Here is a 115,343-nt window from a genome sequence, read left to right as displayed (position 1 = left end):
CGATCGCCGAGACGATGACCGCCACCTATGTGTCCTCGGCATTCGGTGACACCGTGGCCTTCATCGTTCTCGTGGCCGTGTTGGCCATCAAACCCAATGGACTCTTCACGAAGGCGGTGCAGCGATGAACGCATTGAAGAACCCGAGAATCATCGGCACATTCGCCCTCGTCGTCCTCATCGCTGCGGCTCCGCTCTTCTTCGCACACGAGAACTACGCCATGCGAGTCATCACCGTCGGAATGTGCGCGGCGATCGCGGTCTACGGACTCAACATCATCCTCGGCTTCACGGGACAGCTGTCCCTGGCGCAGGGCGGCTTCTTCGGAATCGGCGCCTACGGCGTCGGACTGCTCACCACCGACTACGACTGGTCGTTCTGGTCTGCTTTCGCCGTCTCCGTGATCGGCACCGCCGTCATCGGATACCTGTGCGGGCTCATCGCACTGCGCACGAAAGACGAATACTTCGCCATCTTCACCATGGCCATCGGCTTCATCATCTTCCTGGTCATCAGCCGGTGGGAATCTGTCACCCATGCGCACTCGGGAGTCAACAATGTGAAGTTCCCCGAAGGAGGCGGCCTCGTCGACTTCGGTTCGCCGGTGGCAATGTTCTACCTCGTCTTCGTCATCCTGCTCATCTGCGTCTACATCACCTACGCAGTTCGCCGCTCGAGTGTGGGCCGGACCCTGCTCACGATCAGAACCAGCGAAGACCTCGCCGACGCCATCGGAGTGCGAGTCGGCTTCAGCAAGCAGCTGGCCTTCGCCGCCTCCGCGGTCTTCGGCGGCATCGGCGGCGGCCTGTACGCCACCGTCGTCGGCTTCATCGGCCCGGATTCCGCGTCCCTGGACAAGACCTTCGAATTCCTCATGTTCATCCTCGTCGGAGGCATGGGTACGGTCGCAGGACCGCTCTTGGGCAGCATGATCGTGACATTCCTGTTCGAGCTGTTCCAGGACTTCCAGGCCTACCGCTTCATCGTCTTGGGACCGATCATCGTCGCACTCGTGATCTTCGCACCCAGGGGAATCATCGGCTACCTCGGCGGGTTCGTCGACAAACGCAATCGTCGACGGCGAGTTGCCGCCGCCCGCCGAAGCGCGGAAGCCGCTGAGTCAGCGAACCGAGGTGGCCCGTCCGGACACGACGACGCGGCAGATTCCCATGTCACCCGTTCCGGCGGCCCGGCCGCTCCCGAGGAGAAGAAATGACCCTGTTGGAAATACGTGGCCTCGGCAAACGCTTCGGCGGACTCGATGCGGTCAAGGACGTGGACCTGGACGTCGAAGAGGGACGGATCACCGCGGTGATCGGCCCCAACGGTGCCGGCAAATCGACCCTGTTCAACCTCGTTCACGGCTTCTACCGGCCGACGTCCGGCAGCATCCGCTTCAAGGACGAGGACATCACCCACTCCTCGCCGCACAATACGGTGGCCGGAGGAATCGCACGCACCTTTCAGACCACGAACCTGTTCGATGACAGCACCCTGTTGGAAAACGTGCTGGCAGGTCGGATCGTGCGTTCGAAGTCCACCATCTTCGACGCTGTCTTCCACACTCCGCGGCACCGCCGGGAGTCTCGGATCAATGAAGACCGTGCCATGGAGGCTCTCGAGTACTGCGGGGTGGCGGAATACCGGCACGATCTGGCCTCCAATGTTCCGCAAGAGGTGCAGAAGCGCACCGCCGTCGCCATGGCCTTGGCGACCGAACCGGAGCTGATTCTCCTTGATGAGCCCGCCGGCGGCATCCCCGAGGAGGAGACCGCGGACTTCGGCAACCTCATCCGTTCGCTGCCCCAGCGTGGGGTCTCGGTCCTCCTCGTCGAACACAAGATGACGATGATCATGGATCTCGCGGACACGATCCTCGTCCTCGACCACGGGCAGAAGCTCGCCTTCGGCGTGCCTTCCGAGATCCAGTCGAATCCGGACGTCATCCATGCGTATCTCGGTTCGACGCCCCAGGATCCGACGGACCAGAAGGAGAAGTGATGCTCACACTCGACAATGTCAGCACCGGCTACGATGCCACCGACGTCCTCCACGGCGTGAGCATCACCGCGCGGGCGGGCGAACTCACCGTCATCCTCGGCGCGAACGGTTCGGGAAAGACCACGCTGTTCAGAACCATCAGCGGACTCATGCGCGTGCGGACGGGAACGATCGACTACGAGGGCCGGAAACTCCACCGAGCCCGCGCCAACGCCATCGTCAAGTCCGGAATCGCACACTGCCCCGAGGGACGTCATCTGTTCGGGAAGATGTCGGTGGAGAAGAACCTGCGGCTGGGGTCGTACCCGCACAGGAACAGTTCCCGCACCGAGGAGATCTATGCGGAGGTTCTCGACCTGTTCCCGATCCTCAAGGAGAAGGCGAAGCAGCCGGCCGGCTCGCTGTCGGGCGGACAGCAGCAGATGGTGGCGATCGGTCGGGCGCTGATGTCGGATCCGAGCCTGCTGATCCTCGACGAACCGTCAATGGGTCTGGCACCGATCGTCGTCGAACAGGTCCTCGAATCCGTCGCACAGATCAATCGCAACGGCATCGGCGTCCTGCTCAGCGAGCAGAATGCGAAGGCGTCGCTGGCGATCGCCCATCGCGGCTATGTCCTCGCTGAAGGTCGGATCGTGCTCGCCGATGATGCCTCTCGGCTGCTTGACAATCCGGACGTCCAGGCAGCCTATCTGGGTCTCTGACGCGCTCCGAGACGCAGCTGATGCCTCGCCGAGGCGCAACCACCACCTCGGCGAGGCATCATCCGTTCTGATTGTCGGTCGGTTATGCGTGCACGTGCACGCGTTCGTCATTCCTCGAGGAAGCGGGAGACGTCTCCGGCTCCGACCCGGGCGACCTCGGGGAACCGGCCGGTGAAGTCGATGACCGAGGTCGGCACGACTCCGGGCACGCCGGATTCGATGACGATGTCGACGTCGTTGCCCAGTTGGTCCACGACATCCTCGGCGTGGGTGAGCGGATCCTCATCGCCGGGCAGCAGCAGAGTCGACGACAGGATCGGCTCGCCCATCGCTTCGACGAGAGCCAGCGCGGTGACGTTCTGCGGAATCCGCGCCCCGACCGAATGCTTCTTCGGATGCATCATCCGCCGCGGCACTTCCTTCGTCGCCTTCATGATGAAGGTGAACGGCCCCGGCGTCATTGATTTGATCGCCCGGAAATCCGAGTTGTCGACGATGACGAACTGTCCCAGTTGGGCGAAATCATGGCACATGAGCGTGAAGTGGTGCTTCGAGCCCAGCTGCCGGATGCGGGTGATCCGCTCGATGCCGTCCTTGTTGTCCAGGGCGCAGCCCAGCGCGTAGCAGGAGTCCGTGGGGTAGGCGATGAGCCCACCATTTCTCAGGGACTCGGCGGCCTTCTCGATCAGTCGGTCCTGTGGGTTCTCCGGATGGATATTCAGTAGTGTCGCCATACTTCATGCTAACCACTCAGGCTTCGGAGGGCGAGGGGGCCGCGCCCTTTCGCGCCGATCCCGTCACCGGATCTCCCGTCCCCGTGTCCGCGTCGGAGGCCAGGAGGATGTTCACCCACCTCGCCCGCGGGTCCGCGTCGACGAGCAGCGCCTTGAGCAGCAGGGTCGCCGGCAGCGCCAACAAGGCTCCGAGCCACCCGAGGATCCACACCCAGAACAGCAGGGAGAGGAACGACACGAGCGGGGTCACGCCGACGGATTCTCCTGTGAACTTCGGCTGGATGATCGCCTGGATGACGAAGTTGAGCACACTGTAGGCCACGATCACCCACACCGCCGACTGCCAGCCGCTGTCGACGAGCGCGAGCAGAGCCGGCGGGACGAGGCCGATGACGAAGCCGATGTTCGGAATGTAGTTCGTGAGGAACGCGAGCACGCCCCACACCCAGATGAGTGGAACATCGATGATCGCCAAGGCGACGACATCGAGGAAGGCGACGATGAGACCGAAGATCGTGGCGACCACCCAGTAGCGACGGGCTCCGCGGGCGAAGTCGCCCAACGAGGCCGACAGGGAGGGTTTGATGTCCAACAGCATCGTCATCCGCCTGTCGATGCCCATCGAATCCATCGCCACGAAGAAGACCGACATGATCACCGTCGTGAGCAGACCCGCGACCGAGGACACGTTCGTCAGCAGCGGGTAGATGGCATCGAGCACGGAGCGCACGTCGAAGGCCTTGAGCTGCTGCTGGATCACCGAGGAGGTCACCCCGATGTCCGAGAGCATCGCCAGTGCGTTCTGGTACGAGTGGGCGAGTTCGTTGCTGTAGCTGGGGATGAGGATGACGAGCTCGGCCACCGACCACGCTGTGAGCCCGAAGAAGGCGAGGATCATGCACAGCACGAGGATCACCGAAATGGATGCGCCGATCGCGCGCGGCACCTTGAACCGGGTGAGGAGCCGTTGCACGGGGTAGACGACGATGTAGAAGTTGAGGGCGAGGAACACCGGAGCCACGATGTCCTGCAGACCGCGGAAGAACATGAGAGCGTAGGCCAGCCCCGCCATGGTCACCGCGATCATGAGCGCGCGTGCCGGTGGGCGCGAGTGCCAGGGCCGGGGGCCGACGTCGGCGCCCGAGTCGTCGAAGCCAGGGCCCGATTCGTCGACGCCGACTCCCGAGCCGTCGAGGTGGGCGCCCAAGTCGTCGACACCTGCGTTTGATTCGTCGATGCCGGCAGCCGAATCCTCGATCACCGAGGCGGCGCGACCGGAGTCGTCCCCCGTCGTTTCCGAGTCGGCAGCCGAAGCGGCGTCCGTGGCCTGTTCAGACTGCGACTCCGCGGACGGAGCGGACGGGCCAGTCGGAGCGGACGGGCCAGTCGGAGCGGACGGGCCAGGCGGAGCGGACGGGCCGGGCTCAGCAGGGCGTGCCGAGGCACCGGCCGCACCGGCTGCCGCATCGTCGTGTGCGGTCGAATCCTCGGACCGCTCGCCCTCGTTCACTCAGCGTCTCCGCCGCTTCTCGCGGATGCGCATCGACACCTCGATCGGGGTGCCCTTGAACCCGAAGGTCTCACGCAGACGGCGAATGATGAATCGACGGTAGCCGGGGTCGAGGAATCCGGTGGTGAAGAGCACGAACTTCGGCGGACGCGACTGCGCCTGAGTGCCGAAGAGGATGCGCGGCTGCTTGCCGCCGCGCACGGGATGCGGGTTCGCAGCGACGAGCTCACCGAGGAAGGCATTGAGCCGACCCGTCGGAATGCGGGTGTCCCAGCCCTCGAGTGCTGCCTCCATCGCGGGGACGAGCTTCTCCGCATGCCGACCGGTCTTCGCGGAGATGTTCACCCGCGGAGCCCACGCCACATGCCCGAGGTCCCGTTCGATCTCCCGTTCGAGGTAGTAGCGGCGTTCGTCATCGAGCAGATCCCACTTGTTGAACGCGAGCACCACGGCACGGCCGGCTTCGACTGCGGTGGTCACGATGCGCACGTCCTGCTCGCTCAGAGGCTCCTGAACCTCGAGGAGGACGAGGGCCACCTCGGCGCGTTCCAGCGCGGTCTGCGTCCGCAGCGCAGCATAGAAGTCAGCGCCGCTGGCCTGATGGGCACGACGACGGATGCCGGCGGTGTCGACGAAACGCCACTGCTTCCCGCCGAGCTCGATGAGCTCATCGACGGGGTCACGCGTGGTGCCGGCGACATTGTCCACGAGCACACGATCGGTGCCGATGAGCTGGTTGAGCAGGGAGGACTTGCCGACATTCGGACGCCCGACGAGCGCGATGCGACGCGGTCCGCCCTCTTCGATACGGGCGTCGACGGCCGAGACCTCGGGCAGAATCGTCAGAACCTCGTCGAGCAGGTCAGCGACTCCGCGACCGTGCAGAGCCGATACCGTCCACGGCTGGCCCAGGCCCAGGCCCCACAGTTCGGCGGCCATCAGTTCGCCGCGCTCGTCATCGACCTTGTTCGCGGCGAGGATGACAGGCTTCTTCTTCCGCCGCAGCATCTTCACGATCATCTCATCGGTCGAGGTCGGACCGGTCGTCGCATCGACGACGAGGACGACGGCATCGGCCATGTCCACGGCGATCTCGGACTGGATGGCGATCCGCGAAGCCATGCCCTTCGAGTCCTGGTCCCACCCGCCGGTGTCGACGAGGGTGAATTCCTTCGTGTTCCACTCCGCGCGGTAGCTCACCCGGTCACGGGTGACTCCGGGAACGTCTTCGACGACGGCTTCGCGACGACCGAGGATGCGGTTGACCAGCGTCGACTTGCCGACATTGGGTCGGCCGACGACGGCGAGCACGGGAGCGGCACCGAGGGCCTCCTCTTCCTCGTCCTCGAAACCGTAGGCGTGCAGCAGCGCCCGGTCTTCGTCCTCGAGCTCATAGCTTTCGAGTCCGGCTTCGAGCGCGGTCGCCCGCTGCTCGGCTTCCTCGTCGCTGATGCTCTCAACACGGTCGACGAGGTCCTCGTCGGGTGTCTCATGGAATTCGGGTTCGCTCATTGTGAGTCCTTCACCAGCTGCAGCACCGTCTCGACCACCTGATCGAAATCGATGTCGCTGGTATCGAGTGTGTACACTCCGTCGGCGGCTTCGAGGAAGCTCGTCGTGGCGGAGTCCTTCGCGTCACGGCCTGTGACGAGATCCTGGGTGGCGGCGACCGCCTCGGCGTCGGCGTTTCCGTGGACTTCCTTCGCTCGGCGGGCCACGCGGACCTCATCGCGAGCGGTCATGAGGATGCGCACCTCGGCGTCGGTGGCGACGACGGTGGTGATGTCGCGGCCTTCGACGACGATGCCCTCGGGGGCGGCGGCGATGTACGCCCGCTGCATGTCGATGAGCTCCTCACGTGCGTCGATGACGCCGGAGACGGTCTGCACATTCGCGGACACGTCCTCACCGCGGATGTCCTCGGTGACGTCGATGTCGTCGACGGAGACGAAGAATTCGTCGGGGCTCAGCGAGATCTCCAGATCGGCGCCTCGCACCTGTTCGAGCACGTCGACGGGGTCGGTGACTCCGCGGTTGAGGCACAGCCACGCCATCGCCCGGTACATCGCACCGGTGTCGAGGTACTGGTAGCCCAGCCTGCGCGCCACCTCCTTGGCGGTGCTCGACTTCCCCACTCCGGACGGTCCGTCAATGGCTATGACGCTCATGCAGTTCCTTCTTTCTCGATGGCGGATTCGGGGATCTGCCATCCCTTCGACAGCAATCCGATCTCCAGCTCCTGCTGGATGGCCGGGACCACGGACACGTCGACCATGCCGAGTTTCCGACCGGAGGCGTGATCCATCCGGAAGTCTTCGACGTTGACGCCGAGGTCGCCGATGTCCTTGAACAGTCGGGCCAGGGCTCCGGGCGTGTCCGGAACCAGGATCGTGACAACAGCATAGGTGGTCGGCGGCTGCCCGTGCTTGCCGGGAATCCGGTCGTGTCCCTCATTGCCCAGCGCGATCGCCTTCGCAAGCTGTCCGGTCGCCCCGGGGCCGAGTTCGAGAGCACCGATGACTTCGTCGAGCTCGGTCCGCAGGTCGACGAGCACGGACCGGACTTCCTCGGCGTTGCCGGTCAGTATCTGCGTCCACAGGCCCGGATCCGATGCGGCGATGCGCGTGACATCGCGCAGACCCTGCCCCGCCAGCGCGATCTCCTCGAGAGGTGCGTGCCGCAGCTGGGAGGCGACGAGGGAGGAGACGATCTGCGGCACATGCGAGACCTTCGCGACCGCGGCATCGTGGATGCGCGGGTCGAGGTGGAGCACCGAGGCGCCCGTGTCCTCGGCCATGGCGATGACCTCGCCGAGGCGGGAGCCCGGTGTGTCCTCGTCCGAGCAGATCACCCAGGGCCGGGCCGTGAAGAGGTCCGACTGTGCGGCGATCGCCCCGGACTTCTCCCGCCCGGCCATCGGATGGCAACCGATGTACCGGTCGAGCTGCGCGGCTGTGACCAGGGTCTTCACCGACTCGAGGAGGCGGGTCTTGACGCTGGCGACATCAGTGACAGTCGCGTTCGGGTAGGTCTCCAGCGCAGTGGCGATGACGCGGGCGGCGACGTCGGGCGGGGTCGCCACGACGACGATGTCCGGGGGTATGGGAGCCGAAGTCGTGACCGTGGGAGCCGGTGCCGTGGGTGCTGAAGCCGTGACCGTGGAAGCCGATGCCGCTGCCGTGGGTGCAGACGAGCCGGCCGCCTGGGCGCTCGGCTCGGTGCCGGAGCCGGCAGTGCGGACGGTGCTGGAGTCGGCAGTGCGGTCGGCGCCGGAGTCGGTCGTGGCATCGGTGCTCGGGTCGGCGCTGGAAGCGGCGTCGAGGAGACGTCCGGCACCGAGGTCCGCAGCGAGCTGCTGAGCCGTCGGCGAGGTGTCTTCCAGGGTCACCTGATGGCCCTTTGCGCTCAGCGCCAAGCCCAGGCTGGCACCGAGCAGGCCGGTGCCGATGATGTGGACTCTCACAATCCGACGGCCTCGAAGAGGGAGCCGACCTCATCGGAGCGCAGCGGACGGATCTTGCCCTGCTTCTGCTCGTCGAGGACGACCGGTCCGAAGCGCAGACGTACGAGTCGTTCCACGGGGTGGCCGATCTCTTCGAGCAGGCGGCGCACGATCCGATTGCGGCCGGAGTGGAGGGTGAGTTCGACGACGGACTTGCCGGGGGTCGAGTCGACGAGTTTGAAGTCGTCGACCTTGACGAAGCCGTCTTCGAGGTCGATTCCGGCCTTGAGGATGGCGCCGGCGTCCTTGGCCAGCTGGCCCTTGACCTTCGCCAGGTAGGTCTTCGGAACCTCGTAGCGCGGATGGGCCAGACGGTTGCTCAGCTCTCCGTCGTTGGTGAGCAGGATGAGCCCCTCGGTCTCGGTGTCGAGACGACCGACGTGGAAGAGCCGTTCGGTGTTGTTGCGCACGTAGTCGGCCAGGCAGGGGCGACCTTCGGGGTCGCTCATCGTCGATACGACGCCGGCCGGCTTGTTGAGCACGAGGTAGACCTTCTTGGTCTGTGTCGAAATTCTCACTGTGTCCACGTACACGGACTGCGTTTGGGGGTCGATCCGGGTGCCCAGCTCGGTCACGATCTGCCCATCGACTTCAACGCGTCCGTCGACGATGAGCTGCTCGCAGGCCCGACGTGAGCCCAGGCCCGCCTCGGCGAGCACCTTCTGCAGCCTCACACCGTCGCTGACATGGGCATCCGATGTCTGGCCGGTGCCGGAACCGCCCTTGTTCGAGGACTTCGCGGCGGTCGATGCACGCTGTTTTCGGCTCGGTCGGTTCTGGCGCCCGCCAGGGGCGCGTGGATCACGGTAGGGACTCATATACCCATTCTCTCAAATCAATCGTCAAGTCGTGACATCTCGGCGCCCGGGGCTGCGATATCGGCCCCGGTGGCAGGCATATCGTCATCGGCATCGAGGTCGCCGTCGATCTCGGCCAGCACCTCATCGTCATCGGAGCCGAGTTCGGCGACGTCGGCGTCCTCGGGCAGGTAGGGGGCGATGTCCGGCAGGTCGTCGATCGCGTTCATGCCCATCGTGTCGAGGAACTGCGGGGTTGTGGCATAGAGCAGCGCCGAGGTGGACGCTTCCTTCCCGGCTTCGACGATGAGTCCGCGCAGCAGCAGGGTGCGGATGACGCCGTCGACGCTGACTCCGCGGATCGCGGCGATGCGGGGTCGGGAGATCGGCTGCCGGTAGGCGATGACGGCGAGGGTCTCGAGCGCGGCCTGGGACAGCTTCGCGCTCTGCCCGGCGGTGAGGAAGTCCTTGACGACTTCGTGGTAGTCACCGCGGGAGAAGATGCGGAAGCCTCCGGCGACGTGGCGGATTTCGAAACCGCGCTGCCGGTGGTCCGCATCGCCGTCGTAGTCGGCTTTGAGTGTGGTGATCGCTTCGACAACGGTGTCCACGTCGAGGCCGAGAGAAGTGGCGAGCTCCTCGGCGGACACGGCCGAGTCGGTGATCATGAGCACGGCTTCGATGCCGGCAAGGATCTCGTCATCGATCATGCTTGTGCGTCTCCCCCAGCAGCGTCAGTGCCCTCATCGTCCTCGTTGTCATCTTCCCCATCATCGCCAGCGCCCCCGTCGCCCTCGCTGTCGCCTCCCCTACTATCGTCAGCGCCCTCATCGTTGTCGGACATCGACGGGTCGCCGCCTGCTGAGTCGTCGCCGCTTTCGTCTCCGCTCCAGTCGCCCTCGGTGCGCAGGTCGACGCCGTCTTCGCTCATTTCGGTGCGGTGGATGAGCAGCCGCCCCAGCGGTTCGGGCTGGTCGAAATCGCAGAGTCCGACCTTGAACAGTTCGAGCAGTGCGAGGAATCGGGCGACGACGACCAGGGTGTTCTCGGCGGTCTCGAGCAGTTCGGCGAAGTCGATCTCTCCGGCGCGCAGCAGGGAGAGGATGTGGCCGCGCTGCTCGGAGACGCTGACCAGCGGCAGGTGGATGTGGTCGACGGCGACACTCGGCGGTGTGTGGTCGCGTTGGAGCACGGTGGCGAAGATCCCGGCCAGCTCACCGGGGCCGATGTTCATCTCCAGCGGCGGCAGCACGTCCTGGAACTCGGCTTCGAGGGCGACGTCGCGGGGCGCGCGGATCGATCCGGCGGCCATCGCCTCGGCGAGGTAACCGGACACGGACTTGTACGCCTTGTACTGGAGCAGGCGGGCGAAGAGCAGGTCGCGGGCCTCGAGGAGTTCGAGGTCGAGGACCTCCTCGCCCTCTTCGTGCGGAAGCAGCCTCGCGGTCTTGAGGTCGAGCAGGGTGGCCGCGACGAGGAGGAACTGGGAGATCTCGGCGAGGTTCGCCTTGTCCTTGAGTTCGGTGGTGTAGGAGATGAACTCGTCGGTGACCTCGGCCAGGGCGATCTCCGTGACGTCGAGACGTCGTTTCGAGATCAGCCCGAGCAGCAGATCGAAGGGCCCGGAGAAGTTCTCGAGTTCGACCTGGAACCCTTCAACTGCCGTGCCCGTGTCATCCGCAGTTCCGGCACCGTCGTCGGTGCTGGCTGCGGGATCGTGCGTGCCCTGTTGGATGGTCTCGCTCAGGGTGCGCCTCCGCGGGCGATGAGCTCCCGTGCGAGTCGCCGATAGGCTTCGGACCCGGCATGTTTGGGGGCGAAGCTCGTGATCGGTTCGGCGGCCACGGAGGCATCGGGGAACTTCACGGTGCGATTGATGACGGTCCCGAAGACCTTGTCGCCGAAGGCCTCGGTCACCCGCGACATGACTTCCTTCGAGTGCAGGGTCCGCGAGTCGAACATCGTCGCGAGGATCCCATCGACCTCGAGCGAGGGGTTGAGTCGGTCCTGGACCTTCTCGATCGTCTCCACCAGCAGAGCGACGCCGCGGAGGGCGAAGAACTCGGTCTCGAGCGGGATGATCACGCCATGGGCGGCGGTGAGGGCGTTGACGGTGAGCAGACCGAGCGAGGGTTGGCAGTCGATGAGGATGACATCGTATTCGTCGGCGACCTTCGACAGCGCCCGCGCAAGCACCTGCTCACGGGCGACCTCGCCGACGAGCTGCACTTCGGCGGCGGAGAGGTCGATGTTGGCTGGGAGGATGTCGATGTCCTCGAAGTCCGTGCCCACGATGACCTCGTGCGGGTCCAGACGCGGATTCATCAGCAGGTTGTACACGCTGATGTCGAGGTCATAGGGGTTGAGGCCCAGACCGACGGACAGGGCGCCCTGCGGGTCGAAGTCGACGAGCAGCATCTTCCGGCCGTATGCGGCCAGAGCCGCGCCGAGGTTGATCGACGAGGTCGTCTTCCCGACCCCGCCCTTCTGATTGACCATGGCGATGATGCGGGCGGGTCCATGCGAAGCCAAGGGGGCCGGCTCCGGAAATTCCTCGGGCTCGGCTGCTGCGGTCTTCTGCTGGGGGATATCCAACGCCTCTTGCGTATTCATCACTCGGATGGCCACCTTTCGTTGCTCTTCGTCCAACCCTACCGCGCCCTGGGGTGCGAGGTCGCGTACACTTCCCGCAGTGTCTCTTCAGAAACTTTCGTATAGATCTGCGTCGTCGTCACCGAGGCGTGCCCGAGCAGCTCCTGAACGACACGGATGTCGGCCCCACCCTCGAGCAGATGGGTGGCGAAGGAGTGCCGGAACGTGTGCGGAGAGACTTCCGCGTCGATCCGTGCCGCCTCGGCCGCGTCTTTGACGATCTGCCATGCGGAGACCCGCGAGAGCCGGGTTCCGCGGGCGTTGAGGAACAGCGCCCCGGCCGGCGACGAGGTCTTCGCCTTCGCCGCCATCCCCGGCCGCACGCGCGACACCCACGCCCCCAGTGCCGTTGCCGCGTGCGATCCGAAGGGAACGATCCGCTCCTTCCCGCCCTTGCCGTAGAGACGGACCAGCCCGGAGTCGAGGTCGACGTCATCGAGGTCGACGCCGACCGCTTCGGAGATGCGCGCTCCCGTGGCGTAGAGGAGCTCGAGCAGGGCCGCGGCCCGGATCTGGACGGGCTCCTCCCCCGCCGTCGTGGCAAGCATCCCCTCGATCTCGTCGAGCGAAAGCGCCTTGGGCAGGCGCAGCCCTTCCTGCGGCGGACTGACCTCGGAAGCCGGGTCCGTGGGGGCGAGATTCTCCGCCAGTGCGAAGGTGTGGAAGCGCCGGACTGCGACGAGGGCCCGTGCCCGCGACCGCGGAGCGAGCCCCGTGTCGAGCAGGTGCAGACCATAGGCTTCGACGGTGGACCGTTCCACCTCGCCGAGGCGGCCGATCCCCTCACCGCTCAGCCAGGTTCCGTATCGGGCGAGGTCACGAGCATAGGCGTCGATGGAATTGCGGGACAGGCCGCGTTCGAAGCGCAGGGAATTGAGGTAGGACTCGAACCCTCGACGCAGTTCTGCGGAGAGGTCGTCGGGCAGCAGTTCGGCGCCGTGCCGAGCCACGAGGAATCAGGCCTCGTCGGTGCGATCGGAACCGGTTGGTCCGTCCCCCGCGGTCGCGCTGCCTGTCGGCGCGTTTCGCCCGGCCACGTTCCCTGTCGGCGCGCTTCCCGCGACCACGTTCTCTGTCGGCTCGCTTCTCGTCTCGACCTCGGCACCGCGACCGAAATCCGGGCGTCCGTCGACGAGGGGCCGCGGTGAGTCGACGGCGCGCAGTTGAACCGGCTGTCCGGCCGCTTCGGCGCGCAGCACTCTGTCGACCTGGAAGATCGCCAACTGGGCGATCGCATTCGTGACCCGTCCTTCGGCCACAGCGTCGAGCGCCTCGTCGACGCTGACCCAGCGGAAGCGGAACCCTGCCTCCTCCTCGTCGCGTTCATGCCGGTCGGCCTCGGGCACGAACGCCAGGTCACGGGCGAGGTAGAGCCGCATCGTCTCGGAGCTGCCGCCCGGTGTCAGGCAGGAGTCGCTGAGAACCTCCCAGCGTTCGGCCGTGAGGTCGGCTTCTTCGACGAGTTCCCGCTTGGCCGCGTCGACCGGGTCTTCTCCGGCAACGTCGAGCAGGCCCGCGGGGACCTCCCACAGACGGGACCGCACCGGGTGCCGGTACTGCTGGACGAGGAGCATCCGCTGCTGGTCGTCGACGACGGCGATCCCCACGGCACCGGTATGGGCCATGAGGTCGCGGACGAGTCCGGAGGCTTCGGGCAGGTCGAAGCTCTCGCGTCGGATGTCCCAGACCGCACCGCGGTAGACGACCTCGGATCCGGAGATCGACGGAGTGTACGGCTCATCCTGCAGGGTGCTCATCGTCTGCCTTCCTCTTCATCGACGGTGGTGCAACGGCGAATGCCGCCGGCGTGTCCGCCGACGGCATTCGCTGACAACAGTGGTCACAGTGCTCACTGACGCGCCAGCGCCGCGGCTACGAGCCCCGCGAACAGCGGGTGCGGCGCGGTCGGACGCGACTTCAGCTCGGGGTGGGCCTGTGTCGAGACATAGAACGGGTGGGTCTCGGCGGACAGTTCGACGAACTCGACGAGCTCACCGTTGGGTGAGGTGCCGGAGAACTCCAGCCCCGCCTCGGCGAGCTGATCCCGGTACGTGTTGTTGACCTCGTAGCGGTGGCGGTGCCGTTCGCTGATCGTCGTCGCACCGTAGACACCGGCGACGACGCTGCCCTCGGCGAGGTTCGCTTCGTAGGTGCCCAACCGCATGGTCCCGCCCAGGTCTCCTTCGCCTTCGACGATGGAGAGCTGCTCGGCCATGGTCGCGATGACCGGGACCGTGGTCTCCGGGTCGAACTCGGACGACGAGGCCGCCTCGATGCCGGCGACATTGCGGGCGTACTCGATGACCATGCACTGCAGTCCCAGGCACAGACCCAGGGTCGGGATCTGATGGGTGCGGGTGTACTTGAGTGCGCCGAGTTTGCCTTCGATGCCGCGGATGCCGAAGCCGCCGGGCACGCAGATCGCATCGAGTCCGGCCAGCGCCTTCTCGGCTCCGGCTTCGGTTTCGCAGTCATCGGAGGCGATCCAGCGGATCTTGACCTTCGCGTCGTTGGCGAAGCCGCCGTGACGCAGCGCCTCGGTCACCGACAGGTAGGCATCGGGCAGATCGATGTACTTGCCGACGATGCCGATCGTGACCTCGCTCGAGGGGTTGTGCACACGTTCGAGCACCCAGTCCCACTTCGTCCAGTCGACATCGCGGAAGGGAAGGTTGAGGCTGCGGATGACGAACACGTCGAGGCCGCCGTCGTGGAGGACCTTCGGGATGTCGTAGATGCTCGGAGCGTCGACGCAGGAGACGACCGCGTCGGTTTCGACGTCACAGGCCCCGGCGATCTTCGCCCGGATCGAGTCCGGCAGCTCGCGGTCGGAGCGCAGCACGATCGCATCGGGCTGGATGCCGATCGAGCGCAGGGTCGCCACCGAATGCTGCGTCGGCTTCGTCTTCAGTTCGCCCGAGGGCCCGAGGTAGGGCACGAGGGAGACGTGGATGAAGAAGACGTTGTCCCGTCCGATGTCGTGGCGGACCTGGCGGGCGGCCTCGAGGAAGGGCTGAGATTCGATATCGCCGACGGTGCCGCCGATCTCGGTGATGATGACGTCGGGGCGGTCGGCCTCGGGGCGTTCGGCCTGCGCACGCATGCGCGCCTTGATCTCGTCGGTGATGTGCGGGATGACCTGGACCGTGTCGCCGAGGTACGCGCCGCGGCGCTCCTTGGCGATGACCGAGGAGTAGACCTGGCCGGTCGTGACGTTCGCGGCGCCGTCGAGGTTGTTGTCGAGGAAACGCTCGTAGTGGCCGATGTCGAGATCGGTCTCGGCCCCGTCCTCGGTGACGAAGACCTCACCGTGCTGGAAGGGATTCATCGTGCCGGGATCCACATTGAGGTAGGGATCCAGCTTCTGCATGGCCACGGTGAGGCCGCGCTGAGTGAGCAGATGACCGAGGCTCGATGCCGTCAGTCCCTTTCCCAACGAAGAGGCGACGCCTCCCGTGACGAAGATGTGCTTTGCCGTATGAGTGCCACCTGGGCCAGTTCGATTCACCACGGGATTTGATTCTATCAAAGTCCGGCTCACGAATCCGCGGCGGCGTCGGCCTCGGCGTACAGGTCGAGCAGCGTAGCGGAGATCGCGGCGCCGTTGCTGACGTCGATGACCCGCTTCTTCGCGGCTACGGCGGAGGTGCCGCGTCCGGCCGGGTCGTCGAGAAGATGATTGATCTCACGCAGCAGACCGTCCGTGTCGTCGGCGTCGACGCTCTTCGCGGCCTCTCCCCAGATGCCGGCGCGGCGTTCGCTGCCGATGAACACGGCAGGCTTCGACAGCTGCATGAGGTCTTCGTGGGACAGACCGGTCATCGTCTCGCTGGCGATGACGACATCGGCGGCCGCGGCCACATCGACGAGGTCGCCGGCAGGGGCGACGATGACGCCGCGGTCGGAGAATTCGCGGGACACCGTCGACCGGTCCTTACCGGTGCCGGTGAGGACGAAGACGACGTTGCGGTCGGGGCGTCGGCTGTTGATCTGGACGGCGGCGTCGAGCACGGTCGCCAGCGCCGTGTGGTCGCGCAGGGCGATGGGGCTGGCGACCACCCAGGTGCCTTCCTTGACTCCGAGTTCGCGTCGGACATCGGCGCGCGGGGTGCGCACCGTGAGATCGACGTCGATGTCCGGGTGGACGAGCTCGGCGCGTTCGACGATCGGGACCCGCCCGCTGTAGTAGTCGACGACAGGTTCGGTCGTGCCGAGGACGGCGGTGGCGGTGCGGCCGACGATCTCGGCGCCGGTCTTCTCGATGACGTTCGCGGAGTCGAAGGACTCGATCGTGGCGACGACTTTCGGATGCAGGCGGGCGGGCAGGCCGGTGAAGGCGAGCCCGGCGAGCGTCGCCGCGTGCAGTCCGTGCGCGTGGACGATGTCCACGTGCTGGTAGTACTTGTGCAGGGTGAAGGCGGTGTTCGGGTCGGCCATGGAGAAGCGTCGGCGCGCCGCGAGTTCGATCTCGCGGAATTCGTCGGCCAGCTCCTCGGGAACTCCGAAGGTGCCCAGCAGCGACCGGTGTGCGGCGACGGCGACTTTGAAGCCCGCACGGAGGTGACCGAGCACGGCGAGCTTCGCCACTTCGACGACTGGGCCGGTGGTCTCGGCGAGCACGTGCAGAATCCTCGTGTCTGCGCTCAGTGGGTTGACCTCGCCGGATTCGCTCATTTCCTCATCCTCTACTTTCGATCGACGCTGCTTCTAGCCTACCTGGGCAGACACGAGTTCCGTGTATATGCCTGCGAGTTCTTCGGCGACTTCCCTTTCACCGGGAAGCTCGGCACCGCGGGCTCGTGCCCGCGCCCCGAGCTCGGCGCGTCGGGCGGGGTCTCCGGCGAGTTCGGCGACGGCGGCGGCGAAGGCCCGATCATCGTCATCGGGGACAAGGACGCCTGCCTCGCCGACGAGTTCGGTGCTGCCGCCGGTTGCGGTTGCCACGATCGCTTTGCCGGAGATGAGCGCTTCCTGGAGCACGAGCGCGCGGGCCTCCCACACGCTCGTGAGCACGTAGATGTCCGCGGCTGCGGCGAGTTCGGCGACGTCGCTGCGTGCGCCGAGGAAATGCAGAGGGGGAATCGCCGAGGCGGCGCTGAGCTCAGCGTACTGTGCCCGGACTTCGCCGAGCACCGTTTCGTCGGCGGCGCCGGCGATGAGCACGACGACGGCCGGATCGTCCGCGTCCTGTTTCGTGCGCGGGGCGTCCTGTCCCGTGCGTGCCGCGTCCGCTGTCCGGGTCGGGTTCGTGCTGCCCGTCGTGTCGCCGAGGCGGCCGAGCCCGCGCACGAGCATCGGGTAGTTCTTCTGCGGTGCGACCCTGCCCACGGCGAGGACGATGACCGCGCCCTCGTCGAAGCCGTAGGTGCTTGCCAGCTGGGCGCGGGTGGCGGTGGCCGCCTCGGCGCTCACCGGTGTCACCTCGGGTGCGGCGGCGGGCACGAACCGGGCATCGCGGGCACCGAGTTCCTGGGCGCGTTCGACGAGGTCGGTGCTGGCACCGAGAACGAGGTCGGCGCCGCGGGCGAGCATCGTCTCCACGCGGGTTTCGACCTTCCCGCGCAGTCCCTGGCCGCTGGCCCGATTGTGGAGGCTGAGGACGAATCGGGGACGGGAGCGCAGGGTACGCAGCGTCAGCTGGGTGATGAGTCCGGCGCGGAACCCGTGGGCGTGGACGATCTGCGCGTCGAAGCTGCGCAGCAGACCGCGCTGCCGCCGGATCAGGGCGGCGTCGGCGGGTCCGATTCCGGTGCCGAGTTCGAGCACGGCGAAGCGGACTCCCGGCAGCAGGGAGAAGCCGAAGTGCTCATCGGTCGCGGCGGGGCCGATGACGCCGATCTCATGACCGGCCGCACCGAGGTCGCGGGCCAGTGCCTTGACGTGAGTGCCGACTCCCCCGGTGGAGGTGCCGATGACGAAGACGATCCTCATGATTCTTCCTCCCTGTCCGTTCCAGTGCCCTGCGGTGCCGTCGCTTCGCCGGCGCCCGTGTCCTTCCGGTCGGCGAGCAGTCTGCGCACCTCGCCCAGGAATCCGCGGTCGATGATGAGCACGATGAGCGCGAAGACCACGCAGCCGAGCAGTGCGGAGACGGTGCCGGCGAGCACGGCCGATCCCGCGGAATTGTCGAGCAGTCCCCCGAGCCACTGCGAGGTCACGACTCCCGCGGTTCCGGCGACGGCGGCGGCACCGAGGGTGAGCAGTCCGCGGCGGCCGACCAGCGCGAGGCCGGTGGGGCCGAGGACGCGGCGGATGGACGTGAGCAGGAATCCTCCGGCGACGCTCATGCCCAAGACGTAGCCGCAGCAGATGGCGATGAGCGTCAGCCCCGGATCCCCGTTCGCATTCGTCACGAGGATGGCCGCGATCATGCCGACGATGACGAGGAGCCACCCGGTCGTCGTCGCCGCAGCCGAATGGCGGGACCGTTCGAGGGCGTAGAACACGCGGGTGCCCCAGGCGACGAAACACCAGCCGGGAACGGCCAGTGCCATGACCATGATCGCCTGTGCCATCGAGTCGAAGGGCGCCGACGAGCTCTTCTCCGCGTCGATGGCGATGAAGAAGGTCTGCAGCGGTCCGGCCGCGGAGAGGAGGATGACGGCGCCGAGGCCGCCGATGGCGACGATGAGCGCGGTCGTCGTCGATGTCACGGCCCGCAGTCGCACCCGGGCTTCGGTACGGTGCGTGTCGGTCGCCTCGGGGTCGGTGGATCGTCCCACCCAGGTGGACAGGGTCGGGAACATCACGGTCGCCACGGTCACGGCGAGCACCGCATACGGCAGCAGGTAGACGGCGTTGATGTAGCTGAAGAGGACGAACGTGCCTTCTCCGCCCGAATGGTTCGACAGGGTCAGGGTCGCGAGCACGGCGCCCTGCTGCGCGAGCAGAGCCGACATCCCGGCCCCGGCCAGTCGCAGCGCCCGGTGGGCGACCCCGGGCGGGAAGGAGAAGGTGGGACGCAGTCTCAGCCCGGTCGAGGCCATCGGCAGCGCCAGAGGCAGGGCGAGGGCGGCCACGCCGATGGTTGTGCCCCAGCCGAGCCAGCCGAGGTGGGACTGCCAGGTGTCGTCGTTGCCGCCGACCATGCGGTAGGCGATGTAGCTGCCGATGACGACGAGGCTGGACAGCAGCGGGGCGAACGCCGGCCAGAGGAACTTCCGGTGGGCTTGGAGCACGCCGGTGAGCACGGCGCCGATCCCGTAGAGGACGAGCTGCGGGGCGAACATGAGCAGCAGCTGCACGGTCGCCTGCACTCCGGTGTCGCTGGTCCGCGCATCGACGAGGACGTTCGCGATGGGCGCGGCGAAGACGGCGAGCAGGATCGACAGCGGCAGGGTCACCGAGACGGCCCAGGTCAGCAGTCCGGAGGCGATCCGCCCGGCCGTCGCGCGGTCCGATCGGGCCAGCGGGATCGCGAGCAGCGGGATGACGGCCCCGGCCAGGGCGCCTCCGGCGACGACCTCGAAGAGGATGTTCGGCACCTGGTTGGCGCTCTGGTAGGCGGTGCCGACGGTGCCGGCGCCGACGGTCGCGGAGAAGACCAACCAGCGGAGGAAACCGACCAGCCGGGTCAGCAGGGTGATGATCGATACGAGCAGCGCCGTGGAGGCGAGGACTCGAACGAGCTTGCTCACACGCCCTCGCGGCCGAAGGCGTCGATCTCCCGCAGTCCGGGGGTGGACTCGATGACGGAGGTGAACGACACCTTCTCACTTGCCAGGGTGAGTCCGGCGAGGACGGCGAGGACGAGACGGCGGCGTCCCGGGCTCGCGGTTTCGGCGAGGATCACGCCGATGGCCGCGCCCAGCGCGTTCGCGCCGGTGTCCCCGAGCATGACCTCACCGGCCAAGTCTTCGGGCCAGGCCGCTGCCGTGGCGCCGGCGATCGCGGCCGACGGCGACCAGGACACGCGACGTTCGTGGTCGGTCAGCGCCAGGGTGAGCGCCCCTGTCTTGAGTGCGCGACCGGGTCGGAGGTCGAGGAGGTTGAACAGGTTCGCCGATCCGGCGATGACGCCCCCGGTGACGACGATGTCCGCGGCAGCGGCGTACCAGGCGCGGTCGTTCTTCCGAGCACCGAGTCCGGTGCCGAGGGCGGATCCGAGGCTGTCTGCGAGTCCGCGGGCCCCGGGCCGAGGTGCCCCGCTGCGCAGGATCGTCGCGGCCGCGATCGCGGCGAGCGGAATTCCGGTGATCTTGAGCGCTCCGGTCGTGATCTCGCCGCGGGCGAGTGCGCTCAGGTGTCCGCGCAGTCCCTTGGAAGATCCGGATTCGCAGAAGTCGTCGACGGCGCCGAGGCCGCCCGCCGCGGCCGTGGCCAGCAGGGTCGCGGCTCGCTGCCGGGGGTCTTCGATGAGCAGTCCGCCGGCGAGCAGTCCAGCGGTGACGGCGGGGCCTTCGATGAGCGAGACCTCGCGGCCGGCGTGGTTGGTGCGCACCACGTCCCGCTGGGTGCACAGCCGAGACCTGAGCACGGCCTTCGTCGCCGCGTATCCGGCGAGTCCGGCGACGGCGGTGCTGACGATGGAGCGGATCATTTCGCCTCTTCCTTCTTCGTCTCGTCCGTCTTCGCGGGCAGGATCCCTTCCGCGTCTTCGGCGAATCCGTAGTGTCCGTGGGTGCCGGCTTCACCGGCGGCCAGCGCCCGAACGGCGATGACGGGGCCGGCGCCGAGGCCGAGTCCGTCGACGGTGCTGGCCCGCGACTTCTCGGTCCGCAGCACGTTGACGAGTCCGTTCTGGGATGATCCGGCGTCGCCGGCGACGACGACCGAGGTGGCTTCGGCGGTGAGTGCGGTGACGAAGTCGGTCACCAGGGTGCGGGTGGCCTTGTCATCGGTGGCTTGCGGGCTCGGCTTCGTCTCCTCGGCCAGAGTCGAATTCTCATCGTCGACGACGATGAACAGCGAGGTCGTCTTGTGATCGGTGTCGGTGCGCAGACGGTCGGCGTCGACGAAGGCGTCGTAGAGCTGCGAGGACTTCTTCTCCGCGGCGTCGCGGTCGGCGGGATCTTCGAGCATCGAGGCATCTCCGGTGAGCGCGATGACCAGTGCCGCGCGGATCGCCGTCGAATCGTCCTTCGGCAGCTTCGGCACGATCTTGCGCAGCTGTTCGAGGAACGCAGAGGAGTCCTCGAGACTGAGCGTGGTCGGGACGAAGGAGACGTCGCCGGCGATCGTGCCGTCGGCTTCCTTGACCCTGTTGCTCACCTCTTCGACCTGCTCGGGGTCGGCCTCGGGTCCGGCGATGATGCTCACATCCTGGCCCTTGAGGGTGCCTTTGATGAGTTCGGGAGCCGCTGCGGTGACGAAATCGTTCTGTTTGTCGATGTTGCCCTTGGCCGCATCGAGGTTCGCTCGCAGAGTGTCTCGGTCGCTGCGCAGCGCGTCGACCTGGCTCTGCAGGGATTCCCCGATCGGTTCCTTGAGCGGCCCCGCGCCGAGGACGATGCCCACGGCGAGCGCGAGGAACACCGAGACGAGGGAGACGAGGTGGTAGCGGAAATCAATCACGGGTCAGTCCTTGGATGAAGCCGGCGGATTCTGTCGAGGCCGCGGGGTCCCCGCCGAAGAGGGAGCCGATCCAGCCGAAGAGGCCGTCGAGTTGGGCGCCGATGAGGCCGAGGAAGGTCTGCCCGGCCGAGGTTGCGGTCATCGCCACGCCGAGGGCGACGAGTCCGGCGATGATGAGCACGGCCAGCTGCAGGCTGGAGATGCGCTGCCGGTAGAGGAGGGAGACTCCCTTGGCGTCGATGAGCTTCGATCCCACTCGCAGGCGGGTGATGAACGTCGAGGCCATGCCCTTGCGGCCTTTGTCGAGGAACTCCATGACGGTGTCGTGGGTGCCCACGGCGACGATGAGTTCGGCGCCTTTGTCATCGGCGAGCAGCATCGCGATGTCTTCGCTCGTGCCGGAGGCGGCGAAGGCCACACATTCGACGCCGAGTGATTCGACGCGTTCGGTGCCCGGCGCGTTGCCGTCACGGTAGGCGTGGACGACGATCTCGGCTCCGGAGGTCAGCGCGGTGTCGGACACGGAGTCCATGTCGCCGACGATCATGTCGGGGCGGTAACCGGCTTCGATGATCGCATCGGCACCGCCGTCGACGCCGACGAGCAGCGGCCGGTATTCGCGGATGTAGGAGGACAGCATCGCCAGGTCCTCCTTGTAGTGGTATCCGCGGACGACGATGAGCACATGTCGGTCGGTGAACTGCGTCTTCACTTCGGGCACGACGAGTTCGGCCGAGAGCAGGTCGGAGTCCTTGCGGATGTATTCGATCGTGTTGTCGATGAAGTCCACGAGCACGGAGTTCATTCCGGCTTCGGCCATGTGCATGTCGTCGGCGATCGTCTCGTGCGTCTGCAGAACTCCGGTGGCCACCTCGGTGTCGCCTGCAAAGACGGTGCCGCCCTCGGTGGAGATCTCGGCGTTCTCGTCGACTGCGTCGAAGATCTCTGCTCCGGTGGCGTCGATGAGGGGGATGCCGGCGTCGACGATGATGCCCGGGCCGAGGTTCGGATACCGGCCGGAGATCGATTTGTCGGCGTTGATCACCGCGGCCGGTCGGCAGGCGACGAGGGCCTCGGCGGAGATCCGGTCGATGTCGGAGTGTTTGATGACCGCGATATCGCCTGCTTCGAGGCGTTTGGTGAGGTCTTTCGTGCGTCGGTCCAGGCGGGCAGGGGCGGGACCGGACCGGGTCGGTGCGGCGGGAACGTCGCGATGTCTACGCACTCTCATGGTCCGGCCATTGTCTCATGTGGTCCTCGCACCGGCGTCCTTGACCTGCCGCGCATTGTCGAGGAGTTCGGCCGCATGGGCCTTCGCCGAGTCGGAGTCGTCCATTCCGGCCAGCATGCGGGAGAGTTCGACGACGCGGTCTTCGTCGCTGAGTTCCTGCACGCCCGAGCGCACGGTCTCGGCGTCATCGTCTTTGACGATGGTCACGTGCGTGTCGGCCCACGCCGCGACCTGCGGCAGGTGGGTGACGACGATGACCTGGGCGTTTCGGGCGAGCTTCGCCAGTCTGCGGCCGATCTCCACGGCCGCCTTGCCGCCGACGCCGGCATCGACTTCGTCGAAGACGTAGGTGGGAATGGATTCGCTGGCCGCGCGGACGACTTCGATGGCGAGCATGACGCGGGAGAGTTCACCGCCGGAGGCGATCTTGCCGATGTCGTCGGGGGTCGAGGATGCGTGCGCGGCGAAGGTCAGCCGCACCTCGTCGGCACCGTGGCTGGTCGGTTCCCGGGGCGTGAGCTCGAAGTCGACGCTCGCCTTCGGCATCGACAGTGCCGCGAGCTCTTCGCTCACGGCCTGGGAGAATTCCTGCGCGGTGGCGGTGCGGATCTCAGACAGCGCCGCGGCGGCTTCTTCCATCTCGGTCCGCGCTTGGTCGAGTTCGGCGTCGAGGCCGTCGAGGTCGCGGTCTTCGGTTTCGAGTTCGGTGAGTTCGGCCGCGGACCGGGTTTCGAAGTCGAGGACTTCGGCCACGTTCTGGCCGTAGGGGGCCAGGGTGCCGAGTTCGGCGCGGCGGGCTTCGGTCTCTTCCAGTGAGGTCTCGCCGAGTTCGTCGAAGCCTGAGAGGTAGGAGGACAGTTCCGCGGCGGAGTCCGACAGGCGCAGCACCGCGTCGCCGAGGGCTTCGCGGATCGTGGTCAGTTCTCGGTCGGAGGATTCGACGTCGCTGATCGCGGCGATGGCCTGATGGACGAGGTCGACGGCGGCTCCGGCGTCGTCGGCTTCGGAGCCGAGCAGCAGGTCGTGGGCAGCGCCGACGGCGCGGGTGATCTCGGCTGCGGCGCCGAGCTTCGCGGCCTGGGCGGTCAGCGTCTCATCCTCGCCGGGTTCGGGGCGCACGGCGTCGATGGCTTCGAGGCAGCCGCGCAGCCACAGGATGCGTTCGCGGCGGGCCGCGGTGGAGTCTTTGATCCGCAAGACCCGGGCTTCGGTCTCTTTCCAGGACTCGAACGCGGCACGGTAGCGGGCGGCCACCTCGGCGAGTCTCTGTCCTCCGGCGGCGTCGAGGAGCTGTCTCTGCTGGGCGGTGCCTTTGAGTCGCAGCTGTTCGGATTGGCCGTGGAGGGTGATGAGGTCGGAGGAGATGTCGGTGAGCACGGAGATCGGCACGGTGCGTCCGCCCGCGGTGGCCCGAGCGCGGCCCTTGAGCGCGACGGTGCGGGAGATGATCGCTTCGTCCTCGGCGCTGCCGCCGGCTTCTTCGATGCGCTCGCGCACGGTCTCGGCGACATCGGTGAAGATGCCTTCGACTTCGGCTTTCTCCGCGCCCTTGCGGACGACTCCGGAGCCGACTTTGCGGCCCATGAGCAGGGACAGGGCGGAGACGAACATCGTCTTGCCGGCGCCGGTCTCACCGGTGACGACGGTGAAGCCGGTGTCGAGTTCGACCTCGGCTTCAGCGATCACGCCGAGGTGGGAGATGCGCAGTTCGGAGATCAATCAGGCCTCCTTGATCGGGCCCCGCCACCCGGAGACGGGCAGGCGGAACTTCGCGACGAGTCGGTCGGTGAAGGGTCCGGTGTGCAGGCGGGCGAGTCGGATCGGCGACTTCGAACGGGTGGCCTCGACGCGGGCACCCGACGGCAGTTCGAGGGCACGGCGGCCGTCGCACCACAGCACCGCGGAGAAGTCGGGGTTCGTCGGGGAGATCTCCACACCGAGGCGGGAGTTCGGGTTGACTACGAGCGGTTCGGCGAAGAGGGCGTGGGCGGAGATCGGGACGAGGATGAGCGCTTCGACCTCGGGCCACACGATGGGGCCGCCGGCGGAGAAGGAGTAGGCGGTCGAGCCGGTGGGGGTGGCGAGGATGACGCCGTCGCAGCCGAAGGAGGACACGGGGCGGGCGTCGACGCCGAGGACGACGTCGACCATGCGCGACTTCGAGGTTTTCTCCACGGTCGCCTCGTTGAGCGCCCAGGCGTTGAAGATGTTCTCCCCCTCGTGCCAGACGGACACGTCGAGGGCGAGGCGCTCTTCGACGAGGTAGTCGCGTTGGGAGGCACGGTGGACCGCCTCGGCGAGGTCTTCTCTTTCGCTTTCGGCGAGGAAGCCGACGTGGCCCAGGTTGACGCCCATGAGGGGTACGCCGGAGCCGTGGAAGCGTTCGGCGGCGCGGAGGATGGTGCCGTCGCCGCCGAGGACGATGACGAGTTCGCAGGCGTTCTTCCACTCCCCAAGCTCGGAGGCATCGATGATGACGCAGTGGTCGAGGATGTCGGCTTCGGCGACCGTTTCGGTGCCCAGGGCCGCGGCTTGGCGGGCGCGGATGCCGACGATCTCGTCGTCGAGGACGACGGGGGTGATGCCGTCGTCGAGGAGAGCTTTGAATACGCTGACGGCGGCCACGGCCGACTCTTCACGTTGGGGGTGCAGCAGCACCATGATGTGTCTGGTCACGACTCTCCTCTCATGATCTTGTCCAGGTGGGCGGGGATGGTTGCTTCGTCGAGCCTATCGGACTCATCCGGGGCGCGGCCGGGTCGAACACGCAGGAAGTACTCCCTGTTCCCGCTGGGTCCCGGCAAGGGTGAGGCCGCAATGTCGCTCACGCGTGCGGCGTGTTCGCCGACGGCGGTCACGACGGAGTCGATCGCACGGCGGCGGTGGGCCGCGGACGTGACGACGCCGTGCTTGTCGAGGCAGGAGCGGGCGAGTTCGAATTGGGGTTTGACCATAAGCAGCAGCTGCCCGGTCGATGCCGTGGCGGCCAGCAGCGGTTCGAGGAGCAGGCGCAGGGAGATGAAGGAGACGTCGGCGACGACGAGGTCGACGCTCGGTACGTCGGAGTTCGAGAGTTCGCGCAGGTTGAGGCCTTCGCGGACGTGGACGCGCGGGTCTTCGCGCAGCATGGGGGCGAGCTGGTCATGGCCGACGTCGACCGCCCAGACCTCGGCGACTCCGTGCTGGAGGAGGACTTGGGTGAAACCGCCGGTGGATGCGCCCGCGTCCAGGGCGGTGAGGTCGCTGAGCCTGGTCGTGAGTGCGAAGGCGTCGAGGGCGCCGAGGAGTTTGTGGGCGCTGCGGGCGACCCAGGGGTCGGGTTCGGTGACGGTGAGGTCATCGGCTTCGGCCACCTCGTGGGAGGCCTTGGTGATGGTGCGGCCGTTGACGCCGACACGGCCGGCGGCGATTTCGCGGGCCGCGCGGGAGCGGGAGTGCAGCAGTCCGCGGTCGACGAGTGCCCGGTCGAGCCTGCTCACAAGGAGCCCACCTGGGAGTCGAGTTCGTCGAGCAGGGTGCCGAGGCGCTCATGACGCTGCGCGGCGGGGGCGTCCTTGGTCTCGGCGAGGTGCGCACGCCAGCCGTCGACGGGCACGTCTCCACTCAGCGAAGCCGGTGTCGGTGTCGGTTGGGCCTGCGGTGGAGGGGTCGGTCGCGGTGATTCGGTCACTGGTCCTCCTCAACATCGTTGCGAATCCCGGAGGTGTCGGCGGTGTCGGGACAGTCGCCGATCGTGCGCGGCAGCTGCTCTTCGGTCAGCACCGCCTCGGCGTCGGTGTCGCCCGCGTCGATGGCGTCCCAGGCACGGTGCAGGGCGGATTCGATCTGCGTGCATTCGCTGCGGTCGGCGCCGGTGATGAGGGCTTCGAGGCCGCGCAGACTCGGCAGGATGAAGGTCGGTCGGCGTTCGGGTGCTGCGCGGAGTGCATCGTGGATGTCGTGGATTCCGGTGAGCACGAGCGCGGTGTCGAAGCCGGCAGCACGTCCGCCTTCGATGTCCGTGTTCAGTCGGTCACCGACCATCAGCGGTCGTCTGGCGCCGAGGCGGCTGGCTGCGAATTCCATCATGTGCGGGGCGGGTTTGCCGACGATGACGGGTTCGGTGTCGGTGAGTCGGGACATGAGTTCGACGAATGCTCCGTTGCCGGGGACCTTGCCGGATTCGGTGATGAGGGAGAAGTCGGGGTTGCTCGCCCACCATTCGGCTCCCGAACGGATGGTCGCGCAGGCGCGCACGATCGTCTCGTAGTCGATGTTCGGGTCGAGTCCTTGCGCGATGGCCACGGGCCGGGCTTCCGGGGAGTCCGTGATCTCGAGTCCGGCGTCTTCGAGCGCGATGCGCAGTCCGGTCGTGCCGACGAGGTGGACACGGGCGCCGGTCCCGAACCGCTGCGCGAGGCGTTCGGCGAGCACCTGCGCCGAGGTGGTCACTTCGTCGTCGGAGGCGTCGATACCCAGCCCGGTGATCTTCTCCGCGGTCGCTTCGGCGGTGCGTGTGGCGTTGTTGGTCACGTAGTTGACGGGAATCTGCTGGGAATGGAGCCAGTTGATGCCGTCAGCGGCTCCGTCGATCGCGTGGGTGCCGTGGTAGACGACGCCGTCGAGGTCGAACAGGACACAGTCGATGGGCACGCCCGTGGTCTCAGGCGTGGAACCGTGCGACGTCTGTGCCTGTTCGGCGGGGAGTGTCACTGGTCTCCGTCGGCCTCGGCGGTCTCGGTGTCGGTCCCGGCATCGGCGGTGTCGGTGGTAACGGTGTCACCTTCCGTGCCGGCGTCGGCTTCTGCCTCGGCGAGGATCTCGTCGAGTTCGGATTCGATCTCCTCGTCGGTGACCTTGACGGATTTCAGTTCCTTCGCCGAGACGTGCGTCTTCGACGAGGGGATCTGGTCGGCAGGTGCTGCTGACTCGGCGGACGCACCTTCTCCGGCTTCGGACTCTGCGACTTCGGGCTTGCGGTCGTCGGTCTCGCTGCCGGCTTCGGTGGACGGTTCCTCTGCGGCCTCGGACTTGCGGTCGTCAGTCTCGCCGCCGGTCTCGGCGGACGCGTCGCCTGCGGCCTCGGGCTCGTCTTCGATCTCGTCGACGGTTTCGATCTCGACACCGGCGTTGAGGTCCGGCTCCTCGTCGCCGAAGAGTGTGCCGGTCGCCTTGGCCGTGCGGCGGGAGAGCTCTTCGTACTTGTCGGCGAGTTCGGGCTCGCCGTCGATGCGCAGCACTTCGGCGTAGGCGGCCATGAGACGGACCAGTGCGCCGCTGGGCTTCTGGGTGAAGTCCTCGGCTTCGATGAGTCGACGTGCGCCGGCGATGTCTCCGAGGTCGGACTTCGCTCCGGCAGCGACGATGACGAGTTCGGTGCGAGCATCGTTGTCGAGGTCGAGCTCTTCGGACTGCTTCAGCAGCTCGATGGCCTTCTCCGGCTTGCCGCGGCCGCGTTCGCCATCGGCGATGAGCGCGATGTTGTCATTCGACCCGGAGATGCGGCGGTGGGTGCGCAGTTCGCGCACGGCCTCGTCGTATTTCTCGACGTAGTAGGCAGCGATGCCGAGGGCCTCACGGACGACGGCGACGCGGCCGGCGCGAGCCATGGCGGCCTTCGCGTGTTCGTGGGCGCGGTCGGCATCGAGGTCGAGCAGCCCGCCCGCGGCGACGAGATGTTTGGCGACCATGATCGCGTTCTCTTTGTCGAGGGAACGCAGCTGAGCGAAGATCTCTTTGTCGAGCTCGCGGCCGGTGACGCCTTCGGGGATCTCGGGTTCTTGGACGCGCGGGCGGCGGGCGCGCTGCTCGCGTGCGTATTCGCCGGTATCGGTCTTGCGCGACGCACGGCGGTCGTTGTCATTGCGGCCGTATCCTCCGCGGCCCCGGCGGTCGTCATCACGACGGTTGCCCTGGTAGCCACCGCGACGGTCATCATCACGACGATTCCCCTGGTAGCCACCGCGACGGTCATCATCACGACGGTCACGGTTGTAACCGCCCCTACGGTCATCGTCATTGCGACGATTGCCCTGGTACCCGCCTCGGCGATCGTCATCACGACGGTTCCCTTGGTACCCGCCACGACGATCGTCATCACGACGGTCACGGTTGAAACCGCCCCTACGGTCATCATCGTTGCGACGATTGCCCTGGTACCCGCCTCGGCGATCGTCATCACGACGGTTCCCTTGGTACCCGCCACGACGATCGTCATCACGACGGTCACGGTTGAAACCGCCCCTACGGTCATCATCGTTGCGACGATTGCCCTGGTACCCGCCTCGGCGATCGTCGTCACGACGGTTTCCCTGGTACCCACCGCGACGATCGTCATCACGGCGGTTGCCCTGATACCCACCACGGCGGTCATCTCGGCGATCGGAATGGCGTGGCCCGCGGCCGTCCCGGTTGTCCGGTCGGCGGTTGCGATTGTTGTCGCGATCTGCGCCGCGACCGCCTTCTGCGCGGCGGTTGTCCTGGCTGTCTCGCGAATCCCCTTGGGCCACGATTCTCCCTATGAAGTCTTTTCAATGTTCCGCTCCATTCTAGTGCACTCACCGCCGAGTCGCCCTGTGTGCGGGGACACGTCAGACTCCGCCGCGAGCTCTCCTCTCACCCGTCGACTCCCAGGTCACCGCGTCAGCCCTCTGTTAGAATCAAGGCGAATCCAGTCGAACGGCCAGCACAAGTCGAATCGGTTCGGCGGCAGCGGCAGTCCGCGTCGCCTCGGCACCAGGGGATGAATGACAGCGGACGTGGAAGATCATTGCGCGGATGACAGCCGTCTGCGTGTCTCCACGAGCAGAAATTCTGCAGCTATCCGCCTCCCCGCCCCGGTTTTCCTCGGTCCCCTGCCTTCTCTGCAGCACGCATACGCGATGGACAATCCCAACTGCGCTTGTGATCAGCATCATCGGATTGCGCATTCGGCCCCGTGCTTCGCCTATTGTTGTGCCCGGACGCATTCTTATGCCCGAACGCATCTGGGGCGAAGCTCTCGAACCGGGTTGCCCCGCAGGTCAGACGGCAGCTTCGCAAACGCAAGGCTCCTCAGTGACGCCGCATGCTCTGCTCGTGAAACCGATGGTTCGACCCCTCAGATCACACAGTCGTTCACCCGCTAGAAAAAGGAGAAATCGTGCCAAACACACTCTTCATCGACGGACAGTGGGTTTCAGCCGTCAACGGTGGAACCCGCAAGATCCACAATCCGGCCGACGGCAGCTTCGTCGCCGAGGTGGACGAAGCCAGCCCCGCCGACACCGAGCTGGCGATCAAGGCCGCTCGCCGTGCCTTCGACTCCGGCGTCTGGTCCTCCGTCCCCGCCAGCGAACGCGGCGACATGCTCCTGAAGTTCGCGGCCGTGCTGCGTGAGCGCAAGGACGAATTCGCCAAGGCCGAATCCCTGGACACCGGCAAGCGCTTCGTCGAATCGCAGATCGACATGGACGACATCGCGAACTGCTTCGACTACTTCGGCAAGCTCGCCGCAAACGATGCCGGTCGCGTCGTCGACGCGGGAACCGACACGGTCGCTTCGAAGATCGTGCACGAGCCCGTGGGTGTCTGCGCCCTCATCACCCCGTGGAACTACCCACTGCTGCAGGCCGCGTGGAAGATCGCCCCGGCCATCGCCGCCGGCAACACCTTCATCCTCAAGCCCGCCGAACTCACCCCGCACACCGCGATCCTCACCATGCAGGTCTTCGAGGAACTCGGCCTTCCGGCCGGTGTCGGCAACCTCATCCTCGGTGCCGGTGCCGATGCGGGAGCTCCCCTGTCCACGCACGAGGACATCGACATGGTCTCCTTCACCGGCGGCGTGGTCACCGGTCGTCTGCTCGCGAAGAACGCCTCGGCGACGATCAAGAAGATCGCCCTCGAGCTCGGCGGCAAGAACCCGAACGTCGTCTTCGCCGATGCCGACTTCGACGCCGCCCTGGACAATGCGCTCAATGCGGCCTTCGTCCACTCCGGCCAGGTGTGCTCCGCCGGTGCCCGGCTCATCGTCGAGGAATCCATCGCCGAGGAGTTCGTCAACCGCCTCGTCGAGCGTGCCGAGCAGATCCGACTCGGCGGTCCCTTCGACGACAACGCTGAGACCGGTCCGCTGATCTCCGCGGCCCACCGCGACAAGGTCGCCGCCTACGTCGAGAAGGGTGTGGCCGAGGGTGCTCGTCTGCGCTGCGGCGGCAAGTTCGGTGAGGGTGAACTCGCCGACGGCTTCTACTACCTGCCGACCGTGCTCGACCAGGTCAAGCGCGGCATGTCCGTGGTCGAGGATGAGGCCTTCGGTCCCGTCGTCACCGTCGAGACCTTCTCCACCGTCGACGAGGCGGTCGAGATCGCCAACGACACCTACTACGGACTCGCCGGCGCCGTGTGGAGCCAGGACGCGGGCAAGACCCAACTGGTCGCTCAGCGCCTGCGCCACGGCACCATCTGGATCAACGACTTCCACCCCTACCTGCCGCAGGCCGAATGGGGCGGCTTCAAGCAGTCCGGCTTCGGTCGCGAGCTCGGCCCCACCGGTCTGGCCGAATACCAGGAAGCCAAGCACATCTACCAGAACCTCGAACCCGCTGTCACCGGATGGTTCCCCGACCACACGAAGTGACCCTGGGATCACAGACGAATACGCAGAATAAGGAGAGATGGACAGTGGAAACCACTCATAGCTTTGATTATGTTGTCGTGGGAGGCGGCTCGGCCGGAGCCGCAGTCGCCGCCCGCCTGAGCGAGGATCCCCAGGTCACCGTCGGACTGCTCGAAGCGGGTCCGACCGATGTCGGTGAGGACGTCGTCCTCCAGCTCAACCGCTGGATGGAGCTCCTCGAATCCGGCTTCGACTGGGACTACCCCATCGAAGAGCAGGAGAACGGCAACTCGCACATGCGCCACGCGCGGGCGAAGGTTCTCGGCGGCTGCTCCTCGCACAACTCCTGCATCGCCTTCTGGGCCCCTCGCGAGGATCTCGACGAGTGGGAGAACACGTACGGCGCCACCGGCTGGGGATCGAAGGACACCTTCGGCCTGTACAAGAAGCTCGAGAACAACGAGCTGCCCGGTGACCACCACGGACACGACGGTCCCGTGCGTCTGATGAACGTACCCCCGGTCGACCCCTGCGGCGTCGCTCTCCTCGACGCCTGCGAGCAGGCCGGGATCCCGCGTGTGCAGTTCAACGACGGCGAGACCATCGTCAACGGTGCGAACTTCTTCCAGGTCAACCGCAAGGACGACGGCACCCGTTCGTCCTCCTCGGTGTCCTACCTGCACCCGATCCTCGACCGTGAGAACCTCACGATCCTCACCGGCACGCAGGCCCGCGAGCTCGAGTTCGATGACGCCGACAACTGCACCGGCGTGCACGTGGTCAACAACGCCTTCGGCAACACGAAGCGCATCGAGGCGAAGAAGGAAGTCATCGTCTCCGGCGGTGCCATCAACACCCCGCAGCTGCTCATGCTCTCGGGCATCGGCCCCAAGGACCACCTCGCCGAGGTGGGCATCGACGTTCGCGTCGACTCACCGGGAGTCGGCGAGCACCTTGCCGACCATCCGGAAGCCGTCATCGCTTGGGATGCGAAGAAGCCGATGGTCGAGGATTCGACCCAGTGGTGGGAGATCGGCATCTTCACCCCCACCGAAGAGGGTCTCGACCGTCCGGACCTGATGATGCACTACGGTTCGGTGCCCTTCGACATGCACACTCTGCGGCAGGGGTACCCGACCTCGGAGAACACGTTCTGTCTGACTCCGAACGTCACTCACGCGAAGTCCCGCGGAACCGTGCGTCTGCGCTCGAAGGACTACCGCGACAAGCCGAAGGTCGATCCCCGCTACTTCACGGACCCGGAAGGCCATGACATGCGCGTGGCTGTCGCCGGGATCAAGAAGGCCCGTGAGATCGTCTCCCAGGACGCGATGTCCGAGTGGGCCGGCGAAGAGCTGTTCCCGGGCAAGGACGTCGTCACCGACGAGCAGATCGCCGATTACGTCTCACGCACGCACAACACGGTCTACCACCCGGTCGGCACCACCCGGATGGGACCGGTCGATGACGAGATGTCGCCGCTCGATCCCCAGCTCAAGGTCAAGGGCGTCAACCGTCTGCGCGTCGTCGATGCCTCGGCGATGCCGGAGATCACCACGGTCAACCCGAACATCACGGTGATGATGATGGGTGAGAAGTGCGCGGAGATGATCAAGAACGGTCAGTGACCGATAGATGGAACGGTCTGTGACTGTCAGACAGACCGGTCTGTGACCGATCGATGAAGGGGCCGCTGCGAATGGCAGCGGCCCCTTCGTCATGCTCGGACCGAGTGATGCTCGGATCCAGTCGTACTCGGACCGGGTCATGCTCGGACCCGCAGGGTATCCGGGGATCGGAATCCGGAGCGGGTCTACCCGTCGTCGCCCTTGCCCGACGTTCGGCGACTGCCGGTTCGGCTGGCGAGGGTGCCTCCGCGTTTGACCTTGTGACCGTGCGAATCGATGTAGGGGTCACGGAACTCCGGTGCCGGTTCGACGGCTTGAGGTCTCGTGACGACGTCCTCGTCGCTGTCATACTCGTGGCCGAATTCGTCGTCACCGCCCTCACGACGTTCGACCTCTTCGGGCGGCAGCACCTTCTTCCAGCGGCGCATCCGCACCCTGGGCAGCACGCCGGCGTCCTCGCGCAGCGCCCGCATCAGAGCGTAGATCTGGAAGTAGGCGATGATGAAGAACGGCAGACCGACGAGGATGATCGTCGATTGCAGGGCTTCGAGACCGCCGGAGCCGGAGAATACCAGCAGAGTCGCCGTGACGACGGCGACGGCGAGGGCCCAGAAGATCCTCTGCGGCAGCGGGTTGAAGTCCTCATGCCCGTTGTTCATCGTGTCGACGACGAGTGCCGCAGAGTCCACCGAGGTGACGAAGAAGATGATGACGAGGACGATCGCGATGACCGAGATCGGGCCGGCCAGCGGGTAATGGTCGAGGAACGCGAAGAGCGCACCGGGAATGTCGCCTTGGTCGACGACCCTGTCGACCAGTCCCCCGCCCTTGTTGAACTCGATGTCGAATGAGGCGTAGCCGAAGATACCGAACCACAGGATCGAGAACGCCGAGGGGATCGCGAGCACGCCGATGACGAACTGCCGGATAGTGCGACCGCGGGAGATGCGGGCGATGAAGATGCCGACGAAGGGTGACCAGGTGATCGTCCAGGCCCAATAGAAGACGGTCCAGGTGTTCTGCCAGCCGGTGTTCGCAAACGTATCGTTCCACAGCGCCAATTCGGGCAGCTGTTGGACGTAGGTGCCGAGGGATTCGAAGACGCCCTTGGCCATGAACAGAGTCGGGCCGAAGACGACGATGAAGACCAGCAGCAGCACCGCCATGACGATATTGAGGTTCGACAGCACCTTGATGCCCTTGTCGAGGCCGAGCGAGACGGAGATCGTCGCCAGACCGCAGACGACACCGATGATGATCAGCTGCCACAGGGCGTTTTCGGGAATGCCGAGGACTTGTGCCAGACCGCCGTTGATCTGGAGGGTGCCGAGTCCGATCGACACGGCGATGCCGAAGACCGTACCGATGATGGCGACGACATCGATCGTCTTGCCGATCGGTCCGTGGATCTTCTCGCCGAGGATGGGCTGGAAGATCGAGCTCACCCGCGGCGGCAGGTTGCGCTTGTGGATGAAGTACGCGAAGCACAGCGCGGGAAGGGTGAAGATCGTCCACGTGTGCAGGGTGAAGTGGTAGTAGGTGAAGTTCATGGCGTCGACCGCAGCCGCGGGCGTGCCGGCTTCGATGCCCAGCGATGCTCGCGGTGGATCGCCGAAGTGGCTCACAGGTTCGGCGACGCCCCAGAACATGAGGATCGAACCGATGCCGGCGGCGAAGAGCATAGCGAACCAGGCACCGTTCGAGTGCTCCGGTGGTTCATCGTCCGGGCCGAGCTTCGCTCTGCCATACCGTGAGGCGGCGATGTAGATGAGAAAACCGAGGAACACTGTGACGCCGAGGATGTAGAACCATCCGAGGTTTGTCAGCAGCCAGTCGGATGCGACGGAGACTCCGGCATCGAGCTGGTCCGTGAAGAAGATCGTTCCGACGACGAAGATGATGATCACGGCAGCCGAGGAGAAGAAGATGGCCGGATTGGTGCGGAGTCTCAATGCATCGTGGAGTCTGTCAAGCATGCGTGCATCCTTCCTGAGTACCAAGCGGGTGAGCGGTGTCTCACCCACACTACAGAAGTGTCCGAGTTTTCATGCAAAGTCCGTTGTCACAAAGCGATATCGACTCTGCTCCTCGGCCTGTCGATTCCACTTCTCGGTCCGTCGGCCCATCCGCGGCAGGCCCAGAAACGCCGAACGGAGCCCCGGTCGACATGACCGGAGCTCCGTTTCGAAAGCCGCAGGCGGCAGACGCCTCAGTGCCGGGGAGGCTCGTCCTCACCGCGCGGATCGAGTTCCTCGCCGAGGCGACGGTCACCGGCTGCCCCGGTGAGGCCGTCGGTTCGAGGCTGGCCTTCGACAGGAGGCTGGCCCTCGGTGCGGTAGTCGCCTTCGGGACGCACCCGGTCGGTTTCGGGATGGGGACGGCCATCGGGTCCACGAGTGTCTGCAGGCTCGCCCCGGTCTCCCCGATGGTGGCCGGCACCGGGTGCAGGGGCGGCGGGGTCGTGGTTCTCGCCGGGAAGAGGGCCCTTGCCCCGATGCGGAGGCGTATCGGGGTCCAGCTCGTCGGCATGCTGCAGTGACCGCTCGTGAGCGAGTCGTTCTTCGCGCACGAGCTGTTCGCGCTTCGCGGCATCCGAGTCGAGCTGTTCGGCCTCGGCCGCCTGACGGTCTGCGTCGGCCGCACGCGCGTCGGCGTCGGCTTTGGCCATTTTGGCTTCTGCCCGACGCTTCTCCATTTCAGCTTCATGAGCGCGGACTTCGTGTTCGGAATCCGCTGCCTGCTGTCGCAGCTGCGCGGCTTCTTCACGCTGTCGTTCACGCTTCACTGCAGCGGCCTTGCGGCTGACTGCGATGAGGATCCCCACGATGATCAGGAACACGACGATGGCGACAACAATCCAGATGATGGTTGACACGTTCATGCGGTTTCTCCTTTGCTGTCTCTTCGGATGTCGCTGATGAGTTGCATCCGACCCAGCGGACCGCTTCATCCTCGCACGCCGCTACGCCTGCCGCATCAACGTTGACTGTGAGTCTGCCGAGTTTCCGACGGTGCCAGCCGATCTTTCGCTTGGATTCGCCGAGTGATCAGAGAGGTGTACCGCGTGTGGAGAGTTCCGCCGCGAGCCACAGCGCAAGGTCCTGAGTACCGACGGTCAGTCCACGAGGCAGTCTCGTCGTCGACCTGCCGGCAGGTCCTTCGCCCTCGATGGTCAGCTCCACAGAGGAGAAGAGTGTTTGCCTGACGAGGTGGACATCGCGAATCCTCGACCATGCGAACCCGTCTTCTGGGCATTCGCTCGTCGCGATCCAGACTCCGTGAAGAGTCACGATGATCTGAGGGGTACGTTGAGCAGCGAATTGCAGCGTCCTCAGACCCCGCAGGAACTGTCTGCTGGAGGAATAGTGCAGAGTTACTTGGCCGGTCTCTGCCAGCTCTGCTTTCAAAGTTTCGAATGTGCTCATACCGGATTCTATGGCAGCGCGTTCAGTTGAGATCGGGCAGTACTTTCAGTTGAGATCGGGCAGTACTTTCAGTTGAGGTCGCACGATGCGTTCAGGTGAGATCGGGCGATGCGTTTGACTGCCACAGGATGGTGCGAATGATTGCCACAGGTTGGTGCGATTGATTGTGAATACGAGGAAGGCCCCGCCCAACCCCCACAAAACAGGAATCAGACGAGGCCACCCCCACCAAAAAATATTGCGGCAGTCACTTACTCTCCCACAACCACCAAGTTGCAGTACCATCAGCGCGCATGGGCTTAGCTACCGGGATCGGAACGGTTAACCGGGCGTTTCCCCACCACTATCACCACCGCAAAACCAACAGACCACCACCACACCCAACCCACAAACAGGTCAGGCGGTAATGGTCCAAGAACCGCACAGCGAACGCGAACACCAACAACAGTCACATAACATGCACCCCACAAAACGGGGGTGACTTCTCAAGCCAACACCACGTGCAACCCAAAAAGACTCTCACGCACACACCAACCCCAACAAAAGAGTTGATGAGTGATCGGTGTATTAGTACCAGTCAACTCCACACCTCACAGTGCTTCCATACCCGGCCTATCAACCCCATCATCTATAGGACACCTCTCCCACACAAAATGTGTGGATGGAAATCTCATCTCGGAGCAGGCTTCCCGCTTAGATGCTTTCAGCGGTTATCCATCCCGAACGTAGCCAACCAGCCATGCTCCTGGCGGAACAACTGGCACACCAGAGGTTCGTCCGTCCCGGTCCTCTCGTACTAAGGACAGACCTCCACAAATTTCCTACGCACGCAGCGGATAGGGACCGAACTGTCTCACGACGTTCTAAACCCAGCTCGCGTACCGCTTTAATGGGCGAACAGCCCAACCCTTGGGACCGACTCCAGCCCCAGGATGCGACGAGCCGACATCGAGGTGCCAAACCATGCCGTCGATATGGACTCTTGGGCAAGATCAGCCTGTTATCCCCGAGGTACCTTTTATCCGTTGAGCGACCACGCTTCCACAAGCCATGGCCGGGTCACTAGTCCCAGCTTTCGCTCCTGCTCGACACGTCCGTCTCACAGTCAAGCTCCCTTGTGCACTTACACTCGACACCTGATTGCCAACCAGGCTGAGGGAACCTTTGGGCGCCTCCGTTACTCTTTAGGAGGCAACCGCCCCAGTTAAACTACCCATCAGGCACTGTCCCTGAACCCGATCAGGGTCCGAAGTTAAGGAATCCACTATGGTCAGAGTGGTATTTCACCGATCGACTCCACCTGATCTAGCGACCAAGCCTCATAGTCTCCCACCTATCCTACACAAACCACACCGAACACCAATACCAAACTATAGTGAAGGTCTCGGGGTCTTTCCGTCCTGCTGCGCGTAACGAGCATCTTTACTCGTAATGCAATTTCGCCGAGTTCGTGGTTGAGACAGCAGAGAAGTCGTTACGCCATTCGTGCAGGTCGGAACTTACCCGACAAGGAATTTCGCTACCTTAGGATGGTTATAGTTACCACCGCCGTTTACTGGGGCTTAAATTCTCCGCTTCACAGTAACCTGTTAACGAGTCCTCTTAACCTTCCAGCACCGGGCAGGCGTCAGTCCGTATACATCGACTTACATCTTCGCACGGACCTGTGTTTTTAATAAACAGTCGCTTCTCTCTGGCCTCTGCGACCACCACCAGCACATCCCGCAGTAAGTGCGGTTCACCAGGATGGTCCCCCTTCTCCCGAAGTTACGGGGGCATTTTGCCGAGTTCCTTAACCACGATTCTCTCGATCACCTTAGTATTCTCTACTCGACCACCTGTGTCGGTTATAGGGTACGGGCAACACACACCCTCACGTCGATGCTTTTCTCGGCAGCAGAGGATCACCAGATCACCCCACCACAGTGGGGCGCCCATCAGCTCTCACACACAAAGCGGGGACGGATTTACCTACCCCCGCGTGCTACAACCTTAGACCGTGACTACCATCGCACGGCCTGGCTACCTTTCTGCGTCACACCACACGCTTACCGACTCCACACTCAGGTCCCACCCGCATCACCAAACAACAGATCCGAAGACCCGAAGGGCGAATTAGATGGTTAGTCTCATGTGTTTTGGTACTGTCGGTTGTGTGTCGGTACCAGAATATCAACTGGTTGTCCATCGACTACGCCTGTCGGCCTCGCCTTAGGTCCCGACTTACCCAGGGCGGATTAGCCTAGCCCTGGAACCCTTGGTCATCCGGTGGACGGGTTTCTCACCCGTCTTTCGCTACTCATGCCTGCATTCTCACTCGAACCGCTTCCACCACTCGTTCACACGGCAGCTTCACCAGCGACTCGACGCTCCCCTACCCAACACCACACCATTACGGATACACGTGGTGCTGCCACAACTTCGGCGGTGTACTTAGCCCCGCTACATTATCGGCGCTCAATCACTTGACCAGTGAGCTATTACGCACTCTTTCAAGGGTGGCTGCTTCTAAGCCAACCTCCTGGTTGTCTTCGCAACTGAACATCCTTTCCCACTGAGCACACGCTTAGGGGCCTTAGTTGATGGTCTGGGCTGTTTCCCTCTCGACAATGAAGCTTATCCCCCACTGTCTCACTGCCACGCTGAACCTTGACTGGCATTCGGAGTTTAGTTGACGTCAGTAACCCGGTGGGGCCCATCAGCCATCCAGTAGCTCTACCTCCAGCAAGAACCACGCAACGCTGCACCTAAATGCATTTCGGGGAGAACCAGCTATCACAGAGTTTGATTGGCCTTTCACCCCTAACCACAGGTCATCCCCTCCATTTTCAACTGAAGTGGGTGCGGGCCTCCACGCGCTCTTACACACGCTTCACCCTGCCCATGGCTAGATCACTCCGCTTCGGGTCTAGGACACGCGACTGACAACGCCCTGTTCGGACTCGCTTTCGCTACGGCTACCCCACACGGGTTAACCTCGCCACGCACCGCTAACTCGCAGGCTCATTCTTCAAAAGGCACGCCATCACAGTCATCTAGATACTGCTCTGACGGATTGTAAGCACATGGTTTCAGGTACTCTTTCACTCCCCTCCCGGGGTACTTTTCACCATTCCCTCACGGTACTTATCCGCTATCGGTCATCAGGAAGTATTTAGCCTTACCAGGTGGTCCTGGCAGATTCACACGAAATTCCACGAGTTCCGTGCTACTCGGGCACACGCACACTACGCCGGCGTCACTGTTTCGTCTACGGGACTCTCACCCACTCCGGTCCTGTTTCCCACCAGGTTCGACTACACCAACACCAACACAGACTGGCCATGCTGGACCAGACCGTACATACCCCACAACACCGTGCACGCAACACCAGCACGCTTGACACGCACACGGTTTAGGCTCATCCAGTTTCGCTCGCCACTACTCCCGGAATCATTGTTATTTTCTCTTCCTGCGGGTACTGAGATGTTTCACTTCCCCGCGTTCCCCCCACGTACCCTATATATTCAGGCACGGGTCACTACCCTCACAGGCAGCGGGGTTTCCCCATTCGGAGATCCTCGGATCAACGCCCGTTTATCGGCTCCCCGAGGCTTATCGCAGATTTCCACGTCCTTCATCGGCTCCTGATGCCAAGGCATCCACCATGCGCTCTTACACACTCACCACACCCCAAAGGGTTGGCGGCGTGTACGCGAAATATTGTCTTTCAATCACACAAGATGATGACAAGAAAAATCACATTACATAACACCACAACCCCAAAAGGGCTGCAGCATTGATGCTCGCGTCCACTATACGATTCTCAAACCACTACCAAACACCACTCACAAACCAGACCACTGCTGTGGCTGCCCGTGAAGCGGGTCGGTCCTGTTGGTTGAAACCACACCCAACGACTGTTGGGGTTTGTGATTCCAGGACCCAATAACGTGCCTGTTCTAGCCCATCCTCATACCCATACATCGACGAGGCACTCACCCCGACAACGCTGAGTGGACGAGCGGAAGTTGTGATGTTCCACCCATGAGCAACCCACCCAGGAACACGAACGGTTCCTGACGGTGGGGATCTGAATGTGTGCTCCTTAGAAAGGAGGTGATCCAGCCGCACCTTCCGGTACGGCTACCTTGTTACGACTTAGTCCCAATTGCCAGTCCCACCTTAGACGGCCCCCTCCCCTAAGGGTTGGGCCACCGGCTTCGGGTGTTACCGACTTTCGTGACTTGACGGGCGGTGTGTACAAGGCCCGGGAACGTATTCACCGCAGCGTTGCTGATCTGCGATTACTAGCGACTCCGACTTCACGTAGTCGAATTGCAGACTACGATCCGAACTGAGACTGGCTTTAAGGGATTCGCTCACCCTCACAGGTTCGCCTCTCTCTGTACCAGCCATTGTAGCATGCGTGAAGCCCAAGACATAAAGGGCATGATGATTTGACGTCATCCCCACCTTCCTCCGAGTTGACCCCGGCAGTCTCCTATGAGTTCCCACCATCACGTGCTGGCAACATAGAACGAGGGTTGCGCTCGTTGCGGGACTTAACCCAACATCTCACGACACGAGCTGACGACAACCATGCACCACCTGTACACCAGCTCCAAAGAGAAGAACTGTTTCCAGAACGGTCCAGTGTATGTCAAGCCTTGGTAAGGTTCTTCGCGTTGCATCGAATTAATCCGCATGCTCCGCCGCTTGTGCGGGCCCCCGTCAATTCCTTTGAGTTTTAGCCTTGCGACCGTACTCCCCAGGCGGGGCACTTAATGCGTTAGCTACGGCGCGGAGAACGTGGAATGTCCCCCACACCTAGTGCCCAACGTTTACGGCATGGACTACCAGGGTATCTAATCCTGTTCGCTCCCCATGCTTTCGCTCCTCAGTGTCAGTTACAGCCCAGAGTCCCGCCTTCGCCACCGGTGTTCCTCCTGATATCTGCGCATTTCACCGCTACACCAGGAATTCCAGACTCCCCTACTGCACTCTAGTCAGCCCGTACCCACTGCCCGCGCAACGTTAAGCGTTGCGTTTCCACAGCAGACGTGACCAACCACCTACGAGCTCTTTACGCCCAATAATTCCGGACAACGCTCGTACCCTACGTATTACCGCGGCTGCTGGCACGTAGTTAGCCGGTACTTCTTCTGCAGGTACCGTCACTTTCGCTTCTTCCCTGCTGAAAGCGGTTTACAACCCGAAGGCCGTCATCCCGCACGCTGCGTCGCTGCATCAGGGTTTCCCCCATTGTGCAATATTCCCCACTGCTGCCTCCCGTAGGAGTCTGGGCCGTGTCTCAGTCCCAGTGTGGCCGGTCGCCCTCTCAGGCCGGCTACCCGTCGTCGCCTTGGTAGGCCATTACCCCACCAACAAGCTGATAGGCCGCGAGCCCATCCCCGATCGAAAAACTTTCCACCATCCCACATGCGTGGAACAGTCATATCCGGTATTAGACCCAGTTTCCCAGGCTTATCCCGAAATCAGGGGCAGGTTACTCACGTGTTACTCACCCGTTCGCCACTCATCCACCAGGTGCAAGCACCCGGCTTCAGCGTTCGACTTGCATGTGTTAAGCACGCAGCCAGCGTTCGTCCTGAGCCAGGATCAAACTCTCCATAAAAAAATTATGTTGCAGCATGAATCCCAGCAAGACAGCCAAACCAGTCACGGGGTGACCAGCCGGCTTCAAAAAAAACGATCAAACACCCCAACCGCCACCCCAGTGAACGATTCAACAAAGAACCACCCACCTCAAGGAGGCGAACCAGACTGTCCGACCGTGTGATTGTCTCACCAGAAAAATAATGTTTCTGGCATCACAACTTGTTCAAACAAACACGCTATTGGATTCTCAAACCACAAACACTCACCCATCACCACAACCCAACAAAAAGGGGCGTGTTCACTGGGGGCATCAGTTTCATTTATCGTCACCCACCCGATCCCCAACCACCGCGACAAACCCTGTTTGTCCTGGTCAGGCCCGGTGGAAACCCTGTCTTTCAGACTGTGTTCCCGGCGGGGCAACGAGATATAACTCTAGACCACTCCAGCCAGGCGGTGCAACTCGAAAGCGGACTTCGCGCTGTGACACCGGTCACCGTGGCCGGTGGGGCCGAGAAAAGAGCGGGCCTCCGGGCGCCGACGCGACGCAGCGCGGCATCCCGTGGACGTGCCGCGACATCCCACGAAGGTGCCGCGACTTCCCATGGAAGTGTCGCAGCACCCGTGGAAGTGCGGGGTTCAGGCTCCCCGGTAGCCGGGCATGAGCCGATCGCTGTTGACGATCTGTTTGCCCAAGGGCATGAGCGAGACGGGAATGAGCTTGATGTTCGCCCAGCCGAGCGGGATGCCGATGATCGAGACGAACAGTGGGATCGAGGTGATGACGTGTCCGATGGCCAGCCAGATCCCGGCGACGACGAGCCAGATGATGTTGCCCAGTGTGGTGGCGACGCCGGCGGGTCGTGTTTCGATGACTTCCCGGCCGAAGGGCCACAGTGCGTAGTTGCCGATTCGAAAGGAGGCGATCCCCCAGGGGATCGTGACGATGAAGATGCAGGCGATGATGCCGGCGGCCCAATAGCCGAGTGCAAGCCAGAGGCCGGAGAAGATGAACCAGATGATGTTGAGCAGAGTGCGCATGAACTCCTCGTTCGCTGTCGGTGCAGTTCGTTCGTAGTCGGTGCAGCTGGTCTTCGTCGGGGCGAGCCGTTCGAGGTCGGCGCGATCTCGTCTCGACGTCACAGGTGTGGACGTGATTCCAGTCTGGCTGATCTTGCTTGACCTCGCCATGATGTTTTCCCGCGTCCGGTCGTGCGGTTGGCCTGCGACAGGGTCGCATCTCATGTCTACCCTGCGAACAAGTTCTGTGCTTGTAACCCGCCTTCACAAGCCAGGAGCTTGTCTCCGGGGAATACAACAGCACCGTGCCTCCCTGTCCAGGGATGGCACGGTGCTGTCGGCGACGATTTCGGCTCAGCTGACGACGTCAACGGCTCCGAGGGTCTTCTTGCCCCGGCGGAGGAGGATCACTCCCCCGGCTTCGGTGGGGAGCACCTCGGCGGGGGTCAGGGTCTGGTCGTCTCCGCTGACCTTGACGTTGTTGACGTAGGCACCGCCGTCCTTGATGGCGCGGCGGGCCTCACCTTTGGACTTGACGATGCCGGCGGCGACGAACGCGTCGGCGACGGGCATGCCTTCGGCCAGCTGAGTCGCGGACACGTCACCGCGGGGCAGCTCAGACGTGGCGGCACCGAGGGTAGCGGCGTCGAGTCCGGCCAGCTCTCCCCCGCCGAAGAGGGCCGAGGCCGCGGCGATCGCCTGCTCGTAGGCTGGGCGCCCGTGGACGAGGGTGGTGACATCCTCGGCGAGGGCCTTCTGCGCCACACGAGTGTGCGGTGCGGCGGTGAACTCGGCTTCGATGGCCTCGATCTCTTCGAGCGATCGCAGCGAGAACACCTTGAGGTACTTGACCACGTCACGGTCGTCGGCGTTGAGCCAGAACTGGCTGAAGGCGTACGGGCTGGTCAGCGACGAGTCGAGCCACACGGTGCCGGATTCGGTCTTGCCGAACTTCGTGCCGTCAGCCTTGGTGATCAGCGGTGTGGCCAGCGCATGGACGGACTTCTGCTCGACGCGACGGATGAGGTCGACGCCCGAGGTGAGGTTGCCCCACTGATCGGATCCGCCGGTCTGCAGGGAGCAGCCGTAGCGTCGGTTGAGCTCGAGGTAGTCGTTGCCCTGGAGGATCTGGTAGGAGAACTCGGTGAAGGAGATGCCGGCTTCGCTGTTCAGTCGTGCGGAGACGGATTCCTTCGCGAGCATCCGGTTGACCGGGAAGTGCTTGCCGACGTCGCGGAGGAAGTCGATGGCCGTCAGCTGCGAAGTCCAGTCGAGGTTGTTGACGATCTGCGCCGCGTGGGGGCCGTCGAAGTCGAGGAACTTCTCAACCTGGGCGCGGATCTTCGCCACCCATTCCTCGACGACCTCGCGCGGGTTGAGCGTCCGCTCCCCCGACATCCGCGGATCACCGATGAGGCCGGTGGCACCGCCGACGAGAGCCAACGGGTTGTGCCCGGCCTGCTGCAGGCGGGCCGCGGTGAGCAGCTGGACGAGGTTGCCCATGTGCAGGCTCGGCGCCGTCGGATCGAAACCGACATAATAGGTCAGCGACTCCTCGGCCAGAGCCTTCTGGAGGGCGGTCTCGTCGGTCGAAACCGCGACGAGCCCGCGGGCCTTGAGTTCACTGAAGATGTCGGTCACTTCGGTCCTTTCGAATCATTTGCCAGTGTCGGTGCGGCACCGACGGGGTCAATTCTACGGTGTTCCGCGAAGCGCCGATGCCGCGGGCCACGACGGTGCCGAAAGCGGTTCGCCGTGGTCGCGAGGCACCGGCCGATCGCTCACAATAAGGACCTGAGCTCCCGGGAGCTCACTGTTTCACCGTGTCATCAGTCCGGCGCGTCACATCAGATTCTTCGGGTTCCAGCGTCTGTTGGGCGTCTTCGTCGGGATCGGGACGGCCGAGCGCGACGGCGACTGCTCCGACGAGGGCGACAAGGGCCCAGATTCCGCCGATGAGGTACGGTCCGCTGCCGGGAATGAGGATGAGCGCAGATGCGATCATCGGCGACAGTCCTGCGCCCAGGGCGGCGGCGAACTGGTAGCCGACCGAGGCACCCGTATATCGCACTGCAGGCGGGAAGAGCTCTGAGACATAGGCCGCGATCGGTCCGAAGCACAGACCCTGGACGATTCCGTTGCCGAGGATGATCGCCAGAGCGTACTGGTGGACCTCACCGCTGATGATGAGAAGGACGAGCGGCAGGGCAAGAACGGCGGCAACGATGTGGGCACCGATCAATGAGCGTTTACGCCCGATCCGGTCGCTGAGTCGGGCGATGACAAACGTGACGATCAGCGTTGTCAGGGCCCCGACGGCCTTCCAGTTGAGGACTTCGGACTTGTCCTCGCCGGCAGCCACGGCCACCGACACGCCCCAGACTGTCGTCAGGCCCTGAGTGACATAGATGGTCATCGTCGCGAAGAGCGCGATGAGCACTTGGCGCTTGTAGTTCTTGAACACTGTGAGCAGCGGGACTTTCCTCTCCTCGCTCTCTTCTTCGAGCTGCTGGAAGGCAGGTGTTTCGCTGACCTTGAGACGAATCACTAGGCCGACGACGATGAGTACGGCCGAGAGCAGGAACGGCAGGCGCCAGCCCCATGTCACAAAGTTGTCCCCAGTCAGCGTCGCAGTCAGTGACAGAATGAGCGTCGCCAAGATCGCTCCCGCAGGACCACCGGCGTTGGCGAACGCCGCAGCCAGTCCTCGCCGGGCCTTCGGCGCGTGCTCGAGCGCCATGAGCGCAGCACCGCCCCATTCTCCGCCGACGGCGATGCCTTGGATGATCCGAAGGGTGAACAGGGATGCGGGTGCGATCATCCCAATTGACGCAGTCGGCGGCATGAGGCCGATGATCACGGTGACGGCTCCCATCATCACCATGGAGACGATGAGGGCCTTCTTCCGTCCGACGCGATCTCCGAAGTGTCCGAAGACGACTCCGCCCAGCGGCCGGGCCAGGTATCCCGCAGCCAGGGTGCTGAATGAGGCGAACAGCGACAGACCGGGTCCGAGCCCTTCGAAGAAGAGATTCGCGAAGACGATCGACGAGGCTGTCGCGTAGAGGATGAAATCGTAGAACTCGATGGCCGATCCGACGAAGCTCGAGGTGAGGATCCTCCGCATCTCCGGCGTCTTCAAGGAGGTTTGGAGTCCGTCCTTGTCAACAACGTCTTTGTTGTTATTCATAGTTGCTTCAGCTCCTCATCGCGGCGTGTGCGGCTGTGGTGATGTTGATGGTGTCGAGGTCCTGTGGCACCAGGAATGTTCCATCGAATCCGGTGTGCCCCTTGTGCCAGACGGTGTCATCGGCGGACCCGGGAACAAGGTGGTGCAGGGCCAGTGCACGAGCCTGTGCCGCGGCGGCAATGCGAATGGCCCCATTGACCGAGGTATGTGACTTGTAATGGTGGTCGCGGGAGGCGCTGCCCTCATCGTCGTCACGGTGCGCATACATCTGATCAACCCAGTCGAAGTCGATCGCCTCGTGAAGAAGCAGATCGGTTCCCTGCGCCAGCTTGACGAGATTGGCGGTCTCACACGTGTCACCTGAAATGGTCACCGATCCGTGCTCGCTCTCGAACCTGAAAGCGAACGCTGGCGCCACTGGCGGATGCTCAACGAGGATCGCAGTTACGGTGACAAGATCATCCTGGAAGATGACGAAAGGCTCCATCTCCGGGGTCGGAGCTGTGTTCGGGTGATACCCGATGCCCTCTGGGATCTCGATGTCGCGGGGGTCGAAGAGAACTTCAGGTGACGGACGCAGCGAATCGAGCACGCGGTCATTGAGGTCCGTGGCAAACGCCCCGACGATGTTTGTAAACATATCGGCGATGCCGGGGGTGGGGTTCGCTGGTGCCACAGGTCGCGGCGGGACGACTGCCCGCGGAGAGACCGGAGGAAGCGCTCCACGTGGACCAGGTCCAAGGAGAGGAACCGGATTGTCGACTCTTTGCTGGAGCTCGTGCATCCCGAATATAACAAGTGACGGCAGATCGATGGTGTGATCCGAATGCAGGTGAGTGATGAAGATTCCGCCCAGATCGCCGAGCTCGAGACCAGCCTGACGAATGCGACGCCCGACACCGTGACCGGCGTCCACGAGATAGAAACGATCTTCAACGACGATCGCGGTTGAGATACCCGCTCGATCCTTGGAATCGCCCTTCCACCATCGCGGGCCACCTGCGGTTCCTAGGGTGACTACTTTCATCTTCGAATCGTTCATTACCCGGCACTTTCACGTTGTTGCGTCTTTGACCTCCTCAGTCTTTCCCGTTGACATCAAAAAGAAAAGCAAATTTTTACTGGCTTCAATATAGACTCTAGCTATGACTGACCTCACACTCCGCCAGCTCGAGTATTTTCTCGCCGTTCTCGATCGTGGTTCGGTGAGCGACGCGGCAAAAGACTGCCGAGTGTCACAGGCGACGGTCTCTGCGGCTCTCGCCCAACTCGAAAAGCAGCTCAAAGTCACGCTTATTGCGCGTGGTCCGGCTCGGCGCGCCCGTCCGACGAGCGCTGGCAGGGAATTCGGAGTTCGGGCCAGAGAGATCCTTTCAAATGTCTCGGACGCTGTGGAATCTCTGAACGACGAGTCGGCTGCCTTACAGGGGCCCTTGCGCATCGGTTGCATACCGACGGCGGGGCCACGGATGCTTCCAGCTACGGCTGCTCAGTTCGTCAAACACCACCCGCAGGTTGACGTCAGCTTTGTCGAAGCCCATCCGTTGACCGTTCAACAGATGGTTCTCAACGGTGAGGTAGATGTTGCTGTCATGTACCGCAAGCAGATCCAGATCGAGGGAGTCACCAGGCACGACCTCGCCGAGGTGCAGCTGCACGCCATCGTCTCTGCTGATCATCCTGTAGCAGACCAGGACGGTGTCGATATCGCCGAGCTCATCGACGACCCGCTCATTCTGCTCGATTCTCCGCCGACCGCGGACCTCTTGATCAGCCAGATCCGCGGAATCGGTTATGAGCCTTCTGTTCGCTGGCTCATTCCGAATGCGGAGACAATCAGGTCGATGGTGGGGTTAGGACTCGGTTTTTCCTTGGCCAACGCTGTTCCTCACCCGGACACCCTGACCTTTCAGGGCATGCCAGTGCGATATCTGCCGGTGACCAACCCGGAATTCGCCAACACGATCGTGGGAGTGACGATGGCCGGAGCACGGTTGTCGAAGAAGCTCACTGCGGCATTGGACATCCTTCGGAAGACCGCCGCAAATACCGATCCCCATCGGTGGAAACACCAGAGCCGAACACCGAAGCTCACGCATCCCTAAACGAGGAAAAACAGCTGCCGACAACTCGCGGTCGGCCCCGAGCAGCACTCAACACAGTCACGAAAGACGGACGGTGCTCCGATCGCCGAACGATCAGAGCACCGCTGACACAGTTCCGATCAGCCGACCGGAAGCTTCGGTCGCAGGGACGTATAGCTCACACGCTGCGGGTCGACCCTGCGAACTCACGCAGGCGTGTGACCTCTGCCTTCGCGTTGGCGATCTGCTGCTCGACGGCCGAGCGAGCGGTGCCGCCCTTGGCATTGCGCGAATCGATCGAGCCGAGCGTCGTGAGCACCTCGCGCACGGCAGGCGTCAGGTGCGGTGAGATCCCCGAGAAGTCCTCGTCGGAGAGGTCCCACAGTTCGACATCCCGCGACTCGGCCAACTGCACGCACGCTCCCGAGAGCTCGTGAGCCACACGGAACGGCACGCCCTCACGCACGAGCCACTCGGCGATGTCCGTGGCCAGCGCGAATCCGCGCGGAGCCAGATACGCCATGCGTTCGGTGTCGAACTTCAGCGTCGCCACCATCCCGGTGAACGCCGGCAGCAACAGTTCGAGAGTGTCGGTGGCGTCGAAGACCGGCTCCTTGTCCTCCTGCAGATCCCGGTTGTACGCCAACGGCAGTGCCTTGAGCGTCGACAGCAGCCCGGTGAGATCACCGATGAGGCGACCGGACTTGCCACGCGTGAGCTCGGCGACGTCGGGGTTCTTCTTCTGCGGCATGATCGACGATCCCGTCGAATACGCATCGTGGAGGGTGACGAACGAGAACTCCTTCGTCGCCCACGCGATGACCTCCTCGGACAGGCGGGAGAGGTCGATGCCGATCATCGTCGTGATGAAGAGGTACTCGGCGAAGACATCGCGCGACGCCGTGCCGTCGATGGAGTTCTCCACCGAATCGTTGAAACCGAGGTCCGCAGCCACGGCCTGTGGGTCAAGCCCCAATGACGACCCAGCCAGCGCACCAGAACCGTAGGCAGAGACACCGGCACGCGCATCGAAATCAACGAAGCGCGCAACATCGCGCAGCAACGGCCACGCGTGGGCGAGCAGGTGGTGGGCCAGCAGCACCGGCTGAGCGTGCTGGAGGTGCGTGCGTCCGGGCATCGGCACCTCGGGATGCTCTTCGGCCTGAGCGATGAGCACCTCGACGGTGTCGAGCACGAGACCGGCGACCTCACGGGCATGGTCGCGCAGGTACATGCGCCCCATCGTCGCGATCTGATCATTGCGCGACCGGCCGGCACGCAGCTTGCCTCCGAGCTCCGGCCCGGCGATCTCGATGAGTCCGCGCTCGAGCGAGGAGTGCACGTCCTCATCGGATTCGGCGGCGACGTACTCGCCGGCCTCGACGCGGCGGAGGAGTTCGTCGAGAGCCTCATGCATCCCAGACAGTTCCTCGTCGGTGAGCAGACCCGCGTGGTGGAGGACCTTCGCGTGGGCCTTCGACCCGGCGATGTCGTACTTCGCCAGGCGCCAGTCGAAGTCCGTGGACTTGCTCAGCGCGGCCAGGGCATCGGCCGGACCGTCGGAGAATCGTCCGCCCCACAGGCTCAGTCGTTCGCTCACAGATCGTCCTTTCTTCACCGAGTCGCAGATGCCTCGGCCCATTCGTTGTCGTGGAGAAGCTCAGTTGTCATTGTCGCAGGATTTCCTCGGTCCGATCATCGCCGAGGCGGCTCATCGACCCAGCGTGAGCGCGGATTCCTCACCCGTCGACGAGCCCGCCGGCCGCGTATTCGAGGAAGGTCTCGGCCAGGGCCGCTCCCCCGACGGCGGCGTCGGCGATGACGAGGACCGTGTCGTCGCCGGCCAGGGTTCCGAAGATCCCGACCATCGAGGAGCGGTCGATCGCCGAGGCGAGATACTGTGCGGCCCCGGGCGGGGTGCGCAGCACGACCGTGTTGTCCTGCGAGACCGCGGAGACGAGGAGTTCCTCGAGGATCCGAGGCAGCTTCGCATCGAGGCTGTCCCCCGTCGACTGCTGCAGGGAGCGGTCCCCACCCTCGCCGGGGACGGCGTACACGGATCCGGCGGTGGACCGGATCTTCACGGCGCCCACCTCGGCGAGGTCGCGCGACAGGGTCGCCTGGGTGACGGTGATGCCCTGGGTGGCCAGCGCCTCGGCCAGTTCGATCTGGCTGCGCACGGATTGGCGGGTGATGAGATCGATGATCTTCTGCTGCCGGGCAGTCTTCGTCAGCGGCGCGGAGTTCGCCGAGGCGGGACTGTTCGTCTCGGCCATCATCGCTCCAGCAGATAGGTCATGAGGGCCTTCTGCGCGTGCAGGCGATTTTCGGCCTCGTCGAAGACCACCGAGGCGGGTCCGTCGATGACCTCGGCCGTGACCTCCTTGCCGCGGTAGGCGGGCAGGCAGTGGAGGAAGATCGGGTCGTTGCCTGCGTCCATGAGCTCCTGGCTGACCTGGAATGGCATGAACGGTGAGGCCTCGTCGTCGCGGCCGGCGGCATCCTGGCCCATCGACACCCAGGTGTCGGTGACGAGCACATCGGCACCGTTCGCGGCGGCGACCGGGTCGTCGGTGACCGTCAGGGATCCTCCGGTCTGGGTGGACAGGGCTTCGGCCTCGGCGATGACCGCGGCGGCCGGCTGGTGGCCGGCCGGTGCTGCGATGCGCACGTGCATGCCGGCGTTGACTCCGCCGAGGGCGTAGGAGTTGGCCATATTGTTCGCCCCGTCGCCGAAGTAGGTCATCGTCTGACCGGCGATATCGCCGCGGTGTTCGCGGATGGTCAGCAGATCGGCGAGGATCTGGCAGGGGTGGAAGTCATCGGACAGGGCGTTGATGACGGGCACACGCGAGTGCTCGGCCATCTCCACGAGCCCCGCCTGGGAATAGGTGCGCCAGATGATCGTCGAGACCATCCGCGACATCACCTCGGCGGTGTCGGCGATGGATTCCTTGTGCCCGAGCTGCGCCTCACCGGGGTTGATGATCAGCGGCTGCCCGCCGAGGGCGGCGATGCCGGCGGCGAACGACACACGGGTCCGCGTCGAGGTCTTGTCGAAGATGACGGCCGCGGTCTGCGGCCCGGCCAGCGGGGTCCGCGCATAGGGGGCGGCTTTGAGTTCGATGGCGAGGTCGAGGACCTTGCCCAGTTCTGCCGGGCCGAGGTCGGAGTCCTTGAGGAAATGGCGTGTCATGGTGATCCTTCGGAAGTCTGGGTGAGCTCAGCCGGCGATGAGGCCGGGCAGGGCGGCGATGAACGGGGTGAGTTCCTCGGTGGTGATGGTCAGCGGTGGGGCCAGGCGCAGACGTCCGGGGGCCACGGGATTGATGATGAACCCGGCTTCGAGGGCGCGGGCGGCCACGGCCTTCGAATCCGGGCCCACGCCATCGCCGGCGTCCTGACCGTCGGCGGCGCCACCCGTGAGCTCGAGACCGAGCAGCAGCCCTTTGCCGGTGATCTCTCCGATCCCCTCGACTTCGGCCAACTGGGATTTCAGCCAGTCGCTGACCTCGGTGACGTGGGTGAGGAGGTTGTCCTTCTCGATGGTCTCGAGCACGGCGAGACCGGCCGCACAGGATAAGGGGTTGCCGCCGAAGGTCGTGCCGTGCTGACCGGCCTCGAGCAGCTTCGTGTTCGCATCTCCCACGGTGATGGTGGCGCCGATCGGCATCCCGCCGCCGAGTCCCTTCGCCGAGGTGATGATGTCCGGTGTCACGCCCTCGCCGATCTCGGGGTCCTGGTGGGCGAACCACGAACCGGTCCGGCCGATGCCCGACTGGACTTCGTCGAGGACCATGAGGGCTCCGAACTTCGTGGTGAGTTCGCGCACCGCGGTGAGGTAGCCGGCCGGGTGTGTGCGCACCCCGACCTCACCCTGGACGGGTTCGATGAAGACGGCGGCAGTGTTCTCGTTGATGGCCGCCTCGAGCGCCTGAGTGTCGCCATAGGGGACGTGGACGACTCCGGGCACACCGGGGGCGAAGGGTTCGCGGTAGGCGGCCTTCGCGGTCAGCGCCAGCGAGCCCATGGTCCGGCCGTGGAAGGCCCCGTCGACGGCGATGATGAACGGGCGGCCTCCTCCCCCGGCGCGGCGGGCCATCTTGAACGCCGCCTCGTTGGCCTCGGTGCCGGAGTTCGAGAAGAACACGGCGGATCCGGCCGGCAGGTCGAGGATCTGATGCAGCTTCTCGGCCAGGCCGATCTGGGCCGGGGAGGTGAAGAAGTTCGAGATGTGGCCGAGCGTGCTCGCCTGTTCGGCGATCGCGGTCGTCCAGGCCGGGTGGGCGTGGCCGAGCGCGTTGACCGCGATGCCGGCGAGCAGGTCGAGGTACTTCCTGCCCGATGCGTCCCAGACATAGGAGCCCTGACCGCGGACGAGGTCGAGCTGGGGTGAGCCGAAGACCGGGGACAGGACGCGGGAGAAGTCATCGCGCCAGGTCTGCGCCTGTTCGCCGGCGACCTGATCGTTCGCGGCTTGGCCGGCCGGCTTCGTCTGTGCGTGTGTATCAGTCATGGACGTCCTCCGTGGTTGCCTTGTGGCCGTCGCCCAGCGGTGCGGGTTCGACGACGGTGTCCTCGACCATGGTGCCGATGCCCTCGGAAGTGAAGACCTCGAGCAGCAGCGAATGCGCCATCCGGCCGTCGATGATATGGGCCTGCTGCACCCCGTTCTCGATCGCCTCGAGTGCGGCGGTCATCTTCGGGATCATCCCCGCATCGAGCGTGGGCAGGAGTTCGCGCAGCTTCTTCGGGCCGATGCGTGAGATGAGCGAGGACGTGTCCGGCCAGTTCGCGTAGAGGCCGGGCACATCGGTGAGCATGATGAGTTTGTCCGCCTTCAGCGCCTTCGCCACCGCCGAGGCGGCCAGATCGGCATTGATGTTCAGCGGTTTCCCGGCTCGTCCGTTGATCTCCGAGGCGATCGAGCAGATGACGGGTACCCGCCCGTCGTCGAGGAGTTCGGTGAGCACGGTGGTATTCACCGTTGCGATCTCGCCCACTCGGCCGAGGTCGATGAGTTCTCCGTCCACCTCGGCGCTGGTCTTGTGCGCCAGCAGCAGGTCCGCGTCCTCACCGGACAGGCCGATCGCGGCGTTGCCGTTCTGGTTGATGCGGGAGACGATGTCGCGGTTGACTTGGCCGGACAGGACCATGCGGATGACCTCGGCGGCCTCTTCGGTCGTCACCCGCTGTCCGGCCTTGAACTCGGATTCGATGCCCAGACGCTCGAGCATCGCCGAGATCTGAGGTCCGCCGCCGTGGACGACGACGGGGCGGATGCCGGCGAAGCGGAGGAAGGCGATGTCATCGGCGAAGGACTGCTGCAGCTCCGGGGAGACCATGGCATTGCCGCCGTATTTGATGACGATCGTGGCGCCGGAGAAGGTCTTGATCCACGGCAGCGCTTCGGTCAGGGCTTCGGCCTTGACCTGGGCGGCGGCGAGCCGGGCGGCCGTGGACTTCGTGGACATATCGTGCGGGTTGTTCATGAGGAGTAGGCGCTGTTCTCTTCGACGTAGTCATGGGTGAGGTCCGAGGTCCACACGGTGGCGTCGTGGGAGCCAGCGTGCAGGTCGATGACGACATCGACGCTGCGTTCGAAGGTCACGCGCTCGGGGTCCTCATAGGGTCCCGAGGCCTTGCAGACCTGGACGCCGTTGATCGTGACGTCGATGGCGGTGGGGTCGAAGTCCGCCGAGGTGGTTCCCACCTGAGCGACGACACGACCCCAGTTCGGGTCCTCACCGAAGATCGCGGCCTTGAACAGGGCCGAGCGGGACACGGAGCGGGAGACTTCGACAGCGTCGGCCTCGCTGGCCGCGCCCGAGGTGGTGATCGCGATGTCGTGGTGGGCGCCTTCGGCGTCGACGTGAAGCTGGTGCATGAGGTCGAGGCAGACTTCGCGCAGCAGGCTCGCGAACTCGTCGGTGTCGACCGCAGCGTCGTGGGCTCCGGAGGACATGAGGATGACGGTGTCGTTCGTCGACATGCATCCGTCGGTGTCAAGGCGGTCGAAGCTCTGGTTCGTCGCCGCCCGCAGCGCCTGGTCGAGCACACTCTGGTCGACCTTCGCATCGGTGGTGAGGACGACGAGCATTGTCGCCAGCCCCGGGGCGAGCATGCCCGCGCCCTTGGCCATACCGCCGATCGTGAACCCGGTGGACCCTGTGCGGCTGGCGGTCTTTGCGACGGTGTCGGTGGTCATAATGGCTTCCGCGGCGTCCTGGCTGGCCTCGACCGTGGTGTCGGTGGCGGCGACGAGCGGTGGGAGATGGGTGAGGATCGAGTCGCGGAAGCCCTGTCCGCCGACGCCGATGAGTCCGGTGGAGCAGACGAGGATGTCCTCAGGCTTCGTGTCGGTGCCGGCGGCGGTGAGGGCATCGGCGGTGGTCTGGGCGGTCAGGGTCGTCGTCTCATAGCCGAATTCGCCGGTGTAGCAGTTCGCTCCCCCGGAGTTGAGGACGACGGCGCTGGCCTGACCGTTGGCCGAGGCCTTCTGGGACCACAGGACCGGGTTGGCCTTGCACCGGTTGGACGTAAAGACGGCGGCGACGGCGTCGGACGGTCCGGAGTTGATGACGAGTGAGAGGTCTTTGGTGCCCGAGGGTTTCAGGCCGGCGGTCAGTCCTGCGGCCGTGAAGCCCAGTGGTGCGGTCACGCTCATGGGGCGACTCCTTCAAGGGGAAGGGCGGTGGTCTCGTCGAGGCCGAGCGCCAGGTGGATGGATTGGAGGGCCTGTCCGGCGGTGCCGCGGACGAGGTTGTCGAGAGCCACGACGACGAGGATCGTGTTCGCCCGTTCGTCGACGGTGAACTGGATGTGAGCCATATTCGAGCCCGCCGTCGCCGAGGTGTGCGGCCATTGGCCTTCCGGAAGGAGGCGGACGAAGGGTTCGTCGGAATAAGCCTGGGCGAACGCCTGGTTCAGCTGGTCCTTGAGTGCTGCGGCGTCGAGGAGGCCTTCGGCCGTGCGTGGTGCGGTCTCGCCGAGGTCGGCGGTGATGGTCGCGAGGATCCCTCGGGCCATGGGCACGAGTGTCGGGGTGAAGGAGATCCGCGTCGGGCCTTCGGCGGCGTCGGCGCCGAGGACACCGTTGAGGTTCTGTTCAATCTCGGGCACATGCCGGTGAGTGCCACCCGTGCCGTAGGGCGAGGCGTCGCCGAGGACTTCGGCCGCGGTCAGGTGCGGCTTGAGGGCCTTGCCCGCTCCGGAGACCCCGTTGGCGAGCACGGCGTTGAGACCGGCCGGTGCGGCGAGCCCAGCTTGGATGAGTGGGGCGAGGCCGAGGGTCACGGCGGTGACGTTGCAGCCGGGCACGGCGATGCGTTTCGTGTCGGTCAGTGCTTCGCGCTGCTTCGTGCCGTCGGCGGTGAGCAGTTCGGGCAGTCCGTAGGTCCAAGTGCCCTGGTGGTCGGAGCCGTAGAACTTCTCCCAGGCGGACGCGCTGATGAGCCGGTGGTCGGCGGCGAGGTCGACGATGAGGGTGTTCGGACTCGTCTTCTCGAGTTCAGCGGAGATCGCCCCGGACTGGCCGTGCGGCAGCGCGAGGACGACGACATCGTGGCCGGCGAGCACCTCGGCGGTGGACTCTTGGACCACAAGTTCGGAGAATCGGGGAAGATGGGGTTGATGTCGGCCGAGTGTCTCGCCTACGGAAGAATGTCCGCACACCGTTGTGACGTTCAGATGGGGGTGAGTGCTCAGCAGCCGGAGGACCTCTCCCCCGGCGTATCCGGTGGCACCGGAGACGGCAACACTGAAATCGTTCATATGTATAACTATACCAGCACATTAAATTATATGCAGGAGGCGTCATGACCCAGGCAGTTCGCGCGATGGAAGCCGGTGGACCCGAGGTCCTCGAGTTCGGTGAGGTGGAGACCCCTGTCGCCGGGCCCGGTGAGGTGCTCGTCGATGTCGAGGCCGCGGGCGTGAACTTCATCGACACGTATCGTCGTTCGGGTGTGTACCCGATGGAGTATCCGCATATCGTCGGCTCCGAGGGCACGGGTCGCATCGCCGAGGTCGGCGAGGGCGTCGAGAGCTTCTCCGTCGGCGACCGCGTCGCCTGGCATGAGGCGCCGGGGTCGTACGCGACTCAGGTGGTCGTGAATACGGACAACCTGCTGCGGGTGCCGGAGGGTGTAAGCGCCGAGGTCGCTGCCGCCATGCCGCTGCAGGGCCTGACCGCGCAGTACCTGGCGACGAGCTCGCACGAGATCAAGCCGGGCCAGACGGCGCTCGTCCATGCGGGTGCCGGTGGTGTCGGACTGTTGCTTACGCAGATCATCAAGCACTTGGGCGGCAATGTCATCTCGACGGTGAGCACCGAGGAGAAGGCGGAGCTGGCGCGCAAGGCCGGTGCCGATGAGGTCTTCCTCTATGGCGAGGGCGTCGACATCACGGCGAAGGTCAGGGAGCTCACCGACGGTGAGGGTGTCGATGTCGCTTATGACGGCGTCGGCAAGGACACGTTCGATGCTTCGTTGGCCTCAATCAAGCCGTTGGGTTCGATGGTGCTCTTCGGCGGAGCCTCGGGTCAGGTGCCGCCGTTCGACATTCAGCGCCTGAACTCCTCGGGCGGGATCTTCTTGTCTCGTCCGTCGTTGGCATGGTTCGTCCGTAGCTCGGAGGAGCTGGCGAAGCGGTCGGCAATGCTCTTCAACGGCATCGAGCACGGCTGGCTCAACTTCCGCATCGGCGCCACGTTCCCGTTGGCCGATGCCGCAGATGCACACCGAGCACTTGAGGGGCGCAAGACCACCGGCAAAGTTGTGCTGACGGCCTGACCCAGGCGTTCAGCATTAGTGAAGTCGGGGTACTCCACGTCTGGAGTACCCCGACTTCATTCAATCTAGGACCGTCACCGACTCAAGCAGACAGGTTAGCCTTCCCCCACAGCCACAGCATCACGTCGAAGACCCTCAACGTCGAGAGTTCCGGTCGACCGATCTCAGCACGCAGCTTCGTTGCTCGCTCCTCGAGGTAGTCGCCTTCAGCCTGGAATGCTTCCCACCACAGCCGCCACGAATCGCCGCGACCAAGTTCAATTACCTGGTTCACGACTGAGTCTTCAATAGGAATGAGATGTGGACGCTTTCGTGCCATTAGTTTGCTGGTGGTCGTCGGCCCGATCCCCCACCGGCTGTCGCCCGGCAGATTGCGTCGGAGAAGATCCCACAAATCTATCGCTTTGGACTTCAATCCAAGGTGCTTTTCAAACTCCGACTCCGAGAGCGAACCGATGGACAAATTTGGGATTTGCTCAAGAACTCCGTTGAAGACCGAGGACTCTCTGTTCGGAAGCGGTATTCGGTAGCACCTGTGTAACGAAGTGGTAGCAGCTATGTAAGTACCCGGTAGCAGTAGAGCAGGATTGCTTTCACCCACGACAGTGAAGTCGTGATCAGTGAAAGGAATCCTGCTCATGGCCGACTACCGGCTCATTCTCTCCCTGCTCGTTCAGGGATACTCCTACAGACAGATCGAAGCGATGGCCAGCTGCTCCCACCGCGCGATCGCGAAAGCCCACAACATCGTCAAGAATCAGTCATTGACGACGAAGGACCAAGTCGATGCCCTCACCATCGACGACCTCGACCGGTTCTTCACCGACGGACGCAAAAGCACCGACGAGGACTTCGTCCCGATCAATATCGATGCCGTCATCAACGCTCGCATCGGGCGGAAGAAGCCACCGCTGAAAGTGTTGTGGGCCCGTTATCTCAACACCCCAACCTCCACCCCAACGGCGCGGCACTACCGGTACGAACGGTTTTGCCAGATCATCGCCGACCACGTCCGCACCCACGACCTCACCAGCCCGATCACCCACACTCCGGGGCATACGATGCAAGTCGACTGGGCCGGAACCCCGATGTGGATCACCGACCCGATCACCCGCGCAGCCACGAAGGTGTCGATCTTCGTGGCCACACTGCCGTACTCGGGAATGATCTTCGCCTACGGGTGCCTCGATGAGAAACTCTCTGCCTGGTGCGACGCCCACAGACGTGCCTTCGAATACTTCGGCGGCGTCGCGCAAGTGATCATCCCCGACAATGCGTCAACAGCGTCGAACCAGATCAGCAAGTACGACAAGACCCGCGACGTCAACGCCTCCTACGCCGGATTCCTCGAGCACTACAACACCGCAGCCGTACCCACCCGGGCCTATAAGCCGAAGGAGAAAGCCAACGTCGAATCCGGCGTCAAGATCGTCACGAACTGGATCATCCACTACCTCGCCGACCGACACTTCGCTGACATCGATGACCTCAACGACGCTGTCGCTGACCGGGAGGAGTGGATCAACGACCGCACCCCGTTCCGCAGCCAACCGCGATCCCGGCGGGACTGGTTCACCGACGATGAGGCCGGCGACCTGCTCAGCCTGCCTGACCAGCCCTGGCAGGACGTGAGCTGGAAGAAGGCGAAAGTCTCCCGCGACTGGCACATCCAGGTTGAGACCATCAAATACTCCGTGCCCGCGACCTTCGTCGGCACCACTGTGGATGTGCGCATCGTCGGCACCCGAATCGACATCCTCGCCGCCGGGGACATCATCGCCAGCCACCGAGTGGTGACGAAGAAGCATTCGTATGTCACCGATGCCGATCACGCTCCAGCCTCTCAAGGCCAGACGACTGGGTTGTGGACTCGCGGCTACTTCCTTCGCCAAGCCGCGAAGACGGGACCGAACACGGTTGAAGCGCTCACCCGGCTGCTGGATGCCAAGAAGATCGAAGCCCAAGGGTTCAGGGCCTGCATGAACATCCTCTCCCTAGGCAAGGGCGACAACCGGCCTCTGCTGGAACAGGCCTGCCAAACACTGTGCGCTGATGAACGCCGACCGATCAGCTACACCGCGGTCAAACACCAGCTCACTGCCATTCGCGCTCAAGCCAAGCAACGACCTGCAGTCACACCACCACCATCACCGGCACCCGTCCCGGCAATGTCGAGGGATACCAGTCGAGCTCACCTGAGCGGTGTTGACCAATTCCGGCTGACGGCGCTGACGAACGATGAGAAAGGCTCCGACCAATGAGTGACCACTTGACCACTGATGACATGGCGACGTTCACCCAGTTGCGGATGACCGCGTTCGGGCAAGCCGTGATCGATATCGCCAACGATTCCGACTACGACGACTGGACGTTCTCGGCGAAGATCCACCACGCTCTCGATATCGAGCTCGCGGCCCGGGCAGAACGTCGCGTCTATAAACTCCTCAAAGCCTCGCACACTCCGAACCCCGCGGCCTGTGTCGAAGATGTCCGCTATCTGCCTGATCGGACGCTGACTCGCGATGTTGTTGACCGGCTGGCTTCGTGTGCCTGGATTGAGAATGCGACGAACGTGATGGGACTGATGCAAGGAGAGGTGACAATTCGGGTGTCACGCTGCGACTGCAGGTGACTCAATAATTGCCTCGTACTCAACCGGTGTCAAACGACCCAACCGGGCCTGCCGCCGACGCCGGTGATACGTCCGCTCAATCCACGTCACGATCGCGATTCTCAACTGCTCCCGGCTCGACCACCGGCGACGGTCGAGAACGTTCTTCTGCACCAGGGCGAAAAACGATTCCATGGCAGCATTGTCGCCGGCCGCGCCGACTCTGCCCATCGATCCGATCAGGCCGTGGCGGGCCAGAGCACGGGTGAATTTCTTCGACCGGAATTGGCTGCCGCGATCGCTATGGACCACGCATCCGGCCACGTCACCACCGCGACGGGCCACGGCCATCTCGAGGGCATCAACAGCTAACCGAGCCTTCATTCGGGCCCCGATGGAGTAGCCGACGATCCGCGAGGAGTAGACGTCCTTGATCGCGCACATGTACAGCTTGCCCTCATCGGTGCGATGCTCCGTTATGTCGGTCAGCCAGAGCTGATTCGGTCCATCGGCTCGGAACTCGTGGCGGGTGCGCCCATCGGCGTCGGTGACGACGCACAGGTCGTCGTGGACGGCCGGGCCCGGCCGTTTGCCGTTCTTGGCTCGGGCCTTGCCGAAGACGGAGAACCACGAGTTGGCCGAGCACAGCCGCCACGCGGTGCGCACGGCCATCGGATACCCGGCGATTTCGGCCTCATCGGCCAGGTACCGGTACCCGAATTCCGGGTCATCGGCATGGGCATCGAACAAGGCGTTGGCCCGATACGCCTCATTCACCTCGGCTTCAGGGACAGGGGCGGCCAGCCATCGGTAGTAGGGCTGGCGAGAGAGCTTCAATACCCGACACGACACCGCAACGGGGATACCGTCGGCGGCGAGCTCTCTCACGAGCGGGTAGAGCCTTTTGACGGCAGATTCGCCTGCGACAAGTAGGCGGCTGCGCGGCGCAGGACCTCGTTCTCCTGTTCCAGCAGGCGAGTCCGACGTCTGAGTTCTCGGAGTTCGGCTGACTCATCGGTGGTCTTGCCGGGCTTGTTGCCGGCATCGATGTCTGCTTGGCGGAGCCATTTCGCGATGGTGCCTTCGTGGACGCCGAAGTCCTTGGCGATCTGGGCGATCGTGGTCTTCTCGTCGCGGTTCAAGACGACGCGGATGACGTCATCGCGGAACTCTTTCGGGTAGGGCTGGGGCATGGTGTCTATCCTTCCAGGCTTGCCTGTGAACAAGCCAGATCAGATGTCACCAAAACCTGCATCAGTCCCTAGTGCCTGATGCCACCACGGTCATGGACCCCTTCCACGTTGTCGCCCTCGTCGGCACGAAGCTCGATGAGACGAGGAGGCGGCTACAAACAGAGCTGCACGGTCGCAGAGAACGGTCGGGTGATGACCTGTACGGGATCCGCAAAACGGTTCGCACCCGCGTCGGTTTGCTTACCAGCAAGCAGAAGCACCGCCTCAACTCAGTCTTCGCCGCCGACAATCATGCTGCCCTGTTGGTGTGTTGGCAGTTCTATCAAGACACGATCGCCGCCTATGCTGCCCCACCGAGCAAAGGTAAGAAGCTCATGAACCGACTCATCGACACCCTGGCAGGAACGATTCCTGATGAGCTCAAAGAACTCCGGAGCCTGAGGACAACCTTCCAACGTCGTCGGGCCGATATCCTGGCCTACTTCGATCATCCTGGAACCTCGAACGGGCCAACCGAAGCGATCAACGGCAGACTCGAACATCTGCGCGGTATCGCACTGGGGTTCCGCAACCGGGGCAACTACCTGATCCGGTCGCTGCTCCACGCTGGAGGACTGGGACCTCTTCTACAGCCCTATTTATGAAGAGCCTGGTGACCGTCCCCGCAAAATCCCCAATAACTCACCGCGGGCATTCGGTGTTCGCAACGAAAGGCGACCACAAATTAGGCTTGATCATCCGCGTTTGACGAGACAAGGAGGTACCCACAGCCATTGTTCGCAAACGGATCGGTGATAGCTGACGTAATCTTCACCGACTTGCTCAGGCACTATCTGTCAACGGTGTCAAGTTCGCCCACAAATGGGGAGCAGCATCGACACGGATACCGAAACACGAATCGACCCTCACTACACAGTTTAATCGTCGAGAGCGTCATAGGCCGATCCCATCTCAGCCGTCACGTCGGTACCCAGCCCTTCGACCTGACGCAAAGTCGGTTGCCGTCCATTCGTATGTGGACTGTAACGGGCGACCGTCTCGATCTCGTTCCCAGAGACCTCTCGGGCGAGCACAAGATCAAACTCTTCAGCGCCAAAAACCAGAAAGATTGCGGCATCGAAATCGAAGCTGCGAAAGGGACTGAATCTGCCAGAGCGCCCCGCTGACCGCTTCCCCATTGCCTTTACTTGGAGTCGACGGCCTCGAGGATCAGTGATGTCATGTGATTTCGTAGAGTTCGGCGCCAGAGAACCCCCACGAGCCCTCAACACCACCTGTTCTGCGATATCGCCCAAAGGCTTGTTGTTCGTGCGTACCAACCCGCGATTGCGCAATTCCGATACGATGGATGCCTCCAGCTGAAGCAGATCCTTCACACGCAGACTTCGAAGATCCAGCAACATGTTCCTTCCCTCTCCCCCGCACGTGATCAAGGACTGAGCGCAAACAGAGCCTCAATTGTCGTCAGACTACAACTTCCGACTCTCCCGCGCGCTGTGCCGCCTCTGCTACTAGCCTCGGCGGTCCGGTTGCCTTCACCCCGTGTACGAGGACACCGAATACACTTTGACGGCTCCCACCTCATTGCCCTTCAGCAACAGGTGCGCTGCGTACCAGCTGTACTCATCGTCCGGGTCGATCGTCTCGCCTGGTCCCTTCAGTCCGCAGATGACGTCGCCGGGCTCGATGGCATCGGAGCCGAAACCGATTCCTTCCATCAGTTCAACACCATTGCTCATGGTGTAGTCCCCGTATTCCTCATCCACGACTCCGATGAGTTCGCAGGTATCGACTTCGGTCCCGTCCTGGAGAGCCACGTTGCGGTACGTCAGCGGTGGGTTCGCAGATGCGTCCCCGATGACTGTGTCCAAGTCTCGCATGACCTCATCAGTGGCCATCGCACCGGCAGTGCCATCGTCGCCTTTCGCGGCCGCATCGACGAACTTCTGAACTGCTTCGACCTCCGGCACCCGGACAGTTTCTCCATCGGCGGTGAACAACGCATCTTGAGGGTCGTATCCGCCCTTCGACCATGCGAAGCGGAGTTCCGCTTCGCCTGTGCGCTCTGCGGCGTTGTATTCCTCGTCGCCGTAGACGGCTATATTGCTCACCGTCGCTGTCATATAGGGGCCGGTGAGGTCGATCGCGGAGACGATGCTGCGGTTGAAGTCGGCAAGCTGTTGGAAGTCCGAGTCCTCGCTCCACGGTTCGATCGAGGTGACGAGGTTCAACTTCTGGTCATAGACACCGACCGAATCCGTCACCCAGTTCCCACCCGGATAGCAGACGAAGTCGATAGCCACCATCGGCTTCGGTGTGGCCACCGACGTTGTCACGTCATTGATGGCGATCGATGACCCGTAGTCTCCTTCTGCGGTTTTGCCGTCTGCGAATGCCTGCTTCGCTCCCTCGGCCATAGTTAAGTCTGCACAGGCAGGAGGGACCTCCAGCTTCGCGTTCCGGATGTCGTCCTCCGACGGAAGCTTCGGTGCCGGCAGCGCCGAGATGCTCTCATCGAATCCCTTGTCCGCCGTAACGGATTCGTCGTCCGAGGAATCCGTGAAATCGAACGAGCTCACTGCGCCCTCATGCTGGATGCGCAGCTGACTGCCGGTGACGGCGAATCCGTCGGTCGGTGCGGACACTGCCCACAGCTGGTCACCGGTCGAGACATCGAGGCCTTTGACCCCGCCCGAGGTTCCGATGATGAGAACACCATCGACGGCTGTCCACGACGGGGTGACGCGTTTGTCACCGAGTCCGGTCACCTCGGCGGCGGAGGGATCGAGGTCCTGCGTCCACAGGACGCTGTCGGAATCGACGGCGGCAAGAGTATGACCATCGGAGACCACCCACGGTCCGGTCTCCCCCGCCTGGGGACCGGCGATCATCGAGACATGGGCCTCAGGTCCGAGATTCAGACCGTCATAGGTCTGATCGTCCGGCCCGGTCACTGCTCCTTCATCTTCGATGTCGAGAGGAACCCTCGATGATGCGGGATGGGGGTCGACATCGGCCTTGCTCTCAGCTGTCGTCATCGACCCGTCGCTGAGTGCGACCGCTCGGTCCCCGCACTGGACAGCCTCGCCGGAGACGCGGCATGCGGTGGGAGTGCCGGCCAGTTTCTCCTCGTCGTCGGAGGTGTCGTCGGAAGCGTCCGGGCCGAGCGCCTCGTCCAGCGGCGCGGTCTCGCCGGTGTCGATGTCCTGGTGCGGGATCGACACCGTCCAGGCGGGCTTTTCATCGTCACCCACTTGGGTAAGAATCGAGGTGGTTGACCCGATGAACCGCAGGATCTCTGGGGAGGTCTCACCGGCTTCGGCAGAGGCAGTCAGCGGGGCGCCGTTGAGGCGCATGTCCGCACTCAGACCGCTGAAGTCCATGACATCGGATTGGCTGGGAGTCTGAGCGTAGTCGGGTTCCGGATCGCCGAAGGGGTTGTACCCGGAGAAGAAGGCGAAGGAGCCTCCAGCGATGAGTGCCACGACCGCAACTGCGGCAATGCCGAGCAGGACGGGTTTGGATTTCGATTTCTTCGTCGCGCCCTGCTCGGACGAGGGCGGCTGTGATTCATAGGAATTCGGGTGGTCGCTCATACTCAGTGAATCTAGCAGGAAGCCCTGACGCGACTACACGAACTGTAGTGGATCACCGAAATGTTGTCAGATCGCAATTGTGGTCAACGATTGGGAGGAGCACACGTCCTCATCGACTCGATGGCACTGGGCTGCCTGACGCACCTACGAACTCACGGATCGCGGGCAGCTCGCGGCGGGCCTGGGACAGTCCCATGCGATGAGCAGCGGCGAGGCGTGAAAGGTCACGGGTGCCATTGTCGACCGGCATCCGCTCAGGAGCGAAGACGTGTGCCTTTCCCTCCGCTTCGAGAGCGAAGATCCGTTCGCGCGTCTCGTTGTACCGTGCCCACCGGGTCAACAGCGCCTCCGCCAATGCGGGATACCGACGGAAGATGCTCCGGTAGACTGCGGAGAAGCGCTGCGGCGCCTTTCGATACGAGCGCTCCTGCGTGAGCACGATGACGAACTTTTCGAAGCCCTCTATCTGTGCCTGACTCAGAGCGATTCCGCCGTCCTCGCCCATCGCCCCGTCGACGTACACATGCCCGTCTAAGTGGACCGGCGGCATCAGCCCAGGCATCGTCGAGGAGGCGCGTACACGGACCATCAGATCCTCGATCTCAGGAGTGTCTTTCCGCGACCAGACAACATCATCACCGGATACCGCATCGAACGCGACAATCCTCATGTCTGCAGGACTCGATTGAAATGACTCCCAGTCGAACGGCAGCGCCTCGTCGGGGCCGCCCGCCTGCTGGTAGATGTACTCCGCGTTGAACATGCCCTGCCCACGAGCGAAATAGCGCAGGCCGCCGAACTGTTCATCGGCGGCGAACTCGACGAATGACCGACGAGCGCGTCGCGCGTCACCGGACAAGTAGTTCACCGCATTTGAGGCCCCGGCGCTGATACCCGCGACCCAGTCGAAATCCAAGCCAGCTTCGAGCAGCGTGACGACCATCCCGCTCGTCAGCGACGCCCGCATGCCACCGCCCTCGAAGATCAGAGCTGTATCGCCGATCCGAGTCGTGTCCGCCGCTGTCGTCACCTGACTTGCACCTTTCATAATCGTCATCCTAAAGAAGGCTACCCGATGGTAATTGACCGGCACCCAAAGACGGCGGAGTCACCGCCAAGACAAGAGCATCGATGTCAGTCAGCACTGACCCCGAGATCCCGGTCGACCACATCGACCTCGGCCTCGCCGATGCCCACTTCCAGGATCAGGAGATGACCACAGTGGTGCTGCGAACCCTCAACAGAACGGCGAGTTCCAACCCGGCAGCCTTCCGCCGCGGGCTCGCTCATGAGCCGGCGACCGGAACTGCTGACTTCGTGGGCTCGAGCCGACATCATCGAAGACCGTGACACGGTGCTGGACCGTGACAAGCTGCTGGAGTGAGCGGAATTCTGGACAACCTCACTGATCAGCCGTCCTCGGCCAGCGCCTCATAGGCGGGACGGAGCACCTCGGCGAGGGGCTGCTTGCGCACCGTGACGTCGATTGGCGGCACCTGTTCGAGTACGGAGACCGCCGTCCCGAGCGGTCGTGGCGGGACGATCTGAGCAGGTTGGAAGTAGAACGCGTCGAGGAGCTCGGTCAAGGGCACCGGGGCGGAGTTCTCCGCCGTCGACCCGGTGTGCAGGTGCTCGAGAAGGTCCTCGCGTTCGCGTCCTCGCCAGGCGAGGATCCGAAACGGGTCCTCATCGAACTGTTCGGCGAGCAGATAGACCACGGCCGCGACATGCTTGCACGGCACCGCAGAGTCCGGACAGGAGCAGTCGAGAGTGAGCTCGCCCTTGATCGGGAACAAGGTCAGGCCCACATCGTCGAAGAGCTTCTCGATGTCGGCGGGCATCTGCCCTGACAGCAGTTGAGCGACGAACCAGGCGTCCTCGTTCATCCTCTCCTCGATGCTCGCCCATTCGGCCTTGCCGTAGGCGCGCAGTCCGATGCGCACGCGGTAGGGACGAGCCCGCGAGCCCTGCACAGTCGCATTCACCAGACCGGCATCGAGGTCGATATCGAGAACCTGACCTCGACGGGCATAGTTACGGCCACGGGTCAGCCGAGTGCCCATTCCCATGCCTTCGAGGACGGTGATGAACCGTGTCGACCACCAGGCCTGGGCCATCGAACCGCGTTTCGATTTCGCACGGATGCCGCCGTCGACCGTGCGCGGCTTCGAAGGCGGATAGAACCGGGACCCGAATGACTTACTCACCGACGGCATCCTTCGACAAGGTGAGAAGGTCGTGCAGACTGTCCGTCGACATCTCGGTCAACCATGACTCTCCCTCACCGACAACCATATCGGCCAACTCCTTCTTCTCCTCGAGAATTGCGTCGATCCTCTCCTCCAAGGTACCGATGCCGATGAACTTGCGCACTTGCACCCGGCGTTTCTGCCCGATTCGGAACGCTCGGTCCGTGGCTTGGTTCTCCACAGCCGGGTTCCACCAGCGGTCGAGGTGGACGACTTGGTTGGCAGCGGTGAGATTGAGCCCGGTGCCTCCGGCTTTGAGGGAGAGCACAAAGATCTTCGGACCGTCCGGTTCCTGGAAGTCTTTGACGATTTGGGTGCGACGCTGCTTCGAGGTGCTTCCGGCGAGATAGGCGACATCGGTGTCGAACTTGGCCGCAAGGTGAGGCACGAGCATCTCCCCGAAGTCGGTGAACTGGGTGAAGCACAGCACCCGATCCCCCTCCGCCAGGGTCTCGGACATGATCTCTTCGAACCTCTCGAGTTTGCCCGACCTCTGTCCGATCGCCGAACCGTCGTGGAGGAGATGGGCAGGATGGTTGCAGACCTGTTTGAGTTTCGTCATTGCCGCCAGCACCAGTCCACGTCTCTCGATACCGCTCGATTCCTCGATGCGCCCCATCATCTCGGCGACGACGGATTGGTACAGCGAGGCTTGTTCGACCGTGAGGCGGTAGTGCTGTTTGATCTCGATCTTCTCCGGCAGATCGTCGATGATCCGCGGATCAGTCTTCGTCCGTCGCAAGATATAGGGCCGAGTGATCCGACGCAGGCGGTGCGCTCGCTCCTCGTCGGCCCTCACCTCGATCGGACGGACGAATCGTTCGCGGAACTTCTCCGGGGTGCCAAGCATTCCCGGGTTGACGAAGTCCATGATCGACCACAGTTCGCTCAACCGGTTCTCCACCGGGGTGCCGGTCAGCGCGATCTTCTGTCCCCCGTTCAGACGCCGGATGGCCTTGGTGGTCTGGGAGAGGCGGTTCTTGATCACTTGTGCTTCGTCGAGGACGACGCGTACCCAGCCGATGCGTTCGAGTTCGGCGATGTCACGGGATGCGGTGGCGTAGGTGGTGATGACGAGGTCCGACTCGGCGAGAGCCGCATCAAATGCGTCCCCGCGGGGACGGGCCGACCCGTAGTAGACGAGGATGCGCAAGCTGGGGGCGAACCTGGCAACCTCGGCCTCCCAATTGCCGATCAGCGACATCGGGCACAGCAACAGAGTCGGGGCACTGGTCGCAGAATCAGGGTCAGCAACGGCGCTGGCGCGTGCGCGGGCGGTAGCCTCCAGGGCGAGCAGCTGCACGGTCTTGCCGAGACCCATGTCATCGGCGAGGACGGCGCCGATTCCCAGACGTCCGAGGAAGTCCAGCCAGCTCAATCCCCGAGCCTGATACGGGCGCAGTGTGGCCCGGAAGTCCTCAGGTGGGTCGACTGTCTCGATGGTCTGGGCCGCAGTGCCGTCGAGCAGGTCACCCAACCACCCGTCTGCCTCGACGGAGGTGACCTCCAAGGGCGTCTCGAGTTCCTCAGGATCGCCGAGGGCGAGCGTCATCACCTCGGAGATTGGCATCTGGCCCTCCTCATGGTTCTTGAGGAAGTCGAGTCCACGTCTGATTCGCTCTTGGTCGACGACAATCCACTGTCCCCGCATCTGCACCAAGGGTGCCTTGGCAAAGATGAGGGCCGCGATCTCGTCATCGCTGAGGCCGTGGTCCCCGACGGCGAGCGCCCAGTCGAAGCTGGCCAGCCCGTCCCTGCCGATCTTCGCTTCCTGTGGGTCGCCGTCTGTCGGTGTGGCATGGAGCTTGAGACCGACCTTGGGCGTCGTGCCCCACCAGGACGGCAGCTGCACCTCGACCCCCGCCTCGGCGAGTCCGGTCGCTGCAGTATTGAGGAAGTCGAAGGCCGCCGAGGTGGAGAGCTCAAGTTCCGTCGGTTCGGCCCTGCGCAGCCCCGCCTCGAGATCCGGGTATACCCGTTGAGCGCGAGCGAGTTCGGCCAGCAGCACCTCGCGGGGTTTGTCGAGCCACCTCGCCAGACTCCCATCGTCATCCCAGACTCGAAAGGCGTCGATGACGAGGCTCTGGTCGCTGCGTGAGCGCAGGAGGAAGTCGAGGTGCCAGCGAACTTCGGCAGCGTCCGATTCGGTGAGGGCGCCTCCTTCAGGTTCAGGATCACGCAGGCGCAGGACCAACTGTGCCGGACCAGGTGACTCCGCTCCTTCGCGTACCCACGGGTCGAGTTCACGGATGAGTTCTTCCGCCGCGGCGGGGGCGATGTCGACACGTGCATCATCACCGGTCAGTGACTCGAACCACGTCTCGGCGGCGGGCAGAGTGGAGGGACGACGGCCCCGCCGAGGTGCCAGTAGGTTTGCGGGCAGGCGCCGGCGCACGAGGGCGTCGACGACGCCGTCCAAGAGTCCCAGGGTCAACTCGGCCTGCGGTGTCTCCGGTGCGGCGGCGCGAAAGGACGGCGGCATGGTCTGGACCAGACCGTGGTTCGTCACGGCGTCGGCACCGGTGGCGAACACCCGCCACCGGGCCTGCACCTCGGTGGTGGTGGTGTCATTGTCGTCTTCGTCGTCTCGGCCGACGATGACACAGGTGGGGAGCACGCGGGAACGATCCACGAGCATCTCGCCATGTCGGCGAAGTTCAGCAACATAATGAACGGAGGCGGCCGGTCGCACGTCGACCTCCGACTGATCCCCCAGGATCGAGTCGAGAACAGAGGACAGTTCGGAAGCGGGAATCCGCATCACGGGCACAGACCACGGCAGCAGAGACGGAGCCGAAGAGGACCGGCGCCGAGGCTGGATGCGCACCATCTCGGGTGGATCCAAGGGCGAGCGCTGCAGGGATGGAAGCAGGAGAGTCTGGGGCGTTCTGCGAGCCCCCTCTGAGCGCCCGAGAATGTCGGCGAGTGAGTCGGTGGGGACGGCGAAGGGGTGGTCGCGGACTTGGCGCACTGCTGCGCTGGGGCTCGAGACCGGGAGGGCGGAGTCCTCGGCCCACATGCCGATGTCGATTCCGTACTGGGCATCGGGCAGTGCACAAGCATGCAGAACGTACACTCTGACTCCTTCACACCTGGCTCACCGGTCGACGCATCTACGATACAGTCTGCCGAGCTCTCATCATGGACTTTGTCAGTGCCGGTGAGGGGCAGGTTACGATCGATGCTGCCACTTGTCGGCTCGCGTCACCTCAACAGTTCGAGATGGTCGGCGTCGAGAGCGATCCCGCTAGGCTGATGGACATGGCAATCGGTCGTGGCTTCAACGCTCTCTGGAGCACGAGCGCGCTATCGAACCTCGCCGACGGCCTCGCGTTCGTCTCAATGCCGCTGCTTGCAGCCTCGATGACGGATGATCCTCGCCTTGTAGCCGGATTGGCCACTCTCTATGCCGTGATCCGACTCGTGGCTGCTTTGCCGATCGGCGTCTGGGTCGACCGGTTTGATCGACGAACATTGATCGTCGCGGCCAACATTCTGCGAGGAGGTGCGCTGGCCGGATTCGCGCTGACCATCCAGTTCGGGGTCTCCTCCCTCATCGTGCTGTACTCGGCTATGGCCGTAGTCGCGGCTTTAGAAAGCGTTGCAGACAGCGCTGCAATAGCGATCCTGCCGTCGCTTGTCGGGACCCAACGACTGGAATCTGCGAACGGACGTATTGCAGCGACGCAGTTGATCGCCGATGAATTCGCTGGCCCTCCCCTGGGTGGATTCCTGTTCGCACTTGCGGCCTCAGTCCCCGCCTTTGCAATGGGCGGGCTCTGGGCGCTTGCGGGAGTCATCGCTCTTGCTCTGCCGACCCGGAGTCCGTCGACACTGTCCGCTGACGCACATTCCTCCCGACGGTCAGTCTTTGCTGAGGCTGTCGATGGCATTGCCTGGTTGCGACGCCACCATGTCGTCGGCGGCCTGGCCGTCATCGGAGCACTCGCAAGCATCGGCTACATGTTGCCGTTCTCGATCCTCGTTCTCTTCGCCCGGGAACGTCTCGGGCTGAACGGCACCGGTTACGGCCTGCTGCTCGCGTTCTCCGCCCTCGGAGGTCTCCTCGGTTCAATGCTTGCATCGCGCCTCCGCGCGCGTCTTGGGTCCAGATGGACGATTGTTGCCAGCCTCATCCTGGGAGCAGTTGCCCTCGGCGGCCTTGCGCTCACTCAGAATCCAATCGTCGCGGGCTTGCTGTTGGCGCTCTATATCCTGCACGCCGTCGTTTGGAACATCTGTTCGCTGTCGTTGCGGCAGCGACTCGTTCCAGACGACCTCCTCGGACGAGTCGGTGGGGCCACGCGAGTGCTCGGACTCTCTGGCCTGGCCGTCGGATCCGCGCTCGGTGGCATTCTGGCCGATTTCGACCTGAGGATTCCGATTGCTGCGGGAGGAGTGCTTTTCCTCGCGTGCTGCTTCGTTGCGGTGATCATGCTTCGAGGAGAGCTGGATTTGGGCATTCGACCAACAAGTGCACCGCGCGAATCTGGGGACTGATGCAAGAAGTGTCGCTTGCCGGGGTTGAATGTAGCAGTCGAATCTCTTAACTCTGCACTATTCAGACTGCTACACTTGGAATACAGTTTGGAGGCACACCATGACCGCACACGCATATGGGGCTCCGCAGAACCGTCAACTGCAGGCCCAGAACCTCGAATGGTCGCAGATCAACGTGGAGGGACTGAGCCCAGCCGAAGTTGAAAATGCCCTCGAGCTGTACCGGACCATCGTCCAGGAACAACTCGATGAGCGCTCCTCCCTGTCCAAACGTTTGGCCCATTCGTACCTGACAAGGACCATTCAGCTCATTCCCGAAGCCACCCAGAGGCAAGCGCAGCGCAGCGTGGCATTCCGGGCTCGGTTGCTTGAAGAGGAGGGCGTGGAGACTTACGAATCCCTGGCAACCTTGCGCGGATCTTCGCAGAGCACCGTTCGCACCTGGGTGGCACGGCAACGGGAGCAACTCCACATGTTCACCATCGACGTGGAGGGCAAGACGTTCATCCCAAAAGTCCAGCTGACCCATCGCGGGACGCTCAATGACAACGTCACCGCCCTGATTGCACCGCTGCTCAAAGTCGGCATAGGCAGCTGGGGACTATGGTCTTGGCTCACCGCACCCACTGGTCTGCTCAGTGATGAGATCCCAGCAAAGGTTGCGGAGACGAGCCCGAAGCGGGCAGTGAATGCTGCCGAGCTCTATGCAGAGGATTTGAGGGATGCGAAAGATCGGACCGCATGAGCCCGATCATTCTGCCGCCAGAGCGTCTCAGGTGCCCCGATCCCGCGAAGTGCCCCGTCGCTGTTGACGAACTCTGTGATGCTGTCGCGGCCGGCGCATTGCCATTGACGGTGTTGAAAGCCGATAGCGAGTGGTTCAGGGTGTTCAATACTGTGGACGGATACGCCACACCCAACCCGGGCAAAGGGAACTCTCGGTTCTCACCATTCAACGAAGCGGGGACCCAGGCACGCGTCCCCAGCATGTACCTCGCCGACACACTCGAGGCGGCCCTGCTCGAAACCAGTTTCCATGACGTCCCGATCCTGCCCCCGAGAGAAGTGAACGTCTCCACCCTCCTCGGCATGGCACACGCTCAAGTCAAACTTCCAACTGATCTCTCCGTCGTGGATTTGCGGGACCGGAGCCTGAAAGCCATGGGAATCGGCCGGGCTGGCCTCGCCTCGAGCCCGCGGGAGCACTACCCCTGTACGCGGCGAGTGGCCAAACGCATCCACACCTCAGGGCAGAACATTGCCGGTATTCTCTGGCACTCCCGGCAAACGGAGATCAATCAGCTCCCAGCAGCGGAAGTGCTTGTGCTCTTCGCCGATCGAGTGCCGACTGACCGCGGAGACTGGCAGCTCGTGCCCAACTTCTCGTCCATGGGGGCACTCCTAGAAGGGTCTGGGTGGTTGCTTGTCGATCGGCTGGCGGACTCACTGGGCGTGACTCTCGTTGACGAGCTCACCTGAGGCGCGCAGTGTCGAGAAGCTGGGACGGCAGGTCTTTGACGGCCTTTCCAATTTCGATCGGACGGACTCCTATCGCGTCGCAGAGCATGCCGTCTTGAGGATCGCGGCTCATAATGAGACCTCATCTCGAGACGCAGTCACAGCAGCTTCCTTCTTCAGCCCCTCGCGAGGAATCATGTCGACTGCGCAGCCGAGGATCTCCTCGGCTCGGCTCCTCATCCGCATGAGCTTGAAGAGACCGACAGAATCATCCAGATCTACAAGCAGATCGATGTCGCTGTCCGGTCGGTCGTCTCCGCGAGCAACACTGCCGAACACGGACATGTTCGTGGCGCTAAGTCGTGCAAGCGCTTTAATCAGCTCGCGAGAGTGAGAGCGAACAAGGCGAAGTGTCTCCGGTTCCGGTATAGCGGCAAGGCTGTACCCTGCCATATTGAGAAGAAGATTCAGCGCTGCCACCGACGGTTCTCGATTGCCACGCTCGTAAGCACTGATGAAACTTTGAGAGAAACCGGCGCGCCGAGAAAGCACACTTTGAGTCAGCACTGCGTCCTTCCGCGCTTGACGGAGAATGGCGCCTGTAGTGCTTATATGCTCATATTATCGCGCATCCGCTGTATTTGAACGATTTAGGGTGGCCGCGGCATTCGCGCCCTTACCCCAACCTGTCCCAGGCCATCCGTTGCCTCAGCGCCGGTGCCAGCACCAAAGCAGCGATAACACTGCCGACCAGCAGCACCCACGCCCCGAAATACGTGAACAGCTTGAGCTCCGGTGCCAGCTGCGGACCGAAGTTCGCGGCCATGAGGATCACGCCGCCGAGGATGAGTGCCGTGGACACGATCACCTGGATGAACTGTTCGACCGTGGATTTGAGCAGGTTCTTGATCATCGAAATGTTCAAACCACTTGTGCCGACGTCGAGGGTACCGTCCTGCAGATGGCCGGCAATCCGTGAGAGCTGACCAGGCAGCTCCGCGATCTGTGGACCCACTGCGGCCGCGTAGAGGGCTGCCTCGTGCCGGTCGACGCCCAGTCCCCCGACCTCACGCAGCAGGCTGCGCCCATTCTGCGTGACCAGGGCCAGCAGGTTCAATTCGGGATTGAGCCTTGTGATCGACCCTTCCAAAGTGCTGATGGCTCGGAAAGCGGTCGCCACCGACACCGGCATCGGGAACCCGAAGTCCACGACGAAGTCGATGAGCTCCCCGAACAGAGCCGCCGAGGTTGACCCGGGCTGACCGTCACCGTATTTGAGCAGAATCTGTCCGATCTCACGCTGCAGCTCCCGGAGATTGACGTCACTGGGAGTGCCGAGGAGGTCGAGGATTGCGGCAGTCGCGGCCTGGGAGTTCTGGGAGTCGAAGGCCATGAGCAGCAGAGCGATGGCGCGACGGTCTCGTTTGTCGATGCGGCCGACGGCGCCGAAGTCGACGAGGCCTGCTCGGCCTGCTGGTGAGATGACGATGTTGCCCGCGTGCAAATCTGCGTGAAAGATGCCTTTGCCCAGCACCTGCCGAACAACCATGAGGAAGAGGTCCTGGGCGATCTCATTGCGGGCCAGTTCGGAGAGGCTGTCGATGACCTCGGTGGCGTGCGAGAGAGGAACGCCTTCAATGAGATCCATGACGAGGACGTACTCACCGGAGTACTCCTTGTACACCCGCGGGATGCGCACCATGGAGTCTGTCCCTGAGGTGGATCGACCAGTCTCGTCGGCAGTGCGAAGTGCTTCGATGTGCGCCAGCTCCCCGCGGTAGTCGAGTTCTCCCTGCAGGGAATCGACGAAGCTGCGGGCCAGCTTCCCGATGCCGACCCTACTCGCCCAATCGGTGGACCGTTCAAGGCGCTCGGCGAGGGTGAGGACGATATCGCAATCGGCTCGAACCTGTTTGCGGATCTTCGGTCGTTGCACCTTCACTGCGACGACCCGACCGTCCCAGGTGACGGCACGGTGGACCTGCGCAACCGAAGCTGCGGCGAAGGGGACCTCGTCGAACTCTTCGAACACCTCGGCGACGGGCCTGCCCCACTGGGCTTCGAGCTGGTCCTTGACCTCTCTGAACGGCACCGGCGGCACTCCGGCCTGCAGGGTAGAGAACTCCTCGACGAATTCGTGCGGGATCATGTCACCGCGGGTGGCGATGAACTGTCCGAGCTTGATGAAGGTGACACCGGCCGCTGCGAGCGCATCTCGGGTCGTCGATGCGATCTCTCGCAGGGAGACCCGCAGGGTGGGGATTCGCGGTTTGAGGTAGCGGGAGAGACCGAACTGGATGAGGATCTTCTGGATCTGGGCCAGGCGGCTGAACCGGCGGTACCACGTGGGAATCTTCGGCGCTGAGCGCAGCAATGACGTCAAAGACCCGGTGGGCATGACGAGTTCGATGGCGAGTAGGACGAACATCTGGATGACGATGAACCATGCGAAGAGGAGGAGGAAGATCATGATCGCCGGGAAGCTCATGTCCAGCGTCGGATAATTGCCTCCTTCAGCGACCCCCAGCAGCCGGTAGGCCTGCAGGGTGATCGGCCAGATGGAGAGACCAATGGCCAGGGAGACGATGATGTTGCGGGCGGCCCCCGTGCCGGTGAACATCATGCGCCGCACGAGGAACCCGACGATGAGCGCGTTGATGAGGCCCAAACCGATTGAATAGAGGATCGTCACCCGTCAAGCCCTTCTGTCGTTCGATCAGATGCGCGCGGATTTCACACTGCGGTGTCCGCTGCGCGCCTCCACCAGCCTAGTTGATCCGGAGGGCATGGAGTTTGAGAGTTCGCAGTACATCGGGGAGCCAGAGAACTGGCCCCGAGTCCTACGTCAAGGCCGGTCAGTTGGCGCTCCAACGCTGCGGCAGCGCGACTCTAGATGTACTGGCTGGGGAGGTTAGTTAACCACCGAATCCGGCGCATGCTATGCCACTGGCACCTTCGCAGCGTTCACAGACACAAAGTCGTGAGCAGCAACAAGGGCACGCAGGTCACAGTCCAGCCCCTTTATATCTCTAAGGACAGCACGGCATCCCGCAGTCGACCATCCTCTCGCGAAAGGCCACCAATGACCTCGGCAAGTCTCACCTCGGTCTGCACCATTCGACTAGTGCCGCCCCGCTCAGCGTCTCGAAGAGAGACGAACACCCGAGAATAGTCAGGGTCGTCAATTGGGTCTGCCACTCGCTCGTTCTTTACGGCGGCGGTGGGTCCGAACTCAAGGCGGAAGGCCGGCTGTGCATCAGCACGTTGCAGCTCGACGGACCACTCCCACTGTCCAACGAGCTTGGTCACGACCTTTTCAATTCGCCCTTTGTTGACCGCCCCATTGACCTGCTCCACGAGGACGGATCGCGCGAAGCGCCGCAAGCCATCCTTGACTGCGGCCAGCGTGGTACGGCTATCTTCGAATTGTCGCCGAGCATGCTCGGCCACTAGCTCTGCAAACTCCTGCGTTACCCGGTCCCGCGGCCGATACCCATACCGTGCAGATTCGCCGGTCTCGCACATGGCTTTGATGAAGGAAACTTGATCGTCGACGTCCACTGCCGCTGGGCCTTTCACGAAGTATTGAATCATCTGTCGGATGAAGAAGAGCTGGTCTGGATGTTGCCGACACCACGACCCATCGCGTTCCACGTGGGCTTGCAGGTCGGAAAGAACGTCGGCATAAGTGACGATGCTGGCTTGTTCCCAGCCGTCTCGTTGCCGGTGGGCTTCATGGCGATGGCAGAGCAGAACAACGGCTGTTGCCCTGCCGTCCGTGGCCCCGTGGGCGAGATACCGGCGGTAGTCATGGCCGTGTCCATCCGAGGTACCGTAATTCTCGATGACGATCGCCGCATCAGACCTCGAAAGAACGATGTCGGCAATATCCATGCCAGCCCCGTCAGCGATGTCTTCATCCCCTAGGGTGTTGACTTCCTGGATTACGCGATAACCGCTGGGCGGCAACTGCGCGTCGTCCCGTAACTGGTCATTGACCCTCGCGAGGAAAGCGCGCTGGAATACGTCTCCAAGTTCATGAGTGGTATCGGTGGCCAACAGCCAGGCAAAAATGTTCGACAGTTGCTTTTCGTGCGTGCCGTGGTGCATCACTCGAAAGATATTGAACTGCTCGGCTAAGCTCCGAGAGAGTCCCGGCAGGAGCTTCGTGACAAGGTCGTTCATGTCCGTTGAGAGTCGGGCCATAGCCCAATACTAAGCCACAGGTGATGCCTGTGTGGACCGTTGACATCTGGGCACTATCGGCAAAGTCGCTAGGCAAGAGATTTCACTGTCAAGGTAACCCGCCTGTATAGAAGTCCAAAGATAAACAGCGGCGCTCGTAGGAATGGAGGTTGCCAACCTCTGCATCAGTTCCGGTCGGTGGCCCAACGGCTCATATGCCAGACCACGCAGAACAGAGTACCGAACCTCACAATAGCCACCACACTGCCGGCACCAATTATCAATAGAATTCGGTCGGCACTCCAGGACTGCTTTGGTCGCGGTGATGTGTTGGCCGATGCAGGACAGATAGAGGGTGTCGAGTCGGTAGAATATCGTGAGGTCAGGGGTGGAGAATTTAGGCCTGGCTACGTCGAGGTATTTCGTCTGGATTATGTGAGAACTTCCATCCGGGGAAGGCCTCGACCTCTGTCTGTGTGGCGACTCGCCCTATTTGGGCGTCACCGACCTACATTCTCGACTACGACGAGTCGGATAAGCTCATCACCGCTTCGCAACCGCTACGCGAGTTCGGGACACGAGCTCATATTCCTGCCAGATGTCCCGCCGCAAACCGGCGAACTCGTTAGCAACGTCGAAAATCTTGATCCTGCAGTGAGACACTGAACTTGTTCCAGTCAGGAAATCGATGATGTGGCTGGGACAGCCGGTCACCTCGGCGTCGGTGATGAGCACAGGGGGAAAGGCATTGACCATAAGAGCGATACCGAGGACAGACAACGTCCTTGATTCTTGTGGGATCAGCCTCCCTCAGCTGCGGTTCATGCCATCAAGCCCCGCATCAGTCCCCTACTCACTTCGGCCGGTGCTCAGCCATAACGTTGTCGAAGAGCTCGTCGCCGAGCTTGTCGTAGGAAACGTCCTTCGGGTACCACTCGTCGAGGTCGGCGAAGTCGCCCTTGTCGTCAAGGCCGAGTTCGGAAACGCTCTTCTGCCAATCGTTTGCCGCAGTATTCAGCGTCGATGGGGCATCTGGAACTCCAGCCGTCTTCGCGGTCTTCTCCGACAGGGTCTTGGCATACTTCGCCATCTGCTTCTGCACATCATCGTCGAAGGGCTCAACCGATCCGTCGTTGGCCTTCGCCTGTTCGACGGCCATCGCCTTGGCACCGATGACGACCTCCATCATGGTGGAAAATGTCGTCGACATCGAGTCGAAGACGATCTGCTGATAGGCCACCGGCAGCTCCGAATACTTCTTCCCGGCGGTGATCGCACCGGCAGAACGGGCGATTCCCGCATCGGAGGCGACTCCGATATTCGGAGCGACTTCGAACGTGCCGGCCTCGACGTTCGGGGCAAGCTGCCCGAGGTCGCAATCGGCCGTGCCACGCTGCAGCGCCTCATAAGTCTCGGGGAAGGACAGCGAAACAGGGGTGGCACCCAGATCGGTGACCTGCTTGCCTGCAGCTGCCGAACCGACGCGCAGCTGCTTGCCCTTCCAGTCATCGAGTGACGTCATCGGCTTCGAGCACATTGTGGAATACCCACCGGCGGCGAGCATCGGGATGAGCGGAACGAGGTCCTTGTCCTCGAACTCGGCAAGGACTTCCGGCGTCTCCCACGCCGCCTGAACACCTGCCGCATTCGCCGCCAGATCACTGGCCACCGGCGATGACGGCAACGTCGACATGGCTGTTCCAAGTGCGTCGAAGGCCGGGTATTCGGCCGGGGTGTAGGAGGGCAGGGTGAAGGCGAGGTCGACGCGTCCGTCGGCCAGGGCATCGTCGACGTCGGCATAGCTGGCGATCGCCTGACCCCACACGATGTCGACGGTGATCTTCCCGCCCGAGCGTTCCTCGATCGCCTTCTTCACATCGAGCCCGTTCGGCGCGAGGATTGATTTCTCCGACATTGCCGAAGGTTGGAACTTCAACGTCACCGGGTCGAGGTCGGCCAGAGCCTCATCGATGTCTTCCTGGGAGACGTCATGGGCGAAGCCCTCCCCCGCGGAGTCGCTCGAACCGGCTCCATCGCCACCGACGGATCCGGCGCACCCGGCCAACAGTGCCAGCGATGCGACCGCTGCGACGGCTTTGGCGGGGCGTACTGCCGCCGAACGGATGCGCTTCATGGGACTCCTTTGAACGAAGGCTGTGAAATCACTCCAATCATATGCCTGGATGAGGTCACCCTTACCATGACTCCCCTCACACTGCGGCAGCCGGTCGAACGGCGGATTTCACCGGATGGGGTGGGGCCACCTCGGCGGGGGTCAGCCGGACATTCCCCCGCTGGTGCGTTCGATGAGATCGGGCAGCCATTCGGTCATTCCGGGCACGGCGATCATGAGGATGAGGAAGATGACGGCGACGGGCAGGAACCACAGCAGGGAGATGAAGATGTCGCGCAGGGTCACGGTGTGGCCGAGGTTGACCTCGGGGTTCTTGGCGATGCTGTGGACGATGTAGGGGATGATGCCGACCGGCGGGGTGATCATGCCGAATTCGCCGAGGAGGACGACGAAGACGCCGAACCACAGTGTGCTCACACCCATCGTCTCGAGGGTGGGCAGGAGGATCGGGATGGTCAGCAGCATCATCGACAGGGTGTCGAAGAACATGCCCATGATGATGTAGAGGATGATGAGGACGAGCAGGAAGCCGACCGTCGACAGGCCCAGACTCGTGATGAAGTTCGTGAGGATGGGGGCCAGCCCCGTGATCGCGAGCAGGCTGGTGAGCATGGTCGCGCCGATCATGATGAAGAAGATCGCCGAGGTGGCCGCCACCGTATCCATCGCCGATTCCGCGACCTTGCGCCACGGACCGTCGCCGCGTTTCTCCCACAGGCACAGCAGGAGTGAGCACAGTGCTGCGGCGGCTCCGGCCTCGGTGGGGGTGAAGAGGCCGGAGAACATGCCGCCGAAGAGGACGACGAGGATGACGGCAAAGCCCCAGATGCCGGTCAGGGAAGTGAAGCGGTCTCGCCAGGTGGTGGTTCGGCGGGCGGTGTTGTCTGGGCTGTCTGTGGTGTCGGCGGTGCGGCTGCGCCCGACGAGTGTCGGGGCGATGACTCCGATGGCGAAGATGAAGGCGGCGAAGCACACCGCGAGCAGGATTCCGGGCAGGGCGCCGGCCATGAGTGCTGGGCCCACAGGCACGGAGGCGATGCCCGCGTAGACGACCATGAGGATCGAAGGCGGGATGAGGTTTCCGGTCATGCCGGCGACCATGATGGTCCCGACGGCCATGCGTTTGTCGTAACCGGCCTTGAGCATTTCGGGGATGCCAGCTCGTCCGAGGGCATAGGTCATGCCGATCGTCGACCCGGTGACCGCGGACAGTCCGGCGCCGGCGAAGGTCGTGCCGATGCCGATTCCGCCGGGCAACCAGGAGAACCAATTGTCGGCGACCCGGTAGACCTTGCCGGAGAGACCGGATTGGGTGAGCAGCATGCCCATGAAGATGAACATCGGCAGCACGCTCATCGTCCAGTCCGAGACGGCGCTGAACGGTGCGGTGGAGAGGATGTTCATCGTCGCCGGGATCCCGGACACGGCGTAGACGCCGATGATCGACGGCACCGACAAAGCGATGGCCACGGGGACGGAGAGGAAGAGGAGGACGAGCATCATTCCGATGCACCAGGCTCCCCCGATCGCCGCGCTCGGACTGGTGAAGAGGCCGACGAGGCAGACAGCGACGAGTCCGAACCCGATGGTCAGGGCCAGAGCACCGGGCCGTTCGCGGCGGGATCCTGTGGGAAAGAGCGTGGCGGTGGTCGGGCTCTGCGGGCTGGTGGTGTTCGCGCTGCTTGAGTCGTCTGACGGCAGGGGTGCGCCGGTGAGGTCGGTATTCGCGTTCACTCTTCTTCCCCTGCCGTGGTGCGGCGCCGAAGGATCGCGACGGCGTCGAGGACGTAGAGCACGGCAAGCAGCACGAACACGATCGGCACGAGGTAGTACACCGGCCAGGTGATGATGTCGGAGACGTCAGCGGTCGACCTGATCGCCGTGTTCTGCAGGGCTTTGGTCAACCCGAACCAGGCAAAGGCGAGCGACACGAGCGCGCCGAGGAGGCACGCGAAAGTCGTGAATGCCGCGGCGGTGGCCGGTCGAGCACGTTCGATGGCCATGGTCACGGTGATGTGTTCCTTCTGCAGCTGCGCGGCGGGGATGCCGAGCAGCGCGACCATCGGCAGATACCAGTATTCGACGATCTCGTTGGTTCCATAGATCGGGGCGTGGAAGATCGAACGTGCGAGTGCGTGGGTGACGATGTGGAGCATCATGACGATGATCGCGGCCGCTGTGGTCACCGTCAGCCATCTATCGAGGACTCGGTTGAACTTCAGCATTCTGTGTGACCTGCGCTGTCGATGATGCTGTTGGCTGTTGCTGGGGAAGGCGTTTTCTCAGGGGCCGTCGGTGTCGATGGGGTGATCTCAGGAGTCGCGGGTGTCTCGGTTGTTTCGCCGGATCGCAGTGCGGTGAGAAGGTCCTCGACCTCTGAGGCCGCCGTCAGCCCGTCGGGGATCATCGCGGTCACTCTGCGAGCTCCGGCTTCGGCGACGACGATCGAGTCGATGCCAGCCACCTGTGAGTAGCGGCGGGCGCTGCGCGGCAGCAGCGCGACGCCGAGTCCGTTGGAGACGAGTGATTGGATGGCGCCGGGGTTGTCGGTGATATGACGGGTTCGGGGTTCGAATCCGGCTCGTCGGCACAGTCGCTCGGCGGTGGACCGGCACCTCACACAGCCCATGATCCAGGGCAGGTCGGCGACGTCGGAGAGGTGTTGGATCTGCCCGGCTCGGTTCCATCGCTCCGGCACGAGCAGGTCGAGGTGGTCGGTGCCGAGTTCGACGGTGATGTGGCCGGAAATCTCTGGGGGTGCTTCGTCTTCGTGATGGAAGAGGAAGGCAATATCGATGGCGCCGTCTTCGAGCATCGCCATGGCTTCGGGTGGTTCTGCCTCGGCGACCTCGTAGGAGTGGTGCTGCGGTGCTTCGGATCCGGCGTCGGCTTCGAGACGGCCCAGTGCGGCGGCCAGGGGGCCGATGACGAAGCTGGGGAATCCGGCCAGGCGGACGTTGCGTCCGCCGAGGCCGAAGGCTTTCGCCAGATCTCCGCGCAGTCCCGTCACCGAGGCGGCCACCTCGGCGGCGCGGATCCGGGCGAGCTGTCCGGCGGTGGTCAGCCTGATGCCGCGGGGTGTGCGGTCGAAGAGGATGACGCCGAGGTCCTTCTCGAAAGCGGTCATGTGCTGGGACAGGGCCGGTTGGGACCAACCGAGTTCGCGTGCGGCGGCACCGATGCTGCCGGCCTCGGCGATGGCGCCGAATATGAGGAGGCGCTTCGGATCACCGACGTCGAGCGCCTGCTCGAAGAGATTAGCCATAAGTCAAGCTTATGCCAGAGCAGTGGAATCTGGGTCTACCGGAGGAAGATGAGACGAACCACACTGGAGTTAAGAGACATCATCGCGACGTTGAGGAGACGGAATATGCGCAGGATCGGCCTGCTGGGTGGAATGAGCTGGCACTCGAGCATCGAGTACTACACGAAGATCAACAATGCCGTGGCTAAGCAGCTCGGCGGTCATCATTCGGCGCAGATCCTTCTCGACTCCACCGACTTTGCGGATATCCGCGCCATGCAGGTCGCCGAGGATTGGACGGGCAATGACGCATCGCTTGTGTCGACGGCGCAGCGCCTCGTCGACGGTGGCGCTGAGGCTGTCGCGATCGCTACGAACCTCATGCACAAGTGCGCCCCGGCCATCGAGGCATCGGTTGACGTTCCGCTCGTCCACATCGTTGATTCGATCGCGACGATGGCGAAGCGTCAGGGGTATTCGACTCTGGCGGTGCTCGGCACGAAGTGGACGATGCTCGATGATTTCTACACCGGACGGCTCGAAGCACAGGGGGTTCGCACGCTCGTTCCCGACGAAGAGACGTGCCTCGAGGTCGACCAGATCATCTTCGACGAGCTCACACAGGGAAAATTCACCGATGCCTCACGTGCCCGCTACGTCGAGATCATGAACGATCTCAAGGCACGCGGAGCCGACGCCGTGGCGCTGTCCTGCACGGAGATCGGCCTGTTGGTTCCGCCGGAGTCCGCTCCCCTGCCGGCCATCGACTCCGTAGACGCACATGTCGCTGCAATTGTTGAGTGGATGATGGCGGAGGAGCTGGCGGCGGTGTGAACGAACTTCCCCGGGATGAACACTCAACCACTAAACCGACGCGACCCAGTTTCCGGCCTGCCAGTGCGAACTTGAACGCAAGACCAATAACCTCCGCATCGCCCTGCCTTTCGCAGGCAACCCTCAAGTTCACTAGGCACTCACTGGAATCACGAAGCATCACGCTGGCATGGACCAGCTGGACGTATGTGCGGTCAAAGACCTCGCCAGCAGCAAGATCGTCGACTGCGCCATTGACTCATAGATACTGCCTGGTCTCGCCCTCGCGGTGGCCGAGAATGCGGTGGCTCCCACATGTTGCTCCCTGCTACCAGATCCTCAGCGAACGAGGTTCGCAGTTAAGATCCCTCCACCTCTAGCAGCTCTGCATCATCATGGTCTCAGCGGATTGATGACTAGCATCAATGATGTCGGTGATGATGGGACGATGGAATCGTTCCTCCCTGTGTTGCAGAAGGCGGAGCTCGACAGGAACTGCGGGGCAAGCAACAACTTGAATTCGGTAATGGTGCACTGAAATTAGCACGCAGATCACCGGAAGCATTGGCACCGGAGGTTGCGCTAACTGTTCCCAGATGAACCCAAACTTGCTCACGACAGTGCCGACGCCTAGGCGGCAAACACCGCAGCGTCAGCTCAACTTTAAGTAGTCCTCTTCGCGGGAAGATCCGACTGAAACAAAAGCGGGCCCCCCTCTGTGTCAGCCTTAGATGAGACACCCGGATGGTCCGGTTTGGTGTCGTAGAGGGCGGGAGGAGGTATCCCCGCGATGAACACAACGATGACAACTCCGATCGAGTCGAGGCATTCTGGGGGTATGGATGAAGTCCCTGACCCGCAGGTCCCGCCCAAGGCCTGCCGGCGTCGCTACAGCGCGAAGTACAAGGCCGAGATCCTGGCAGAGTACGAGAATGCGGACCGCGAAGGCAGAGGCGCGTTGCTGCGCCGGGAGGGCTTGTATACCTCGCTGATCAGCGCCTGGCGAGACCAGCGCGACCGCGGAGCCAAAGAGGCACTGGGTCGCTCCGGGGGCGCGGCACCGGCCACAGCAGCCCAGAAGGAAGCCGCGCGGTTGCGGAAGGAAAATGAGCGGTTGCGGTCGGATCTGGACAAGGCCGAGGCGGTGATCGAGGTCCAGGGAAAACTCTCAGCGCTGCTGGACCAGTTCTCGACCAGCAGCAACGACAAGCCCGAGAAGCGATGATCGACGAGACGATCACCGAGCTCACCGAGCTGGTGGGCACCAAAGCAGCCTGCCGGGCGGTGGGACGGTCTCGGGCCACCCACTACCGCCGCCATCGCCAGTCCCCGGCACCGCCGCGTCAGCGCCGCGAGCCGGCCCGGCAGCCGCGGGCCCTGACCGAAGCCGAGGAGGCCGAGGTCTTCGCGGTCTTGCACTCGCAGCGGTTCGTGGACATGGCCCCGGCCGAGATTCACGCGGTCCTGCTCGATGAGGGTGTCTACCTGTGCTCGGTCTCGACGATGTATCGCCTGCTACGCCGCCGCGGCGAGGTCCGTGAGCGACGCCGCCAGGCCACGCACCCGCCCCGGGTCAAGCCCGAACTCGCAGCTGAGGGCCCGAATCAGGTGTGGTCGTGGGATATCACGAAGCTCCACGGTCCGGTGAAGTGGACGTACTACTACCTGTACTCGATCATCGATATCTTCTCCCGCTACACGGTGGGATGGATGGTCGCCCCCGCCGAGTCGGCGGCGCTGGCCGAAAAGCTGCTGGGCGAGACCATCGCCAAGCAGGACGTGGACCGTGATCAGCTGACCATCCACGCGGACAACGGCTCCTCGATGGCCTCGAAACCGGTCGCGTTCCTGCTGGCCGACCTGGGCGTGACCAAGACGCATTCCCGCCCCCACTGCTCCAACGACAACCCGTACTCAGAGTCGCAGTTCAAGACGTTGAAGTATCGGCCCGAGTTCCCCGAGAAGTTCGGCTCGATCGAGGACGCCAGAGCGTTCTGCAGCAAGTTCTACCGCTGGTACAACACCGTCCACCGCCACTCCGGGATCGGCATGCACACCCCGATCGACGTCCACCACGGCTACGCCGCCGAGATCCGGGACCACCGCGCCAGCGTCCTCGAGAAGGCCTATATGGCCCACCCCGAGCGGTTCGTCCGCCACCACCCAGTCCCGCCGGCATTGCCCACCACAGCCTGGATCAACCCGCCCGACCAGGACGAGAAGACCCCGCCAGCAAACTCAACGACGAAGCTCAGCAAGTGACCCAAAAAGGTTGACAGGTTCCGCCCCTGGTCCAAGAAACCTCATCAGCTAAGCAAACCAATTACCTGGAGCAACGCACATCGCCGCGAAGCACCACTGAGACTTCTGAACAATCGACGCGTGTCGATCACGTAGAACGCTCGACCTGCCGTTGTGCGCGCCCGAGCTGACGCCCTCGAACGACTTGCCTAGTTCCGATCACGTTGACACAACTAGTTGTCAAACAGCCGACAGCCCGAAGCTATGAAAGCTCAGAAACAACGCACTTTCCGCTAAGCTCATAGACGATAGTCATTGAGAAGCACTCCAGACCAATCTAGATCGCCAGAGCACAACAACGAGGAATGCAGATCCTTATGAATCAGAGCGGAATATATACTGAGTTTCAATCTTACCGAATACCCAGCCAATCTGACATCGACCATGCACTACGGACTGGCGTCATAGCACTAGACGCAAACGTATTGCTGGATCTTTACAGATACAATGACCAAACAGTCGACGACATACTGCAGATCCTACAATCCATCGGAGAGAGGCTATTTGTTCCACATCAAGCTGTTCTAGAGTTCTGGAGAAACCGCCAGTCCGTGATATCGAGCTTAGGTGACGCAACCAGAGAAGCGATACGTATTACTAAAAAGAACCGTGAATCGACGATAACAGCTTTAAACAATTGGGCAAAACAGATAAAATTGCCTGACGACCAGATCAATCAGATTAAAGATGATGTGCAAGCGTTTTTCGAACAGCTAATAAACCGAGTGGATGGGAAGCAGACTAAAAACTATTCTATAACTCAACCCTCAGAGGATGGAATATTAAACAATCTAGAGCGACTACTCGAAGGATCAGTCGGATCGTCGTTACCTCCACAGGAATGGGAATCTGCGGTGCAAGAGGGGCGCCGGCGAGTCGAACACCAGATCCCACCTGGCTACTGCGACGAAAACAAAACCGACTCCGACTTACCTGAAGGACCATCGGGCGACTATCTGGTATGGGCCCAACTCCTCCGCGAAGGCGCCGATAAAAAGACGGATCTTGTTTTTATAACAGCAGATGTCAAAGAAGACTGGTGGAACAAAACGACACGCGGCCAGTCAGTTAGCGCCCGACGTGAACTCAAAGACGAATATAATCAAGCAACAGGATGCCAGCTAATATTGCTGGAGCCCGTAGACCTTGTTCGCCATTCACCTGTGCTCGGCGTCGAATCTAACGAAGAGACTGAGCTCGATATAGAACGAGTAACGGAAAGCGCTCAGCGGAACCCCCACCAACGGCGAAACGAATGCATTAGAGCATTAGCAAACACCATCGAATCATTTAACGATTCACTGCAACTATCTGGCAGCAATAATCGGGGCGCGAATGCATTAAGCATTACCGATCCGACCGGGCTTCATCATCGAGTCTACTTGACGTCTAGCCGCAACTATGCCACTGACAGTCAAACTTTTATTTCCTGGCACACGATCGCAGAAGCAGACCTGTTAAGTGGAATTTACGAATCCTTCATACTCTGCCCGGAAAATGAATCGGGTGACATACTGTTCTTCATTTTCACCCCGGATGAGCTGCGCGAGATTGCGTCTCAAAAAACTCTTCATGACGCTCACTATCATTTCTATATAACCAGAGGAGAAGACTCCCGATTTGTTGACGAAAGGCCTGAAGCGGGTAGTCAAAGTATTGATATACAAAAATTCCATAATGCCTGGAACTCGCTTTACTGAAATGATGAAAATGCATCGTATTGCATCTTCCATGCTTCAACTCCACTTATACAGACACCAACCATAACTAATCAATTGGAATTCCAAATAGACTTTTTAACGGCGGTATTGTTCAGGGCTGGTTCGTCCTAGACCCAGCTCCATGCGCCTGCGTTTGCGTGGAGAGCTATTCGGCGTCTCTTAATCTTGTGGGCGGCCGTACAAATGCCTGAGACCTTCTCTGATTACTCCCGGGGGAAACTGTTCGCAGAGACCAAGGAATTGAACTATAAATCGATGATTGTGAGGGTGGATAACAGTCAAGACGATCAGGACTTCAGTTCGTCCTTCCGTTCGCATCCTAGCTTGGGTGGCTACTTGCGCCTGTGCTGAAGGCGAAGCTCAAATAACTGGCATCCAAACTCGTGTGACGGTATTACCAGTTATCTTTTGGCCGCAACCAGATTGACAAAACGCATTCAGCTGAGTCCGTGCACGTAGACACGGTGAGCCTCACCCAGCATTGAATTCAATCGTCTTTCCGCGTTTTGCATTCACTATGGCTATGACCACGCCGACCGCCAGCCACGAAAATCCCATGATCATCGTGGTGCCATCAAAGTTGACCCAGACGAACAGCAGAATAATGAACCCGATAGCTGGTAGAACCAAGAAGTTCCACAGATCCCTGCTCCGTGAACGAACGACGAAATGATTGATCACGCTGATATGCAGCAAGAGGAATGCCGTCAGCGCGCCAAAATTCACGAGCGAACTCAATGGTCCGATTTCGCCGATGAAGATGAAGCCCAAAACTATGGATATGCCAGCGACAAAAAACGTACTTGCATACGGGGTTCTGTATTTGGGATGAACCCGTGCAAAAATGTGAGGCAGCACTCGGTCGCGGCCCATACTGTACAGCAAACGTGAAATCGCGGCCTGCGCCACGAGAGCGTCAGCGATGCCCCATGCAAGTACCGTTGCAACCGCTGTAAGAATGCCGAGCCATGGGCCCCCAGCGACTTCAGCGGTCGCATAAAACGCCCCGTCCAAGTCGCTGAATCCTTCATAGTCCGGCACGATAAGCGCTGCCACCCATGTCTGGGCGATAAAAAGCACACCGACGATCAGCAGCGAGAAGACCATTCCTCGTCCAATAGCTTTGGGCCCTCCATTGGACTCTTCCGACAGTGTTGAGATCGCATCGAACCCAAGAAAGCTGAGCACCGCGATCGACGTTGCGCCAAGCACCAGCCCAAAGCTGAAGTTATCGGCGTTAAACAATGGGTCCAGGCTGAACGTTGCACCGTTTGTACCCTCGGCTATTGCTTTGATTCCTATAATTAGGAATATTGCAAGTACGAGCAGTTCAAACACGATGAAAATCTTGTTTATCCGTGCCGTCATCTCAATGCCGAAATAGTTGATTACGGTATTGATGATCACAAAGACGACGATCCATACCCAGGCGGGGACTCCTGGAACTATACTGGTCAATGCTGCGGCACTGACAACGTACATTAAGGTCGGAACCAGCAGGTAGTCCAGGAGCATAAGCCAGCCAGCGATGAATCCAAGAGACTTCTTGAGCCCGCGACCCACATAGGAATAGACAGAACCCGCCAGCGGGAATTGCTCTGACATGCGAGCATAGCTGAGGGCTGTGAAGATCATTCCGAACATGCCGATCAGGTACGCAAGTGCCGGCATGCCCTTGGACCCTTGCATGACCTCGCCGTAGACACCGAACGGCGCAATAGGAACCATGAATATCAGACCGTAAATCAGGATGTCAGTGAAAGTCAGACTTCGCTTGAGTTCCTGCTTGTATCCGAATTGCTCAACCGACCCGTTGTACGCCATAGTTCTTCTCCCTATCACCTTTGACGAGATCACCTCAGACCGACTGCCCTGAGCACCGTTGGCTGGCTGGCCTTCACGGCTCCTCCACGTGGTCTGCCGCTCTGAATCGAATGACACAAGTAAATTGGTCACATGTCGATCGCGCTCTCAGCTCCGTAGGCAGAAAGGAGAGTGCGCGGCACCTCCATACGTGCAGTAGTCAGCGGGTCAACAACCTGACTGATGCTGGCCGTTCCCTTCAATGACAGGAGCATCAGGGCATCGGTAGAATCGAGGGCGGAATTTTGCACAAGGAAGTCTCGCATCATGCGTGTAGCTTCCTGGACTGCATCCATGAGGTCTTCTCGTGAAGCAATAGCTATAGCCTCTGTTGGACTCGTTAAGAATGGAAGCGGCACTGGTCGTCCGGGGACAACGCTCACGCGAATAGTGACCCAAGCAGCGATTTCCAAGCCACACACCGCAACTTCACCGTCGCCCATGGCACCATGTACGTCGCCTAGGGCCAACAAGGCTTCAGGTACTTCGACTGGCAAGTACAGCGTGGATCCCGCAGCGATCTTTTTGGTGTCCATGTTTCCACCGTGATCAGCAGGCGTGCCCGTCGGTATTTCTTCCTCAGGCGGAGCTGTACCGATCACACCGATCATTGGTTCAATCGGAAAAGAGTAGTTCTCGTCGAATTCAACACATCCATCAACGATCGGAATCTTCTTAGTACGTTCCTCCACTGTGCCGGGCAGCACTCCGAGGTCGGGGTGGGTTGTCATTGTCCCTTCGTCCCCTATTTCGATGTCGAGGATATCGATTCGAAGCGTATCCCCGGGCGATGCACCTTTAACGGCTATCGGCCCAGTAGCAGGATTCACCTTATCCCATCCAACCGAGCTGAATAGATCTTCCTCCGTCTTTACCGAATTGGAAAAACAGTCCAAGGTCTCGACTCGGATGACATCTCCGGACTCGACGGAAATCACCGGTGAGTGATGAGCGCTCATAGTGAGAACGGACGATCCGGCGTCAAGAGTGTGCATGAATCCTCGCAATCGCTTCTTCTTTGAACCGACAAGCAAGCCATGTCGTCTACGACTCACAGCCCACAGATATTAAAAATTCGGCGAACTTTCCGACTACTGGACCGATTGTGCCACCGAAGTATAAAAAGAACAAGCACGTGTCGTGTTCAATCTTGGCCGTCGCGACCTCTAAAAATGACACCATTGACACAACGATATATCAACAAGTACTTCAACAAGGCGCGCCGAAATCTCTTGAAATTACTTATTTAATTAGAGCCGCTTGCTGGTCGCTACGAAAAGTGAGTCTGCATATTTTTGATGGACCGTCGACGGCGATCCGCTAGCTCCAGAATCGTCTTCGTCTTCCGCCCACTGTGTATGCATTTAAGAGAAGGTGTGTGCCCACAGCATTGTCAGGCTACCGCGATCAGCTAACCACGGGCCTGCGTGGCTAAATGGAGTATCGAGTCCCCAAGCAGACCAGCTATGCCTCCGATAGAAGCGTACTAACGGAATCAGCTAAACACGATGCGCTGACAGACTCTCGACATCGAGAGCGCACGAAACGGGTGCTCCGGTCGCCTCGAGAGTTCGTCAGGAACATATCGTAGGTTTCCCCGTCCGTGATGTCCTTCTGTATGAGACCGCTATCCGAAGTCTAGAGCACTGGGGCATTAGCACAGGCGTGACTCACTGACGAGTATTCGAGGTCTCCTCGACGTTCCCTAAATCCTGAAGCCTCAGGAGCGTGCGAAAATGGCCGCGGGACTTGCTGGGGAATACGCATTCAAGTCGCGACCAGCGAAGCCCCCTGTTCTTGGATAAATCGTCGAACGATCAGCGCAGACGCCGAAGGTTGGCTGTCCGTACGGTAAACCAAACAGAGTTCCAATCGAGGTGTGTCCAGGAGCGGAAGCCGTGTCAGGGCCGTATCGTGATTCTGAAAATCGATTGCGGCCAGTATGCCGACCCCTGCACCGTTCTGAACCATGACCCGTACGGTCCGTGCTGAAGCCGCCCGCACTACGACGTCGGCGTGGGGGAGCCGACTCGCGACTTCTTGCCCGATGACGGTACCTGGTCGCATGGTCACGATCGGCCAAGATTCCACATCATCCCACCGAACAGCTTTCAGTTTGGCGAAAATATGGTCTGCGGGAACGACGACACCTAAGCTGACCTCGACAACTCGGGTACGGGCTATCCCCTTTGGAGCGGAAGTCCGAGGCGCCGAAATCACCCCGATATCCAGAGCGCCACTGAGCACGTTTGATTCGATCTCAACCGAGCTCGCCTCTGACACTTCGAAGCGCAGATCAGGATGTTGCGCAAGCAATCTCGAGGTCACAGGAGCAATCAACGTCTCGGCGAGAGCGGCGATAGATCCAATGACAACTCGACCACGGTAAGCGCCACTCATTTCAGCCGCCATACGATGAACAGCCTCTTCCGAAGCAATCAGACGCCTAAAATACGGCACGATACTTCGACCGGCCGCTGTGAGCCGCACGCCCATTTTGCTGCGGGTCAGCAGCACAACGTTGAGTTCCTCTTCGAGTAGAGTCACCTGCTCCCTCAAAGTCGGTTGACTGACCTGGCAACGATCCGCAGCGGATCGAAAAGATCCGGTATCGACTGCAGCTAAGAAGTACCGTGCTCGTTGAACTCTCATTCAGCGATGATAGAGGTTTTTCCTCTCACGATTGCGCGGTGTGCGCTTCTTCCCACCCGGGGTGTCAGCGCCGAAGCTTGCATAAGACGCATGCTCACAGCATTGCTCTCACGACGGTGTGAAAGGAAAACACTTATGGCGGATCAGCCCTTATCGGGTATTCGTGTCTTAGACCTCTCGACAATCATCGCCGGGCCCTTATCGGCATCGCTTCTGGGCGACTTCGGGGCCGACGTCATCAAGATTGAGCAGCCAGGCGAAGGAGACCCGGCTCGAAAGTATCCTCCACTGGTCGGTGATCTGTCCGCCGCATGGGCGATGCATGGGCGGAACAAACGGAGTGTCACAATCGATCTGCATCACGACGGTGCTGCAGATCTAGTCGGCCGACTGGTCCGAACAGTTGACATTGTGGTGACAAATTTCCGACCCGCCACACTGAAGAAGTACCGAATCGACTTCGACGATCTCACAAAGTTCAAGAAGGATCTCATCATGGTCCACATCAACGCGTTCGGCCGCACCGGCCCGTACGCGGATCGACCGGGATTTGCACGAGTAGCAGAGGGGTATGCTGGGCTGACCCATCGTACGGGCGAACCTGACGGCCCTCCGATTTTTGCCGGTTACCCCGTTGCAGATGGTGTAACCGGAATCTACGGCGCATTTGCCGCCATGCTTGCCCTGCGCCAGCGGGACCTGACCGGAGAACCTCAACTCGCCGACATTCCTCTCTATGAACCGCTCCTGCGAATGATGGAAGATTTCATCACTGAATACAGCGTGACCGGTTCGAGTGGACTGTGTCAAGTTGTTTCGACAGGAGAACACTATTTCCTCAAGCAGCCCGGTCGGCTGCCGATGATTCCGTCTCGGTGCGATCGAAGAACGACTCCATCGCCCGGGCAGGGATCTCATAGCCCAACGCCGAGTGACGCCTCTTCCGGTTGTAGAACACCTCGATATACTCCGCGACCGCCAGCCGTGCCCTTGCGCGAGTAGCGAATCGCTGACGATGGAACATCTCATTCTTCAACGAAGCGAAAAACGCCTCCGCGACCGCGTTGTCCCAACACACCCCAGTCCTGCCCACTGACAAGCGAACCTGCATCAATCGTGCGACTTCGGCATACTCCGCAGAGGTGTACTGGCTGCCTCGATCCGAATGCGCTATTGCGCCCTCGGCAACGTATCCGCCCTGGTAGGCGACCTTAAGAGCATCGATGATCAGACTCGTGCGCATATGCTTCGCCGTCGCCCACCCCACCACCATCCGGGTCGTGAGATCGATGACCGTGGCCAGGAACAACCACCCCTCACCCGTCTTCAGATAAGTGATGTCGCTGACCAGATGCGTCGTGGGTACCGGCGGGTTGAACTCCCGCCGCACCAGATCCGCCCTGTCCTGGGCATCGGCGGCAGGGATCGTGGTTCGCTTCGTTGCCCGGGGTTGGACACCCGCGATCCCGAGCTCGCGCATGATCGCAGCGACCAACCCCAGCGAAACGGTGATCCCTTCGGCTGCGAGATCCTTGTGGATCCGGCGAATGCCGTAGACCTTGTTCGACGCCAACCACAGGGCGTAGACCCGGTCGGCGACGATCTGGCGGCGACCACGCCTGGACTCAGGGTCCGGTTCGGTGTCCTGCCGGTTCTTCCACGCATAGTAGCCGGTGCGCTCAATTCCCAGAATCTGGGTCATCAAGGTGACGGGGAAGGCGCCTTCTTCGGTGTGGATCAGCTCGTACTTCGCGCTCACGGCTGTTCCTTCGCGAAGAAGGCCGCGGCTTTTTTCAAGAACGCGTTCTCCTGCTTCAAACGAGCGATTTCCTTGGCCATCTCGGCCGGGTCATCACTGTTGGCGTCGGGAGCGCGTCGAGCTGATCCGGAGCCGGTTCCTTCAGTGCCAGTGGCCTTCGCGACCCACCGGCCCAGCGTCGACTCGTTGATGTCGAGGTCGCGGGCGACTTCGGCTCGGGACTTCCCGAGGTCGGTGACCATCGCGACGGCGTCGGCCTTGAACTCCGAGGTGAACTCTCTGCGGGGCCGCCGCGGGGATTGGTTGGTAGTCATGTGCAGCAGTTTCCTTTCATCGGGTTCTGCTGTCTACTCAAATCATGACACCCCAGAGTGTGCAGAGGCAGGGGAACAAGAACCCTCATATCAGCCCGAACAATCTGTACCAGACCCGAGACGAGAGATGGGTTGCAATCCCGGCATCGACGGAACGCATGTGGGAACGTCTTGTCGACGTCATGGGCGTTGCTGAGCTGAAGTCCTACCGGACGATGACGACACGGCTCGAACATCGCGAGACGATCGAGGCGAAGGTCGCAGACTTTGTTAAGTCTCACAACGCTGACGAACTGTTGGAGAAGCTGAACCATGCAGGCGTGGCCGCTGGTCCGATCAACTCCGCTGAAGAGGTCTGCAATGATCCTCACATCAGGTTTCGCGGTTCGGTTGTCGAGGTTGACGATGGATTCGGCGGAACTCGACTTGTGCAAGCGCCAGCAGGGCAGTTCTCTGGTTTCACAAACACCATCGGCGGACCTCCCCCGGCCCTCGGCGAAGACACCGATGATGTTTTGAAAGAGATCGGTGCGCTGACGCATGAAGAAGTGTCAGCACTCCGTTCAAGCAAAGTGATCTGAAGGGCAGAACCGTGAATATCGCAGACGTGTCCATACTTGTTCTTGTTCTTCTATTCGCCGCAACCATGCTCAAGGGATTCAACCTGGGGCTTGGTTCACTCGCTGCCGCTTTCGGAGTCAGTACGTTGGCAGGGCTTGAATCGGCCGAGGTCATTGCCTCATTCCCTGGCGACTTCTTCATCATGATCGTTGGCGTCACCGCACTATTCGGCGTCGCCCAAATCAACGGAACGCTCGATTGGATGCTTGACGGCATTCTGCGGCTGGTCCGCAATAACGCAACCCTTGTGGCGCTGGTTCCCTTCTTCGCTGGTGCCCTCTTGACAGCTTTCGGGACCTTACCCGCGGCGGCAACCGCGATCGTAGCTCCGATCGCGCTGGGGTTGTCCGCCCGCTATGGGCTGCCAGCGCTGATGATGGCTGTACTCGGGATCATGGGAATTCTCAGTGGGCTGTTGTCACCTCTGGCCGTTTTCGGAATTGCTGCGAAACAGCAGATCGGTGCATCGCACCTCCTTGTGCCCAGCCACACCCCAATCACTCTGCTGGCAGGTTCGATGCTCGCCGGCATTCTGGTCTGCGTGGGCGCGTTGATTTATTCTCGAGCTCGGAATCTGTTGCCGAAGGGCCAAATCGGGCACTCGGATGAGCCGCTCGACTCGTCCGGAGGCGGTGTCGCCACACTCGCGCGAACCGCTCCTCGTACTCGAGAGCTCGTCGTGACACTCGGAGGAATCGGTCTCGTATTAGTTCTAGCCGTGGGTTTTGACGCCAATATCGGATTGCTTGGGGCCACAGTGGCCTGTCTGCAGATGCTTGTGCTGCGGATGGAACCTTCAGAAGCCGTGTCGAAAATTCCGTGGTCGGTGATCCTGCTCATCGGAGGCCTGCTCACATACATCGGAGTCATGCAGAGTCTGGGAGCCTTTGAGAGAATCAGTCAGCTCCTGACGGTTGACGGGTCCCCCATGATTTCATTGTTGCTCCTTTGCTATATCGCTGGAATCACATCGTTCGCCGCAAGCTCCATTGCTGTGTTTGTGACCGTCATGCCGTTGCTCCCAAGCGTTGTTGATGCTGGAGTCTCGCCTATCGGAGCGATTCTCGCTGTGGCTTTGGCATCGGTCGTCGTCGACATCAATCCGCTCGGAATCACCGGCGGTCTGATCCTTGGTTCAGCCGAGGAGCAGGTGCGACCTCGTCTTTTCAGGCAGCTGCTTATTTACGGTTTAGCATCGGTTGCTGTGGGGCCCTTCATCGTATGGGGAATCTTCGGTTGGTGGTGAAGGTTGTCGGCTGAGCACACGCGGTGTGTGCTCGGGATTCGCAATAGTGGTGGAGATCGGCTCGGTCTCCACCACTCCTTCAGCCTTCCGGCATATTCTCGCCCCGGCTTTCCATAGACCTTCAACTGGCTAAGACGAATACCCGGCTTCCAAGACGGGCCGAATTGCAGTCTGAGAGCTGTGTGGTTTATGTAGCGGTGCGGACCCGGTAGTGCTGTCCTGCACGGAGATCGGCCTGTTGGTTCCCCCGGAGGCCGCTCCCCTGCCTGCCATCGACTCCGTTGATGCTCATGTCGCTGCAATCGTCGAGTGGATGATGGCGGAGGAGCGCACTCCCGTTCAACCATAGGCGGCAGGGCGAAGTGCGACTTGGCTCGCGGATTTGGCCACTACGAAGATCACACGCGAGTGGGTGGGCGATGACTGGGCGCGATCTATTGGTAGTCGCAGAGATCTACAACTATGCCTAGCGAGCTTGTGACCGTATGACACATCACCGTCATCGGCCCGACATAGACACGGCCACTTCGTCGGAGAGATGCTAGGCCTATTCAAGTTGCGAGGCAGGCAGTTCCGTTTCACGGTAGGACAAGTCACTACGCAACTAATATGCCAGCTAGCTACTAGCTGCCGTGCCGGGCCGGAACGTAGGGGTTGAAACATGAGATCGAACAAGTCCCAAGAGATGATGTTCCTGGTGTGGCACAGAGTTCACGGCGAGGCCGATGAGCTGATTGGTCTGTTCGACTCAGAGTTTGAAATGAACGTCTACTACCAGGTTGCAATGGAAAGTATCGATCCAGAAGATTTGCATTGGACTGAGGTCCCAGTTGGGTGGAAGGTACTTCAAGTAGCGCCACCGTCCTTCGCGTTGGTTGAGGGCCCCTCGCTCCCTCCACTCATTCGTACGTTGAGTCCTCCGTAATATCACTGCGTGACCGATCTTTGAGCAGCTTCAATGCAATCAGTGTGATGACCGCTGAGACCAGGATGTAGACCGAAACCGCGTAACCCGTTCCGAACTGGTGAATCAGCCAGGTGGCTATCAGTGCCGCTGGGCCGCCGGCGATGACCGATGAGAGCTGATAGCCGAGTCCGGCACCGGTATAGCGGAGATTCGTCGGGAAGCTCTCAGCAATGATCGACGCCTGCGGCCCGTACTGCATTGCGTGGGGTATGAGACCCAAGCACAGGGCGAGGAATGCCAACCAGGTGACGCCGCTGTCGAGGAACGCAAAGTAGATGAAGCCCCATACGCCCATGATGGCCGCGCCCCACGCGTAGATCTTCTTCCGCCCGATCGTGTCGGAGTAGAGCCCGAAAAGCGGAACGAGGACGAGCTCCACACCTGCAGCGATAAGTGTGCCGATGAGCACGAAGTTGTACGTGTAGTCATGGCCGTGGGAACCGGTTGTCATGTACGACAGCACGAAGGCCGTGACGACGTAGAACGGCATCTGTTCGGACATCCTCAGCAGAGCGGAGAGGATGATTTCCTTCGGGAACCGTCGAATCACCTGCAGCAGCGGTGCAGTCGTCGTGGTCTCCTCCGCGACCACTTTCGAAAATTGCGGAGTCTCCATGATCTTCAGCCGGATGTAGAGGCCGATAGCGACCAATACCAAGCTGAGCAGGAATGGAATGCGGAAGCCCCAGGCGATGAACGCATCCTTGCCGAAGATTCCGTTGAACACAGACATGAGCCCGGTCGAGAGGATGAGGCCGATAGCGACGCCGAGCTGAGGCCAGCTGCCCATGAGACCTCGACGTTTCTGGTCGCCCCATTCCATGGAGAGCAGAACCGATCCGCTCCATTCACCGCCGACAGCGATGCCCTGCAGCACTCGCAGGAGGATGAGGATGATGGGCGCGGCGTCTCCCCACGTCGCCGATCCGGGCAAGATGCCGATGAGAGCGGTGGAGATTCCCATCATCAGCAAGGTGACAATAAGCATGACCTTCCTGCCGATTCGGTCACCCCAGTGCCCGAAGATCGCAGCACCGACCGGGCGGGCGAGGAACCCGACGAAGTAGGTGGCGAAGGCGGCGAGGGTCCCGACGTAGGCAGAGACATCGGGGAAGAACAGGTGCGGAAACACCAGCGCCGAGGCGGTCCCGTAGAGGAAGTAGTCGTACCATTCGATAGTGGTGCCGATGGTACTGGCGACAGCCGCGCGTCTGACCTGAATATGGTGTTCGTGATCAGAAGGCGCAGGATTCTTGAGTTGAGACATAACAGCACACTTAGTCGCGACATCTTCATTGACGTTTCGACGTTACGACTGTGGGAACCTGTTTAACCCATGGCTCAGAAAACTCCCAGCAACTGAAACCGAATCTCCACTTTCGAAAATACGTGTCGATGAGGTGACAACTTCGCGAACGTCGTCATTGTCGTTACGAAGACTCTTCACCGTATACGCTCAGGGGAGCTCTCGCCGCGTCGGTCCATTCCCGCCAACGCTTGAACCTTTCCACAGCGACAGCGGCCCGCCCAGCGGAACCCGTCGCGGCCCGCTGCATCCGGCCGTGCTTGTCACCAATGCCATCGTCCCGAGCGTCGACGAACTCCTGCACTCGGCGAATCCCGTGCAGAGCGTTGACCAGCCACACCTCACAGTCGGCAAGGTCCTCGGGTCGCGTTCGGCGGTGCTCGACCAGAATCGACCGTGCGCGGGCCTCGTCGAGGATCACCGCCGAGGTCACTCCGGGCAATGTTCCCAGATCCGGGGCGGGTGCGCAGAGCGTGTCCCCGTCCCACCACAACAGACTCGTCGTCGCACCTTCGATCACGACGCCGTCCTCGCTGAGCAGCAGCATCTCCGAGCAGTCGCAATCGGCACGAGCCTCGGCCAGCAGTCGCCCAAGAAGTCCAATGTCCGGGCCTTTGCGACCAGGTGTCTTGCGCGGGTCAGGATGAGACGGGACGAGAACCCGTAACTCGCGAGTCCGTTTCGGTGCCGGTCGCAGTCGGAAGGCCAATCTCGGCGCCTCGCCTGGAGACGGCCTCAGGACGTCCACACGTGGAAACCACTCCCCCGTCTCTGGAATCTTTTCGACGGCTGCAGCCCAAAAGTCCCCAGTGACCGACCCGCCGACTTGCGCCGCTGCATCGCCGAACCGAGCCTGATGACGTTCGAACGCCCGCACACGCCCGTCCTCGACGAACCACGAGTCGGCTGCCAACAGCGTCCACGCACTGATGTCACCGGTCGGCTCGTCGAAACGACGCTCCCGCGGATTCCACAACCACGCACTCATGTTTCGACTGCCCCCGTGCGTTCGGCGACATCGGCATTAGACGGTTGGGCCGTCTCGCTGGGAATCACTGTGAGGAGTTCCGGGTCCGGCCCTTCATCGGAGAGAACACCGTCGGACGAGTCTTCGCCGGGAAAGTCGGCACTGCCGAGCAATCGCAACAACGGTGCCGCTTTCACCACGGTCTCCTCGTATTCCTCGTCGGAGGCCGACAGCGCAACAATCGCCCCACCGACCCCGTACCGCAAGGTCTCCCCGCGGACCACGAGAGTACGAATGACGACGCTGAGGTCAACGGCACCGTTCAGCGAGAAGTATCCGACCGCGCCGCTGTACACCCCACGCGCACCGGCCTCGAGATCATCGATGATCGCCATCGTCCGCAGCTTCGGCGCCCCGGTCATCGACCCCGGCGGGAACGCTGCCCGCACACACGCAACCGGACTGGCGTCCTCGGCCAAGCGTGAGCTCACCGTCGAGACCATCTGATGCACCGTCGCATACGACTCGATCCCGAACAGCGTGTCCACCTGCACCGATCCCAACTCGGCCGTGCGCCCGAGATCGTGCCGCACCAAATCGACGATCATGAGATTCTCCGACCGATCCTTCACCGAGGTGGCCAGCTCGGCTTTGATCGCTTCGTCCTCCTCGGGTGTGTCCCCGCGGGGACGCGTGCCCTTGATCGGCTTCGACTCCACCCGACCGTCCGACCCGATGCACAGGAATCGCTCGGGGGACGTGCTGAGGATCGCAGCCTCCCGGGTGCGGATGAATGCCCCGAACGGCGTCGGATTGTCCTCCCGCAGTCGCAGGTACATCTCCAGCGGTGACTCGTGCGGGTCGGCCGTGGCCTCGATCATGTTCGTCAGGCACACCTCGTAGGTTTCGCCGTCGGTGATCTCCCGCTGCACCCGGTCGATGAGCCCGAGGTATTCCTGCCGACTGTGCCGTGCCGAGAGGTGTGAGCGTGTGTGGTCAGCGCGGGTTGAGTACTCTACCCACGCCGAGGTGGCGCCCGGCTGGACGGGTTCACCGCCGTCGTGAGCGGGGATCGTTGCGATCTGTGCGCGGATGTCGTCGAACCATTGTTGAGACGCTGTATGGCCCGCAGGATCATCAGGTTGGCGTAATGCGAGGAGGTGGATGCGGTCGGTGTCGTGATCGATGACGAGGGCACGGTCGAGGAACATCATCACGGCGTCGGGCAGCTCGGACTCGCGCCGGTTCGGCGAGCCGACCTCCGCCTTGAGCTCATAGCCGAGGTACCCGACCCACCCAAGCCGGAAATCGAACGGCAGGTACGGACTGTCGGCGCGCTCAGCCGAGTCACTGCCTGCCAACTCGACATCGGTGCTGGAGAGTTGAGCACCGAGCCAGTCGAAAAAGCCGGAGGTCTCAACAGATTTCTCAGGCCCGTCGCTATTCGTCCGGACGTCGACAGTCCTGTCCGGCACCGAGGCTGTCGCAACTTTGGCCAGCGGACCCGTCGGTGCGCCCATGATCGAGAACCGTGATGAAGCGTTGCCGGGCAAGTTGCCGTCGAGCCAGATCGACTCAGGCTCGCTGCCGAAGAGTTCCGTGAACAGACTCTCGTCGGGGACGGTCTGCGACAACTCATCGGTGTCGAGGACATATCGCCGCTGTGCAACAGGAACGTCGCCGGCTACCTGAATTTGCTGACGGTCTGCGACCGTCCCCCCAGGGACGTGTTCGGTCTCGCGTCTCGCGCACCACTCCACGGTCAGTTTCGCGAAGTTCTGCAGCAACGCTCTAGCTTCCTCAGACGCGATCGACTCGGGGTGGAATTGGACTCCCCATTGCGGCCTCGTCCGATGCTGCATCGCCATGATGACACCGTCCTCGGACCATGCCGTCGCCTCAAGAGACTCGGGCAGCTCGGTTACCGCGAGCGAGTGATACCGCACCGCAAAGAACGGCGACGGAATTCCAGCGAAGATCCCGGTCTCAGAATGACTGATCGGAGACACCCGACCGTGCCGAGGCTCGGGAGCATGCGCCACCACTCCCCCGTGCATATACGCGATCCCCTGATGGCCGAAGCACACTCCGAGGATGGGAATCGGGGACTGCGCGATCACCTCGGCGCAGATTCCGAAGTCGGCCGGCCTCTCCGGAGTACCCGGCCCCGGAGAGATCACGACATTGTCGAACTCGTCGAGGACGCTGACATCGAACTCGGCCCAATCATTGGGCACGAGCGTCGGCGCACAGCCGTTGACCTCGGCGAGGAGGTGGAAGAGATTGACCGTGAACGAATCCTCATTGTCGATGAGCAGAGTTCGGATCATCTCATCCTCCCTTCCCTGTCGATGCCCCTCAGCCGAGGACGAGCCGCCTCGTCGAATCAGCCAGCTCAGCCTCGGCGAGCAGAGATTCTTCCGTATCAGCCCCGGCCCGCACATAGCGCCCGGTGAACGCATCCAGTGTCCCCGAAGCCAGCGCCAGCGCGAGGTCAGTGACCTGTGCGGGCGACGTCCAGTCGTCACCGGTGCGGAAATCGTGGACCGGCATCGACTTCGTCATCGCCGTCTCGACGACTCCGGGAGCCATCTCGAAGATCCGCAGACCCTTGTCATGGCCGAAGTGGACGACCGAATCGGCGATACGGAACAGTGCCGCCTTCGACGCCGAGTACACCGCATATGCCGGCGTGCCTTTGGCTCCCGAACCCGAGTTGAGGTCGATGATGCGGCTGGGCCGACCGGTCGCCTCGGCGTTGGCCATCAGCACGGGCGCGAAAGCATTGACCATGAGTGCGACCCCGAGCACGTTCGCGTCGACGACGCCCTTGATGCTCTCCGGGTCGGCGTCCCACAGCGGGCCCTCAGTCGACTCGATGCGCCCGGCATTGTTGACGAGCACCTGCAGGCGCCGTCCGGTCTCGGCCTCGACCGCGGTCACGGACTCGCGCAGAGCCTTCACCGCGGCGATATCGTCGGTGCGCAGCGCGACCCCGGTGACCGCTCCCCCGGTCGCCTCGCCGATCTCATCGGCCGCGGCCTCCGCATTGCTCGCCGAGGTGGCCGTGACGATCACGTGATACCCGGCATCAGCGAATGCCTCCGACAGGTGGCGTCCGATTCCGCGGGCACCGCCGGTGATCAGTGCGATCGTCTCCGTCGGAACTGCAGTGGCTGTGGGGGTGAGATTCTCGGTCATGCTCTGTGCTCCTCGTGGGTGGTCATCGATTCGGAGAGGGCAAGGCCCGGTCGAACCACCGTAACGTGCGACCGGGCCTTCATGCTGTGCTCACTCAGCTGCGGACTTCGGCGCCGTGACGCTCGGCAGCCAACTTCGTCGCCGCCTCACGCATGGCCGAAGCATCATCGGCCTTGAGCGTGCGGTCCGGGGCCCGGAAGGTCAGCCTGAACGCCAGTGACTTCTTGCCCTCGGGAAGCTGGTCGCCGGTGTAGAGGTCGAAGGTCTCGAGCAGTTCGAGCTCCTCCCCCGCACCCTCGCGCAGCGTCGCGGCCAAAGTCTGTGTCGGCAGTTCGGCATCGACGATGAGCGCAACGTCCTGACGGGACACCGGGTAGGTCGACAGCGCACCGTCCCAGGCGCGCAGATCCTCCTGGGCCAGCAGTGCGTCGAGGTCGATCTCGAAGGCGACGGTCCTGGCCGGCAGGCCGAGGTTTTCGCACACCTTCGGGTGCAGCTCACCGGCATGGCCGAGCACCTGACCGTCGGCGAGGACGAACTTCGCGGCCCGGCCCGGATGCCAGGGCGCGATCTGATCGGCTTCGACGGTGACCTCGAGACCATTCGTGCGGGCGATGCGACGGACGGTGTCGATGACGTCGGCGGCTTCGGCCGGTCGTCCCTTGCCCCAGACGCCGGGCAGTTCGGCGTGGCCGGAGATGATGCCCGCATAGTGGTAGGGCTGGTGCGGCACCGAATCATAGATCTTCTCGAGTTCCGCATCGCTCGGGTGGTATCCGGGCAGATGACGCGGTCCCGGGCCCTCGGGTAGGCCCGCCGAGGTGGACACGAGCCCCGCTTCGAACAGGGCCACATCCTTGACTCCGCGCCCGAGGTTGCGCACCACCAGATCGACGAGGGTCGAGAGCAGGTTCGTGCGCATGAGCGGCAGGTCGTCGGACATCGGGTTGGCCAGACGCACATGCGCCCGGCGCACATCATCGGCCTCGAGCCGCAGCTGGTCATCCCGCTTCGAGTTCGTGAAGGGGTAGGACAGCACCTCGGTGAACCCGTCGGCGGCCAGCAGGTTCGAGATCCGGCGGCGCGTCTTCTGTGCCTCGGTCAGGCCTTTGCCGGCCTGCGCTGCGGGCTGGACGGAAGGGATGCGGTGGTAGCCGCCGGTCCGGGCGACTTCCTCGATGAGGTCGACGTCGTCGGTGATGTCCGTGCGCCAGCTGGGCACGGTCACGGCCAGCCGGCCCTTGCCGACGACCTCGATGGCTGCGCCGATGCCCTCGAGCAGTCCGGTCACCTCGGCGGTGGTGTAGTCGACACCGACAAGCGAGCCCACGCGCTCGACCGGGAGTTCGATGACGGTCGGCTCGGGATCCTGGCCGATCTGTGTGGTCGCGGGGCTGAGCGATCCTCCGCCGAGCTCGACGAGCAGATCCGCACAGCGTCGGGCCGCCACGGGCCCGAGTTTCGGATCGACTCCGCGTTCGAAGCGGCGCGAAGCCTCCGACGACAGCTTGTGGCGACGCGAGGTGCGGGCGATGGAGATCGGGTCGAAGTGAGCGGCCTCGATGACGACCTCGATCGTCTGGTCGTTGACCTCGACGTCGGCTCCGCCCATGACGCCGGCCAGGCCGATGATCTTCCCGCCCTTGCCGCTCGGGCCGGCGCCCCGGTCGGTGATGAGCAGGTCCTCGGCATCGAGTGTGCGCTCGACATCGTCAAGCGTCGTGAACTTCTCGCCGGCAGTGGCGCGGCGGACGACGATTTCGTCGCCGAGGAGCGCCGTGTCGTACGCGTGCAGCGGCTGGCCGAGTTCGAGCATGACGTAGTTCGTCACGTCGACGGTCAGGCTGATCGGGCGCATGCCCGCCTGCTGCAGGCGACGCTGCATCCAGAACGGGGTCTGTGCTTTCGGGTTCAGCCCGGTGACCTGAACGGCGGTGAACTGGTCACAGCCGGCCACCTCGTTGATGGGATTGGAATCCTCGATGACGACGGGGAACCCGTCATCGGTCGGAGTGTTCACCGCCGCCACCGAGGCGCTGCCGATGTCGGTGAAGGATTGTCCCTTCATCTGCGCGTACTCACGAGCGATTCCGCGCATCGACAGCTGGTAGCCACGGTCGGGGGTGACGTTGACGTCGAGGGTGACCTGGTCGAGGCCGAGCAGGCTGATCGCGTCGTCGCCGGGTTCGCCGGTCAGCCCGAGGTCGGACAGGACGATGATGCCGGAATGGTCCTCACCGAGGCCGAGTTCCTTGGCCGAGCAGATCATGCCGTCGGAGATGTGACCGTAGGTCTTTCGCGCCGCGATCTGGAAGTCACCGGGCAGGACGGCTCCGGGCAGGCAGGCGACGATGAGGTCGCCGGGCACGAAGTTGTGGGCACCGCAGATGATGCCGCGGCTGGGCACCTCGGGACCGGGCTGCGGGTCCTTCGGATCATCCTGGGCTTCGTTGTGTTCGGGGCCGACGTCGACGCGGCACCAGTTGACGGTCTTGCCGTTCGAGTGCTCTTCCTTGACCAGTTCGAGCACCCGTCCGACAACGAGTGGGCCAGTGATCTCGGGTCCGAAGAAGTCCTCTTCCTCGAGACCGACGGCTGCGAACTCGGCAGCGAGGGCATGGGGATCGGTCTCGGCTGGGAGATCGACGTAGTCGGCCAGCCAGTTCAGTGGGACGCGCATATCAAGCCTTCATTCCGAAACGGGCCGAGAAGCGCACATCGCCTTCGACCATGTCATGCATATCGTTGATTCCCTCGCGCAGCATCAGTGTCCGCTCGATGCCCATGCCGAAGGCGAAGCCCTGGTAGACATCAGGATCGATGCCGGCGGCGCGCAGCACATTGGGGTGGACCATGCCGCAGCCGCCCCATTCGATCCAGCCGGGACCGCCGACCTTGTTGGGGAACCAGAAGTCCATCTCCGCGCTCGGTTCGGTGAACGGGAAGAAGCTCGGGCGCAGACGGGTCTTCGACTCGGGGCCGAACATCTCGCGGGCGAATCCGTCGAGGGTGCCCTGCAGGTTCGCCATGGTCAGCCCCTTGTCGATGGCGATGCCTTCGATCTGGTGGAAGACCGGAGTGTGCGTGGCGTCGAGCTCATCGGTGCGGAAGGTCTTGCCCGGACACACCACGTAGAGCGGCACACCGCGCTCAAGCAGGGAACGCGACTGCACCGGTGAAGTGTGGGTGCGCAGGACGAGGCCGGCCTCGGGTGGGTCGACGAAGAACGTGTCCTGCATCTGTCGAGCCGGATGGTCGGGGCCGAAGTTGAGCGCATCGAAGTTCAGCCACTCGGATTCGATCTCCGGTCCCTCGGCGACTTCCCAGCCGAGGCCGACGAAGTAGTCCGCGGCCTGTTCCTGGATGAGGCTCAGCGGGTGGCGAGCGCCGAGGCGGCGACGGTCGGTGGGCAGGGTGACGTCGATGGCCTCTTCGATGAGCACGGCCGCATCGCGTTCGGCTTCGAGCTCTGCCAGACGTGCGTCGTGGGCCTGCTTGACCGCTCCCCTGGACTTGCCGACGATCTTGCCGGCGGCGGCCTTATCGGCCTTGTCGAGTGAGCCGATGGCTCGGTTGGCGAGCGCCAGCGGGGCTTTGTCGCCGGTGTGGTCGATCTTCGCCTGCTTGAGCTCGTCGAGAGTCGTCGAATCCGCGAATGCCTGCAGTGCCGCGTCGACGGCCTGCTTCACGGCCGACTCGTCCAAGGGGTCGAGTTGGTCTGTCATCAATGTCCTTTTGTCCGTACTTGCCCGTAGCTGCTGGGACGTCATTCTTCTTCGTCAGCAAGTCTATCGCCTCCCCCGGCTGGGCCCAGGTCGGGTCCGCTGGGTGGGTGGGCCGCCTCGGTGCCGGTTGTGTGCGGTCGGTCATAGGGTTCGAGCCGACAAAAGCGTAGTGTCGGGCACATGACGACACAGCGTGCATCCGATGTCATGATCAGAGCCTTGGAGAACGAGGGCGTCGACCGCATCTTCGGCATACCCGGTGAGGAGAACATCGATTTCATCGATTCTCTGCGCCGATCGTCGATCGAGTTCGTCCTCACTCGGCACGAGCAGGCCGCCGCGTTCATGGCGGCCACCTACGGTCGGCTCACGGGCACACCCGGGGTGTGTCTGACGACGCTCGGGCCGGGGGCGCTCAACCTTGCGACGGGGGCCGCGTACGCCCACCTCGGCGGCATGCCGGTCATCATGATCACCGGGCAGAAGGGCATCCGCACGGCTGAGCAGGCGGCGTTCCAGATGGTGAATACGGTGGCGACGATGGATCCGCTGACGAAGGTGAGCAAGCAGATCACCTCGGCTGCGATGATTCCGACCATGGTCCGAGAGGCATTCCGCGTCGCTCAGGCCGAACGTCCGGGGCCGGTGCATCTCGAGCTGCCCGAAGACATCGCCGGCCTGCCGGTCGACAGGTACGAGCTCATCGAACCGCACACGAATTCGCGGGCCGTCGCCAGTGATCTGGCGATCAAGAACGCCGCAAACGTCGTCCGGGAGGCGAAGCGACCGCTGCTCATGCTCGGTGCGGATGCCTCCCGATCCGACTGCAGCGAAGACCTCTCCCGTTTCGTCGCGCAGATGCGCATCCCCTACTTCACCACGCAGATGGGCAAGGGTTCGGTGTCCGGGTCCTCCGACCTGTACCTGGGCACGGCGGCGCTGACGTCCCGCGATTTCGTCCATGACGCGATCGAGGCCGCCGACGTCATCGTCACGATCGGTCACGATACGACGGAGAAGCCGCCGTTCATGATGGATGAGAACGGACCCACCGTCGTCCACATCGGCTACCGCGCGGCCGTGGTCGAGCAGGTGTATTTTCCGCAGTTCGAGGTCATCGGTGACCTGGGTCCGACCCTGGAGCGGCTCGCCGAGGTGGTCGACAGCCCCACCTCCACCGCCGAGGCGCTGCTGCCGATGCGTGAGGATATCCTCGTCAAGATCCACGAAGGTGCCGACGAGGATCGGTTCATCCCCCAGCGGATCGTGCAGGAGGTCCGCGACGTCATGCCCGTCGACGGGATCGTCGCTCTCGACAACGGGATGTACAAGATCTGGTTTGCCCGCAACTATCGGACGACTCGGGCGAACACTCTGCTGCTCGACAACGCGCTGGCGACCATGGGGGCCGGGCTGCCCTCGGCGATCGGGGCGAAGCTGACGTATCCGGAACGTCGGGTCATGGCCGTCGTCGGCGATGGCGGATTCATGATGAACAGTCAGGAGATGGAGACGGCGGTGCGGTTGGGCTTGGACCTCGTCGTGCTCATCCTCGAAGACGATGCCTACGGCATGATCCGGTGGAAGCAGGAATCCGACGGCATGCCCGACTACGGTCTGACCTTCGGCAATCCGGACTTCGTGAAGTACGCGGAATCCTATGGGGCCTCCGGTCATCGGCTCACCGACGTGTCAGAGATGAATTCGGTGTTGTCGTCGGCTTTCGAGGCCGGTGGTGTGCACATCGTCGTCGCGCCCGTCGACTATTCGGAGAACAAGCGGGTGCTCATCGACGAGCTGGGCAAGCACTGAGCCTGCTCGATCGGTGAGGTCTGACTCCGGTGAGGTCCCGCCTCGGCGACTCGCACGGGGCCAAGGCGGGACCCGTCTTTCAGCTCTTTCAGCGCACGCGTGAGTTCCCCGCCCGCCACATTCCCGCGCTCTGCTCCTCTTCGTTGCCGACAGAGAGATCGATGCCTTTGCGGTCCCTGAGCAATGACACGGCGATAAGAGATATCACCGCCATTATCACCAGATAGAGCGAAACCGAGGCTGTCGTGCCCGTCGCCTGCAGGAGTGCCTGGGCGATCGTCGGGGCGAACGCACCGCCGATGACAGCTCCCAGGGCATAGGAGATCGCGACTCCGCTGAATCGGATCGAGGCCGGGAAGAGTTCGACATAGAGCGCGGCCTGTGGCCCATAAGAGAGGCCGAGTCCGATGGAGAAGACACCCAGAGACAAATAGAGCAGGCCCAATGACCCGGTGTCGACGAGCCAGAACAGCGGGAAGGCAGTCACGATGAGGATCGCGAATCCGATGACGTACGTGCGCACCCGGCCGATGGCATCGGACAGGTAACCTGAGACCGCGGTCGAGACCAGCCAGACGAATGACCCGAAGGTGATGGCCAGCAGCACATCGGTCTGCGAGAAGCCCACCGCATCGGTCGTCGCATATTTCGTCACGAACCCGCCAGTGGTCATATACCCGCTGGCATTGTTACCGGCGAAGATGAGTGCGGCGACGAGCACAAGAGGCAGATGCTTCTTCAACAGCACGAGGATCGGTGCCTTGCGCTTGGCCGACTCGACCTGGATCTCTTTGAACACCGGGGTGTCCTCGACGGCCCTCCGTACCCAATAGCCGACGCCGATGAGCACGACCGAGAGCAGGAACGGCACCCTCCATCCCCATTCCATGAATGCGTCTCCCGGTGAGATGACTCCAGTCATGAGTGCAATAACGCCTGACGACAGCAACATGCCCAACGGAACTCCGAGCTGCGGGTAGGATCCGGCCCGACCGCGCTTGTCCACATCGGCGTGTTCGACGGCCAGCAGGGCCGCGCCGCCCCACTCCCCTCCGGCCGAGAGGCCCTGGATGATGCGCAGGAGAATGAGAAGGACCGGTGCTGTCACCCCGATGGTCTCGTACGTGGGAATGAGACCGATGAGGGCAGTGGCCACACCCATCGTGACCAATGTGACGACGAGGATGAAGCGTCTGCCGAGCTTGTCGCCGAAGTGGCCGGAGAGGAAGGCGCCGAGCGGCCGGAAGAGGAAGGAGATGCCGATCGTCGCGAAGGCGAGCAGCTGGTCGACGCCCTCACCCGCCGGCGCGAAATAGAGGTGGGCGAAGACGAGCGCGGCCGCGGTCGAATACGTGAAATAGTCGTACCATTCGATCGTCGTACCAATGATGGAGGCGAACGCGACCCTCCGCTGATTCGCTTTCTGCGCCGTCGGCGTCTGTGCGTGTGTGGCAGTCATGAGAACGTCCTTGTTCTGTCGTGGTGGTTAGAAATTGTCAGTCCAGAGTCACCGACAGCCGTGATGTGACATCGGCACCCGGGCGAGACACTGAAATCCGGTCGGGGCATCCGCCGCCGGGCTGGAACAGCCGGTCAGACCGGTGAGAGCGTCTCGGACAGATTCGTCAGAACTCCTTCTGCCCACTCACAGGCCGCTTCGGTTGCCGGTACCGGCCCTCCGGCATCGTGGCGACCGTATTCGCCAAGCCGAGTCGCTCCCTGAGCCTCGAGCGCTTCAGTCAGCAGTTCGCTGCCCCGCGAATATGTCTTCGTGTAGCTGGCGTCGCCCATCCCGAACACGGCGAATCTGACGCCGTCGAGCTCAACGGGCAGGTCGCGCAGTTCATCGTAGAATTGCGCGGCCGAGCTCGGGACATCACCGTCACCGTAGGTCGAGCACACGAGCAAATAGAATCTCTCCGGCTGTAGGTCCGACGGTGACACCGCGGACAGGTCCGAGATCTCCACGTCGGGAAGCTCTCGCAGGACCGTGCCGAGTTCCTCGGCGACGAGTTCAGCGTTGCCGGACTCCGTGCCGAACAGGATCGTCACCGGCATCCCGGGAGACAGGCCCTCGACCGTGCTCGCCGCAGCGTCCGGCAGATAGTCGTCGAGGTCGGTGTCCTCAGCTGTGGCCACCAGGTCCTCACGAGAGGTGATCTTCGTTCGGCAGCGACCTTCACCGGCGCCGAGGCGCTCCTTGAGGTCGATCCGGCGCCAACCGTCGAAATCGATGGCAGTCTCCCCCGGGGCGAGACCTGGAGCACCGGTGGCGATCGACCCAGTGCTCACCTCAGCAGCGATGGTCGCAGCAAGGATCCTGGCGTCCGTGCGCTGGTCGGGGATGGTTCCGCGGCCGGCACCCTTGAGCCAGCCGATGGCGAAAAGGTTCTCGTCGATCCTGCCGTCTGCGGGGATCGGCGTCGCCGGGCAGATGCCCTGTTTCGCCATCGACATCGGGTCTCCGACAAAGCCGATGGCGGTGATGACAGAATCCACGTCGAGGTGAACGGCCGCACCGTCATGGGTGATGTCGATCCCATCGACCTGCCGAGCGGAGGAGTTCGAACCGGTGATCGCATCGGGTGTGCTTGAGAACCACCAGTGCATCTCGATCGCGTCTGCTGGCCCTGTTTGGTATTGGGTATTTTCTGACGGTTCGACGAGGTCACGGAGGGCATCGAGCTTCGCGTCCTTGCCCTCGGCAACCGTCGACAGATCGACACCATGAAGCGTGTGAGTCAGCCCCGGAACCCGAGCCAGTTCACGGATCATGACCGGATCGAATTTCGCAGTTCGCGATGCTGAACGACCGATGATGTCGATGCGAGCGATCGATTCGCTCATCGGCCCATGTATGGTGTCGTCGATGTCGCTGCCGACCAGGGACTCAGGTGCACAGGTGAGCAGCCGGACGATGTCGATGGCGACATTGCCCTGACCGACAACGGCAATTCTCCTACCCAGTTCGACCGCCGACCGCTCTTCATCGGGGTGCCCATTGAGCAGGCGGGTGATCCTGCCTGCCCGGTGCACCTGGGGCAGGTCGTCTCCGGGGATGCCGAGGGTACGGTCGAGGGAGAGCCCGCTGGCGAGGACCACGCTGTCATAGTTCTCCTTGAGCTCATCCATCGACACGTCGATGCCCAGTTCGGTGTTGCCGATGAATCTCACTCGGGGATCGGTGAAGAGTCGGTCGAACTGACTCGTCACGGATTTGGTGCCCTGGTGATCAGCCGCGACTCCATAGCGCAGCAGCCCGTATGGCACGGGGAGCTTGTCGAAGATGTCGACGCGGCCTCCGGGCACCTGCCGCAGTATCTCCTTCGCGCTGAAGCAGCCTGCCGGTCCGGCACCGACGATCGCGATCGTGGGTCCGTGCGACCGGCCAGCCGCATCGTCACTCGTCGCGGCCGCTCGGCCATAGGCGGACTTTCCGTAGTCGGGCTCTGTCCGCGCGCTCGACCACGTCACGGGGAGTTTGAGCATGCCGCGGAACACCCAGCCTCCGACCGCAGTTTCACGAGATTCATCGACGCTCAATCCCTCAAGACTGTTGAAGAGGAGCGGAAGAGCCACTTCGGCGATCTCGGCTCTTGCGGCCCAGTTGCCCAGGCACACGTGCACTCCTTTGCTGAAGGCCAGATGCGGTTTCGCTTCCCGATGGATGTCGAACCGATCGGCGTGTTCCCACACGGTTTCGTCGCGATTGGCCGAGAGCACGCAGATTCCGAGCTTCGCTCCTGCAGGCAGGTGGGTGCCCGCGAGGACGGTGTCCTGGGTGGTTTGGCGGGAATACATGCCGATGGGGGCGATCCACCGAATTGTCTCCTCGAACACAGTTGGCCACAGCTGCGGGTTGGCCATGACGGCCTCACGCTGATCGGGGTGGTTGAACAGGGCAAACGCCGCAACTCCGAGGGCATCGCGGGGCTCGTTGAGTCCCCCGCCGATGGTCATCTTGATGTTCGCCCGGATCTGCTCGATCGGCATGGTTTCGCCGGGCAACGATAAGAGCCCCGAGATGAGCGAATCATCACGGTGGGTGAGATGGTAGTCGAGCATTTCGTCGAGTGCCGCGTCGACCTCGTTGAACGACCGCTCCCCTTTGGCCCAGACTTCGGGGTCGTCCGCGTAGTTGCCAGTGGCGTCGATCATCGTCTGCGACCAGCGCTGCAGGTCGAGCTGATCGGCGTTGTACAGCCCGAGCATGCGACGCAGGGTCTCCGCTGCGAAGGGCGCGGCGAAGTCCCAGATGAGGTCGATATCAGTGCCTTTTTCGACGAGTTGATCCAAAAGATTCTCGGCAACCTCGCGGTACATCGATGTCCACACGCGTTTGACGTAACCGGGCTTGAGCACCGGTTGCCAGGCTCGGCGCTGCTCATAATGTTCGGGATCATCGCGTCGGAGCATGGAATGGCCCATCGCGCGGATCTGCAGGGAGCCCTCTTCGTTCGCGGAGAAGATGTCCTGGTCATGTTCGGTTGCGCTGACGGCCTCATAGCTGGTGATGAGATAGCGGTTGACCGCAGGAACCCAGTGCACTCCGCCTTCGGCACGGAGCCGTTCATAGATCGGAAACGGATTCTCGTAGAGTTCCGGGATCTTCACCCAGTCCGCCACCGGTGCCGAGGTGACTGCCCTGCGGGTGTGTTCGTGAAGACCTGACGTCATCATCATCTCCTCATCGTTGAGACAGCTTATGTCGGTGCGATCACTCTGTGATCGTGTTCACAGTCCAGTCTGCGATGGGTACTATGAAAGGAAAAGCGGAATTAATCTGAGAACTAATCCGGAAATACGAAGATGCATTCTGATCACGCCCCGAACTATTCACTGAGGCAACTGTCTTATCTCCTCACCGCAGCCCGGCTGGGCACGATCTCGGCCGCGGCGGCGGAACTGCATGTCTCCTCCTCGGCAATCTCCGATTCGATCACCGCGCTCGAACATCAGATGGATGCACAGCTGTGCGTGAGGAGGAAGGCTCAGGGACTGGTGCTCACTGCCGCCGGAAGACAGGTGGCCGCCCGAGCCACGCGCCTGATCTCCGAGGCGAACGAACTCGAGCGTGAACTCAGATCACACGATGGCGAACTGGCCGGTCCGATCACCATCGGCTGCTATCCGACTCTGGCACCGGTGATTCTGCCCGTACTGCTCGACGATTTCGGCAAGCAGCACCCACGAGTGAGTCTCGAAATCGTCGAGACCACACAGGACCGCTTGACCGGAACTCTGGAGTCAGGAGAGATCGACGTTGCTTTTGTCTACGAGACGCTCATTCCGGGGACGCCGAACCACGCGAGGCTCTTCGCGCAGCCTGCCCACGTGATCCTGGCAGCAGATGATCCCTTCGCTGCTCGAGAGGCCGTGCGTCTGGAGGATCTCGTCGAACGTGACATGATCCTCCTCGACTCTCCTCCTTCGAGCCAACACACGCTGGGAATGTTCCACGACCGAGGTTTGGCGCCGAGGATCCGTCACCGAACGACCAGCTACGAAGTTGTGAGAACACTTGTCGGTCGCGGACTGGGCTACGGCGTCTTGGTTCAGAGGCTGACGAATACTGCCAGTTATGAGGGGTATCCTCTGGTCGTCAAGGAGATCAAGCCGGCAGTTGAGCCAGTCGGCGTCGAAGTGATCTGGCCCTCTGACCACGCGTCGCCGAAGCGCGCACAGGCTCTGGTCGAGTTCGCCAAGAACCAGCAATGGACATGATGAAACAGCTGATGGCTGCAAGACTCGGACGCAGGGTCAGCGACCGCCTTCCGGCCCTCGGATGTCCGACGCAATGCTGTTGTACGCTCGCGTGTTCTTTTTGAATCAAGACCGATTCCCATGTCCGAGCGTGGACGACGCGCATGGACGAATACTCACGATGCTCATTCCACGGTGATGCCGAGCTCCCGAGCGAAGAGGTCGGCAAAGAGCATGAGCTGGGTGTCGTCGATCGTCGCTCCGCGCAGCGAGTGCACCCCGGAGATCTTGTGCGGCTGCAGCCCACGGATATCGACACTGCCGAGAGTCGCTCCCTCGCATTGGAAAGCACCGACACTGCTCCCTGGAAACGCGACCCGACTGACTTTGGCGCGGTCAAGGTCGATCTCGTCGATGACGCAGTCCCGGAATTCGACATCGGTGAGCGTGGCCCCGCGCAGGTTGAGATACGAGATGCGACAGTTCTCAAATCGCACCTTCTCCCACACGCTGTCATGAGTCACCCCCGCGCCGATCCGTGTGCCTCGGATCTCCGTGTGCAGAAGGCTGCCTCGTGGCATCGTCCACGTGTCGGCCCGACAGTCGTCGACCCGTGTTCCGGAGAAACGCCCGCCCGTCAGGTTCGCCGGCGCCTCTGCTTGGCCGAAGTTCACTCGCGTCAGTGTGCAGTCGAGGAACGTCGCCTGTGCCGAGTCAACCTCGGTGAGGTCGAGTGTTGGCGGCCATGGAAAACTGCCCATAGGCGGACAGTAGAAATGCCCGTTCCTGGCCACAAGAACTGCCCAGTGGCGGCCACGATTTCTGCCCATCCGAGCATGTAGAACCTCTCATTGAGACACGACCCCGAACCACTTCCGGGAGATGATGACGGTGTCTAATCGATCAACATCCACCACGAGAGGGTTCGGGGCCGCGTATGAAGTCTGACGGAGAAATCATGGAAATTCTAGAAGCGTATGACTCCACAGGGTCCTACCGAGCCGCAGCCGAGTTGGCAGGGTGTTCACACCACACAGTCAAGGCCCACGTCACCGCCCGCGCTCAAGGCCGCCCGGTGGGCGTGCCCGTCCGCCGTGATCGGGTCACGGACGAGTTCTTGGACAAAATCACGGAGCTGGTAGCTCGTTCAGGGGGCAGGATCCGTGCCGATAAGGTCCACGAACGCCTTCTTGGACTCGGCTATGAAGGTTCGGAGAGATCAACTCGCCGTGCCGTCGCCCACGCCAAAGCGGTCCATGAAAGAGCGGGTCGTCGTGTGCATCGTCCCTGGGTGGCAGAGCCGGGACTGTGGCTTCAATACGACTACGGTGACGGGCCCGTCGTCGGTGGCGTGAAGACGGTGTTGTTCATCGCGTGGTTGGCGTTCTCGCGGTTTCGCATCGTCATTCCGCTTCGGGATAAGACGCTGGCGTCGGTGTTTATGGTCTTAGACCGCACGTTTCGACTCATCGGCGGCATCCCGACCTATGTGTTGACTGATAACGAGAAGACCGTCACGACGATGCATATCGCCGGGGTTCCGGTGCGCAATCGCGACACAGTCTCATTCGCGAAGTACTACGGAACGACGGTCCTGACGTGTCAGCCGGCCGATCCGGCGTCGAAGGGCGGGGTGGAGCGGTCCGTCCAGATCGCGAAGGCTGATCTGGTGCCCACAGCCACGAACCTGCGCAATGAGTACGCTTCGTTTGCTGACCTCGAGGCCGCGTGCCAAGCCTTTATGTCCGAGATCAACGAGAAAGAGCATCGGGTGACGAAACGATGTCCGATCGACTTGATCGGTCAGGAGCAGGAGAGGATGCATCCGGTCCCGGATCGGGCGCATACGATCGCGTTCGGTCTGTCGAGGAAGGTTCCGGTCAATACGCCGATGGTCGCTTTCGAGTCCGGGCAGTATTCGGTACCGCATGCACTCCTGGGGTCCGAGGTCTTCGTCCGCGTCCACGGTGTCGCCGAGGCAGAACAGATCATCATCGTAGCTGCCGGTCGTGATGGGGTTCGGGAAGTCGCCCGACACGGCAGGGCCCGGCCCGGATCGCCGAAGATCGATGACGAGCATTTCCCGACTGATGCCACACAGAAGGTGCCCGGAGTGTATGCGGTCACAGCGAACAGTCCTGATGAGGAAGCGTTCCTGATGATTGGGCATGGTGCTCACGAGTGGTTACGTGAGGCGGCCGCGGCAGGGACGTCGAGGATGCGACAGAAGATGGGCCAGG

The 115,343-nt window shown here is 62.7% G+C and carries 87 protein-coding genes, 3 rRNA genes and 3 pseudogenes (2 of these 93 only partly in view); 25 read left to right on the top strand and 68 right to left on the bottom strand.

Features of this window, described 5'->3' with window-relative positions; translation table 11 throughout:
- The 4 genes in view from ACQE2J_RS08475 to ACQE2J_RS08460 are tightly spaced (each overlapping or abutting the next) and all read left to right on the top strand, a layout consistent with a single transcriptional unit that may run on beyond the window.
- A protein-coding gene (locus ACQE2J_RS08475) for a branched-chain amino acid ABC transporter permease (RefSeq protein WP_135542015.1) crosses the window boundary here: on the top strand, nucleotides 1–128 show its 3' portion. 739 nt of this gene lie to the left of the window's left edge; the window shows 128 of its 867 coding nt (coding positions 740–867); its start codon lies off the left edge, out of view; the stop codon is at nucleotides 126–128.
- Nucleotides 125–1,216, top strand: coding sequence for a branched-chain amino acid ABC transporter permease (locus tag ACQE2J_RS08470; RefSeq protein WP_135542017.1), 1,092 nt, complete (start codon nucleotides 125–127; stop codon nucleotides 1,214–1,216). The genes ACQE2J_RS08475 and ACQE2J_RS08470 overlap by 4 nt, the downstream gene beginning before the upstream one ends.
- Nucleotides 1,213–2,001, top strand: a complete 789-nt coding sequence (locus tag ACQE2J_RS08465; RefSeq protein ID WP_135542019.1) for an ABC transporter ATP-binding protein — start codon at nucleotides 1,213–1,215, stop codon at nucleotides 1,999–2,001. The genes ACQE2J_RS08470 and ACQE2J_RS08465 overlap by 4 nt, the downstream gene beginning before the upstream one ends.
- The gene (locus ACQE2J_RS08460; RefSeq protein WP_135542021.1) at nucleotides 2,001–2,705 is read left to right on the top strand and encodes an ABC transporter ATP-binding protein; all 705 of its coding nucleotides are present in this window, start codon (nucleotides 2,001–2,003) and stop codon (nucleotides 2,703–2,705) included. The genes ACQE2J_RS08465 and ACQE2J_RS08460 overlap by 1 nt, the downstream gene beginning before the upstream one ends.
- 107 nt (nucleotides 2,706–2,812) lie before the next feature.
- On the opposite strand, the gene ACQE2J_RS08455 is transcribed toward ACQE2J_RS08460, so the two are convergent.
- The 24 genes from ACQE2J_RS08455 to ACQE2J_RS08340 form a co-directional block, all read right to left on the bottom strand.
- Entirely contained in the window at nucleotides 2,813–3,439 is a 627-nt protein-coding gene (locus ACQE2J_RS08455) for an L-threonylcarbamoyladenylate synthase (RefSeq protein ID WP_135542023.1), read from the bottom strand.
- A gap of 16 nt (nucleotides 3,440–3,455) precedes the next feature.
- Nucleotides 3,456–4,949 carry an AI-2E family transporter gene (locus ACQE2J_RS08450; RefSeq protein ID WP_426937448.1) on the bottom strand — a complete coding sequence of 498 codons (1,494 nt, stop codon included), beginning with the start codon at nucleotides 4,947–4,949 and terminating at the stop codon, nucleotides 3,456–3,458.
- A complete protein-coding gene (der, locus tag ACQE2J_RS08445; protein WP_135542025.1) occupies nucleotides 4,950–6,461 on the bottom strand; it encodes a ribosome biogenesis GTPase Der in 1,512 nt (503 codons plus the stop codon).
- A complete protein-coding gene (cmk, locus tag ACQE2J_RS08440; RefSeq protein WP_135542027.1) occupies nucleotides 6,458–7,117 on the bottom strand; it encodes a (d)CMP kinase in 660 nt (219 codons plus the stop codon). Before cmk ends, der begins: the two co-directional genes overlap by 4 nt.
- Nucleotides 7,114–8,412 (bottom strand): prephenate dehydrogenase, encoded by a 1,299-nt coding sequence (locus tag ACQE2J_RS08435; RefSeq protein WP_240690054.1) that lies wholly within the window; start codon nucleotides 8,410–8,412, stop codon nucleotides 7,114–7,116. The genes cmk and ACQE2J_RS08435 overlap by 4 nt, the downstream gene beginning before the upstream one ends.
- Nucleotides 8,409–9,269 (bottom strand): pseudouridine synthase, encoded by an 861-nt coding sequence (locus tag ACQE2J_RS08430; RefSeq protein ID WP_135542029.1) that lies wholly within the window; start codon nucleotides 9,267–9,269, stop codon nucleotides 8,409–8,411. Before ACQE2J_RS08430 ends, ACQE2J_RS08435 begins: the two co-directional genes overlap by 4 nt.
- 17 nt (nucleotides 9,270–9,286) lie before the next feature.
- A complete protein-coding gene (gene scpB / locus ACQE2J_RS08425) occupies nucleotides 9,287–9,958 on the bottom strand; it encodes an SMC-Scp complex subunit ScpB (RefSeq protein WP_425120369.1) in 672 nt (223 codons plus the stop codon).
- Nucleotides 9,955–10,845, bottom strand: coding sequence for a segregation and condensation protein A (locus ACQE2J_RS08420; RefSeq protein ID WP_426937501.1), 891 nt, complete (start codon nucleotides 10,843–10,845; stop codon nucleotides 9,955–9,957). Before ACQE2J_RS08420 ends, scpB begins: the two co-directional genes overlap by 4 nt.
- Nucleotides 10,846–10,991: 146 nt before the next feature.
- The gene (locus tag ACQE2J_RS08415; protein WP_135542081.1) at nucleotides 10,992–11,861 is read right to left on the bottom strand and encodes a ParA family protein; all 870 of its coding nucleotides are present in this window, start codon (nucleotides 11,859–11,861) and stop codon (nucleotides 10,992–10,994) included.
- A gap of 38 nt (nucleotides 11,862–11,899) precedes the next feature.
- Entirely contained in the window at nucleotides 11,900–12,850 is a 951-nt protein-coding gene (gene xerD / locus ACQE2J_RS08410) for a site-specific tyrosine recombinase XerD (protein ID WP_135542035.1), read from the bottom strand.
- Between the two features lie 6 nt (nucleotides 12,851–12,856).
- Nucleotides 12,857–13,657 carry an NUDIX domain-containing protein gene (locus ACQE2J_RS08405; protein ID WP_135542037.1) on the bottom strand — a complete coding sequence of 267 codons (801 nt, stop codon included), beginning with the start codon at nucleotides 13,655–13,657 and terminating at the stop codon, nucleotides 12,857–12,859.
- A gap of 92 nt (nucleotides 13,658–13,749) precedes the next feature.
- On the bottom strand, nucleotides 13,750–15,429 hold the full coding sequence (locus tag ACQE2J_RS08400) for a CTP synthase (RefSeq protein ID WP_426937447.1): 1,680 nt from the start codon (nucleotides 15,427–15,429) through the stop codon (nucleotides 13,750–13,752).
- Between the two features lie 8 nt (nucleotides 15,430–15,437).
- The gene (locus tag ACQE2J_RS08395) at nucleotides 15,438–16,574 is read right to left on the bottom strand and encodes a group 1 glycosyl transferase (RefSeq protein WP_135542041.1); all 1,137 of its coding nucleotides are present in this window, start codon (nucleotides 16,572–16,574) and stop codon (nucleotides 15,438–15,440) included.
- 33 nt (nucleotides 16,575–16,607) lie between these two features.
- Nucleotides 16,608–17,831, bottom strand: coding sequence for a glycosyltransferase family 4 protein (locus ACQE2J_RS08390; protein ID WP_426937446.1), 1,224 nt, complete (start codon nucleotides 17,829–17,831; stop codon nucleotides 16,608–16,610).
- Complete coding sequence (gene murJ, locus ACQE2J_RS08385; RefSeq protein WP_135542045.1) at nucleotides 17,828–19,537, bottom strand: murein biosynthesis integral membrane protein MurJ; 1,710 nt, start codon at nucleotides 19,535–19,537, stop codon at nucleotides 17,828–17,830. Before murJ ends, ACQE2J_RS08390 begins: the two co-directional genes overlap by 4 nt.
- Complete coding sequence (locus ACQE2J_RS08380) at nucleotides 19,534–20,439, bottom strand: hypothetical protein (RefSeq protein ID WP_426937445.1); 906 nt, start codon at nucleotides 20,437–20,439, stop codon at nucleotides 19,534–19,536. The genes murJ and ACQE2J_RS08380 overlap by 4 nt, the downstream gene beginning before the upstream one ends.
- Nucleotides 20,436–21,413 (bottom strand): copper transporter, encoded by a 978-nt coding sequence (locus ACQE2J_RS08375; RefSeq protein ID WP_135542049.1) that lies wholly within the window; start codon nucleotides 21,411–21,413, stop codon nucleotides 20,436–20,438. Before ACQE2J_RS08375 ends, ACQE2J_RS08380 begins: the two co-directional genes overlap by 4 nt.
- Nucleotides 21,406–22,644, bottom strand: coding sequence for a putative cytokinetic ring protein SteA (gene steA, locus ACQE2J_RS08370; protein ID WP_135542051.1), 1,239 nt, complete (start codon nucleotides 22,642–22,644; stop codon nucleotides 21,406–21,408). Before steA ends, ACQE2J_RS08375 begins: the two co-directional genes overlap by 8 nt.
- A gap of 15 nt (nucleotides 22,645–22,659) precedes the next feature.
- Complete coding sequence (gene recN, locus ACQE2J_RS08365) at nucleotides 22,660–24,363, bottom strand: DNA repair protein RecN (protein ID WP_135542053.1); 1,704 nt, start codon at nucleotides 24,361–24,363, stop codon at nucleotides 22,660–22,662.
- Nucleotides 24,364–25,320, bottom strand: coding sequence for an NAD kinase (locus ACQE2J_RS08360; protein ID WP_425120360.1), 957 nt, complete (start codon nucleotides 25,318–25,320; stop codon nucleotides 24,364–24,366).
- Nucleotides 25,317–26,123: a TlyA family RNA methyltransferase gene (locus ACQE2J_RS08355; protein WP_135542057.1), complete on the bottom strand. Its 807-nt coding sequence runs from the start codon at nucleotides 26,121–26,123 to the stop codon at nucleotides 25,317–25,319. Before ACQE2J_RS08355 ends, ACQE2J_RS08360 begins: the two co-directional genes overlap by 4 nt.
- A complete protein-coding gene (locus ACQE2J_RS08350; RefSeq protein WP_426937444.1) occupies nucleotides 26,120–26,314 on the bottom strand; it encodes a hypothetical protein in 195 nt (64 codons plus the stop codon). Before ACQE2J_RS08350 ends, ACQE2J_RS08355 begins: the two co-directional genes overlap by 4 nt.
- Nucleotides 26,311–27,336 (bottom strand): HAD-IIA family hydrolase, encoded by a 1,026-nt coding sequence (locus ACQE2J_RS08345; RefSeq protein WP_135542060.1) that lies wholly within the window; start codon nucleotides 27,334–27,336, stop codon nucleotides 26,311–26,313. The genes ACQE2J_RS08350 and ACQE2J_RS08345 overlap by 4 nt, the downstream gene beginning before the upstream one ends.
- Nucleotides 27,333–28,313, bottom strand: coding sequence for a hypothetical protein (locus ACQE2J_RS08340; protein ID WP_426937443.1), 981 nt, complete (start codon nucleotides 28,311–28,313; stop codon nucleotides 27,333–27,335). The genes ACQE2J_RS08345 and ACQE2J_RS08340 overlap by 4 nt, the downstream gene beginning before the upstream one ends.
- On the opposite strand from ACQE2J_RS08340, the gene ACQE2J_RS08335 reads away from it, so the two are divergent.
- From ACQE2J_RS08335 to ACQE2J_RS08325, 3 genes are all read left to right on the top strand, one after another.
- Entirely contained in the window at nucleotides 28,299–29,369 is a 1,071-nt protein-coding gene (locus tag ACQE2J_RS08335) for a hypothetical protein (protein WP_426937442.1), read from the top strand. The two genes, ACQE2J_RS08340 and ACQE2J_RS08335, sit on opposite strands and share 15 nt — an antisense overlap.
- 395 nt (nucleotides 29,370–29,764) lie before the next feature.
- Complete coding sequence (locus ACQE2J_RS08330) at nucleotides 29,765–31,243, top strand: aldehyde dehydrogenase family protein (RefSeq protein ID WP_135542064.1); 1,479 nt, start codon at nucleotides 29,765–29,767, stop codon at nucleotides 31,241–31,243.
- 44 nt (nucleotides 31,244–31,287) lie between these two features.
- The gene (locus ACQE2J_RS08325; protein ID WP_135542066.1) at nucleotides 31,288–32,850 is read left to right on the top strand and encodes a GMC family oxidoreductase; all 1,563 of its coding nucleotides are present in this window, start codon (nucleotides 31,288–31,290) and stop codon (nucleotides 32,848–32,850) included.
- Between the two features lie 185 nt (nucleotides 32,851–33,035).
- Here ACQE2J_RS08325 and ACQE2J_RS08320 read toward each other — a convergent pair whose 3' ends face one another.
- The 9 genes from ACQE2J_RS08320 to ACQE2J_RS08280 all read right to left on the bottom strand — a co-directional run bounded on the left by ACQE2J_RS08320 (nucleotide 33,036) and on the right by ACQE2J_RS08280 (nucleotide 47,128).
- Complete coding sequence (locus ACQE2J_RS08320) at nucleotides 33,036–34,826, bottom strand: BCCT family transporter (protein WP_426937441.1); 1,791 nt, start codon at nucleotides 34,824–34,826, stop codon at nucleotides 33,036–33,038.
- 233 nt (nucleotides 34,827–35,059) lie between these two features.
- Nucleotides 35,060–35,731: a hypothetical protein gene (locus ACQE2J_RS08315; RefSeq protein ID WP_426937440.1), complete on the bottom strand. Its 672-nt coding sequence runs from the start codon at nucleotides 35,729–35,731 to the stop codon at nucleotides 35,060–35,062.
- A gap of 782 nt (nucleotides 35,732–36,513) precedes the next feature.
- Nucleotides 36,514–36,632: ribosomal RNA gene (gene rrf / locus ACQE2J_RS08310) — 5S ribosomal RNA — on the bottom strand.
- 190 nt (nucleotides 36,633–36,822) lie between these two features.
- Nucleotides 36,823–39,943: ribosomal RNA gene (locus tag ACQE2J_RS08305) — 23S ribosomal RNA — on the bottom strand.
- A 423-nt stretch (nucleotides 39,944–40,366) separates the two neighbouring features.
- A 16S ribosomal RNA gene (locus ACQE2J_RS08300) occupies nucleotides 40,367–41,892 on the bottom strand.
- The 16S, 23S and 5S rRNA genes sit together here, the layout of an rRNA operon.
- A 623-nt stretch (nucleotides 41,893–42,515) precedes the next feature.
- A complete protein-coding gene (locus ACQE2J_RS08295; RefSeq protein ID WP_135542765.1) occupies nucleotides 42,516–42,917 on the bottom strand; it encodes a YccF domain-containing protein in 402 nt (133 codons plus the stop codon).
- 333 nt (nucleotides 42,918–43,250) lie between these two features.
- A complete protein-coding gene (gene tyrS / locus ACQE2J_RS08290; protein ID WP_135542755.1) occupies nucleotides 43,251–44,537 on the bottom strand; it encodes a tyrosine--tRNA ligase in 1,287 nt (428 codons plus the stop codon).
- Nucleotides 44,538–44,706: 169 nt separating this feature from the next.
- Nucleotides 44,707–46,086, bottom strand: a complete 1,380-nt coding sequence (locus ACQE2J_RS08285; RefSeq protein WP_426937439.1) for an MFS transporter — start codon at nucleotides 46,084–46,086, stop codon at nucleotides 44,707–44,709.
- Nucleotides 46,087–46,093: 7 nt separating this feature from the next.
- Nucleotides 46,094–47,128 carry an MBL fold metallo-hydrolase gene (locus ACQE2J_RS08280; protein ID WP_426937438.1) on the bottom strand — a complete coding sequence of 345 codons (1,035 nt, stop codon included), beginning with the start codon at nucleotides 47,126–47,128 and terminating at the stop codon, nucleotides 46,094–46,096.
- Nucleotides 47,129–47,231: 103 nt separating this feature from the next.
- Between ACQE2J_RS08280 and ACQE2J_RS08275 the strand changes: the two genes are divergently transcribed.
- The gene (locus ACQE2J_RS08275; RefSeq protein ID WP_426937437.1) at nucleotides 47,232–48,191 is read left to right on the top strand and encodes a LysR family transcriptional regulator; all 960 of its coding nucleotides are present in this window, start codon (nucleotides 47,232–47,234) and stop codon (nucleotides 48,189–48,191) included.
- Nucleotides 48,192–48,348: 157 nt separating this feature from the next.
- Here the strand turns inward: ACQE2J_RS08275 and argH are convergent, their stop codons facing one another.
- The 7 genes from argH to argC all read right to left on the bottom strand — a co-directional run bounded on the left by argH (nucleotide 48,349) and on the right by argC (nucleotide 55,943).
- Nucleotides 48,349–49,812, bottom strand: coding sequence for an argininosuccinate lyase (argH, locus tag ACQE2J_RS08270; RefSeq protein WP_426937436.1), 1,464 nt, complete (start codon nucleotides 49,810–49,812; stop codon nucleotides 48,349–48,351).
- 97 nt (nucleotides 49,813–49,909) lie between these two features.
- Entirely contained in the window at nucleotides 49,910–50,446 is a 537-nt protein-coding gene (locus ACQE2J_RS08265) for an arginine repressor (RefSeq protein ID WP_425120482.1), read from the bottom strand.
- A complete protein-coding gene (gene argF, locus ACQE2J_RS08260) occupies nucleotides 50,446–51,366 on the bottom strand; it encodes an ornithine carbamoyltransferase (protein ID WP_426937435.1) in 921 nt (306 codons plus the stop codon). Before argF ends, ACQE2J_RS08265 begins: the two co-directional genes overlap by 1 nt.
- Nucleotides 51,367–51,393: 27 nt before the next feature.
- Nucleotides 51,394–52,686, bottom strand: a complete 1,293-nt coding sequence (locus ACQE2J_RS08255) for an acetylornithine transaminase (protein WP_426937434.1) — start codon at nucleotides 52,684–52,686, stop codon at nucleotides 51,394–51,396.
- Complete coding sequence (argB, locus tag ACQE2J_RS08250) at nucleotides 52,679–53,644, bottom strand: acetylglutamate kinase (RefSeq protein WP_426937433.1); 966 nt, start codon at nucleotides 53,642–53,644, stop codon at nucleotides 52,679–52,681. Before argB ends, ACQE2J_RS08255 begins: the two co-directional genes overlap by 8 nt.
- A 14-nt stretch (nucleotides 53,645–53,658) precedes the next feature.
- Nucleotides 53,659–54,837 (bottom strand): bifunctional glutamate N-acetyltransferase/amino-acid acetyltransferase ArgJ, encoded by a 1,179-nt coding sequence (gene argJ, locus ACQE2J_RS08245; protein ID WP_426937432.1) that lies wholly within the window; start codon nucleotides 54,835–54,837, stop codon nucleotides 53,659–53,661.
- On the bottom strand, nucleotides 54,834–55,943 hold the full coding sequence (gene argC / locus ACQE2J_RS08240; RefSeq protein ID WP_426937431.1) for an N-acetyl-gamma-glutamyl-phosphate reductase: 1,110 nt from the start codon (nucleotides 55,941–55,943) through the stop codon (nucleotides 54,834–54,836). The genes argJ and argC overlap by 4 nt, the downstream gene beginning before the upstream one ends.
- A 44-nt stretch (nucleotides 55,944–55,987) precedes the next feature.
- Here argC and ACQE2J_RS08235 point away from each other — a divergent pair, with 44 nt between their 5' ends.
- On the top strand, nucleotides 55,988–56,962 hold the full coding sequence (locus ACQE2J_RS08235; RefSeq protein ID WP_426937430.1) for a quinone oxidoreductase family protein: 975 nt from the start codon (nucleotides 55,988–55,990) through the stop codon (nucleotides 56,960–56,962).
- 82 nt (nucleotides 56,963–57,044) lie between these two features.
- On the opposite strand, the gene ACQE2J_RS08230 is transcribed toward ACQE2J_RS08235, so the two are convergent.
- Nucleotides 57,045–57,602 carry a DUF6308 family protein gene (locus ACQE2J_RS08230; protein ID WP_426937429.1) on the bottom strand — a complete coding sequence of 186 codons (558 nt, stop codon included), beginning with the start codon at nucleotides 57,600–57,602 and terminating at the stop codon, nucleotides 57,045–57,047.
- Between ACQE2J_RS08230 and istA (ACQE2J_RS08225) the strand changes: the two genes are divergently transcribed.
- A complete protein-coding gene (gene istA / locus ACQE2J_RS08225) occupies nucleotides 57,601–59,223 on the top strand; it encodes an IS21 family transposase (protein WP_426937428.1) in 1,623 nt (540 codons plus the stop codon). The two genes, ACQE2J_RS08230 and istA (ACQE2J_RS08225), sit on opposite strands and share 2 nt — an antisense overlap.
- Nucleotides 59,224–59,231: 8 nt before the next feature.
- On the top strand, nucleotides 59,232–59,594 hold the full coding sequence (locus tag ACQE2J_RS08220; protein ID WP_426937427.1) for an ATP-binding protein: 363 nt from the start codon (nucleotides 59,232–59,234) through the stop codon (nucleotides 59,592–59,594).
- On the opposite strand, the gene ACQE2J_RS08215 is transcribed toward ACQE2J_RS08220, so the two are convergent.
- Nucleotides 59,574–60,766 (bottom strand): IS3 family transposase gene (locus ACQE2J_RS08215; RefSeq protein ID WP_426936694.1). Its coding sequence is split into 2 segments (ribosomal slippage): nucleotides 59,574–60,479 and nucleotides 60,482–60,766, totalling 1,191 coding nucleotides; the frame shifts between segments, so codons are not numbered across the junction. The genes ACQE2J_RS08220 and ACQE2J_RS08215 overlap by 21 nt on opposite strands.
- Before the next feature lie 68 nt (nucleotides 60,767–60,834).
- Between ACQE2J_RS08215 and ACQE2J_RS08210 the strand changes: the two are divergent.
- Nucleotides 60,835–61,410: pseudogene (locus tag ACQE2J_RS08210) on the top strand (transposase); the annotation flags it as partial.
- 273 nt (nucleotides 61,411–61,683) lie between these two features.
- Here ACQE2J_RS08210 and ACQE2J_RS08205 read toward each other — a convergent pair.
- The 3 genes from ACQE2J_RS08205 to ACQE2J_RS08195 form a co-directional block, all read right to left on the bottom strand.
- Nucleotides 61,684–62,169, bottom strand: coding sequence for a hypothetical protein (locus ACQE2J_RS08205; RefSeq protein WP_426937426.1), 486 nt, complete (start codon nucleotides 62,167–62,169; stop codon nucleotides 61,684–61,686).
- Between the two features lie 132 nt (nucleotides 62,170–62,301).
- Nucleotides 62,302–64,362, bottom strand: coding sequence for a hypothetical protein (locus ACQE2J_RS08200; RefSeq protein WP_426937425.1), 2,061 nt, complete (start codon nucleotides 64,360–64,362; stop codon nucleotides 62,302–62,304).
- 109 nt (nucleotides 64,363–64,471) lie between these two features.
- Nucleotides 64,472–65,410 carry a patatin-like phospholipase family protein gene (locus tag ACQE2J_RS08195; RefSeq protein WP_009884114.1) on the bottom strand — a complete coding sequence of 313 codons (939 nt, stop codon included), beginning with the start codon at nucleotides 65,408–65,410 and terminating at the stop codon, nucleotides 64,472–64,474.
- Nucleotides 65,411–65,493: 83 nt separating this feature from the next.
- Between ACQE2J_RS08195 and ACQE2J_RS08190 the strand changes: the two genes are divergently transcribed.
- On the top strand, nucleotides 65,494–65,712 hold the full coding sequence (locus ACQE2J_RS08190) for a hypothetical protein (RefSeq protein WP_009884115.1): 219 nt from the start codon (nucleotides 65,494–65,496) through the stop codon (nucleotides 65,710–65,712).
- 59 nt (nucleotides 65,713–65,771) lie between these two features.
- On the opposite strand, the gene ACQE2J_RS08185 is transcribed toward ACQE2J_RS08190, so the two are convergent.
- Complete coding sequence (locus tag ACQE2J_RS08185; RefSeq protein WP_035279148.1) at nucleotides 65,772–66,578, bottom strand: SWIM zinc finger family protein; 807 nt, start codon at nucleotides 66,576–66,578, stop codon at nucleotides 65,772–65,774.
- The gene (locus ACQE2J_RS08180; protein ID WP_426937424.1) at nucleotides 66,562–69,687 is read right to left on the bottom strand and encodes a DEAD/DEAH box helicase; all 3,126 of its coding nucleotides are present in this window, start codon (nucleotides 69,685–69,687) and stop codon (nucleotides 66,562–66,564) included. Before ACQE2J_RS08180 ends, ACQE2J_RS08185 begins: the two co-directional genes overlap by 17 nt.
- A gap of 65 nt (nucleotides 69,688–69,752) precedes the next feature.
- Here ACQE2J_RS08180 and ACQE2J_RS08175 point away from each other — a divergent pair, with 65 nt between their 5' ends.
- The 3 genes from ACQE2J_RS08175 (at nucleotide 69,753) to ACQE2J_RS08165 (ending at nucleotide 72,590) form a co-directional block, all read left to right on the top strand.
- Nucleotides 69,753–71,111 (top strand): MFS transporter, encoded by a 1,359-nt coding sequence (locus tag ACQE2J_RS08175; RefSeq protein ID WP_009884118.1) that lies wholly within the window; start codon nucleotides 69,753–69,755, stop codon nucleotides 71,109–71,111.
- 100 nt (nucleotides 71,112–71,211) lie between these two features.
- Entirely contained in the window at nucleotides 71,212–71,856 is a 645-nt protein-coding gene (locus ACQE2J_RS08170; RefSeq protein WP_009884119.1) for a hypothetical protein, read from the top strand.
- Nucleotides 71,853–72,590, top strand: coding sequence for an RES family NAD+ phosphorylase (locus ACQE2J_RS08165; RefSeq protein ID WP_009884120.1), 738 nt, complete (start codon nucleotides 71,853–71,855; stop codon nucleotides 72,588–72,590). The genes ACQE2J_RS08170 and ACQE2J_RS08165 overlap by 4 nt, the downstream gene beginning before the upstream one ends.
- Before the next feature lie 108 nt (nucleotides 72,591–72,698).
- Here the strand turns inward: ACQE2J_RS08165 and ACQE2J_RS08160 are convergent, their stop codons facing one another.
- The 8 genes and pseudogenes from ACQE2J_RS08160 to ACQE2J_RS08125 form a co-directional block, all read right to left on the bottom strand.
- On the bottom strand, nucleotides 72,699–73,163 hold the full coding sequence (locus ACQE2J_RS08160; RefSeq protein WP_257944362.1) for an XRE family transcriptional regulator: 465 nt from the start codon (nucleotides 73,161–73,163) through the stop codon (nucleotides 72,699–72,701).
- Between the two features lie 82 nt (nucleotides 73,164–73,245).
- On the bottom strand, nucleotides 73,246–75,261 hold the full coding sequence (locus ACQE2J_RS08155) for an ABC1 kinase family protein (RefSeq protein ID WP_096168587.1): 2,016 nt from the start codon (nucleotides 75,259–75,261) through the stop codon (nucleotides 73,246–73,248).
- A gap of 329 nt (nucleotides 75,262–75,590) precedes the next feature.
- A complete protein-coding gene (locus tag ACQE2J_RS08150) occupies nucleotides 75,591–76,775 on the bottom strand; it encodes a PD-(D/E)XK nuclease family protein (RefSeq protein ID WP_101584565.1) in 1,185 nt (394 codons plus the stop codon).
- 171 nt (nucleotides 76,776–76,946) lie between these two features.
- Nucleotides 76,947–77,186, bottom strand: a pseudogene (locus ACQE2J_RS08145) (ISL3 family transposase); the annotation flags it as partial.
- Nucleotides 77,187–77,607: 421 nt separating this feature from the next.
- Nucleotides 77,608–78,888, bottom strand: coding sequence for a TRAP transporter substrate-binding protein DctP (dctP, locus tag ACQE2J_RS08140; protein WP_426937423.1), 1,281 nt, complete (start codon nucleotides 78,886–78,888; stop codon nucleotides 77,608–77,610).
- A 141-nt stretch (nucleotides 78,889–79,029) separates the two neighbouring features.
- Complete coding sequence (locus tag ACQE2J_RS08135; RefSeq protein WP_426937422.1) at nucleotides 79,030–80,622, bottom strand: TRAP transporter large permease; 1,593 nt, start codon at nucleotides 80,620–80,622, stop codon at nucleotides 79,030–79,032.
- Entirely contained in the window at nucleotides 80,619–81,113 is a 495-nt protein-coding gene (locus ACQE2J_RS08130; RefSeq protein WP_426937421.1) for a TRAP transporter small permease, read from the bottom strand. The genes ACQE2J_RS08135 and ACQE2J_RS08130 overlap by 4 nt, the downstream gene beginning before the upstream one ends.
- Complete coding sequence (locus tag ACQE2J_RS08125) at nucleotides 81,107–82,153, bottom strand: LysR family transcriptional regulator (RefSeq protein WP_426937420.1); 1,047 nt, start codon at nucleotides 82,151–82,153, stop codon at nucleotides 81,107–81,109. The genes ACQE2J_RS08130 and ACQE2J_RS08125 overlap by 7 nt, the downstream gene beginning before the upstream one ends.
- 105 nt (nucleotides 82,154–82,258) lie before the next feature.
- Between ACQE2J_RS08125 and ACQE2J_RS08120 the strand changes: the two genes are divergently transcribed.
- The 3 genes from ACQE2J_RS08120 to ACQE2J_RS08110 all read left to right on the top strand — a co-directional run bounded on the left by ACQE2J_RS08120 (nucleotide 82,259) and on the right by ACQE2J_RS08110 (nucleotide 86,946).
- Entirely contained in the window at nucleotides 82,259–82,966 is a 708-nt protein-coding gene (locus ACQE2J_RS08120; protein ID WP_426937419.1) for an aspartate/glutamate racemase family protein, read from the top strand.
- Nucleotides 82,967–83,747: 781 nt separating this feature from the next.
- Nucleotides 83,748–85,207, top strand: a protein-coding gene (locus ACQE2J_RS08115) for an IS3 family transposase (RefSeq protein ID WP_425120636.1) whose coding sequence is annotated in 2 segments (ribosomal slippage) — nucleotides 83,748–84,105 and nucleotides 84,105–85,207 — 1,461 coding nt in all. Because the reading frame shifts where the segments join, the coding sequence is not laid out codon by codon here.
- Nucleotides 85,208–85,563: 356 nt separating this feature from the next.
- Nucleotides 85,564–86,946 (top strand): PIN-like domain-containing protein, encoded by a 1,383-nt coding sequence (locus ACQE2J_RS08110; protein ID WP_426937418.1) that lies wholly within the window; start codon nucleotides 85,564–85,566, stop codon nucleotides 86,944–86,946.
- A gap of 492 nt (nucleotides 86,947–87,438) precedes the next feature.
- Here ACQE2J_RS08110 and ACQE2J_RS08105 read toward each other — a convergent pair whose 3' ends face one another.
- From ACQE2J_RS08105 to ACQE2J_RS08095, 3 genes are all read right to left on the bottom strand, one after another.
- Nucleotides 87,439–88,791, bottom strand: a complete 1,353-nt coding sequence (locus ACQE2J_RS08105; RefSeq protein WP_426937417.1) for an APC family permease — start codon at nucleotides 88,789–88,791, stop codon at nucleotides 87,439–87,441.
- 128 nt (nucleotides 88,792–88,919) lie between these two features.
- On the bottom strand, nucleotides 88,920–89,825 hold the full coding sequence (locus ACQE2J_RS08100; protein WP_426937416.1) for an acetamidase/formamidase family protein: 906 nt from the start codon (nucleotides 89,823–89,825) through the stop codon (nucleotides 88,920–88,922).
- A gap of 772 nt (nucleotides 89,826–90,597) precedes the next feature.
- The gene (locus ACQE2J_RS08095; protein WP_426937415.1) at nucleotides 90,598–91,482 is read right to left on the bottom strand and encodes a LysR family transcriptional regulator; all 885 of its coding nucleotides are present in this window, start codon (nucleotides 91,480–91,482) and stop codon (nucleotides 90,598–90,600) included.
- Nucleotides 91,483–91,488: 6 nt separating this feature from the next.
- Here ACQE2J_RS08095 and ACQE2J_RS08090 point away from each other — a divergent pair.
- Nucleotides 91,489–92,262, top strand: a pseudogene (locus tag ACQE2J_RS08090) (CaiB/BaiF CoA transferase family protein); the annotation flags it as partial.
- A 58-nt stretch (nucleotides 92,263–92,320) separates the two neighbouring features.
- On the opposite strand, the gene ACQE2J_RS08085 reads toward ACQE2J_RS08090, so the two are convergent.
- A protein-coding gene (locus tag ACQE2J_RS08085) for an IS3 family transposase (protein WP_425120641.1) occupies nucleotides 92,321–93,555 on the bottom strand; the annotation gives its coding sequence in 2 pieces (ribosomal slippage) (nucleotides 92,321–93,270 and nucleotides 93,270–93,555; 1,236 coding nt in all).
- Nucleotides 93,556–93,581: 26 nt separating this feature from the next.
- Here ACQE2J_RS08085 and ACQE2J_RS08080 point away from each other — a divergent pair.
- Both ACQE2J_RS08080 and ACQE2J_RS08075 read left to right on the top strand, forming a co-directional pair.
- A complete protein-coding gene (locus ACQE2J_RS08080) occupies nucleotides 93,582–94,136 on the top strand; it encodes a CoA transferase (RefSeq protein WP_426937500.1) in 555 nt (184 codons plus the stop codon).
- A gap of 11 nt (nucleotides 94,137–94,147) precedes the next feature.
- Nucleotides 94,148–95,422 (top strand): SLC13 family permease, encoded by a 1,275-nt coding sequence (locus ACQE2J_RS08075; protein WP_426937414.1) that lies wholly within the window; start codon nucleotides 94,148–94,150, stop codon nucleotides 95,420–95,422.
- Between the two features lie 899 nt (nucleotides 95,423–96,321).
- On the opposite strand, the gene ACQE2J_RS08070 is transcribed toward ACQE2J_RS08075, so the two are convergent.
- The 6 genes from ACQE2J_RS08070 to pheS form a co-directional block, all read right to left on the bottom strand.
- Nucleotides 96,322–97,656 (bottom strand): MFS transporter, encoded by a 1,335-nt coding sequence (locus ACQE2J_RS08070; protein WP_426937413.1) that lies wholly within the window; start codon nucleotides 97,654–97,656, stop codon nucleotides 96,322–96,324.
- A 163-nt stretch (nucleotides 97,657–97,819) separates the two neighbouring features.
- Nucleotides 97,820–98,683: an aminotransferase class IV gene (locus ACQE2J_RS08065; RefSeq protein ID WP_426937412.1), complete on the bottom strand. Its 864-nt coding sequence runs from the start codon at nucleotides 98,681–98,683 to the stop codon at nucleotides 97,820–97,822.
- Entirely contained in the window at nucleotides 98,680–100,992 is a 2,313-nt protein-coding gene (gene pabB / locus ACQE2J_RS08060) for an aminodeoxychorismate synthase component I (RefSeq protein ID WP_426937411.1), read from the bottom strand. Before pabB ends, ACQE2J_RS08065 begins: the two co-directional genes overlap by 4 nt.
- A 28-nt stretch (nucleotides 100,993–101,020) precedes the next feature.
- Nucleotides 101,021–101,863 carry an SDR family NAD(P)-dependent oxidoreductase gene (locus ACQE2J_RS08055; RefSeq protein ID WP_426937410.1) on the bottom strand — a complete coding sequence of 281 codons (843 nt, stop codon included), beginning with the start codon at nucleotides 101,861–101,863 and terminating at the stop codon, nucleotides 101,021–101,023.
- Between the two features lie 94 nt (nucleotides 101,864–101,957).
- A complete protein-coding gene (pheT, locus tag ACQE2J_RS08050) occupies nucleotides 101,958–104,543 on the bottom strand; it encodes a phenylalanine--tRNA ligase subunit beta (RefSeq protein WP_426937409.1) in 2,586 nt (861 codons plus the stop codon).
- 1 nt (nucleotide 104,544) lies between these two features.
- The gene (gene pheS, locus ACQE2J_RS08045; protein ID WP_426937408.1) at nucleotides 104,545–105,588 is read right to left on the bottom strand and encodes a phenylalanine--tRNA ligase subunit alpha; all 1,044 of its coding nucleotides are present in this window, start codon (nucleotides 105,586–105,588) and stop codon (nucleotides 104,545–104,547) included.
- 180 nt (nucleotides 105,589–105,768) lie between these two features.
- Here pheS and ACQE2J_RS08040 point away from each other — a divergent pair, with 180 nt between their 5' ends.
- Nucleotides 105,769–107,400, top strand: coding sequence for an acetolactate synthase large subunit (locus ACQE2J_RS08040; protein ID WP_426937407.1), 1,632 nt, complete (start codon nucleotides 105,769–105,771; stop codon nucleotides 107,398–107,400).
- Nucleotides 107,401–107,488: 88 nt separating this feature from the next.
- Here ACQE2J_RS08040 and ACQE2J_RS08035 read toward each other — a convergent pair whose 3' ends face one another.
- Together ACQE2J_RS08035 and ACQE2J_RS08030 are read right to left on the bottom strand one after the other, a co-directional pair.
- A complete protein-coding gene (locus tag ACQE2J_RS08035; RefSeq protein WP_426937406.1) occupies nucleotides 107,489–108,859 on the bottom strand; it encodes an MFS transporter in 1,371 nt (456 codons plus the stop codon).
- Nucleotides 108,860–108,993: 134 nt separating this feature from the next.
- The gene (locus ACQE2J_RS08030) at nucleotides 108,994–112,083 is read right to left on the bottom strand and encodes a cytochrome P450 (protein WP_426937405.1); all 3,090 of its coding nucleotides are present in this window, start codon (nucleotides 112,081–112,083) and stop codon (nucleotides 108,994–108,996) included.
- 126 nt (nucleotides 112,084–112,209) lie between these two features.
- Here ACQE2J_RS08030 and ACQE2J_RS08025 point away from each other — a divergent pair, with 126 nt between their 5' ends.
- The gene (locus ACQE2J_RS08025; RefSeq protein ID WP_135539280.1) at nucleotides 112,210–113,124 is read left to right on the top strand and encodes a LysR family transcriptional regulator; all 915 of its coding nucleotides are present in this window, start codon (nucleotides 112,210–112,212) and stop codon (nucleotides 113,122–113,124) included.
- Nucleotides 113,125–113,288: 164 nt separating this feature from the next.
- On the opposite strand, the gene ACQE2J_RS08020 is transcribed toward ACQE2J_RS08025, so the two are convergent.
- A complete protein-coding gene (locus ACQE2J_RS08020; protein ID WP_426937404.1) occupies nucleotides 113,289–113,864 on the bottom strand; it encodes a pentapeptide repeat-containing protein in 576 nt (191 codons plus the stop codon).
- 176 nt (nucleotides 113,865–114,040) lie between these two features.
- Here ACQE2J_RS08020 and istA (ACQE2J_RS08015) point away from each other — a divergent pair, with 176 nt between their 5' ends.
- On the top strand, nucleotides 114,041–115,343 hold the 5' portion of the coding sequence (istA, locus tag ACQE2J_RS08015; protein ID WP_426937403.1) for an IS21 family transposase. Its footprint extends 227 nt past the window's final position; only the first 1,303 of its 1,530 coding nucleotides appear in the window; its start codon is at nucleotides 114,041–114,043; its stop codon lies beyond the right edge, outside the window.

It is taken from the genome of Brevibacterium sp. LE-L, from assembly GCF_050214925.1.
In the GTDB taxonomy this organism is placed as follows: Bacteria; Actinomycetota; Actinomycetes; order Actinomycetales; family Brevibacteriaceae; genus Brevibacterium.
The sequence above is the reverse complement of the archived record's forward strand: the minus strand, read 5'-3'. Positions and strand labels throughout refer to the sequence as shown.

Excerpts from the sequence above, each read along its gene's own strand:
- ACQE2J_RS08150 (WP_101584565.1), bottom strand. The coding sequence starts at position 76,775 with ATGGCCCGACTCTCAACGGACATGAACGACCTTGTCACGAAGCTCCTG.
- ACQE2J_RS08320 (WP_426937441.1), bottom strand. The coding sequence starts at position 34,826 with ATGCTTGACAGACTCCACGATGCATTGAGACTCCGCACCAATCCGGCC.
- ACQE2J_RS08025 (WP_135539280.1), top strand. The coding sequence starts at position 112,210 with ATGCATTCTGATCACGCCCCGAACTATTCACTGAGGCAACTGTCTTAT.
- ACQE2J_RS08395 (WP_135542041.1), bottom strand. The coding sequence starts at position 16,574 with ATGAGCGAATCCGGCGAGGTCAACCCACTGAGCGCAGACACGAGGATT.
- ACQE2J_RS08130 (WP_426937421.1), bottom strand. The coding sequence starts at position 81,113 with ATGCTGAAGTTCAACCGAGTCCTCGATAGATGGCTGACGGTGACCACA.
- ACQE2J_RS08170 (WP_009884119.1), top strand. The coding sequence starts at position 71,212 with ATGACCGCACACGCATATGGGGCTCCGCAGAACCGTCAACTGCAGGCC.
- ACQE2J_RS08460 (WP_135542021.1), top strand. The coding sequence starts at position 2,001 with ATGCTCACACTCGACAATGTCAGCACCGGCTACGATGCCACCGACGTC.
- ACQE2J_RS08095 (WP_426937415.1), bottom strand. The coding sequence starts at position 91,482 with ATGAGAGTTCAACGAGCACGGTACTTCTTAGCTGCAGTCGATACCGGA.
- ACQE2J_RS08465 (WP_135542019.1), top strand. The coding sequence starts at position 1,213 with ATGACCCTGTTGGAAATACGTGGCCTCGGCAAACGCTTCGGCGGACTC.
- argH (WP_426937436.1), bottom strand. The coding sequence starts at position 49,812 with ATGGGCCGAGGCATCTGCGACTCGGTGAAGAAAGGACGATCTGTGAGC.
- ACQE2J_RS08380 (WP_426937445.1), bottom strand. The coding sequence starts at position 20,439 with ATGATCCGCTCCATCGTCAGCACCGCCGTCGCCGGACTCGCCGGATAC.
- pabB (WP_426937411.1), bottom strand. The coding sequence starts at position 100,992 with ATGATCCGAACTCTGCTCATCGACAATGAGGATTCGTTCACGGTCAAT.
- ACQE2J_RS08105 (WP_426937417.1), bottom strand. The coding sequence starts at position 88,791 with ATGGCGTACAACGGGTCGGTTGAGCAATTCGGATACAAGCAGGAACTC.
- ACQE2J_RS08195 (WP_009884114.1), bottom strand. The coding sequence starts at position 65,410 with ATGAAAGGTGCAAGTCAGGTGACGACAGCGGCGGACACGACTCGGATC.
- ACQE2J_RS08255 (WP_426937434.1), bottom strand. The coding sequence starts at position 52,686 with ATGACTGATACACACGCACAGACGAAGCCGGCCGGCCAAGCCGCGAAC.
- ACQE2J_RS08120 (WP_426937419.1), top strand. The coding sequence starts at position 82,259 with ATGCGCAGGATCGGCCTGCTGGGTGGAATGAGCTGGCACTCGAGCATC.
- ACQE2J_RS08100 (WP_426937416.1), bottom strand. The coding sequence starts at position 89,825 with ATGCACACTCTTGACGCCGGATCGTCCGTTCTCACTATGAGCGCTCAT.
- der (WP_135542025.1), bottom strand. The coding sequence starts at position 6,461 with ATGAGCGAACCCGAATTCCATGAGACACCCGACGAGGACCTCGTCGAC.
- ACQE2J_RS08055 (WP_426937410.1), bottom strand. The coding sequence starts at position 101,863 with ATGACCGAGAATCTCACCCCCACAGCCACTGCAGTTCCGACGGAGACG.
- ACQE2J_RS08030 (WP_426937405.1), bottom strand. The coding sequence starts at position 112,083 with ATGATGATGACGTCAGGTCTTCACGAACACACCCGCAGGGCAGTCACC.
- steA (WP_135542051.1), bottom strand. The coding sequence starts at position 22,644 with ATGAGAGTGCGTAGACATCGCGACGTTCCCGCCGCACCGACCCGGTCC.
- ACQE2J_RS08430 (WP_135542029.1), bottom strand. The coding sequence starts at position 9,269 with ATGAGTCCCTACCGTGATCCACGCGCCCCTGGCGGGCGCCAGAACCGA.
- ACQE2J_RS08185 (WP_035279148.1), bottom strand. The coding sequence starts at position 66,578 with ATGCCGTCGGTGAGTAAGTCATTCGGGTCCCGGTTCTATCCGCCTTCG.
- ACQE2J_RS08470 (WP_135542017.1), top strand. The coding sequence starts at position 125 with ATGAACGCATTGAAGAACCCGAGAATCATCGGCACATTCGCCCTCGTC.
- ACQE2J_RS08455 (WP_135542023.1), bottom strand. The coding sequence starts at position 3,439 with ATGGCGACACTACTGAATATCCATCCGGAGAACCCACAGGACCGACTG.
- pheT (WP_426937409.1), bottom strand. The coding sequence starts at position 104,543 with ATGCGCGTCCCACTGAACTGGCTGGCCGACTACGTCGATCTCCCAGCC.
- ACQE2J_RS08125 (WP_426937420.1), bottom strand. The coding sequence starts at position 82,153 with ATGGCTAATCTCTTCGAGCAGGCGCTCGACGTCGGTGATCCGAAGCGC.
- ACQE2J_RS08285 (WP_426937439.1), bottom strand. The coding sequence starts at position 46,086 with ATGAATAACAACAAAGACGTTGTTGACAAGGACGGACTCCAAACCTCC.
- ACQE2J_RS08265 (WP_425120482.1), bottom strand. The coding sequence starts at position 50,446 with ATGGCCGAGACGAACAGTCCCGCCTCGGCGAACTCCGCGCCGCTGACG.
- ACQE2J_RS08340 (WP_426937443.1), bottom strand. The coding sequence starts at position 28,313 with ATGGTCGCCAAACATCTCGTCGCCGCGGGCGGGCTGCTCGACCTCGAT.
- ACQE2J_RS08040 (WP_426937407.1), top strand. The coding sequence starts at position 105,769 with ATGACGACACAGCGTGCATCCGATGTCATGATCAGAGCCTTGGAGAAC.
- ACQE2J_RS08295 (WP_135542765.1), bottom strand. The coding sequence starts at position 42,917 with ATGCGCACTCTGCTCAACATCATCTGGTTCATCTTCTCCGGCCTCTGG.
- ACQE2J_RS08020 (WP_426937404.1), bottom strand. The coding sequence starts at position 113,864 with ATGGGCAGTTTTCCATGGCCGCCAACACTCGACCTCACCGAGGTTGAC.
- ACQE2J_RS08335 (WP_426937442.1), top strand. The coding sequence starts at position 28,299 with ATGTTTGGCGACCATGATCGCGTTCTCTTTGTCGAGGGAACGCAGCTG.
- ACQE2J_RS08405 (WP_135542037.1), bottom strand. The coding sequence starts at position 13,657 with ATGAGCACCCTGCAGGATGAGCCGTACACTCCGTCGATCTCCGGATCC.
- dctP (WP_426937423.1), bottom strand. The coding sequence starts at position 78,888 with ATGAAGCGCATCCGTTCGGCGGCAGTACGCCCCGCCAAAGCCGTCGCA.
- ACQE2J_RS08275 (WP_426937437.1), top strand. The coding sequence starts at position 47,232 with ATGACTGACCTCACACTCCGCCAGCTCGAGTATTTTCTCGCCGTTCTC.
- argC (WP_426937431.1), bottom strand. The coding sequence starts at position 55,943 with ATGAACGATTTCAGTGTTGCCGTCTCCGGTGCCACCGGATACGCCGGG.
- ACQE2J_RS08165 (WP_009884120.1), top strand. The coding sequence starts at position 71,853 with ATGAGCCCGATCATTCTGCCGCCAGAGCGTCTCAGGTGCCCCGATCCC.
- ACQE2J_RS08065 (WP_426937412.1), bottom strand. The coding sequence starts at position 98,683 with ATGAGTGCGTGGTTGTGGAATCCGCGGGAGCGTCGTTTCGACGAGCCG.
- ACQE2J_RS08175 (WP_009884118.1), top strand. The coding sequence starts at position 69,753 with ATGGACTTTGTCAGTGCCGGTGAGGGGCAGGTTACGATCGATGCTGCC.
- ACQE2J_RS08390 (WP_426937446.1), bottom strand. The coding sequence starts at position 17,831 with ATGAGGATCGTCTTCGTCATCGGCACCTCCACCGGGGGAGTCGGCACT.
- ACQE2J_RS08315 (WP_426937440.1), bottom strand. The coding sequence starts at position 35,731 with ATGAACGTGTCAACCATCATCTGGATTGTTGTCGCCATCGTCGTGTTC.
- argJ (WP_426937432.1), bottom strand. The coding sequence starts at position 54,837 with ATGAGCGTGACCGCACCACTGGGCTTCACGGCCGCAGGACTGACCGCC.
- ACQE2J_RS08070 (WP_426937413.1), bottom strand. The coding sequence starts at position 97,656 with ATGTCTCAACTCAAGAATCCTGCGCCTTCTGATCACGAACACCATATT.
- cmk (WP_135542027.1), bottom strand. The coding sequence starts at position 7,117 with ATGAGCGTCATAGCCATTGACGGACCGTCCGGAGTGGGGAAGTCGAGC.
- pheS (WP_426937408.1), bottom strand. The coding sequence starts at position 105,588 with ATGACAGACCAACTCGACCCCTTGGACGAGTCGGCCGTGAAGCAGGCC.
- ACQE2J_RS08415 (WP_135542081.1), bottom strand. The coding sequence starts at position 11,861 with ATGAATACGCAAGAGGCGTTGGATATCCCCCAGCAGAAGACCGCAGCA.
- argB (WP_426937433.1), bottom strand. The coding sequence starts at position 53,644 with ATGTCCACGAAGTCCACGGCCGCCCGGCTCGCCGCCGCCCAGGTCAAG.
- ACQE2J_RS08205 (WP_426937426.1), bottom strand. The coding sequence starts at position 62,169 with ATGTTGCTGGATCTTCGAAGTCTGCGTGTGAAGGATCTGCTTCAGCTG.
- ACQE2J_RS08035 (WP_426937406.1), bottom strand. The coding sequence starts at position 108,859 with ATGACTGCCACACACGCACAGACGCCGACGGCGCAGAAAGCGAATCAG.
- ACQE2J_RS08200 (WP_426937425.1), bottom strand. The coding sequence starts at position 64,362 with ATGAGCGACCACCCGAATTCCTATGAATCACAGCCGCCCTCGTCCGAG.
- argF (WP_426937435.1), bottom strand. The coding sequence starts at position 51,366 with ATGACACGCCATTTCCTCAAGGACTCCGACCTCGGCCCGGCAGAACTG.
- ACQE2J_RS08110 (WP_426937418.1), top strand. The coding sequence starts at position 85,564 with ATGAATCAGAGCGGAATATATACTGAGTTTCAATCTTACCGAATACCC.
- ACQE2J_RS08190 (WP_009884115.1), top strand. The coding sequence starts at position 65,494 with ATGTCAGTCAGCACTGACCCCGAGATCCCGGTCGACCACATCGACCTC.
- ACQE2J_RS08230 (WP_426937429.1), bottom strand. The coding sequence starts at position 57,602 with ATGAGCAGGATTCCTTTCACTGATCACGACTTCACTGTCGTGGGTGAA.
- ACQE2J_RS08280 (WP_426937438.1), bottom strand. The coding sequence starts at position 47,128 with ATGAACGATTCGAAGATGAAAGTAGTCACCCTAGGAACCGCAGGTGGC.
- ACQE2J_RS08235 (WP_426937430.1), top strand. The coding sequence starts at position 55,988 with ATGACCCAGGCAGTTCGCGCGATGGAAGCCGGTGGACCCGAGGTCCTC.
- scpB (WP_425120369.1), bottom strand. The coding sequence starts at position 9,958 with ATGATCGATGACGAGATCCTTGCCGGCATCGAAGCCGTGCTCATGATC.
- istA (WP_426937428.1), top strand. The coding sequence starts at position 57,601 with ATGGCCGACTACCGGCTCATTCTCTCCCTGCTCGTTCAGGGATACTCC.